This is a genomic window from Mesorhizobium sp. M1A.T.Ca.IN.004.03.1.1 (assembly GCF_003997555.1).
Lineage (GTDB): Bacteria > Pseudomonadota > Alphaproteobacteria > Rhizobiales > Rhizobiaceae > Mesorhizobium.
In genome coordinates this window covers 1-115343 of record NZ_RZTV01000009.1, presented here as the reverse complement: position 1 = coordinate 115343, position 115343 = coordinate 1, and the positions used below count along the sequence as shown (strand labels likewise).

Genomic DNA, 115343 nt, shown 5'->3' with positions numbered 1-115343 from the left:
GATGACTCTCCCCGGAGGCAGGCCGGCCTGTTCGATCGCAGGCGCGAACAGATCGGGCCGGGTAACGCACCACAGCACCTTGCCCACCGTGCGCGCGGCAATACCGGCAGCGAAGAGTGCCGCGGCTGCGCCATCGACGGCGCCATTTCCACCACCCGCGACCTCGTGCAGACCGCCAAAAGCCAATCCGCCTCCTGGAAGAACCCTGTCAATCGCGGCTACCCCGAACGGCAACACCGTGCGGGCGCGCGCATTTCCACCTTCGAGACGCGCAATGCGTTCTCGAAGCTCGGAAATGGCAGCAGGGGGCGCCGATACACTCATCTGACCCTTGAAACGCGGAAAGCCTGTGATATGTTCTACATTTGTTCTCGTCTTGGCTAAGAGTCAACCGGGATGATGTCGTTTCTGCGTGCCGATCTACGCCGGCGCCGAATCGTGACCTGTGAGGAGGCCATGCAGGCGCGAGACAGACGGTGGCTCGAGGCCGCCGGCCTGGTGCTGGTCCGGCAACGGCCGGGCTCGGCCAAAGGCGTCATGTTCCTCACCATGGAGGATGAGACGGGCGCCGCCAACGTCGTTGTCTGGGTCAAGGTGTTCGAGAAATTCCGTCGCGTGCTTCTCTCGTCGGCCATGCTCGGCGTACGCGGTCGTATCCAGCGAGAAGGGGAGGTGGTGCATCTCGTCGCCCACGAGCTGACCGATCTGTCGGCCGAGCTGGCCAGCGTGGGAAACCGCGAGACGCCGTTTCCGTTGCCGCACGGGCCCCATCATGGCGGATCGGGCATCGATCCGCGCGGCATGCCGAACACGCGCGATATCGTCGATCCCTACGAGCACATCGACCGCATCAAGGTGAAGACGCGGGATTTCCGGTAGCGCTTCCGGACGGCCACTTCAGCAGCATGTTGTGCACACTATTGTCGGGCACTGTTAACGGCCGATGGGCAGCAGGTCACCCCATGCCGGATCCCAAATGTCGTCGCTCTCAAGCGCAACGACTGCCCGCACCTTTTTAAAGTCGGCGAGCACCTCCACCGCTGGACGCCGCCCCGTTTCCTGAGCCGCGGCGTAGCCGGTGTATTTGTGACCGTCCGGCTCAAACCACTCCAACGATTCCACGGTAGCCATGGCGTCGCCCTTGCGGCCGCGCGTGATGCGAATGATCGTGATCCCATCCTCGGCGCTCGCGTCCATGGAGACACGCTGCCAACGCTTCATCATGCCTCTACCCCCATCTTGTTCCAAGGCGGTCGGATCATCTCGATGAGCCCTGCCTCGAGGCCGGCGACCGTTGACCGGGAGCCCGTTCCACCCCAGCGCCGGCGGAACGGCGATGTAAACCTCGAGAGTGGTCCCGGCGCCCACCTGCTCGGCGGTTATCTCGTTCAGCCGCCACCTTACCATGCATAACACACTGGAGCTCGCAAGGGCTTGTGAACAATCTCGAACCACTTGCTCACCTCCAAGCGGCGTCTATCAACTCACAACCAATATGACGTGTAGGACCGCAGCCTGACGATGTTCTGACACACGATCGAAGCAGCTCACTGACTGGCGTATGCTAGGATGACCCGAGATCTCGGGACAGAACTGTGGCCGCGACAGCGTCTCCGCGAACTTTCATTGCTGTTGCCCGCGATGATTTGGAACATCTCAATATGTTGATGATAATCAGCTCCTTGGGAGCCTTGATTTACTGGACATATCGAATGTGGCACTGAGCAAATTGCTATCTGGCCGTGCGCGCACATACCGCCCTGGTTTCCTTGCGCGGATGTTTCCTTCCGGAAAATGGAAGCTGACCCTGGACCCCAAGCTGTCCGGGCGCATTCGGCTGAGCCAGGGTGGCGATGTTGATCTCAGCTGCCTCGATATCGTGTCGGTTTCGACCAGCAAGGCGCTGCTGTGGCATACCGTCGAGATCCGCGCACGCGGCAGAACGGACAATCTGTCGAGTCTGTCGGGGGAAGCGTCCGAGCAACTGGCCGCAGACCTTCATGCGTTCATCAACACCCATCTCTTCGACCTCATCGGCACAGAGACGGATCATTTGCTCGATGTCGATACCAGGCTTCGGGCGATCACCGAGGGCAATAGACAGTATCTCGCGCAGGCCGATCTCGGGCGGGCCATCGCCAGCGTGCCCGGCAGCGCCGCTGCCGCACTTTCTCACCCGCTTCTGGATCCACAATTGATGCCGGCCGGGCTCAAGGCGTCCCTGCCGGCTTCGTTCGCCATGCTGACCGACCCGGGCGTTCGCCACGCCTATAATGAAGCGTTCGTTGCCGCGGAGCTGCGCAAATTCCAGCCATTTTTCGACGATCTCGACGGGCGTTCCTTTTCCGATCAGCAACGCGAGGCATGTATCCGCCTGGAGGACAACAATCTGCTCGTCGCCTCGGCCGGGTCGGGCAAATCCGCGACCATGGTCGGCAAGGTGGCCTATGTCCTGGAAAGGCAGCTCTACCGGCCCGATGAGATCCTGCTTCTGGCCTTCAATAAGAGCGCAGCAGATGAACTCAGGACCAGGATCGCACGACAGCTACAGATCGAGGAAAGCGCGCTGGAGTGCCGCGTCACGACGTTTCACGCGCTTGGACGGGGCATCATTAAGGAGGTCGAAGGACGTCCGCCCCAGCTTGCCAACTGGGTCGATCATCCCGCTGGCGAAGCAAGAGTCATCGAAGAAATCATCCGGCAGCTAGTCGAGACCGATCCGGAATTCGCTCGATTGTGGAGCGACCTGCTCGTGGTGCATCCCAAGGCGGACATCCCGGCCGAGGTTTTCGACACGGAGGCTGACTACCGTCGCTATGTCTCGGATCGGCTCAGGAAGGGCGAAGCCACGATCGGCTCGCTTGCCGGCGTCATCGTCAAATCGCTGCAAGAGCAGAAGATCGTCAACTGGCTGTGGCTGCATTCCGTCGCATTCGAATACGAGCGGCAGCTTGCGGTTGAGGAGGATGACGGCACGGTTCGCCATCTGCATCCCGATTTCTACTATCCGCTGACTGACACGGTGCATGAGCATTTCGCGCTCAACGCCGATGGGACCTCACCCTTTGCGGATTATGTCCAGCACGCCGAGAGAAAACGTCAGGCCTATCGCCGCAAAGAGATCGATTTCTTCGAGACGACTTCAGCCCAGGCCAGCGACGAGACCCTGCTCAGCACACTCGACGCAGAACTGGCGCGGCGCGCGGTTCACTTCCAGCGCAAGAGCTATGCCGAGATCACGAAGGCGGTCGAGCCTGTAGTGATCAAGCACTATCACAAGCTCATATCCACCTGCATCAAGCATATTCGCGCCAGCCATCTAACGCTCGATATGCTGCTCGAACGAGCCAAGACTCTGCACGACAAGGAGCGCGCGAAGCTCTATGCCCGCGTCGTGTGGATGATCACGCAGGGCTATTCGCAAAGACTCGAAGAGACCAGGCGGATCGACTTCGATTCGATGATTGCCGACGCGGTTCGGCTGGTCGAGACCGGGCGGTATCAGAGTCCCTATTCCCTAATCCTTGTCGACGAGTTTCAGGACATCTCCGAGCCGCGCGCCAATCTCATCAAGGCGCTCAAGCAGCAGAAGGCTTTCAGCAAAGTGTTCGCAGTCGGAGACGACTGGCAGTCGATCTATCGCTTTGCCGGATCGGACATCACGATCTTCACGCAGTTCGAGGCCAATTTCGGGGCAAGCTGGCAGGGACGACTGGAACAGACCTATCGCTGCAATCAGCTCATTGCCGAGACGGCCGCGACATTCGTCCAGCGTAATCCCGAACAGATCACGAAATCGGTTCGTTCGACACGGCCTGCCATTCCGCGGTCGATTCGGGTCATTCCCATTGATGAAGAACGCGGCAGGCCCGAATTCGCCCAGGCTTGCCATCGTCTTCTCGAACGGCTCGACATCGCCCTGGGGAGCATCGCCGAGCAGTGGCGCAGCGAACCAGACTCCAAACTCAAAGTGCTGGTTCTATGGCGGTACAATCTGCTCGATCCGTTCGGCGGGATCCCACCCTCCTTTGCCAACATCGAGGTTTCGGGCCAGTCCTTTCACCGGGCCAAAGGGCTTGAGGCGGAATACACGGTTCTGCTTGATGTGAGTGAAGGCGATTATGGCGTGCCGAGCCGCATCGAGGACGATGAACTGCTTAACCTGGTCATTCCCCAGCCTGAAACCTTCGCCTATGCTGAAGAACGACGCCTGTTCTACGTCGCGCTCACGCGCGCCAGCCGGGGCGTATATCTCATCACCAACAGCCGCCAGCCGTCCCGCTATATCCGGGAACTTTGCGAGATAGCCGGGGATGAGGTGCGCTATGAGACGATCGAAGGCGCTGCCTTGCGTCAATGCCCCGTTTGTCTGGTGGGCCAAATGGTCGAGAAGCGCAACAGGAACGGGACGGTGTTTCACGGATGCAATCAGTTCCCTGATTGCAGGCACAGCGAAGGTGTTCCGGCGCAATCGACGGCGCACCTGCATAGACGCGCCTAACGCCAGGAGCACCGCTCGCCCAGTTGCAGCGGCGTCCGGGCGATCCGGCATCTACGCGGCCTAGCTAGATCAGCGCTCGACGCGCCGTCGCCCATTTGCGCGAGAAAGGTCGCAACATTCCCGACGTTCTATACCGTCGCCATATGGTAGTCTGGCCCGCATGATCACGCTCTATCTCAATTGGCACGGAAGACGGTGAATCCCACAAAGCCGAATAAGACGCATCCGCCGAAATGGATCGAGCCCCAGCTGACGCGCCTGGTCGACGAAGCGCCCAACGGCCCCGATTGGCTTCACGAAATCAAGTACGACGGATACCGCATGCACGCGCGGATCGACGGCAGCGACATCCGCTTGCTCACCCGCACCGGCCTCGATTGGTCGCATCGCTATCAAGCGACGATAGCGGCCCTCCGCGCGCTCCCGGTGAAAGAGGCATATGTGGACGGGGAGCTGTGCGCCGTTCGGGCAGACGGCGTCACCTCCTTCAGCCGCCTGCAGGCCGCTATGGACGAGGGCCGCACGGGCGATCTTGTCTTCTTTGCTTTCGATCTTCTGTTCCTGAACGGAGAAAGCATTGCGAAGCTGCCGCTCATCGACCGCAAGGCGCGACTGGAAGGCCTGTTTTCGACCGACATGCCCGGCCTGCGCTTCAGCGATCACGTGATCGGCGACGGGCCTGCGTTCCGCAAGCACGCCTGCCGGCTTGCACTCGAGGGCGCTATCTCAAAGCGGATCGACAGCGCCTATGCATCCGGCAATCGCGGCCTATGGGTCAAGTCAAAGTGTCTCAACAGAGAGGAATTCATCGTCGTCGGCTGGACGGATCCGACTGGAAGCCGGCCGCACATCGGCTCGCTGCTCCTAGGCTACTACACCGATGATGGTCGTCTGCTGTATGCGGGCCGCGCCGGCACGGGCATCACGGTTGCAGAGCTCAAGCGATTGGCTCGCCGGCTTGGGCCACTTCAGGCAGCTCGAATGCCCCTCGACGTTCCGCCGCCGCGCGAGAGCCGGTTCGGCTCGCCGCTTGAGCTGTCGCGCGTGCATTGGGTCAGGCCTGAAGTGGTGGTCGAGGTCACCTATCTCACCTGGACGGAAGACAATCTCCTGCGCCAGGTCTCGTACCAAGGCGAGCGTCAGGACAAGCCAGCCCGGCAGGTGGTGCGCTCCCCGCCCCATCCCTGATCGACATCGGGCGCCGTTTCGTTTCAAGTCACCCGACTTGCTCTACCTGCAGTGTGCCGGGTGGTAGGGCCTTGATCAGCGACTTCGCCGACACCGAAGGGTCTAGCCAATCCGCCCACGCGCTGCGATCGAGGATAACAATCTGCCTGTCATGATAGGGCGCGATATCGGGCCCAGGCTCCATCGTCAGCATGGTGAAGGCTTCGCCGACCTCCGGCGTGTCACGCCAGATTCCAGCAATGCAGAAGATTTGCTCGTCCTTCTTTGTGAAAAGCCACTTGTCTTTTCGCTTCTTCTTGGGGTCTATCGGATCGGTGAACTCGTAGAAGCCGTCCGCCACGATGAGGCACCGGTTCGACGAGAACTCCCGGCCCTCTGAACGGAAATTATAGACGGGCCGCTTGTTCGGTCCGGGCCAGCTCCAGCGCCGTTGCACCATGTCGCCTTCGCCTCGGACGCCCTCGATAGTCCTGATGATCGGCGCCACGTCCGTGATCTTGATGTCCTCGCGCGCCTCGATGTTCGGCGCACCTTCTGCGAAACGGATCTTGATCTTCAGGTCGGCGAAGTCCTCCACGATCGAAGCGACATCCACCGTCAATCGATAATCATTGCACATCGGTCCTCCGTCCGATCACATTGCACCGCGATCGTGTTCCTGTTATGTTCGCGTGACCATGAGCGCGAAGGTTTTCGATTCCGACGCATCGCTCGACGAACGCCGCGTCATCATAAGGCGCTACGGCGGCGATGTTGAGATGGCAGAGCTGCCTTGGGGCCTTCAGCCCAGCGAAGTTGGAGGCAGGCCCTTCACCGTCGTGCGCGCTGAGGGCAGGACGTTTCCCAGTCACCGTTGCCTCGTTCCGGCATCCGAGTTCCGGCACCGGAGCAGGGGCAAGGCCTATAACTTCTCGCTCGCCGACGGCGACTGGTTCTATTTCGCTGGAGTCTGGCGCCCGGCGACACGGGACTGGCCTGAGGCTTATGCAATCCTGACGATCGAGGCGAACGACGACGTGGCGCCCTTCCACGACCGGCAGATGGCGGTGCTGCGGCGCGATCAGCGAATGGCTTGGCTCGACCGGACCTGCTTGGAAGAAGAGCTGCTTCGGCCGTTGCCTGCCGGCACGTTCGTGGTTTCGCAGCCGCGCAAAGCATCTGCACAGGCGGCGCTCGCATTTTGAACCAAAACCCGAACTTCGTGATTGGCGTCGCCCTGCGGGCCGGGCTGTTGGCGGAGCTGAAGCCCCAAAGGGGTCTTCACCCGTTCGGGCAGCCATCCCTGACGCGCACTGGGGCTGTCGTGCGAAGAGGACGGGGTCCATGTTTACCGCGATCCGGCGATGGGTCGAACACAGACGGGCCGAGGAAGAGCGCGGCGGTACCTGATGGCCGGTGGTGTTGCCGCTTGCGCGCTGCGGCCGGCAAGGGAAGCTGCGCCGCGGCCTGCAGTTCCGGAAACCCGGCAGGGTTGCCGGCCGCGCCCTTGCCCGCCTTGCTCTTCGCGGCATCCGGTTTCATGCCCATAAGCTTGGGGCGGGAATCCGATAGGAAGGAGCGCGTCAGGGGACGTGCAGGCGAATATGGAAAAAGCAGAACTGGAAGAGCTGAAAGAAAAAGTGCCCTGCGGCGCCGTACTGGAGCATTGCGGGTTTGCGCTCGATCTCAAGGAGAGCACGCGCAGGGCGATGAAATATCGCCGCGGGGACGCAATCATCATCGTCATCCATGACGGCAGGGGCTGGTTCGATCCGCTTTCGGACGCCAAGGGCGATGTCTATTCGCTGATCCAGCATCTGGACGGTTGCGATTTCCCGGAAGCATTCGTCCAGGTCGCATCCTTGGTCGGCTTCGTGCCCTCGGAGCCCGCTTGGACGCGGCAGCCCCGGGAACGCGAGCCGGATCTTTCCCTTCCCGAGCGCTGGCGAGCCCGGCGCAAGCCATGGCGTGGATCGGCAACCTGGCGCTATCTGCGTGACGACCGTCACCTTCCCGAACGCATCCTCCGCGCCGCGATCGCTGCCGGCGTCCTGCGCGAAGGCCCGCATGGCAGCATGTGGGCGGCACACATAGATGCGGCGGGAGCTGTCACCGGTTGGGAGGAACGCGGCCCGGAATGGCGCGGCTTTGCGACGGGCGGCAGCAAGGTGCTGTTTCGGCTCGGTCCGGCAGACGCCGGCCGCGTCTGCGTGACCGAAGCCGCCATCGACGCCATGAGCCTTGCCGCGATCGAGGCAAACAGACCAGATACGCTTTATGTCAGCACCGGCGGCGGCTGGTCGCCAGCGACTGACGCGGCCATTCGCCTGGTGGCAGAGCGGCCGGAGGCACGGCTTGTCGCGGCCACCGATGCCAATCCTCAGGGCGAGGTCTTCGTCGCTCGCCTGCGCGAGCTTGCCTTCGAGCTCTCGTGCGAGTTCGAGCGGTTGAGGCCGGCGGCCGAGGACTGGAACGCGATGCTGAAACCAAGAACCGCGCAGCAGCGCTGACAACACTACTGGGGAGCATTCCTGGGGTTCAAAATCGGTTTTGCCGTCGTCATGTGGACCCGCAGCCGAGCGCCCAGCCGGGACTCGGCATCCTGCCGCAGTGCCTCGACGTCAGTGCCCTCGGCTCCCGGAGTGTAGATATCCAGCACGATCTCGCCCGTGCGTTCATCCGCATAGTCCCCTGTAGCCCAGGGAACCTGCCGCGGAACCATTCGAGGTTGTCCGCGTGAAGCTTTTGAAGCTCCTCGAGTGCATCTGGCCGGCAATAAACGCGACCGTCAGCGGCTTGCCGCAGATCGAGAGCCTGCGCGTTTCGACCGGATCGTCGCCGGTCAAGCGCAGGACCGGCCCGCTGTCGGCGCCTTCCTGCTGATCCCAGAACAGGCCGGCGAGTTGGGACACATAGGTTGGCGCAACTCTCTGACGAGAGCGTCGCCCTCGTACTGAACCCGGAGCAGTTTTGCTCTTTCCGGCGTGTCCGCATCGAGCACGGGCGTCAAACAGTCAAAGAGTGGATCGACCCTGTCGGGAGATTCCAGCTCGACGGCCTTGGCCGTGGTTGTGCCAAGCAACATGAGTGCAATGACGGCTGTTGGTCGCATCCATGCATGAGAGCCGCTGCGTGCGAGCAAATTGGAGAGGGAAATGAGGAGGCGAGAAGAAAATAAAAATCCGGCTGCCGCATGCCCGCCGGTCGCCTCAAGGGTAAAGCTTCGCCCGGCTGACGCCGGCCCTTGACCCGACCGGACGGAGAGGCGGCCGCGGGGAGGGGTCCGTAAGGGCTGAAGATGATGGTGACGTCGAGAGGATGAACCGCGCTCCAGCCCCGCAAGAGGCCAAGGAGCCCGCCATGAACCCCGTCCCTCCCTTCCGCAAGATTTACCAAGACATCGCCGACCGCCGGCAGATGTTGCGCCTGTTCGACCGCCATGCTCAACGGCCCGATCGCTGGCAGAACGACGAAAGTGCGCTGTTCGCCGGCGAATGGTTCGAGATCGGCAGGTCCGAACACGACTACATGCTCGACATCCTGCCGCCGCTCTGGATGCGAGGGGAAATGTTCGCGCTCGGCGAATTCCTCACCGGCAGCATCACCAGCGTCTTCTACACGCTGCGCATCGACGGCAAAATGCGCTACTTCCACGCCTATTGCGATCTGGCGCAAGCCCGTTCTGCAGTCGGGATGCGCGACGCCATCGTCGAGCGTGAATCCCGGCCGGTGACGGCGATGACGCATGAAGAGCGCCTGGAGCATATCTGGAGCGCCACCCATGATGAATATCGCGGCTACGCCGGCGAGCGCTTCCTGCATGCGCACCGCGGCAAGCGCAGCGTCCTCGTCTATGGCGGGGGGCACACCGAGCTCAAGCTGCTCGATGATCTGACCGACGAGGAGATCGCGGCGAAGCTCCCGGTGCATCTGAGGCACCTGCCCATCAAGGCGGCGGCGTGAGGTGCGGGCGATGTTCACTTTTCCCATTCTCGCGGTCCGCAAGGTGATCGAACGCGGCAATTCCGATGCCGCCGCCAATGGCGGGTTTCGCAACCCCTATTACGGGACGCGGCCCGGCGAGGGCGAAAAGCCCGGCGTCTGGCTTGTCGGGGACCAGGGCGTCTACATCATGTCCAACGGCAAGCTCCCCGAGGGCGCCCGCGCCCTGGTGGTCTATTCGGAGCAATGCCACCCGACCGGCAATCCCGGCTGGTGGGACTACAAGCGCCGGCATTTCGGCGGCGATGACGGCATCGAATTCATCGAGGCCGAGCGGCTGATCCCGCTCTTCGACCGCAACTTCCGGGCCACCCATCTCAACGTTGAACTCACCGAGACCGAGATCGCGCTCTCGCTGATCAGCCGCTGACCCCTTCCCAAAACCTGCGCCGCCGATCGCTGGCCCGCCCATCGGGCCGGGAGATGGCGCGCGCCTTCGCTCAAGGAGAAATCCCAATGTCCAACGACGACCCCTTCACGCTCGATCTCTTCGGCAACACCGCGCTGTCGTCCGGTCTCGGCCTTGGCGTCACCGCCTTCGGCAGCGATTTCGTCGTCGACGATGTCGACGACGATCCGCCGCCCGCCTCTGCCGGTCTGGCGGTGCCACAGGCGCAGACTGCTCCCCAGACCGCCCCTGGATCCCATCGGGCAGACGTGTCTGCAGCTCGAGGCGAGAACTTCGTTCTCGAAAGCGACCGTGGCCTAGCCAGAGGCTGGAAGCAGCGCGCCCGGGACAATCTGGATGCCATCCACCTCGCCGGGGCCATCGAGGCCGCCGATCGTCCGGCAACGCGTGAGGAACAGGCGAAGCTGATCAGGTTCACCGGATTCGGGGCCTCGGAACTCGCCAATGGCGTGTTCCGGCGTCCGGGCGAAGACGGCTTCCGTGCCGGCTGGGAAGATGTCGGCGCTGAACTCGAGGCGGCGGTCTCGGGCCAGGACTACGCTTCGCTGGCGCGCTGCACGCAATACGCCCACTTCACGCCGGAATTCATCGTCCGGGTCGTCTGGTCCGGCCTGCAATGGCTTGGCTGGCGCGGGGGCAGGGTGTTGGAGCCGGGGATTGGCACGGGGCTGTTTCCCGCGCTCATCCCGGAGCCTCTGCGCGACGTGACCCATGTCACCGGCGTCGAGCTCGATCCCATCACGGCACGGATTGCTCGTCTGCTGCAGCCGCGGGCGCGCATCATCAACGCGGACTTCGCCCGCGCCGACGTGCCGGCTTCGTTTGACCTCGCCATCGGCAACCCGCCGTTCTCGGATCGGACCGTGCGATCGGATCGGGCCTATCGGTCAATGGGGTTGCGCCTGCATGACTATTTCATCGCCCGGTCGATCGATCTGCTGAAGCAGGGCGGCCTCGCGGCCTTCGTGACCAGTTCTGGCACCATGGACAAGGCGGACAGCGCGGCGCGCGAGCACATCGCCAAATCCGCCGATCTCATCGCCGCCATACGCTTGCCCGAAGGCAGCTTTCGCGATGATGCCGGCACCGACGTCGTGGTCGACATCCTGTTCTTCCGCAAGCGGAGGCCCGGCGAGGCCGAGGGCGACGTCTCCTGGCTCGACGTCGACGAGGTCGATCACGCCGAGAGTGACGACAGCACGATCCGTGTGAACCGCTGGTTCGCACGCCATCCCGATTTCGTACTCGGCGTGCACGCCACCACGTCCGGACCTTTTGGCGAGGCCTATACCTGCCTGCCGCATCCAGGTGTCGAGCTCGAGCAGGCGCTTTCCGCCGCGATCTGCCTTCTTCCGGAAGCCCTCTATGACGGCGAGCCGCAGACGATCGATCGCGGCGCGGATTACGTGATCGACGGCGCGGCGGAGAGTCTTTCCGACAGTTCTTCTATTCGCGAGGGTAGCTATTTCATCGGCAAGAACACTGCGCTGATGCAGATGGTCGACGGCGCGGCTACGACGATCGTCGTGCGCAAGGGGCGCAGCGCTGAGGGCATTCCCGACAAACACGCCCGCATCATTCGCAAGCTGATCCCGATCCGCGATGCCGTGCGGGAAGTGCTGAAGGCTCAGGAATTCGACAAGCCATGGAAGCCGGCACAGGTGAAGCTGCGCATCGCCTGGTCGAACTTCGTTCGAGCCTTTGGCCCGATCAATACGACCATCGTCTGCACCACGGACGACCCGGAAACCAGCGAGGTCCGGGAGACCCATCGCCGGCCGAACCTCCAGCCCTTCCTCGACGACCCGGATTGCTGGCTCGTCGCCTCAATCGAGGACTATGACGTCGAGACGAATACGGCCAAGCCCGGTCCGATCTTCACTGAACGGGTGATCGCTCCGCCCTCGGCACCCATCATCACCTCGGCCGCAGACGCTCTCGCCGTCGTGCTCAACGAGCGCGGCCATGTCGATATAGACCATATCGCCGAGTTGCGGCACGCCGGTGTCGACACGGTCATTGAAGATTTGGGCGACGCAATCTTCCGCGACCCGGAAACCGGCTCCTGGCAGACAGCCGACGCCTATCTTTCCGGCCAGGTCCGCGACAAGCTCAGGGCGGCCGAGGCGGCCGCAGCACTCGACCCCACCTTGGAGCGCAATGTCCGGGCCCTTGTCGCGGTCCAGCCCGCCGATCTCAGCCCCTCCGACATTACCGCGCGCCTCGGCGCACCGTGGATTCCGGCCGCCGATGTCGTCGCCTTCGTCAGGGAGGCGATGGGCGCCGAGATCAGGATCCATCACATGCCGGAACTGGCGTCGTGGACGGTGGAGGCGAGGCAGTTCGCATATATGGCGGCCGGCACATCCGAATGGGGCACCGAGCGCCGACATGCCGGCGAGCTTATCGCTGATGCCCTCAACAGCCGGGTGCCGCAGATCTTCGACACGATCAAGGAGGGCGACAGCGAGAAGCGCGTGCTCAACGTCGTCGATACCGAGGCAGCCAAGGAGAAGCTGACCAAGATCAAGTCCGCTTTCCAGAACTGGATCTGGTCCGATCCCGATCGCACCGACCGCCTGGCGCGGGTCTATAACGACCGCTTCAACAACATCGCCCCCCGAAAGTTCAGCGGGGACCATCTCCAACTCCCGGGCGCCTCTGGCGCCTTTTCTCTTTATGGGCACCAGAAGCGGGGCATCTGGCGCATCATTTCGGCGGGCTCGACGTATCTCGCCCATGCCGTCGGCGCCGGCAAGACTATGACGATTGCGGCCGCTATCATGGAGCAGCGCCGTCTCGGCTTGATCGCAAAGGCCATGCTGGTCGTGCCCGGTCATTGCCTGGCGCAAGCGGCGCGCGAATTCCTGGCGCTCTATCCGACCGCCCGCATCCTCGTTGCCGATGAGACCAACTTCACCAAGGACAAGCGGCACCGCTTTCTGTCACGCGCGGCGACGGCGACCTGGGATGCGATCATTATCACCCACTCCGCCTTCCGCTTCATCGGCGTGCCGTCCGCCTTTGAGCAGCAGATGATCCAGGACGAGGTGGAGCTCTACGAGACCCTGCTGACAAAAGTCGAGAGCGACGATCGCGTCTCGCGCAAGCGGCTCGAGCGGCTGAAGGAGGGTCTCAAGGAACGGCTGGAGTCCTTGGTGACCAGCAAGGACGACCTGCTCACCATCTCCGAAATCGGCGCCGACCAGATCATCGTCGACGAGGCGCAGGAGTTTCGGAAGCTCAGCTTCGCCACCAATATGTCGACGCTCAAGGGCGTCGATCCCAACGGCTCGCAGCGCGCCTGGGATCTCTATGTGAAGTGCCGCTTCATCGACACGAAGAACCCGGGAAGGGCGCTCGTGCTCGCTTCGGGCACGCCGATCACCAACACGCTGGGCGAGATGTTCTCGGTGCAGCGCTATCTCGGCTATCAGGCGCTGCTGCAGCGTGGCCTGCATGAGTTCGACGCCTGGGCATCGACTTTCGGCGATGTCACGACCGAGCTCGAGCTGCAGCCATCCGGCAAATACAAGCCGGTCACGCGCTTCGCCACTTTCGTCAACGTGCCCGAGCTCATCGCCATGTTCCGCTCCTTCGCGGATGTGGTGATGCCGGAGGATTTGCGCGAATACGTCAAAATTCCGGCACTCTCGACCGGTGCGCGGCAAATAAGGACGTCCAAGCCGTCTCCAGCTTTCAAGCGCTACCAGACCGTGCTCGACGCCCGCATCAAGGCGATCGAGGAGCGCGACCGTCCGCCGGAACCCGGCGACGACATTCTGCTCTCCGTCATCACCGACGGCCGCCATGCGGCGATCGACCTGCGTCTGGTCGACATCGAAAATGACAACGAGCCGGAGAACAAGCTCAACGACCTCATCTCGAATGCCTATCGCATTTGGCAGGAGACGGCGGAAAACACCTATGTCCGCTCCGACGGCAAGCCCTTCGAGCTGGCGGGCGCAGCGCAGATGATCTTCTCCGATCTCGGCACGCTGAGCGTCGAAAAGAGCCGCGGTTTCTCGGCCTATCGCTGGATCCGCGACCAACTCGTTCGCCTTGGCATTCCACCCTCGGAAATCGCTTTCATGCAGGAATACAAGAAGTCCGAGGCCAAGCAGCGGTTATTCGGCGATGTTCGGGCAGGAAAGGTGCGATTCCTGATCGGCTCCTCAGACACGATGGGCACCGGTGTCAATGCCCAGCTCCGGCTGAAGGCGCTGCATCACACTCGACGTGCCATGGCTACCCTCGCAGATCGAGCAACGGGAGGGCCGCATCCTGCGGCAGGGCAACCAGCACGATGTCGTCGATATCTTCGCCTATGCCACCGAAGGTTCCATGGATGCCCAGATGTGGCAGAACAACGAGCGCAAGGCCCGCTTCATTGCCGCCGCGCTCTCCGGCGACACGTCGATCCGGCGGCTCGAGGACCTCGGCGAGGGACAGGCGAACCAGTTCGCCATGGCCAAGGCCATCGCCTCGGGCGATCCGCGCCTGATGCAGAAGGCGGGGCTCGAATCCGACATTAGCCGTCTCGAACGCCTCAGGGCCGCGCACCAGGACGACCAGTTCGCGATCCGCCGGCAAATCCGCGATGCCGAGCGCGACATCGAGTATTCCAGCCGACGCATCGGCGAGATTAGCAAGGACATCGAGCGTCTCATCCCGACGGCCGGCGAGGCCTTCCGCATGGACGTTGCGAAGGAGACATTCACTGAGCGCAAGCTCGCCGGCCGCGCGCTCATGAAGGAGATCCTGACCCTCGTGCAGCTCCAGCATGCGGGCGAGATTGTCATCGCCTCGATCGGCGAATTCGAGCTGGAGTATTCGGGCGAGCGCTTCGGCCAGGATGGCTACCGCTACGCCACCATGCTCCTCCGCACCGGGGCGGAAACCGAAATCGAGCTGCCGGTGACCACGACGCCGCTCGGAGCGGTCGCCCGGGTGGAGCACGCCCTCGCTATGTTCGAGGACGAGCAGGCGCGCTATCGTCATCGCCTCGCCGAGGCCGAGCGGCGACTGGCATCCTACCGTTCGCGGGAAGGTGGGGATTTTGCTTTTGCCGGTGATCTGTCCGAGAGGCGCCGGCAGCTGGCCGAGATCGAGAAGTCGCTTGCCGAGGATGTTGTGGCGGGGGCCGAGCGTGCTGCGGCCTAGCCGGCATGGAACGGCGCGGGGAGGAAGGAAAGGCGGGAATGAAGAGGGGATGAGCCCGCTCGCAGATCGAGTGTTCCGCCGACGCTGGCGCTCAATCGCCCCCGTCGCCATCCCGGCCCGTCATCCTGCGCAGGGCTGAAGAAGCCCCGCTTGGCCAGCCGGGCAGGGATGCTCGGGCGCAATTGCACCGGCCCGCCCGCTCCGCGGACCGGGGGATGTCTTCGAGAAGAAGACGGAAAGGACCGGCGCTGGGCCGCGTCCACAACTCTCCAAGGAGCATTCCCATGGAACTGAAGTTTGTCGATCCGCGCTCGCTCAAGGACAATCCCGACAAGGCACGCCGTTCCAAGTCCAGCCCGCAGGCCGACGCCCTGTTGCTGGCGACGATCAAGGCTGTCGGCATCGTGCAGCCGCCTGTCGTCGCCAGTGATGCCGATGGCGGCAACGGCTTTGTCATTGATGAGGGCCACCGTCGCGTCAAGCAGGCGATCGCCGCCGGTCTCGATGAGATCGCCGTTCTGGTCGTCCCTCGGGCCGAGGATGGCGGCGCCATGCGCTCGCTCGTGACGACTATCGCGCATGAGCAGCTCAATCCCGTCGACCAGTGGCGCGCCATCGAGCGTCTCGTGGCGCTCGGCTGGACCGAGGAGGCGATAGGCATCGCGCTCGCCCAGTCGGTGCGCCAGATCAAGAAGCTGCGCCTGCTCGCCAACGTGCTGCCGGCCATGCTCGATCACATGGCCAAGGGCGACATGCCCGACGAGCGGCAGCTCCGCACCATCGCGGCCGCCTCGCTCGACGAGCAGAAGGAAGTCTGGAAGGCCAACAAGCCGTCCAAAGGCGATCCGCAGGTCTCCTGGTGGAGCGTTGCTAACGCTCTCGCCAAGACCCGCATGTATGCACGCGACGCCAGCTTCGGCAACGACCTGCGAGAGGCCTACGGCATCGCCTGGGTCGAGGACCTGTTCGCCCCGGCTGACCAGGACAGCCGCTACACCACGGACGTCGATGCCTTCCTCGGTGCCCAGCAGGAATGGATGACCCAGAATCTGCCCAAGAAGGGCGTCATCGCCGAGGTCAGCAATTATGGCGAGGTGAAGTTGCCGCCCAAGGCCGAGCGGGTCTATGGCACGCCGAAGAAGTCGGACCACACTGCGATGTACCTTGACCGCGAGGGCAAGGTGAAGACGGTCCACTTCCGCATGCCCGAGGCGAAGAAGAAGGGCAAGGCTGCGGAAGAGGCCGGTGGCGCGGACGAGACACTGGTCGTCTCCAAGCCTCGTCCGGACGTGACGCGCAAGGGCGTCGAGATGATCGGCGACCTGCGCACCGACGCTCTGCATGAGGCGCTATCGCGCGCGCCGATCGAGGACGACACACTGCTCGCGCTGCTGGTCCTCGCATTCGCCGGCCAGAATGTACGCGTCGACTCCGGCGCGGGTGGTGATCATAGCTACGGCCGACGCTTCCCCCGTCACGCCGCGACGCTGTTCGATGCCGAGGGCAAGTTCGCCTTCGACACCGACACGCTTCGCATCGCCGCCCGCGGTGTGCTGATCGACGTGCTCTCCTGCCGCGAGGGCATGAGCAAGTCGGGCGTCGTGGCGCTCGTCGCCGGCTGTGCGATCGGGGCCGATGGCTTCCTCGCCAATATGGGCACGGAGGATTTCCTCTCCTGCCTGTCGCGGCCGGCGCTCGAAGGCTCGTGCGCCGACACGCCGGTGCTGCCCCGTGCGCGCGTGAAGGACACCCGCGCAGCGCTCGTCGAACACTTCAAGGAGGGCCATTTCGTCCACCCGGCGGCGCTGTTCGCCCCCGATGCGATCAGCCTTGCCGAATGGCTCGCCAAGAGCGCCGTCACCGAGGTCGAGGACGATGATGTGCCTGACGCCGAGGACGTCGGCGGCGAGGACCAGGTGCCCGAGGACCACGAGATCGAGGAGGGCTACCGCGAAGCCGCTGAGTAGCGCCCCGCGTCTTCTTTCGATCGCTCCGCCGCCGCCGGGTTCGCCCGGCGGCGGTTTCGTTTCCAGCCCACCTATGGAGGACCGCATGTCCGCGCATACGATATTTGAATCCGCGCCGATCGGCGCCATCGTCGCCTGGTCCGACGGCACGCCGCGGCCGCCGAAACGGCATTCCAAAAAGCTCGCCGCCTGGAAGAACAGCAACAGCCAGGGACGGCTCATCCGCAAACAGGGTGGTCGCGACGCCGGCAAGCTTGGCTCCAGCGGAAGCTTCACTCTGCACGAGGCCGATTTCGGCGCCGGCGGCGTCATCGCCATCCGTGTCCACCGGACCTTCTCGCTCGGCTCCAGCCTTCGCTTCATCATCGTCGAGCGCCCTCCGGTTGGCTCGGTGCGCGTGCTCGACCGTGCTGGTGACCATGCCGAGCTGGTCCACCTCGCTCCCCATGGAGCCGCCGCCCAACACTGGCTGTCGCAGCACGGCTATCCCAAGGCCGTGCTCGAGGACGTCACGGCCGACGAGGCGGCGGGCGATGTCGTCGAAGGGAGGACCGCGGCATGACCCGGATCCTCGAAACCTCAACCCCTTCGATCGAAGCCCCGGATTCGTCCGGGGCCATTTTCGGACGCAGCGCCGACGGCATGCTCGTCGCTCTTGTCGGTGAGCATGCTTTCGCGATGGTTCCCGCTCGCGACGGCCGGCACTATCTCGCTAGCGGTTGGCGGATTCGCCGGCCCATGTCGGGATGGATCCGGCTGGACTTCTACGGCCATTCCGGCGAGATTGCCGACGAACCAGCCTTCCGAGCGAAGGTGCTAGAACAGGCCCAACATCAGCGCGAGAAGCTGGCGCTCGACCGGCGCGAGGACCGGTCCCCGGCGCATACTCCATGGGGACCGTCACAGGGAGCAACCATCCACGCGGACGGTGTGACCTTCTATTCGACTGCCGGTCACGGCGGTTTCCATCTCTCCCCGGACCGAAACCGAGAAGTCCACCCTCTGCTCCGCGCCACTGACAGCTGGTACGAAGAGGACGAATGCTGGGCGATCGTCGCCATCTCCTTTCCACATCTGTTCACCGCCTTCGAGCGCCGCTGCGCCGAGCAGACCATCAAGGACTCCTGGCCGGACGCGTGGGAAGCGATCTTCGGCACCATCCTGGTTCCGGGCGAGTCCCGCAGGAAGGACCAGCGTGCCTTCGAGGCCGAGCACGCCGCCGACTGGATCGTCGTTTCAGCGATCGCGTCGGACCAGCAGAAAGGGTTCGTCGAGTGCGTCGCCACGCCCGGTGGCAAACGCGGCCCCGGCACCGAGGAACGTCGCTTCCTCGTGCCCAGCGGAGAATACGAGATCGGCCGGTTCGGCTTCGTCATCGATCCGGATCGTCATCCCGTCTATGCCGGTCCGTCGAGCTTTATCGGCAGGCGGGGGAGGGGGTCGCCATGACTCTCGCGCCCGAGCTGCAACGTCAGCTGTCCCGCATGGAGGAGGCGCGCCGGCAAACGCAGCGTCAGTTGGACATGGTCGACCGGCAGATCACGCGCCGGATGACCGCGCTCATCCCCGGCCTGCTGCCACGGCGGACGCACTATCGACGCGGCAAGGCACCCGATCCCGGCGCGTTCCTCGAGCGCTATCGATCCCAGCTCGCAGCCCTGACCGCAGAGCGCCAGCCGGAGATCGACGCATTGTCGCGCAAGCTCGCACGGCAGGAGCAGGCCATCGCCAGATTCCTCGACCGGCAGGGCGAAGCCGCTGACATGAGCGAGCAGGTCTAGCGACGCCGCTGTCCAAGCGACAGGTGGGCGGTGTCGATGATGCCGCATGCTGCACGCACACGAGCGACCATCGTGGTGATGGTGGTCGAGGCAGCGATACGGCAGGATCGACACCAGCGATTGGCAGATGGTCATGACCGCCTGTCCTTCGGTTCCCATGTCGAAATCGAGGTCCCGTGCCGGTCCTCCCTCTGGCTTCATGCGGTCCTGAACCGGCGGCCGTTCGCTTCAAGGCCGCGTTCCGCGCCGCGGGGCGGCCGGATCGAACCGGTCTCGACATGGCAGGCCCGCGTCCTGCGCGAGGGCGGAAGGGCGCCCTGCTCGGCCGCAAACCTTCCATGCTCGCCTCGGTCCGCCCGGACCCTGAAGCGCCCGTCATACCGCCGGTTCTGTCGGTCCGCGCCCGAGAGAGGGCCGGCATGGGGCCGGTCCAAGCTTCGGGGAACCGAAGAAGGAAAATGCCATGACCAAGAAAGCTGCCAACGCCCGCTCCAGCGCCCGCGTCGTCCCGCTCCGCAAGGGCACCACAATCCAGATGGTCCGGCTCGCCTGCCCCGATGCCGCACAGTGCTCCCTCATCGCAGAGAGCTTCGGCCTGCCGGTCCTCGACAGCGACGGCATCCGCGAGCTGCACGAGAAGCTCATCATCGATACGGCCGCAGCGCTCGACGAGGGACTTGGCGAACGCGCCATGCAGATCCACCTGCAGCGCATCGTCGGAGCGTATGTCGGCTCCGCTCATGGCGCCGGCCAATTCTACAGCCGCTCCGTGACCGAGGCCCGCGATGCGACGGCCAAGGCCGCCTGCGATGATCGCGACGAGGATGTCGGTGGCCCGGTCGGCTTCGACAGCGCCGCCCAGCGCAAGCGGGAGTTCGCCGCCGACATGGCGCTCCAGTCCCACGCGCTGCGTATGGCCGCGGAGGGCGCCGTCAATGCCTATGAACAGGTCGTCGGCGAGGTCTGGAAGCCCTTCGAACGGCCGGTTGAGAACCCCGGGCAGAGCGTCGATCGCAAGGCAGCCGACCTGCAGATGGCGGCTCTCGGATGAAAGCCTTGGGCGGAGCCTCGGCTCCGCCCCTGCCGTCTTCTGATCACTCCGGGCGATGCGCCAACCGCTTCGGCCCGTGATCCCGTTGCAAATCGCAGCAACAAGGGACGATTATGGCGACATGACGGGAGTGTCTCGATCCGCTCAATGCGCGTGTGGCCAGGTGCAACTGGACTGCAGCGGCGAGCCGGCCAAGGTGTCTGTATGCCATTGCCTCGAGTGCCAGCGGCGCACGGGTTCCGTTTTCGGCGTCGCGGTGTTCTTTGCCCGCTCACAAGTCCGGATTTCAGGAGAAACCCGCGTTTATAGTCGCGGCAGCGACGGCGGGTTCTCCGTGACGCACCACTTTTGTCCCGAGTGCGGAACAACTGCGTTCTGGTACCCGTCGAGGAAGCCGAAAATGGTGGCGATTGGCCTGGGTTGCTTCGCGAATCCGAAGTTTCAGCCACCGCACCAGCAGGTCTACGAACATCATCGGCACGCCTGGGTCACGCTGACGCTCTAGCCATTGTGTGCGTATCGATAGCAACGCCCCGCTAGCCATGGCACTTCCGTGATTGGCGACGTGGCGCTGCGACCGTGGAAATCATCCTGAAACCGAGACCTCTCCTGCCGCTGAACCGAGCGGCGGTGGGCTTTCGGATCGGGTGTGCGAGACGCTGACTCGACAGTGGTCGGGCAGGACTTGCCGCAGACCAATCCGCTCTTTCGAGATGGCATTCCTGGTGCGGAGGCGGATCTTCCACGATCAACCCGCGAGGGGTCCGCTAGCAAGCTGCGGCCGCTCGGCTCAAGCCTTCGCGGTGATCGCGCCCGCCGCCGCACACTGACGGAGCCATCGAGCGGGAATTGGCCCGCTCCAAGATGGAGCCCTCAGATGTCCCACAATCTCACTCTCGCCCAGAAGGCCGCCTGGCACCTCGCCCGCACCCTTATGGCCCCGGTCGTCCTCTTCCAGGTCGACGACGAATTCGGCGTCCTGCCCGCCGACGAGCTCGACGACGCCGATGTCGAAATCCTCTTCGAATACGATCCCTATAGCGGGGGCCGGTCGGTTCATTGAACAGGCCTCGCTCCCAACCGCTTCAAGGCGGCGCCAGGCGCCGCCTTTTTCTTTCTGCCGCCCGCTCGCGGCCCCGTCCTGCCCCGCGGTCCTGGCGGAGCCGGGCGGTCAGCGCAACGGCGTTGCCGTCCTCCACTTGCGCTGCGGCCCTTCGGGTGCGCGGCCCGCCCTCCTGCTCTGCCTTGGCGGACCCCGTGACGGGGCCGCGATCGGCGCGGCCTCCAAAATGGAGGTTCATGAAAATGAGCAGGAAAGAAAAGGAACCGCGCGTCGACATCTATGCGCGCATCACCAACCGGATCATGGCCGAGCTGGAGAGGGGCGTCCGCCCCTGGATGCAGCCATGGCATTCCACCAATGCCATCGGCCGCGTAACCCGGCCGCTGCGGCACAACGGTCTCCCCTATAGCGGCATGAACGTGCTGCTGCTGTGGTCGGAGGCGATCGCACGCGGCTACGCCGCGCCGATGTGGATGACCTTCAAGCAGGCCCTCGAACTCGGGGGCGCGGTTCGCAAGGGCGAAACCGGCTCGATGGTCGTCTTCGCCAGCCGCTTCACCAAGACCGAGACGGATGCCGCCGGTGAGGAATTCGATCGCGAAATCCCGTTCCTCAAGGCCTACTCCGTCTTTAACGTCGCACAGATCGACGGCCTACCCGATCATTACTATGGGCATCAGGCAGAGCCGGTGCGCGACCCGATCGCGCGCATCGAGCACACGGATCGCTTCTTCGCCAACACCGGGGCGGCGATCCGGCATGGCGGTGATCGCGCCTACTTTTCGCCGGTCACTGACCATATCCAGATGCCGCCGTTCCAGACGTTCCGCGATGCCGCGGCGTATGTGGCGACCCTCAGTCATGAAGCCACGCATTGGACGTCGGCGCCGCATCGGGTGAACCGCGATCTCAGCCGCTATAGCAAGGATCGAAGCGAGCGAGCCCGCGAAGAACTGATCGCCGAGCTCGGAAGCTGTTTCCTCTGCGCCGATCTCGGCATCGCGCCCGAACTCGAACCGCGTTCTGACCATGCAAGCTATCTCGGCTCGTGGCTAAAGGTGCTCGCAGACGACAAGCGGGCAATCTTCTCGGCCGCTGCCCATGCGCAGCGCGCCGTCGCCTTCCTGCACGGCCTTCAGCCCGCGGCTTCCGACGAGCGCGAGGCCGCCTGATGTTTCACGCACCGATAGCAGGCGGGGAGGGTCACGGACCTTCCCCGATGCCCGGCAGCGCGCCGACCAGAGCTGGGCGCGAAACAAGGCGCCGATGGCCGTCTATTGTAAGGCCGTCGGCGTCTATGCCGGCCATCTCCATCGCGTTCTGCGGCCGACCGAGCCCTGCTGGCGGAGAACATGACGATGGCGCGCCATCTTCTCTCCCGGAGGGGGACCGATCCGCGCGCTGGCAGGAAAGGTCGTCCCAAGGTCATCTGGGGCTGCGCGAGATCGGCGAGCGAGGGCGGTTGGGCGAGATCGGGGTGACCGCCGGCTCTATCCTCGGTGCCGCCCACGGCCACGGTGTTAGTGCGTGCGCACACCGTGGATCCTTCAGCCTATCGGGGGCTGGGCGAAACCATCTCGCCGTCGCGTTGCCGGCCTCAAGTGCCGGTGCATGGGACGCTGCTCGGCGGCGCTGAACGCCCTTGTCGCGATCTTGATATCGACCCGCAGCAGAGGCACCGCCGGGCGTCGGAGATGTGCCGCATGTCATGGCGACATCCCGGACAACGCGCGATTGCTGGAAGTGAAACGGCTGTACCTATCCTGTCCCTCTGAGCTGCCGGTGGCAAAATCCCTCCGAAACGAAATGAGCCCCTAAGTCCATTCGGTTTCCGGCCGCAATCCCGCGCGGCAGCGGACCGTGTTGGCGCTGCGCGCCTGCCCGCACCACTCCTTGCCTTGGGGACAAGCCGTCGCGTTCCGCTCGGTTGCAGGCGTCTCCCGCTGTCCTTGGCCGGGTCTCGTTCGGAGGGACAGTCCCCCGGACGAGCAAAATGGAGACAGGAAATGACCAACATCGTTCTTCTCGCCGGCAACATCGGCAACGATCCGGATATGATGAACACCCGCGGTGGCACCAAGATCACCGACTTCCGGCTGGCGACCTCCCGCCCGCGCCGCACCGACGGCAAGGTGGTCAAGGGCAAGGATGGCTACACCGAGCAGGACACCGAATGGCACCGCATCAAGTGCTTCAACGGCCTCGCCGAGACGGTGCAGAAGCACTGCGTCAAGGGCATGAAGGTCGCGGTGCGCGGGCGCATCCACTACACAAGGTGGACGGACAACGACGACATCGAGCGCTACAGCTCCGAGATCATCGCCGACGCCGTCGACTTCCTCGCCTGGCCCAAGCGCGACAGCGCCGGCAATCAGACCGAGGAGACGGACGACATCCCGTTCTGAGCCCGGATCGGATGGCCCCGCCGCGAGGCGGGGCCACCCCTCATGCAGAAAGGAGCACCGTGATGTGCAGAGTTCTCAACGCCCGGAGCGTGGGCAAAGCGGCCGCGCCCGGGCGCGTCTATATCGGGCGGCCGAGCAAATGGGGAAACCCCTTCGTCATCGGTCCCGATGGCTCGCGCGCCGAGGTTATCGCGAAGTATCGGGCGTGGATTGCATCACAGCCCGAACTGCTCGAAACGCTCGACGAATTGCGAGGTCAGGATCTCGTGTGCTGGTGCGCGTCAGAGGCGTGCCACGGCGACGTGCTGCTCGAGCTCGCCAACCGGCGATGACTGGTGTGGCCCCGTCACCTGGGCGGGGCCACTTCTGCATGTCGACCGGCGGACCTGGGCCGATAGCCGCGCATCCGCTTGGCGTGCAACAGCTCGAGAAATAGCCCGAGGGCCTCGCCCTCATCGTCGAAGGAGTGCTGGACCACGCGGCCGGTCGTTCCGATCCGGCCCCATCTGCGAACCAGGCAGGCCTGGCCGAACAGCGTTTCCTCGATCGACAGCGCGTAGAAACGGGCCATGTTCCGGCCTGCGTCCCGGCGTTCGATATAGAGGCGATACTGCTGCGCGATCATTGCGAGCAGAATCGCGCAGCCGGAATCCGGCGTCCAATGATTGGTTTGAATCACCGAACTCGGATCGATTCATTATAGTGATGGGTCGGCGCGAACGTCAGCCGTTCAGCGCGTCCTTGACCGCTTTCGCCGGCGTGAAGGAGAGCTTCTTGGATGCGGCGATTTTGATCGTGGCGCCCGTCGACGGGTTGCGCCCCTCACGCGCCGGCGTGTCCTTGACCTTGAACTTGCCGAAGCCCGGTATGCTGGTTTCCGACCCCGATCGGGCGGCGCCCGAGATCTCGTTGAACACGCTCTCCACGATTGCCTTGGCCTGCGCCTTGCTCAGGCTCTGCTCCGTGGCAATCTTGTCGGCGATTTCGGTTGTCGTCGTCATGATCTGCATATCCTCTGTTGCATCATCCTCGCCTACCTATGGCAATTACAACATGCCACTGGAACTCACGGAGGCCGGGGTTTCGTCGGCAATCCACTGGAAATAGCCGCGGATACCAATTCCAGGATCTTCCATGCTCTGACAAGAGGCGGATGTACACAAGCAGCTTCCGAAATCTCCAAGGTCGACCAGCCCTGCGCTGATCGCGTGGGGTTGGCGAACGACGCGTCAAGCGCGAAGATATAGTTTGGGCGCTGTAGGTGCGGCCCGCATCGACGGGCAGAATGGCCCGTCGATGCTCCCAAGCCCCGGTGACCGTGCTTGAGCACTGTCAAGGTCGCGTGGATCTGCGCCGCAGATCAGTGCGCCGCGAAGCGGTTGCCTTGACAGCGCGAAACGCGGTCACATTTTCGGAAGGCGATCGGCGTGCTTCTCCAGAAAATCATTGACGGCTTCAACGTAGTAATCATTGACCCGCCTGCCTTCCGAAGCAGCGAGCAAGCGCAGGCGCCGCTTGTCCTTGGCGGCGACATAGATGGTCGTCGGCTCTCTCTTGTCTTCCCGGAGCGATTTTCCAGCGACAGGATCGCGTTTTTCGCCCTCTTCCTTCACCTTGCGGATATCGGTGCCGCTCAGCTCGAGTTTTGGGCGATTGAGCTTGGGAAGCGCAGGCGAAGCCGGCTGCATCACGCTCAGCAGGGCGTCCTTTTTGGCGTTGTTGTCCATCACGTCACTCCGCTGCGGCCGACCGGTTTGCCTCAATCACATACTGGACAATCTCGGCAAATATCGCCTCGGATTCGACTATCGCCTTCGGGTCCACTCGGCCGCCCGCGTAGAGCGTCGCACCGGTCTGCATGTCCTTGTAAGCAATGCGGTAGGGCATTTCATCTCCGGCAATTCGTGTGCCGTCTTGCTGGATGATCTCCCGCAAGTCGGCAAGCGCCCTTGCCCGCTTGTCAATCACGGTGTTGTTCGTGAACACATACATCACCGGCAGGGCAAAGCCGCGGTTGTCTGCGACCAGGGGAATGTGACCGTTTACAAGCTGATGAGCGGCGGTGATGTCGTCCATGGCAAGATGCACCGGCACCACGGCGATGTCGGCGGCAAAAAGCGCAGCGGTCAGTTCGTCATTGGTCTTGCCTTCGGTGTCGATGATGACCAGCTTGCCTTGCCTGTCCCGTTCCTGGGCGAGAGCGAGGATTTCGGTGGGCGTCGTGACCGCCACGATCTCCAGATTGTCGGGCTTGTTGCCGAAGCGGTCGAGTAGCATCGACCAGCGGTCGATATTCTTGCGCTCGTCGGCGTCAATGACAAAAACTTGGTGGCCTTGGTGCGCGGCGACACTCGCCAAGGCACGCACGAGCGTGGATTTTCCAACGCCGCCTTTTGCCACGGCAACGGTGATGATCATCAGGCTCCGTCCTTCGCTGAAAGCGCTATAGCGTTCTGATTTATAACGTTGCGGCGCTGCAACTTTCAAGCAATTTGATACTTTAATTTATGCCGCTGCACGGCCATGCCATCATGATGTTATGCCGCCATGAATTGCAGCGTTGTGCCGTCATGACGCTGCGCCATTGTGACGGTGTGTCGCTACACCGTTGTGACGGCATAGAGTAATAGCGTTATAGTGCTAAAGCATCGTGCCATTATAAACGATGTATGCGCGGCAGCGTGTAGGATGAAAATGAATGCACCCGAAGCGGCGCATGTGTTTCTCTTGTTTTTCCCTCATGTTTAAGTTATTTCTTCTTTGGCAGGATAGCGAGATTTGTGGAACAAATCCCTTTTGCGCACCCGCGTTGCGGGCTTAGGTTGGAAAACATGGGGAAAACTAGGCCGTGCCACGCCAGCGCGTCAGTTACGGAGAAGTCGTCAGGTTCCGCGTGAGTGCCGACGAAAAGGCGGCACTCACCGCCGCCAGCGAGCGCGAAGGAGTGCCGGAATCCGAGGTCATCCGCCGTCTTTTGCGCGCCGAAACAGGGCTGTTTCTGCCGGTGGCCGATGTCGATCGGCCCGCGATCGAGGGACTTCACGAGCAGATGCGCAAGATCGGCGGCAACCTCAATCAGGCCGTTCGCGCCATGAATGCCGGGCGTGTCGGCTATGAACCAGCGCTCGCCAAGAGCCTCGCGGCGCTTCTCGGAATGATGCAGCCGATGACCAAGCGGCTTGCGGCCATGGCGCGGCCAGCGCGGTCGCGACGGAGCCCGGATGAATGAGCGGGTATTTCACCGAGCTGGCGCTCAGCATTGACGCGATGCTTGGCGGTACCGCGCCGGCGGTCGAGGCAGGGATAGCGGACGAGCTGTCGGACGCAGAGGAGATCCGGCGGCGGGCTTATGCCACCACTGTAGCAGCCTGGAGCTCACCGGTAGCGACACTGGGCACCGACAGTCCACCGGCGACGCGATCGGCCGGGCGTGCTGCGGGGATAGGGAAGGGCAGCGCAAAAGTTTCGTCGACGCAGCGGGCGTCCGTTGGAGCGCAAGCGAAAACGGCCGCGCCAAGAGCCGTGAAATTTGCTGCCACCGGAATTTCGACGCCAAACGCGCCTGCAGCACCCCTCACGGCGCCGGCAGCAGTTGCCGGCCCGAAGGACTCTGTAACCATTAGCGGCGCGCTGCGGCCGTTTACCGGGCAAAATGACCCGATCGCCGTTTTCACCAAAGTCGCTTCAATGGCGGTCGCCAATGACGAAGATGAAAGACGGCGACGGGGAGGGGGCGGCGGTGGCGGCCGTCCGGTTCCGACCTCTGTCGCAAAGACCACGCGCGGACCAAGCCATGCGCAGGCGATCGCGGCGCGCGCGGGAATCGCCGCCGGCGCGCAGCCAGCGGTGTTCAAGGTCATTTCGACTGCGGGGACGAAGGGTGCTGCCGGCGCCTTGCTCGAATATCTCGGCACCAGGCCCGATGAGGACGGCAAGAAACACGATATCGAGGTTTTCACGAGTTCGGGACTTAGTGTCGATACCCGCGAACAGCGACGGGCGCTTCTGGACGAGTGGCAGGAAGACTTTCGCGAGCCGTTCCAGAACACGAATTTCATCGAGGTCGACGTCGACCTCTCCGGCGATCCCGGCCGGGATGATCTGCACGACGCCTTGAATGCCGCGTTCGGCAGCAAGCCCTTCGTCTATGCGCGCGCCGGCACCACCGTGAAGGTCTATGCCTACACCGACATGAAAGCGGCAGCACTTGCAAAGGCGTTGCAGAAGCTCGACCACGAAAACGGCAGGGGAGGGGTCCTGCAACGGGCGGATGACGGGATCACGGCCCGGCTGAAGGACGCAGGCGTCGCCGGCCAGGCTGAGATCAAAGCCGCCGTTTCGACCGAAAGAGGCGGCCAATATTTTTTGCAAAAGTTCATTCGCGCCAATACCGGTGTGATCAAGTCCGATGGCGAAGAGCTGCCGGCCGGGCAGCGTGCGGACAAGGCCGCGCAAGCCCTCTATGCGTCGTGGAAGGCGGATTTCAAGACGGTAGAGCCACGCAATGTTTATCACGTCGTCTTTTCGGCCAGGGCCGGCACGGACACGCGGGCGTTGCTGAGCGCGGCCGAGAACGTGCTTGCCGAAAAGATCCCTGACCACAAATGGGCGATCGCTCATCATCCGGAGACCGGGCACGTCCACGTGCACGCGATGATCCTCGCGCGCTCGGAGAGCGGCCGGCAGCTGCATTTCAGCAAAGCTGACCTCTATGACTGGCGGGCGACCTTCGCCGAAAAAGCTCGCGAGGAGGGGATTGCCATGGTGGCGACCAGCCGCATGGATTTTGCCGCTTCGCGGCCCTTCAACATGCGCCAGGCCGGAGCGTACGAACGATCGAAGCGGGACACGCGTTACTCTGTCTCATCGACGATCGCGCAACGCGTCGAAGCGAAGCGTCAGGCCTTTTTCGAGGCAAAGACCATCGCCGCCCATGGGGCAGGGATCTCAAGTGGCTGGCAGCTGACGGCCACCATGTTGCGCGAGGCCATGCCCGGGTCGCGAGCGGACGCCGGCGCAGCAGCGTTTTCGGCCGCTATCGCCGAGGTCGCGGCGGTTCAGAGGTCCGAACTTCGCGCGACGCCGGCGTCAAGCGGGGTGGTGACACCGCTATCGCGGTCGATCAAAAAAGTTGATACTCTAATTGACCTAGCCAGCCGCATACAGGAGATCATGAGCATGGAATTGTCGCCGCTGGAACTTCGCCGCAAGATCGCGGATGTGAACAAGGCCTTTGATCGGATCGACGGCTCCTTGTCGAAGAAGGAGGACAAGCACGAGCTCGCTGGCATACGCGAGGAAATGAACGGCCTCTTGAACGAACGGCTGAATGACGTGCGGGTGCAGGCGGCTACTGGCGGAACCGGGGCCACTGACTCGGTGCGAGACGAAGGCCGCTCTCTTCGCGAAAAAGAACGGCAGGCCAAGACTCAAGACCGCGCGAACGAGCAGAACCCAAGGCAGCCCGACAGACAGGCCGCGCCGGGCTCCGCAGCGGGAAAGAAGGCCGAGCAGCAGGCGGCCCGTGTCGAACGGCAAAACCGCGACACTCAGCGCTCTTTGGACGACGATCGGGAGCGTTGAGTAGAGGGTTGGCAGCCTTTCAAACGACGTGAGTCGGACCCCTTGCGGACGACCCTGATGGGAGGTCAAGGGAACGAAGTGACCCAAATGTTCGCCAACGCACGCTAAATGTCGGCTACGGGGTGGGTCAAGAACAGTCATTCGCTGCAACCGCGACCGCGACAGGTCGACTCGGGAAAGCGGACATTGGCCAGCTTTGCGCGATGCCGCCGTTCCACTCAATGGGAATAGGCAGAGATGGTTGCCGGGCCGATTCGATAGTTATTTCGAGAGGCGAAGCGCAAGGCAATCGTCCTTCGATCAGGCCAGGAACGTTACGATACATCGCCACATGCAAGGTTTGCAGCTCATACCGGACGCAGCGCGCGTCAAGAATCTACGAGTCGACTATGGTGTGACGGCCCATGTCTTCGATGACGATCCACCTTCTTTTCGACGATATGCTTGCGAAAATCGGGAATTTCCGCGAAGGCATTAATGTATATGGTCCCGTTCTTTGGGGAGCGAAGTCTATTAGCTCGATTCGGTCCATCGATCTGCGTCTCGTAGATGACCTCGTCGACTTCGTCCGAGGGCCTGGCTTTGTGCTGGACTTCTCCGACGCCAGCTTCTCGGACTTTTTCGCCTCCGAGCTCAAGGTCAGCATCGACGATCCGAAATATGCGGTGAATGGAGGTTCAAAGGGCAAACGCCTGCGTTACTTCCTGCAAAGCTGCGACGACGCCACTGCGGTCCGTACCCTCACGGCACTCTGGGAGCACCGCTCGGAATATCTCGCCCGTACTGGCAGCAAGGATCCTGTCGTCAATGCCGAGACCCGCCACCAAAGGCTGATCAACCGGCTCTCGGGTAGCGCCGCTCCGCAACCAGCAGCACGCAGCGCAACTGCCAGCGCAGTGGACCGGCAGAAGATCGCGAAGATCAAATCGGACCTCTTGCAGGTCACGTCTCTCGGCCCGCAGGCGCGCGGCTATGCGTTCGAGGGCTTTCTCAAGGACCTGTTCGATGCATTCGGCCTGGCCGCCCAAGATCCTTTCCGCCTCCGAGGCGAACAGATCGACGGCAGCTTCCTGCTTGGAAGCGACATTTACTTGCTCGAGGCCAAGTGGCACGGCCAGCCCATCGGCGTCGCCGAGCTTCACACCTTCCATGGCAAGATTGAGCAAAAGGCTGCCTGGACTCGAGGCCTGTTCGCAGCAACAGCGGATTCACCTATGACGGCCTTGTCGCCTTTGGGCGCGGCAAGCGGGTCATCTGCATGGACGGTCTCGACCTCTACGAGATGCTGGACCGAGAGATTCCGCTCACCGAAGTTCTCGAACGTAAGGTTCGCCGAGCCGCCGAGACCGGTGCCGCCTTCGTTCGCGTCCGCGATCTCTTTCCTCACTGACCGGGAGCAAGAGCGTGGCGCAGTTCAATGATTGGTGTCTTTCCGTCGACGAGCCGGTTGGAAACCACTTCCGCAGGGTGATGACCGGGCAGACCGCGAGCCTCGTGACGGGGATTCAGGCGACGGCGGCCATCGTGCCGGGGCATTATGCATCAGAGGAGCAGGTGGCGCGCGCGCTCGCACGTCTTGGCAAGCCGGCCGCGGCAGCGCTGATAGAGGGCAAGCTCCCGACCACCAAGGCGATCCGCTCCGGCGATCTCGGCGAGATCTACGCAACGGAGTGGATCGACGCCCACAGCGGCGGATACCGCGCGCCGATCAAGCGCTTGCGCTGGAAGGATCATCGCAACATGGCGATGCGGGGTGAGGACGTAATCGGCATCCTTCAAGATGCCGCCACCGAGCGCTTGCATTTTCTGAAGACCGAGGCGAAGAGCCGCGTGGCGCTGACAGCTCAGGTCCTTACCGACGCTCGGGCGGGCTTGGACAAGGATGGCGGGCTGCCTTCCGCTCATGCACTGTCCTTCATCTCGGCACGCCTGCTAGAGCTGGACAATCTGCCGCTCGCCGACGCGATCGATGATGCGCTGCTCAAGCACGGCATTCCCCTGCAGAACGTCAAGCATCTGCTTTTCACATTTTCTGGCAATGCGCCGGACGCCCTGCTAACCGCCTCTCTTCAGGCCTACCCGGGACCCATCAATCAATGGGGTATCGGCCTGCGAGTGGAGGGCCACGCCGCCTTCATCGGTGCGGTCTATGATCGAGTGATCGCCGATGCCAACAACGCCTGAAGCAATCGCGGCTGACATTACAGAAGCGGCGACCGCCGGCTTTCGCGGCCGTCTCATCGCACGCGGCCAGGCGCGAGCGATCATCTGGCGGGACGGCGCGCTTCCGCCGGACGCGCCGGCCTTTGCGCCCCAACTCAGCTACGACTTGCATTCCTACGGCTACGCCCTTCTCGGGCTTGGCCTTCGCCTTCGTGAGGTTGGCGGCGACGCTGCACCGGCGCGCACCGCCTTCGAACAGGCTGCCACCGCCCTTGAGGCGGTGATCGCCAAAGGCGACCGCCTGGAGGCCGATCGCGACTTCCATTTCGTCATGGCGGCTGCAAGCTATCATCTCGCGCATCTCTCCGCCCGCGCCTACTCGCTGCTCGCGATCGTCGAAGCCGACGAGAATTTCTCGCCGGTCGAACGCATCCTTGCCCAGTTGATGCGGCGGAACTTCAGCGATCTGCGCGCCGGCGTCCTTGACTATCGGGTTTCGGGCGAAGGAAGCGACGCGCGGATCGCCGCCGCCATCCAGGCCAACCTCGATCAGGTCGAGGGCGCGGCCAGCCCGCTTGACGGCGGCAGCGAGTTCCTCTTCGAAGGCCTCGACACGGCGCTAACTGATGCGTTCATGACGTCCATGTCTTTATTCCTCCTCGCGCTGGAACGCGGCGAGCGACCGCTGCTCGACCAGGCGCTGGAGCGGCTACGCGTGAGCCTTTCCATTTGCAGCGAGATGAACATGCTGCCGCAGTGGTGGGCAAATCGCATCGCGCTCCACCTCTTGTCGGATCTCTGGTCGAGCACCTTCCACGAAAAGGTGCCACTCCAGCCCGCCGGCGGCGAAGCGGCCGACTGGCCTCGACTCCGTGAACTGTTCATCGCCCTGCTGCAACGGCGCCCGAAGGCCGAGGTCGACCTGTGGCCGTCACAGATCGAGGCGGCGACCCGTGCGGTTGACCAGTCCGACGACCTGGTGGTCTCACTTCCGACAAGCGCGGGCAAGACACGGATCGCCGAGCTGTGCATCCTGCGCTGCCTGGCTGGCGGTAAGCGCGTGGTCTTCATAACGCCGCTTCGCGCGCTGTCGGCGCAGACGGAGACAATCCTGCAGAGGACCTTTGGTCCACTCGGCAAGACAATCTCGGCCCTCTACGGCAGCATAGGGGTAAGCGGCTTCGATGAAGACGCGATCCGGGAACGCGACATCGTCGTCGCAACGCCGGAGAAGCTCGACTTCGCGCTACGCAACGATCCCTCCCTTCTTGATGATGTTGGCCTGCTCGTCTTCGACGAAGGCCACATGATCGGACTCAATGAGCGCGAGGTCCGCTACGAGGTGCAGATTCAGCGACTGCTTCGGCGCCCAGATGCGCACACACGGCGGATCGTGTGCCTGTCGGCCATACTGCCCGACGGCGACCAGCTCGACGACTTCGCCGGATGGCTGCGGCGAGATCATCCGGGTGGCCTCATCAAGCACGACTGGCGGCCGACCCGGCTGCGCTTCGGTGAGGTCGTATGGACATCGCCCACCGCGCGGTTGAACCTGCGCGTCGGCGAGGAGCGGCCTTGGGTCCAGCGGTTCCTCACGGGAGCGGCGCCGCCGAACTGGGTGCCGCCTAAGCGTCGTAGAACCCGGCTATTCCCCGACGATCAGCGCGAGCTCTGCTTGGCGACAGCCTGGCGGTTGATCGAAGATGGGCAGACTGTCCTCATCTTCTGTCCCGAGCGACGCAGCGTGGAACCGTTCGCAGACGTGATAGTCGATCTCCGTCAGCGCGACGCTCTGAGCTCCTTGCTCGAAGCCGATCCTGCGGTCCTCAACACCGCGATCGCGCTGGGCGAAGAATGGCTCGGCCCGAACAGCGCCATCCTCAAATGCCTCCGCCTTGGCGTGGCATTGCACCACGGGGCACTACCAACTGCGTATCGTAAGGAGGTTGAGCGGCTGCTACGCGATAACGTATCAAGGTCACGATCTCATCGCCAACTCTGGCGCAGGGTCTCAACCTCTCGGCGACGGCGGTGGTCATGCACTCCCTCCACCGATTCGGCGAACGAATCGAGATTTCAGAGTTCAAAAACGTTATCGGGCGAGCCGGACGGGCCTATGTAGACGTCGAGGGCATCGTGCTCTTTCCGATGTTCGACAAGATCGCGAAGAAGCGTCGCAATTGGGAGGCCCTGATCAACGATCTTGGCGCGCGCAATATGGAGAGTGGACTCGTTCAGCTGATCGCAGCTTTGCTGTCGCGCATGCGCGCTCGAATCGGTGGCGACCTCAATCAGCTCGTCGAATATGTCGTTAACAATGCCGCCGCCTGGACCTTTCCTGAGATCGGAAATGAAAAGCCCGAGGACCGCGAGCGTGCGCTCGCCGATTGGGAGCGACATGTCGCGACGCTCGACACGGCCATCCTCAGCCTCATTGGCGAAAATGATATCCCTGACGAGGGCATCGAGGCCGCGCTGGACGACATCCTACAGTCCTCCCTATGGCACCGTCGCTTGCTCCGTCAGAACGAGCAGGTACAGCAAGTTCTGAAGGCGGGCCTTGCGTCCCGCAGCCGCCTTATCTGGAGCCAGTCGACGGCAGCGCGCCGCCGGGGCTATTTCCTGGCCGGGGTCGGGCTGACGACGGGGCATGCGCTGGACGCCGTCGCGGCAGATGCGAACCTTCTGCTCATTCAGGCCAACGGCGGGATCCTCGAGGGCGATGCCGAGGCGGCAATTGCGGCGATCACGGGCTTGGCGGAGCGCGTCTTCGCGTTCTATCCCTTCACCCCTGATCCCATGCCGGCGAATTGGCGCGATATCCTGCGCGCTTGGCTCCTCGGCCAGCCTCTTGCTGCCATCGCCGCCGGTCAGGAGTCGGAGACGCTGCGGTTCATCGAGGGAGGCCTAGTCTATCGTCTTCCATGGGCCATGGAGGCGATCCGCGTCCGTGCGGCCGCGAACGGCGATACGGTTGGCGTTTTTGATCTCGCACTCGAAGACCATGAGCTCGGCCTTGCCGTTCCCGCCGTCGAGACCGGAACGTTGAATCAATCTGCCGCCATCTTGATCCAGGCGGGCTTCAACTCAAGGCTCGCGGCTATCAAGGCCGTCACCGACACTGGCGCCGCCTTCCAGACGGCTCAGGAGCTTCGGCAATGGCTCAACTCGGAAGCCGTCGCGGCGTGGAGCGCCCAGGCAGACTGGCTGACGGCCGAGACGAAGGCGATGTGGACGGAATTCACGCAAAGCTTCACCCCACCGGAAAACCGCACCTGGGCCGACCGTCGATACTGGGCGAACGTGTCATGGCTTGGCGTGCCGCCGCCGCCGGGAACGCCTGTCCAGCTTCACCATTGGGGCGATCAGCCACGGGTGCTCTCGGCCGATGGTGCGCTGCTTGGCACGGTACAGGCCGCGCTCAATCCAGCGCGAGCGGGATTGGTGCTCGCCCAGGTGGCTCAGGACGTCAACAGGATCGATATCACCTACCTTGGGCCGGCCGACCTGTCCGCTGCATGATGCGGTTTAGGTGGCGTCAGCGGATCGCGTGCTGATCGCCTGCTCGATGCTCTCGACGAATTCCTTGATCAGATCGGCCGTCTCCTGAACAAACGCCTTCGTGAAGACTCTGAGCTCGTCGCCGTTCTTGTCGAAGCCGTTCCGATGAACGCAGTCATGACGGAGCATTATGGCCTTGAACAAGCTGGACTTGTCCGTCGCGAGGCTCAGTATCCGAATACCAAACGAAATGTTGTAAAGGACGTCGACCTTCGCGAGATTGTGGTACAGGATCGACCGCAGGTGTTCCCGGACCCTGCGCTCGACCAACCCCGGGTCCTTCGCGATCTCGGCGAGCGTGAACTTCTCCTTCGTTAGATCATCATCCTGATCGATCAGGCGTTGCATGGCGGCAACATCTGCCATGACGTGGTTTATCAGCGTGTCGCCCAGATATGCCTCCAACGCCGTGACCTGATGCGAAAACACCATCCGGTTGAGGAGGTGGCCGCCGTTTTCTTTCCCATGATCTGCGAGCAGGTCACCAGTATGGTGATAGGAGCTCATGAAGATCGTGTACGGATTTTCAGGGGGTATGTAATCGAGCCATTCGTCAGGCTCGGGTTCACCATGCTCGAGGCCGTAGTCGAAATCCTCGATTATCTCATGCGGTCCTGCATTCGTCGCATGATAGTTCTCGATACCGACCGGATACTCCCACAGGCCCCAGGTCAGCTCCCCTAGCTCCGGGTGATCGATAACGGCTTCGTAGTGGATCTCCGATCCCATCTGGCGCTCGTCGCCACCGACTGCATCCCAATCAAGCTCATCGCTTTCGATCTCGTAGATTTCGCCGGTCGCACTGTGCCTGATCCGAGCGATTCCGTTGCAGTAGGTTTCCATTAATTCCCCTCAGGTTCTCTAGCCACCTTATCAATAGGGTGCTTCAGTAAGTTCCTCCAAGTTCTCCTTAGCATCCCACTGAATCCGGTTCGCTCGCTGCAAAGTCGATGAACGCCTTCTCTGGCGATTCAGAGTGCGGCGCTCGTGTGGTTTCGAACGGCCGGACCGACTACTGGTATAGGCGTTAGTATGTTCTAGGTCGGCTTAAGGACTGACTCAAAGCGCCCTTCACCGAAATGACCGCTTCTGGCGCTCCTTGCTCGTTCAGATGGACGGGACGAACCGTACTTCCAACCCCTTCTGCGACCTTCCCGCGGGATGATCGCTTGGGTCGCCAGGTCTCATTTCGCGCTACACTCCACTTGTGAATTTGACAAACGGACCGATGATGTACCAAGGCGAATGCGCCATAGGCAGGTGCGCGATCGCTGGCATAGCGGGGCGGTCGCGACGACGATAAGGAGCAGTCGCTATGCCGAAAAAACCGCCGCTTGATCCTGATGTTGCGGACGAGGCACCCAAATCCCCGATTCTCACGGGCTATGACGAAGAACACTTTGTGACCTATCTGCGTTTGCTTGACGCAGCGGCGGAGGATGCCGATTGGCGCGAAGTGGCGCGTGTCGTACTGCATATAGAACCTGACCGCGAACCGGACCGGGCACACAGAGCTTGGGAAACCCATCTGGCGCGGGCGCGCTGGATGACGACGACCGGATATCGGTATCTTTTTCAAGGCGGCGCGCCGCACTGACTTTTGCAGGGTCTTGACTAGGGTCCGGACTCAATTGAGCCACCAGGTTATGGCTGCGGCGAGAAGAATGCCAGCAAGGAAGTTCCTTGCGAGTTTGTCGTAGCGGGTTGCGATGCGGCGGAAGTCCTTGAGCCTGGCAAACATCCGCTCGATGAGATTGCGCTGGCGGTAAGCCTCGCGGTCGTAAGGGAGCAGCGGCTTTCGTCTTGCGATAGAGGGGATGACCGCTTCGATCCTTTGCTCGGCGAGAAAGCTGCGAAGGCGATTGGTGTCGTAAGCTTTGTCGGCAAGCAGCCGCCCGACCTGTCCAGCGGCGCTTAAGAGTTCTTCTGCCATCATAACGTCGTGCAGATTGCCCGGCGCGATCATCAGGATGCGCGGTCGACCGGCGGCGTCAACGCATGGATTTTGGTCGTGCGGCCCCCGCGCGATCGCCCGATGGCCTCTTCGAAGGCCCCCCTTTTCCGCCGGCCGCCGACCGGTGCGCTTTCACATGCGAGGCGTCGATCGCCGCCGTCCCGATCACACCTGTTCTGCCAGTGAGCGCCTTGAACATCGCCAGCCAGATGCCCTGCCGGCTCCAGCGATTGAAGCGATTGTAGACCGTCGTGTAAGGTCCGTATTCCAGAGGACAGTCGCGCCAGCGGGCGCCCGAACGCAGCATATGCATGATGCCGCTGATGACCGCCTGTCATCGACCCGATGCGCCCCGCGCCGACCGCGCGGCAACAGCGGCTCGATCCGCGCCCAATCCTCATCGCTTAGCCAGTAGAGTTGCTTCCGCATCAAGGCCTCCGATCAAATCAGAACCCTTGAATCACAACTCCATCCCATCGGGAATCCTAATTGAGTACGGACCCTAATCAACGCCCTGCAAGGCCGTCTCGAGATCGCGCAAGCCGGCGTCTGCTTCCGATTTATTGGCCGCCTTCGCGGCGACCTTCGCCACCCGGCTGATTGCCTCCGCTATCTTTGCCTGTGCTTCTGTCGATACTGCGCCGTTTCGCCCGGCGGCGCGCGTAATCGCTGCCAGGTCGGGCTTGTTCCGAGGGAAGGGTGGCCGGCTGGTCGATGGTTTGGGGTTAGCTGCAATGTAGGTCGTCACGGTGACCGGGCGCGTTGGTGGGGGAAGGCGCCGGCCGGCCTTGGCCGCGAAAACAGCACCGCGCGGCCGCGTTAATGCCGGCGCCGTTTCGTTCGCGCGCGCAAACCGCGGCGGAACCAACATATCGCCAAAACCAGCGCTTGGTTGTGGTGCTGCTTTCCGGCCGGCATCCGGCTCCGTGTCCACCTTGGCGGCCGCCGCCTTGAAGGCCGGAATCGGCATCCAGGCACGTTTCGACAGCTCAGCGTCGGCAAAATAAAAATTGCGCGTGCCGAAAACCGCATGCGAGCCGCGAGGAAGGATGATGCATTTGTTGCGGCTCATGGTGCGGATCTCGTCGGGGCGCATCAAGGGCCGACGGACCTCCTTAACATGTACGGTGCGCGCGTGATGCATGTCGAACATCGTCGCTTGGGTCTTGCTGACATCCTTCTGGACTTCGGTGCGCTCGCCCAGCGTGTCGGAAATGTATTTCAGGTCTTCGGCGTCTTGCGCGCCGAAAAACACCTGGACCCGCGCGGAGTTGACCAGCGTCTTTCGGCCTTCCTCGCGATAGATGGTGTCCACCGACTTGAGCGACTGGACAAAGAACCAGATCGGCACGCCATAGCCGCCGAGGATGGTGGCCGCCTCCATGACGTTTTCGAGCTTCCCGAGGTTCTGAAACTCGTCGAGCAGAATGAGTACGCGATGCTCACCCTGCCCAGGCACTTCTTTCGCCATATAGTTCATCAGCTGCGAAATCAGGACGTTGAACAGTGGCCCGATCGAGCGGATCTGCTCGATGCGGAAGTCGAGATAGAGCGAGACCTTCTCCCGCTTGAGATTGCGGATGTCGAACGTGCTCTTGTCGGTTGCACGCAAAAGCCGCTCGTTCATGAACGGGTTTAGTCCGGTTCTCACGCTGCCAAACAGGCCGGAAAACTGTTTGTCCGACATGTCGGCGTAGCTGGCGAGCATCTGCAGAGTGTAGTCGGAAATTTCCCTCGCTTCCTCGTCGCGGAGTGCCTGAATCCATTCCAGGAACGGCCGGTCGGCGCCATTCATGATGCGAAGCGCCTGGCGCAGCGTTCGCTGGCTGTCCTCGAGGCGGGGCGTCTCCATGACGTAGGAGATCACCCCGGCAAAGAGTATGCGACCGTCGTCGACCCAATAGGTTTCGCCTGTCGTAGGGCGCGGAAAGAGCGCGGCGGCGATGTTGCGGATGTCGATGTCGCGCTGGTCGGTGTCGAGGCTAATGAAATCGAGCGGATTATAACATTCCGTCTCACCTTTTTCGTCGGCAGGCGAAAACCGAATGACCTTGGAAAAGGTCGAGCGATAACCCGCTGTCGCCTGATACGTCTCGCCGCGCATGTCCAGCAGGACAAGCGAATCCGGCCAGAGCAGGGCATTCGGGATGATCAGCGCGGCGCCTTTGCCCGATCGCGGCGGCCCGACCACGAAACCGCCGACATCGTCGCCATTGACCCATAGTTTTTTGCCGCCTAGGAGCTTCGGCTTGGTCAAGTGCCTCTTGTTAGAACCGCGCTGGGTGAACGCCCCGATGACATTCACGAGGCTGCCGCCGGCGCGGCCGATGAAGACGCCGCCGCGTTTCGTCAAGCCGGCCCGGTTTACCTCGGCCAAGCTAAGAAACTTGGCGTCATTCGATGCCTTTCGCGTCATCAGCACGGTCATGACAGCCAGCACCATCATGCCAATGAGCGCCAGGCCGGCCGCATAAAGCGCCTGCTGATAGTAACCGAGAACGGCAACATCGGCGTAGGCGCGGCGCAGCGTGGCAAAGGGATCCCGGTCGAGATCCTGGATCAGGGCGAAGGAGTCCGTCTCGTACCAATGGACGCCGGCATAGGCGATGGCGAAAAAAACAACGCCCACGGCCACGACCATGAGCGTCACGACCAGTCCCTTGATGACCTGCACCATCACGCCCTCATTTCTCGCCTTCTCAGATCAGCCGAGGCGTTCGGCCTTTGTGAATTTAACCTCGCTCACGACGCGCCGGCCGGCATCCCGGCGCGAGAGCTGGACCACGATCGGGATCACCTCTTTCAGGTAGTCCATGATCTCGTCGCGCGAGAGTTTGACGCCGCTCTGCATGACCATAAGCGCCAGGCGCTCGTAGGCGGCGCGTGCCGAATTGGCATGCACTGTAGTCAACGATCCGGGGTGTCCCGTGTTGATCGCCTGCAGAAAGGAAAAAGCTTCCGCGCCGCGCAATTCGCCGAGCAGCAGCCGGTCCGGTCGCATTCGTAACGATGCCTCGAGGAGGCCTTGCGCATCGACCTTCGCCAGGCCTTGGTCGCCTTTGGAGGAGAGCAGGGCGACCGTATTCGGCGTGACGGGCTTCAGCTCGCGCGTATCCTCGATCGTGATGATCCGTTCGCTCGAAGGAATAAGCTTTAGCAAGGCGTTCAAGAAGGTCGTCTTGCCGGTCGACGTGCCGCCCGAAACAACGATCGACACGCGGTTCTTGACCGCATGCTCGAGAAACGTCATCGGATCGGAGCCGCCGATCAGCTCAACCAGCTCCGTTTCCTCTTCCGACAAGCCAAGCTCATTTCCCATTCGCGTTTCTTCGAAGGCGCCGCGCTTGGCGTAGTCGTCGACGGTCATATCCATGATGACCTGCTTTCGGATCGAAATCGCGCCGCCGTCCGGTGCAGCCGGCGGCAGCACGAATTGAATGCGCTCGCCGCTGGGGAGCGCTGCCGACAGGATCGGCTTTTCCTCATTCACTAGTTGATTGGTCGAGCTGGCGACAAGTGTCGCAAGGTTGCGAATCCATTTCTCGGTCAGCCTGGTGTCAACGATCCGCTCCATTTCTTTGGCGCCAAGCCGCTCGACAAAGATTTCGCCTGGCCTGTTGACGGAAAGCTCGGACACATCGTCCTGCCGTAGCAGTTCGTGAAGCGGTTCCAATTCCATTTCCAAAATCGGGAACTTGGCATACGGGCCCGACGACGTGGCCGGCGAAGCGGCGGCCGGGTGTTTGATCATGTTCATTTTGTCACCGGGGGTGCTGCCGGAAACCAGTTGTCCTTCGGCGTCATGTTGAGGGGAACAGGGTCGATCGCGACACGCGGTCTGCCGCCGCGCTTGAGCCTCGCCAGCTCTTCCTGGACCGGATCGGCGTAGAGTTCCGAAAAATCGAGATCGCGCCGCACGAAAACGATCACCGACGTCCCTTGGTCGACATAGATCGTCGGCGGGATGTTGCGCGAATCCTCGAAAGCCTCCTTGGCAAGTTCGGTCATCGTGCTTGCGGAGCGTTCGATAGCGATCTGACGAGCTTCCTCTTCCGTCCTCTCCGGATCGATCGTGATCGTTGTCACTTCGCCAGTGACAGGATCGACACGGGTAATGGTCTCCTGGCGCCGGCCGCCGCTCGGGTCAGCGAGCGCCGAAAGGTATTCCGCCGCACCGCCAACGATCGACAGCACGATCGCCGAGCCGAAGCGCTCCAGCCAGTGATGATCGACACGACCTGCCATGCCACCACGGCCAAGGCTGTCAGCGCCAGGCGAACCGATGTTGACCGACACGCCGTCGGACCGGATCATCCGGTTCCAGACGATAAAGACGCGCGTTTGGCCGCGAGCAATGCCGGACTTGTATTCGCCGGTCAGCCGAGATCCCTTCGGGATCAACACGCGGCGGCCGTCAAGGGAATACACATCCTCGCGAACAACCGCACGGACCATGCCGGGCAGGTCCGTGTTGATGGCCGTTTCAAGAAACCCGCGGATCATGGTGCCCTCTGCAATCAGGGCATCCGTGCGGTAGTTCTTCGTCGCTGTCGCCTTGGCGTTCCGACTACTTTCGGCCTGGGCGAGGAATGCCTTGTTGGGGTCCAGGTCTGCCCCAGGGACAGGACTGAGCTGTCCGTCGCCGGCGATGGCCGCGGCCGCGTCGCCTGTCGGGGCGTCCTGTTCCCCGTCGGTGACGATCTGGTTCGAGCGCAGCCGCTCCCACAGCTCCTTTTCGTCCTGCTCCTTGCGCTTGCGTTCTTCCTCCACCAATCGCGCTTCCTCCTCCCGCCGACGGGCCTCTTCCTCGGCACGTCGGCGTGCCTCCGCCTCGCGCATTTGCTGTTCGAGCAAGCGGCGCTGCTCCTCGAGATCGACGCCAGGTGCGACCGTCTGGTCGACATCGGTCGACTGTTGCGGCGGCGGAGTCGGAGGAGGCGGAATGACAATCTGGTCTTGCGGGGGCAATGCCGTCGCCGGCGTCGCCGGCTCGCGCGGCTGAAAAGTCGAGGTCTCGAAGGCCTCGTCCTCGTTCGATGTCGCGTTCCGGTCGGACGGCCCGCTCGGCCAATTGATATACAACAGGCCACCGGCCAGAAGCAGCCCGATTCCGGCTATGCCGAGTTTCGTGCCCAAACCTGCATTTCGCCGGGCGACCGGGCTACCACCGTCGAGCTCATGATAGTCTATGTTCGACATCAGCGGCTCCTCTGTTCGAGCTGTCTGCGCTTGCTCTTCCTGTCGAGTTTTGCCGGGCCATAAATGTCTCCAATCGGGTCCGGCATGCGCTGCGATGTGGATTGACTGTTGTACAGGCACAACGTCTTGTCGCCGGCCCGCAGCGTGAATTGCCCCGCAACCTTGTCGACGATCATGTATTCGCCTTCGGTGCGCAGGTTCACCAGAGATTCACGGCCTTTGGCTTCGACAACAAAGATCGCCGGCACGTCGCCCGTGAATTGCAGGAACATTTTCGTTCCGTCATCGAACACGACGCGCGGTTTGAGCGAGTCATCACCGCGATAGGCATAGTCGTAGTTCAGCATCGACGGGTCGATGTTCTTCAGCGATGGATTGCGGGCGCTTTCTTCGGCTTGGGCGAGGAGCCGCGCGTTCACGTCCTCGTCGGGGTATTTGAACCGAACATGAAACGACGCCCGCAAGGACGGTTCGCGCGAGCCGACCAGGAGCAGGGAATAGACCCGCTTGTTGGTGACGATGTTGACGTTGGTTTCGGCCTTTTCGACCAGCGGCTTGACGAAAAGGATGCCCGAGCCCTTTTTCGGCACGATCGACCATCCGATCGTGTCGCCGGCCGATATCGTTTCGATAACTTCCGTCGGGCTCAGCTGTATCATCGTCGAGACGCCGATCGCCGCTTGGACCGTCACGACATTGTCGTTGTTGAAGGTGACGTAGCGAATCCGGCTGTCGCGCGAGAGCGCCGGGACCGACAACGCCAGGCAAAGGGCGGCCGACAGCGCCACCGTTTTCAGGCGCCGCCTCACTGTACCGTCCTGTCGGCCGGCGCGGCGTCGGGCAACGATTCCTGGTCACGCCGGTATTCCGTGACCTGGAAGCCTAATGGATTGTCGAACCGATACTCATTTTTGAGCGGCGTGCTGGTGTAGCGGAACTTGATTACCGCCACCCAGTGCTCACGCCGCGTTGTGTTCTGCCGCTTTTCCTCGGTCGAAAGGCGGACCGTGGCTGTCGTGCGATTCAGGAACGAAACCGATTTCACTGTTACGGCGATGGTCGTGTCCATCCCGTAGCGCTTGTCTCTGGAATTCGGATTTGATGGCGTAAATTCCCGCACAAGATCGTCGGCAGCTGCTCCGGTCGAATAGAGCTGGGCCAGATCGAAATTCGATTTGATCATGCGCGGGTCATAGGTCTCGCGCGCCCTGATGTAGCGCACGATGTTCGCCGCCGTGACCGCTTCATCCTGGGACAGGTCCCCCGGTTTCAGGGCTCGTGCAATCTCGAGGTGGCCAGTCGTTTTGTCGACGGCGACCATATAGGGTTCGTATTGCTTGAGCGGAAAAAGCAGGACGAGCGCCACCAGTGAGAGAAGCGCCATGACGCCGAAGACCCCGGTCAGCAGCCAAGCGAATGTTCGCGACCGCCGTAAACGGCGATGGGTGTCGTCTTCCCACGATCTGCCTTGCTGGTAATAACGCTGGTCGACCAAGCCAGTTTCAGTCGGTTCGTTTGACACTTTAATTTAGCCTTGCTTTCAAACTCGCTTCTCGCCGCCATCAGATCGCAAGCGATTGATGACGAATTCGGCGCTTTCTCTGCCGTCTACCCGTGAACCCTATAGCGAGGACGCGTTTTTGGCCGTCTCGCGCTGAATACTCGCCTTCCCCACATCAGCCGCAGATCGGGGACGACCTTCGGCTGATCTCCTAAGAAGCGAACTGCCAGCTCGCGTCGTGGTCCGCGTAACTGCGTTGTCCACTGTTCCCCTTGCCGCCCGCCGAATGCCGTGAATGGCACCGGCGGTGCCTATCGGTCCGCTCCCGGTCAAAATGCCGGCGATGATGGGTATTTGTAACAGAACGTAGAACCCGACCAGCGTGACCAGCAGGAGTGGCATTACGTGAGAAAGCTTGCCGGTTATGTCGGTACCGGGGCCGCCCTCCATGGCGGAAACCGAGAGCTGAACCATGTAATAGTAGAAACCCAGGAAGCCGTAGATCAGCAACTGCTGCACGACCAAGTTCGCAGTGACGGAGAAAAAGCCTTCGGTGAATTTGAAGGAATAATTGAAGAGGGCCATGATGACCCACACCGGCCCAAGAGCCAGGATGATGAAAAGAAGGACCTTTGCAGCGATGATCGCTGCTACGGCGACGCCGATGAATAGCAGCGTAAAAATGATGATGATGATCGCCAGAAGGGCGCCGAAGAAGTCGGTCAACACTGACGTGTAGAGTTCGGGCACCACCCGCAACGTCGCTTCGTAGAGGGCGTCGAACATTGCCGGCACAGCATCGACCGACGAGACTTGAGTGCCAGTCGTCGACGAAATCGTTTGGACGATGCGGTTGGCCAGAACTTCCGGGATCGACTGGACGAGCGTATAGATCGTCTCGGAGAACGGAGCCCAGTTCGTGACCATCCAGTAGATGAACATCGCGCGGCCGAGACGCCACGCGGCCTCCAGCGGCGAGGCCGTCGAGCGGCCGAAAATCTGCATGTAACCCCAAATGACCACATAGAGGACCAGCATCGCGAAGAACAGGTTTTCGCTATAAAGGCCGATGCGCTTGTACAGGACCTCTACAAAGCGAGCCCCGGCCTGATCGACACCGCTCAGAAGGTCGCTGATGATGGTCGAAACGGGGTTCATGCCTTATTCCGACACCACCTTGTCGAATGCCGAGTTTGCCGGCTTCAACTCGCCGCACGCGTCATTGGCCGCGTACGAGGAAATCGGGCCGCAAGGCGCCTTGAGCTCACGGCCCGGTCTCGCGCAGGCAGTTGCCAGCGCGACGATCATCAGCGCCAAAAACACCCGAGAATTCATGAGCTTTTCTCCGCCGTCAGAGTCACGATCGCCGGCACCGTTCCCCGGATCGATGCCGGCGATCTCCGCCCGCGTAGCAAACGATTTACTGTGAACCACCGGCATCCTTGAACGGATTAACGTCTTTGAATTGCAGCAGCTTTTGTACCTGAGATTGTTGCGTCAGCCGGAACTTCAGGTCTTCGTTGAGGGCCGATACCGCGCCGTTCTGGACGCCGATCAGCTCGTTGATCGAGCGCGCGGTTTCCAGCTGCATGCGTGTGTTTTCGTCCACCGAACCCTTGACGTTCTCCGCCTGACCGATTTGGCCGGTCGCCGACTGCAATGACTGTTCCCGGGTCGTCACGCCTTGCGAAGCTTGCTGCGTCAGTGCGGCCAGCAGCGCCGAGGCGTTGACGCCGCCGCTGTAAAGGCTGTTCACGGCGCCTGGGTCCTCACCCTGGATGACGGCTTTCAGCTGTTTGACCAGCTGCAGGCCGTTGATCACCGCGCCAGCGATCTGTTGCGCCTGACCACCAAGCCCGCCAAAGGAGAGTGTCCCGCCGTTGAGAACCGATCCAAATGATGGCGCGGAAGCGATCGACATTCCCCCGCCGAGCCCCTGTTGACCGATGCCGAGTGATCCGTTTCGCGTCCCGGAAAGTGCCTGCAGGATCTCCTGCGACTTCTCAAGGATGTCCTCGTTGCTCTTCATGATTGAGCTGGTGTTTTCGGCGTTTTCTCGCGCGACATCTAGATTGGCGCCGTCGATAACCGCGATTTGCGCATTGCCGAGCGCAGTAGACGCGACCAGGAATAGCGATGCTGCAACAGTCCGTTTCATAACGGGGCTCCTTTCACTCTATTGCGCGTTGCGTTGCATGATTTCCAAAGCACCCGCCGCCGCGTTGGCATTGGGAACCAGTGTGCTCTCTTCCGCGCCGCCCGATCCTGTGACTCGTTTGGCGCATCCGGGCCACAAATGCTCCGGCACCTCCAGCCTGCCCAGGATGACGGGATCGCATGAGAACGGGTTTTCCGTGCCCTCACTGGTACCGTATTTTGACACCTGAGAGAGCTTGGTGTTGCGCTGCAGAAGACGGCCATTCAGCAGCTCGTTCACCGCTGCAGAACCCTGGATTAGCTGGTTGAGCAGGTCAGCATTCAAACTGCGCGCCGTGGAGTTTTCGTCCCAGGCATCCATGTATTCCTCCTTCGTCCCGACACCCGCCGCCAGCGTGTCGATGAGGCTGGAATACTGCGATCGCTGCGCACCGCTTGTTTCGAGCCCCGCAGCCGTCTTGTTGACGGCACTGACACCGCCAGTCTGTGCGGCACCGGCAGCGGCGGTGCCGCTAACCTGGATGCTAAAGGGCGGCGGGGCGGCAGCCGGCGCTTTACCGGACCCCGCATACTCATTGAAGTATCCATGCCAGCGCCCGACGCCAGCCGACCAATTGGCCTGTTCGGCCGCCGTCGAACCGTTGTAGTAAGAGGCGAGGCATGCGTAATTCGTGCCGCCGCATTTCTTGACCGCCTGGCTCAGCAGCTTCACCCCGCCCTCGACATTCTGTTCGTTGATATCGCGATCGAAGCCGAGGCCGCGGCCCGTCCTCTTGGTGAGCTGCATCGCGCCTTTCACGCCAGTATGGCTGCCGGCGCAGGTGTCGAAGCGCGCTTCCTGGTAGGACACAGACAGCGCCAATCCTTCCGAAATGCCATACTTGTTTGCGTAGTGCCGGATGAGCGACACATTGCCCGCATCACGCGCGAGCGCCTGTTGTGGCGAGCGCCGGAACATCTCGTTCCGGTATTTGTTCGAATAGGTGCAGACGACGGCCTTGCGCTGTCCAGTTTCAGACTTCTTGTCCTCATTGGAACTGTCGTTCTGGAACTCATCTTTTTTCCGCTCGACGAGGTTGGGATCGTCTTCAACAGCGATTTGTGCCAGACCAATGCTCGGGGCGATGAGCATCGGCGCCGTCACGACCGTTGCGAACAATGTGACCGACCGGCCGGCTTTAGGCTGCCTGCTCATCCGCTTCCGTCTCCCATCCACAAAAATAGGGGAGCCACGCCGTCGGCTCTTCGCCATAGCGCTTGCGCAGCTCCTCACACTCACGAACGGTTTTTTCGTTGCCCGACAGGACCTTCACCAGGTCCGGCATCGTCGAAAGGTCGAGTTTGGCGACGATCGAATCCGACGCATGCTTCACAAGAAACGCGCGGCTTTCCTTTGCCGTCTCCCTGACAAACCGAAACTCCTTGGACGTTAAGGTGAACCGTCTGCGGTAGGATTCCTGATCGGCCTTCGGGTTTGGAAAGAAAATGTTGGTGGAGGTTTGCTCAATCAGCGTGTTCGAGATTGCCGACCTTGCTACATCGTCCGCGGATTGGGTGCCGAAGCCGACCACGCCGTTGCGCTTGCGGATCGTCTTCAACAGGTCCTTGATGAACTCGACGAAAACGTCGTCATCCAGGAGCTTCCAGCCTTCATCGAGGAATACCAGGAACGGATCGCCGTTTATCTCCTGGTCGATGCGGAAGAACATATAGAGCAGTGCCGCCGTGCGGATTTTCGGCTCGTTCAGGATTTTGGTCATGTCGAAGCCGATCACCGCCGACGAGAAGTCGAGTTGGTCGGTCGCATTGTTGAAGAGCCAGCCTCTGCTCTTCGTGTCGAGCCACGGCTCGAGCCGTTGTGTCAGGTCGTTCATCCCCGGTTGCAAACGACCGCGCAGGACCTCCGGCAGCATCGAAAAGACGCGCCGCTCTTTCGGAATCCTGAAAATCTGGTCGACCGCATCGCCGATCACGCGGATCTCGGCGGGCTCCAATGTGCCGTTGTCAGGCTTCAGCAGATACTGGAGCAACGTATCGACGAATGACCGGTTTTCCGGCGTGTCATCCAGCTGCAGGGGCGCGAACCCGGTTTGAACACCGGGCTGCAGAACTTCATAGCGGCCGCCGAGCGCTCGCACGAAGATTTCCGCGCCGCGATCCTTGTCAAAATATACGCAGCGCGGCCGGGGCTCGACCCTCATGCTTTGAGCCAGCAGGAAGGACATCGCCACGGTCTTGCCCCAGCCGGTCGGCCCAAAAACCGTGAAATTTCCCACGTCGTCGACATGGAAATTGAAATAGTAGGCCGTTTGGCTTGTCGTCTCGAGCAGGGCGATTGGACGTTTCCAATGCAGCCGGTCCTTCTGGCCGGACGGGAAATTGTGCCCCGAAAACAGTCCCGCGAAATTCATCGACGAAATCATTGCCTTGCGCGCGATGTAGCTGAAATTCCCCGGCAGTTGCGCCCAAAAAGCAGGCTCCATGTTCAGGCGCTCTCGTACCGGAATGATCGCCAGACGCGACATTTCCGACTGCACGTCGGAAATTGCCTTGTTGAGCTCCGGAACTGACCGAGCGACCACGCAAACGGTCAGATGATGGTCGCCGAACACGACTTCGCCTTGCGCCAGCTTGTCCATGCCGTCGTGAACGGATTGCTCGACTGAGGTGCCCCCTTCATCAGAGCCGACAACCTGTCGACCGATCTTGCGGATTTGGCCCATAGCGGCAACGCGGTCCTCCAGCGCGAAGGATTGCGTGATGATGATTTCATGAGGCAGGCGAAGAAGCCCGTCGAGGCCGCCCGGCGTTGTGTAGGGGGGATACTCCTTCATAGAGATCATCGCGGCCAATTTCGAACTAGAGGGCTCTGCCCCCTTGATCTCGATCGCCTCGCGCCCGAACAGCAGTTGCCGAGTCGGGATAGCCTCGGCCAAGCTCATTCGGGGAAGCGGAACCTCCACCTCATCGGCGCCGGCGAGGATCTTGGCTAGAAATTCCGCAGGTTCCGAAAAAACGCTGCCGTTGCGCTCGACCACCCCAAGCTTGCGTGCCCCATAGGCGCTGAAATCCTGCACGATGCTGTCGGTCACATCGTGCAGTTCCTTGAGTGCTTCGGCGCGGGTTTCCTCGCCGGCCGATTGCAAACGAAACTGATCAAAAATCTTGTCCACCCAGCCGATCTTGCCGACCATCGGCCGGCGTATGACCGTCATATAAACTTCGTTGACGAACAGGTTTTTGGAGGACAGCGCCTCCATGTAGCGCGCGTCCAGCTCCGCGACAAACGGGTTGTCGAAGCTACCTTCGATCTCCGGCGTGATGTGACGACGGATGATCGTCGCATAGACGGCAAAGCGCGACGACGAGAGATTGCGGAATGTGGTGTTGCGGTTCAGGACACGGGCGTTGAGCTCTGACTGGTCCATCGTCTGGAACGGCAGACCGCCCATGCGGATGATGCAAGCCAGAAACCCCGCCTTGGTCACCAATGCATTATCATCCACATGACGCAAAAAAGGGACGTGTTCACTCACGCCCTGCTCTTTTTTGCGCTGCTTGCCGTATTTCAGATCAGCGTTGATTCTCACGGAGAATAACTCCTGGCTCCCCAAAACGAGGTGTTTCCCATCGCCCGCTTGGTCAGAAAAAGGCGCTCGAAAATATGAAACATGTGAATGTCGCGTTGACACAGATAGGCCGACACCCCGTGGCCAATCACGGCCACGAGGGGCGGAAGCAGAATGTTGCTGGTGGCGATGAAAAACACGACGCCGATCAAACCGTTCAGCCAAAAAATCTCGTAACGCACCCCCAACACCATCAAAGGGCGCGTTAAGGCGAGGCTCACAGGCTCGGCCGTCGGCAGGTCGTCTTCGTTGTCGTTCATGTCTTAGCTCGAGGCGGTCTCACGGATTGCGTCGACCAGTGTCGAGGCGCCAAACACGAAAGCGATGCCGACGACGATCGAGAACGCCAGCGGCCAGGCCAGTCGGCCGGTCATTGCCATAAACCCGAGGAAACAGACCGCGATGATGGCAATAGAGCGCGCTATGTTGCCCTGCAGGACGCCGACCAGCCAATCGAAGACACCCTCGATCGGCGCCGCGTCTTGAGCAAAGGCGGCGACCGGCTGCAAAATTGTGCCGATTGCAACGGCAGCCGTGAACTGCAGCGTGAATTTACTCCACTTCAATAACATGTCCGTCCTTCCACGCATTTTCGAGTTTCCCTTCTCCATTGACCTCAGACACGTTCGCCGGCTGCGACGAGCCGACCATGGCTGACAGCTTCCAGCGGTTGAGAACCTTGATGATGTAGCCGGCTGTCTCCGGAAACTCCGGAATGCCCTGGCTCTGACGAACGTTTGCAGGCCCAGCATTGTATGCGGCGAGCATCAATAGTGGGTCGCCGAACTCACCGTAAAGCTGCTTCAGATATTTGATGCCGCCGCGAACGTTCGCCTCGACATCACACCTGTCACGAACGCCAAGATCGCCCGCCGTTCCCGGCATCAGCTGCATGATCCCCACGGCGCCTGCTGACGATTGTTTGCGCGCCGCGCCATGCCGGCTTTCCACCCAAGCCACCGCATCGGCCAGGTCAGCATCGACACCTTCCTCTGCCGCCACCGCGCGCACGAGGTCGCTTACGGCCTTGCTGTCGACTGCCGGACACTCGGTTGCCGCTGGCGACTGCGTCTCAGGCGACTGATGATTCAACGTCACGGTGTACGCGGCAGGTTTCTCGTTCCGAAACGCCGCTGCCATGCGGGCTGCTACATTTACCGGTTGCAGAGCGTGCCGAGGGACGGCATCCTGCGCATGGCCCTGTGTTGCTAGCGCAACCCCCGCTGCAAGAATTCCGACGAACGAAACTCTGGCCATTGCGTCGCTCCTGTTATTACTTTAACTTACGTCATAACCGCGGCAATCCCGCTCGTCAACAAGCGACTACAACCATGGCTTTCTTTCTCGTCGGTAATTCGCCCCTTTTGCTGCTGACCATAGCGCGGGCGACCTCAGCGCGTCCAAGCCGCCCGTGTTGCGCCTTCGGCGCTGCCCGCGCCAGCCGCTTGACGCTTTCGGTCAGCCGCGCACAAATGCAGCCAAAACGGAGAATACCGTCATGAAATTGATCGTTCCCGCTTTGATTGCCGCCGCTGCATCGATGAGCGCGGCATCCGCCCAGGACGAGCCGTCACCATTCGCCGAACCGAGTGTTGAATATCTCAGCCAGTTCGCCGAACCTCACAAGAAGGTCTTCGTTCTTGAACGCTACGATGCATCCGGCAAGCTCTTCGCTCGCGACGTCGACGAAATCTCTCCTCCCGTCGAAATCATTGACGCGACGCATCGCAAGATCAACGGCGTCGAATATGTCTTGCGCGGCCTCACGTCCTGCCCATCCAAGAAGGTCATCTACAATCGGGTGCAGACGTGGGATTGCAAGGACGCCGCGAAAGATGACGCCGGCACGATCTACAACAAGCGCGCCAGCGTGATCCTTTGCAAGACGCTGGTCCTGCAAACGACGCCCGGAACGCCCGATCCTGTGTCCTGCTTCGCCCGTGTTGGCGAAGGGTCGAGCAACGATCCGTACGTCGTCGCCAACGACGACGACTCCATGGTCTTCCAGGGCTTTGCTCAGATCGCCGTTGACAAGAAGGGCAAGCCGCTTCGCCCCGACCTCCTCGAGTCGGCCGTCATAGGAAAGGAAATGGGCCTTGGCGATACAAGCCAGTGACATTCTTTTGGCGGCGACGACAATCGCCGCAACCTTGCTTCCGGCCTATGGCCAGCAGGTGGCATCGAGCTTCGCCGTTCCTAAGAATATCGCGTTGCAGTCCGGCGACACCTGGGAGTCCGATGGTCAGGTATACCGCCTGTATGGCGTCCAGTCCTGTATACGCGGCATCATAGCTACCGACGCTGCCGGTAACAAACACGACTGCGGAAGTCTTTCGCTGGCCCAGCTCGGAGGCTTGTTTCAGACGGCGGCAGTGACTTGCCAACCGATCGGGCGAGCGCGGGACGACGCGATTTTCGCAGTTTGCGCCGCCGAGATCGAGGGTTCGACGATCGACGTTGGCACAGCCATGATTTCTTCGGGCTTCGCCTTTGCAGCAACCTATGCCGATGGCAATGCCGTCAACATGGGCTATGTTGTTGCGGAACTGACGGCAAAAGGCGCGGGTGAGGGCTTGTGGGCCTATAAATTCCCACATCCCGTCCAGGCGCTTCTGCAGACCTCGCAGCCCACGGTTACGAAAGGAGCTGGCCAGTGACCATGCCAGATTCTCACTACAATCGCCCTATGACAATCGTGCATGCGGAGGGGCTGGAAGCGCAAAAGCAAGCTGAACGCGATCTCGCCGATCTCCACAGCGGTAACGGTTGGGCTGTAGCCGCCATCATTTTCCTTCTGGCGCTCACATGGCTTTGTAATCAATTTCCTGTTCTAGGAGATTTGCTCCTTAGTCTTTGGTATTCATGAACAGCATCGCATCCTCTGCCATCGCTCTCGTGATAGGTATCGCCATAGGAGTTGGCGGGACCTATGCACTAACATCGCCGGCGCCTGGAAACTCCCAATTGGAAATTCCCACTGAGGAAGAAGCTCGCGCGTCGCTTCAAGCCGCGAAGCCCAATGATTGGCCGAATCTGCAATTGTCGTTGGGGCAATGCGACAAAGACACCCTGGGACCCGGTGTACGATGCGCCGTTGACGTCACTTATGACGGTCTCGGCGGCCAAAGGAAGAGACAATCCATCGTCGGCTTTTCTAAAACCCCGAGCGGCTGGATGGCCTCGCTCAATCAATAGCCGTCATGATCTGAAAACGACTGCAAAAGCGTCTCCCAGTCCTTCTCGTCCAAACCGCTCGCACCGTCGCGCAGCAGCGTCCGCACATAGGCCGCCTTGGCGGCTACATCGATCATTGACGTAGCTCTGAAAGCCAACAAAGCGTGTCGCGCTTTCCGCTCCACTCCAACCACTGTTGTGTCGGAAGAACGCGAACGATCACCACTTCTCTCCTTCATCACTTCCTCCAACGCCCGGCAGGCTCTTCGATGCCTCGCGATCAGCACCAACAATATCCGGCCGACACGCTCAATGCGCTTGCCGTCCGAAACAACCAGCTTGATATCCATGATCTTCCCTTTTCCGCGTAGCGGTCTTGGTCTGCCGGCAGGCAGGGCCGTCCGCCCTGCCCTCGCGGCGTCGCAAGTCAGACCCGGCAGAAAGGGCGCCTTTTCGAAAAGTCTCCGTTTTCCGGAAGGCACCTTGGCGTCCGCACGCCAGCTCAGCAGAAAGCGCCGCCGGCCGCCGGGGTACGGTTCACAAACGACTGCAACAGCAGATGCCAATCGGCGTCCTCGAATCCGCTGTCGCCCTCGTTGAGCAGCCAGCGAAGGTGCTCGGCCTTGGCAGCGCAATCCTCGATGCTTTCGACCGCAAATCGAAGCATCTCGTCCCGTGCATGCTCTTCTTGGGCAAGGAGCTCGTTCAGTCGCATCTCGAGCCGCACTGAAAACCGGCTTTCCGTCTCGCACTCGACGAGCCGCCGACACAGACGCTCCACTTGCTCTCTCAATTGACGATGCCGTCGAAGTATCGTTATGAGCGGCCTTTCAGCGATAGGATCCTCAAGGCGTTCACCATTAAACGCTACTACAGCCAGAGCCATGTCGCGCATCCTTCTTGTGGGGTGAGAAGCTACGTTGGGCGTCCCTCGCCTGCTCCAAGGAAATGATTTCGGCCATTTTCCTTCCCAACATCAATCACTTGGGCGCTTCATCCGGGGGGCATGTCCAAAGCTTGGAAGCGCGCTACTAAGTTGCATCGAGTTGACAAATACGTTGATTGAGGACGAGAGCACGATAGGATACGAAGGCTAGCGAAACGAAACGAAAGCAGCGCCTGGAAGCCATTGATTAAGAATGGAAAAATATTTCTCCCTCCGCCGGGAGACGAAAGTGATTTCAAAGAATTATTCAAGCGGTTGGCCGCGGCGGGTGCTGGTAGGCCATTGGGCAAGGACGGGTTTCCTGCAGGCCCATGGACGCCCGAGCTTCTTGCAGAGGCGATTTCACAGATTGATTCCAACCGGGTTGGGGTCGATCTGCGAACGGTGCAGCTTTGGTTTCAAGAGAACGAGAAGGGAATTAGCACTGCCAATATTCGTTGGCTGGCGAGGGTTTTTGGGTGCGATGATCCGGTGGCAACCAGCGAATGGCAGATGGCGCTTAGTGCGGCGCAATCGCGGTTATCGGCCAAGAGACGAGAATGGAAGAGAGCCGGAAGCAGCGTTGCACAGGAGATTCCAGATACAGCACTGGCTGCGACCCTCGATGACGACACAGCGTCTCCGGCAGAGCTAAAACGGGATACTGACGCCAAGGGGCCGAGGCGGCGTTTTAGTTTGGCGAGGAAATCGGAGGCGTTTTTTAGTCACGGATCTCCCCTGAATTTACCGGCGTCGGTGTTTGCCGGCATGACCGCCCTCGGCTTTTTGTCGTACATCATTGGTATCCACAACGTCACCTACGAGCGAGCGGACGGGCTCGTTAAGCAGGTTGGATTCCTTTGGGCCGCAAATTGGACACTCGACTTTATGGTGTTCTTACCGCTGTTTTTCTTCTTCGTTATAGAGTTGCTGGTCTTCTGGAAAAGTGAGGGGCGCAGAAAGCTCGCAGCGCAGGGCGATCAGGTGGGAAGCGACGACGCCTGGTTGCGCAACGTTGACGCTTCCTCGTACACATATTGGTCGGTTTTTTTGATTTGCTTGCTGTTCGCGGGTCTTTTTCAATGGATCGGCGTGTCCTTGATCCCGTTGATGAAGGGCGGTGGCAACTATGCCATGGATTGGGGAAAAATAGCTCTTGTGCGTCCTGAGGTCATATCTGTCCCCGAAACAGTCATTTTTACGGGGCTCGCTTACCTATACATGTGCCTGGTGTTTTATCTTTTCTTCGCAGGTCTCATTTTGCTCTATACGGTTGTTCATGATCTTTGGAGAATTGGAGACGGATTGAAGAAGCTGCCGCATGTTGATCATCAGCAAGAGCTCAATGAAGCCGGCCTCACAGTGATGCGTGGGGTTTTTCGGTGTACTGTTTTGGGGGTTCTGGTCGCCATATGGATGAAGGTCCAAAGCTCTTATCTGGCATCCAGTGGTGAGAATATTGTGGCGTGGTTGGTCGGCGATATGTCTTCGATGTTCCAAGGTCGCGATGATGTGAGCACCGGGTTCCGCTATCGTATGCCGACGCATTACAGCAGCCTTCTTATCGTTATTTCGACCTGTTTTGTATTTCTGTATGGCTCCATCCGATTAGGTGTCGGAGGTCGATTTCATGCGCCTTTGTGGAAGATGTCGGCGGTCGTGGCGTTACTTGTTGTCAGCTACTTGTTGATCGACGCGTTTGCCGGCTTTTCCACCCTTCTGGCCATTTCAGTGCTAGTCGCACTATACGGCCTGTTCGATCCAGGATTAGGCCGCTGGCGAGCGAGCGAGTTAGGAAACAATCAGAGTGTTTCATAGTTGGCTCGATCGTTGGGACGAACGCCGGGCCCTTCGCGGAGAGGAAGGGAAGAAACCAACGGATTTCGTCCTTGACGCGGAACGCGCCTTTCCAGGTGCGAAGAAGATAACAAGTATCGAGGAATTCTGTGCCCTTGCGGACCAAGCCGTGGCTGATCCAGCCTTTTTCGATGAGCCGAGCGGGAGCGACCAGGGTTTTGAAAGGCAAGGCGGGTGGCTCAAATTTCCATCGGACATTTCTACTGACATCGAAGAGAACAATGTAGTCTGGGCGAAAATCACAGAAAGCGGTTCGTTCGATCAGGCGATGGTGATTTTTCACCATTGGAATGCAAGCGCCCGGAATCGTCAGATTGCCAACTTTTTCTCGCAGCGTGGCATCACGGTTGTCGAGATTGCTATGCCTTATCACTTCGAACGCAGCCGTCCCGGCTCGGTGCACGCCGACTATATGCTTAGCCCTAATCTCGGTCGAACGATCCAATCTGTAAGGCAGGCAGTGCTGGATGGGCGAAAACTCATACGTTGGTTGAAAAGCGAAGGCTATCGAGAGATTTCGGTTCTCGGAATGAGCTTAGGTTCCTGGGTTGCGGCCATAGTCGCGGCACACGACTTGGCTGTGTCAAAAGCCTCGTTGTTTCTGACGGCGGGGAGTCTAGCGGATATGGTTTGGACGGGCCGCGCGACACGATCGATACGCGATAGCCTTGAGCCTGAGATTGAGCTGACCGATCTCAGAAGAGCCTGGGGTCCACTTAACTTGGAGAATTACGCGCATAGTTTGGCACGGCCTAATCTCGATCTTCAGGTTGTGTTGGCTAAGAGAGACAAAGTGGTGTTGCCAGAGCTATCGGAGAGGTTCATGCAGAGGCTGAAGGACGCCGGGGCTAGGCCAAATATTTTGGAATTAAACTGTGGTCACTATTCGCTCGCCATGCCGCCTTACATTTTGTTGGCCGGTTTGAGCTTGAAGCGGTTACTAAGGCGCGCCCGTTGAGCGGTTTCCGTCGTCTGCTGACCAGTCGGCCCGGCGAGCATGAATTTGGCGTTGGCCGGTCAGTGCACCAGCAAATTCTCTGGTAGTCGTCACGACACGAAAGTGATGAATCTGGGGTCGCCCGACGCGGCGATTGGCTGGTATCGATTGGACGGGAACAGTTCCCCTAGCGGCGAAAAAATTTCATGCCGGCGCAACGGCGGCAAGGCTCAGCTGCGTATCCCACACCGTTCTTGATCACGGCGGCGTCGCGATCGTTTTCGAGCGCCTGCAGCCCGACGCCGTGACACGATACGCAAGGCACACAGCCTTGCTGATCCTTGCCAAGTTCAGCGGCCCACCATCGGAGGTCCCGACGCTGCCTTCGGGTCAAACTGTCCGGTGTCATCCCTTTGGCATTCCCGCCGATTCTGGAAGGCAAAAAACGCCTTGCGTGATCGAAAGCACGACCCCTCCTTTCGGTTCGACAATGGCTCCCGTCCAGGCTTGCGAGTAAGTGCGGCTCGCATCGACCGCCGTCAACCACAGGACGCGGTTGTCCGCCAGCTCGACTTTCACCTCCGCCTGCAGGGGACTGTCATTGACCGTCTGCCGGTAGTGTCGCTTGATCTTCACCGTCCCGTCGGGAAACAGCGCACGGCTGTTTTCATATTCGATCTCGAACTTCACACCGCCTGCATCGCCGATTTTGCAAGTCCCGTCTCGCTCGCAGATCGTGCGGGCCGTCGCTTCGCACGTCCAATTATACCCTGACTGCCACATCGGATTGCCTGCCTGCGCAAACGTGAATCCGGGCACCAGCAGAGTGATGATCGCTGCGGGGGCGATCGCACGCATTCGAAAGAGTGACACGCTGTCATTGTTCATGGTTCTTCCGGCCCGTTTACCTCAGTCGTCGGCGTGACCAGCAACGGCCCTTGTCGCCGATGAAATCCAGTGCTGGCGCTGTTCTGATAGAACGCCAGCGTCATCGCTGCCACATGCAACGCAGCGTCAATCCCCTCGCGCTCTGCGCGTTCGCGCAGTTCCTCAAAATACATGTCCGCGATCTGTTGGGGGTCGCTCATGCAGCGATGTTAAAGTATCAACTCCTTTGTCGCTAGAGGGGAAAGGCGGGCTAGGCCCCCTCTCCCCAAAAAGGCGAAAACCGACATCCCCCCATTCTTCCTCCGCGGCTTCGCCGACTCCGTGCAGGACCGGCTGCGGATCCGCATGCGAGAATCTTGCGCCGGCCCTTCGGGTGAGTGGTCCCCCTGCCGGTTTTCGTCTTACAGCCACGATCCTGAGCGGCACGCGCGCCGACTGGATCAAGAACAACGTGAACGTTGGCGACAGCTTTTACGTGGAAGGCCGGGTTGGCAAACTCGTCCAACGAAAACGACGGCAAGACGGTCTACACGACCGATGTTCGCGACGATATTCACCCGCGTCCATCCTCGCTCCGAAGCGAATGAAAACACTGACGACAGCGACGAATAGTTAACGACACGGGCGGCGAAAGCCGCCCTCCCCTGTGCAGCGAAGGCGATCGGCCGGGAACGGATGCGCCGACGGCGCAAAGCCGAACCGCCTCGGCGGCACCGCGTATTCCGAGGTAGTCGGCAATCATGTTTTTACTTTAATTTATGCGTCGTGCCGCTTACCGTGGCAAATCATCGAATCGTAGGAGAACTGATAGGCAAAAAGAAAACCCGGCGCGAAGGCCGGATTTCCGAGAGGTCGTAGCTAGAACGGAACGCCAATTCCGTCGAATTGCCACCAAAACAAGATGGCAAAATCTAGCTGCTTCCCCTGACAGTCGCAACAGGAAAATGCGCTTTCGCGCCACGGATTTTCTTTGCCTGAAAACAAGGGAAAGACGTGGTGACCATACACACCGAAATGGCCCAGTGGCTTGCCGACATCACGACGGTCAAGCAGATCGACCACTATCTTGCGCTGGTCTGGCGAGGGCTAGCCGAGGGCGCCTTGAGGGACCAGGAGGCGCAAGAACTAAGCGAGGCCGCCTGTTCGCGGCGCTCCTTGCTGCAAGTGGCGCGCGAAGCCCGGCTGCCGCCGGCGCGCACCTACTTTCCGCAGCGTCCGAAATCCAAGCAGTCGCGCCACCAAGCGGCGAGCGGGTCGCGCTGCCCCGTCCGATGGGCGAGGAAACGGCGCTTGGGCGATATGGCCGCCCTGCCCCCAAATGTGCGGGATCGCTTCACGGAGGGTGAGCGGGCTGTGCTTTACATCGTCGCCTCGGATTGCCGTCAGCACGGCTCTTGCGGATCGAGCGTCAAAGAGATCGGCGACCGCGCCGGCGTCGGCGCCACCACCGTCCGCAACGCGCTGCGCCGGGCCCGCCATCTTGGCCTGCTCGACATCACAGACCGCCCGCAATGGCGCGCCAGACATCTGCCGAACCTGGTAAAAATCCAGTGCCGGCGCTGGCTCGCATGGCTAAAAAAATTTCGGCCGAACCTCGGCCTTAAATTTTGTCCGACTGGGTTCAAAAAAGCGGCGTCCTCAGGAACCTTCGGCAATAAACAGAAAGGCGGACAGCCTTCTTACAGCCGGGCGGATGGCCCTTCGGGCCGCTTTCAGCGGTTTGCTAGACGCAAACCACCGTCCGGCTGACGGCTCGGACGCCTAACCCGATCAGTCCGCACCCAGTCGAACCGTCGCAAAGGGGGCTTTTGAACAAGCCTGCCGGAGCCGCTTGCGCCCGGCAAGGCAAAAATCAGCGCTTGGGGACGCGGCCGAGGAGCAGAGCGGCCGTCGGCACGCCAAGCCCTTTGGCGATCATGCCGATTATCGCCAGCGTCAGGTTCTGTTGCCCTTGCTCGATCTTGTAATACGTGACGGTCGAGATGCCGATCAGGTCGGCAACATCCTTCTTCATCATGTCCTTGCGGCTGCGGAAGCCATTTATCGCGCGCGCGATGTTGTCCTTGATCTGCTGGACGTCGAGTCGCTTCATGGATGGCTCCAGGACTGCCGGCGGCAGCAGCAATTCAGCGACGCTGATTTCAAGGGCTCGAGCAAATAACGCGACCGTCGCGAGTGTCAGGTTCTGCTCCTGGCGCATCGTCAAATAGTAGGTCCGGTAGGAGAACTCCTTTTCGCTGGCCAAGCTCTTGATCAGCGCCACGAAATCTCGATTCGACAGATTCCGCCGCTGTCGTTCTTCTTCGAGTTTTGCCGCTATTTGCGCCTGCATCGCATCGCGCTCTGGGTTGTCCAAAACGTTTCTCGGATCGTATTTTTCCACCGCCGTCCAACCCCATACAAACCTCCTTTCGCGGCCGCAAGAAATAAGTTAAAGTATAAACTGCGCCATCCGTGAAAGGAGCTCCTTTTGACCAAATCTCTGCTCTATGCGGCCGCCATTGCGGCTGGCTCCCTTTACGCCAGCAGCGCGCCGGCATCCGAATGGGGCTGTCAGGTACTGCTGTGCGTTTCCGGGAACTGGCAAGCCACCCCAAGCTGCCACCCGCCAATGTACCGGCTCCTCGCCGCCATGAAGCGTCCGGGTTTCTCGTGGCCGACGTGTCCCGCCGCGAGTTCCTCCGCGGCGCGGAAAGACGTCTATGACGACTGCCCGGAAGGTTGGACCGTCGGCTACGGCGACGTCGGGCACGACGGCAACCGCTCAAAACCAAACATGTGCGAGAAGCGCGAGAATCTGTGCTTTAACCATCGCAATGGCAGGCACACCTTCAAGCCAGTCACCAACCGCCGTGACGGCGACAGTTGCCAGAAGACCATCAGCATGCCGCGGCCGACGCGGACAAAGCCTTGGTACGTCGAGTACACCGACGCCAAGGGCTTGAGGCAGCGGACGTGGTTCAATCTCAACATCTGACTGCTGTTCCGTCGATTCTATTATGACACTCTAATTGACGTGCGAACGGAAATCGAGCCACCTAATTACAGAAGGTATCCCAATATGCGCAGCATCAACCGTTTCACCGTTGCCGGGAACGTAGGCAGCGTCACCAGCTTCAATAAGGCGGTCAAGGTCAGCATCGCTGCCGACCGCCATTGGACCAACGACGCCGGGAAAAAGGAAACCAGGACGGACTGGGTCACCGTCACCGTGTTCGATGATCAGGCCGCCTGGATCAAAGACAACGTTTCCAAAGGCCAGCCGGTCATAGCCGAAGGCCGCATCAGCAACTCATCCTACGAAAAGGACGGCGAGACGGTCTACACGACCGATCTGGTCGCAACGACGTTCAACGCCTTCCAAGTTGCCAATGCCAATACGAGCGATTGACAGAACGTCCGACGGTTCTGCACGCTTTCGCTTCGCCCTCCGGCAACGTCTGCAGCGGCCCAGTCGTCGCGAGGGTGCAATCCGGCAAAGGCACCGCTATCGCGGCTGGGTTCGTGCCCCCTCCCCTTCGGCCGAGTGGCGCCCTGGCAGACCATCCGACAACAAGGATGATTGGTCATGGAAGACGACTTACTGGATGTGATCACGGTCGCGACCATTGGCATCGTGTGCTTCTTCATCGCCTTGATCTTCAACTTTTACATCAGCCCCGCCCTTCTCTGCGGGGTCGTGGGCAGTGCTGCACAAGCAACTCTCATCAGGGCTGTGCATCCGCGTTAAGCGGGAAGGCCGGTGTTCGAGGCCTTAAGCAGCGTCAGGGCGGCCCCGTCGCGGACCTCGCCGACGACGATCCGGTCAGGGCGAAACCTCATCGTGCTCTTCAGCAGCCGCGCCGTGTCGATCGCGTCGCTGATAGGCAGCGCTACGGCGTTCTCGGCCGCGCACTGCATCTCTGCGGTGTCCTCGAGGATTAGAAGAATGCGATCGTCAGGCGCTGTCTCGACGATTTCAGCGATCACCGCATTGGCGAGGGTAGTCTTTCCCAATTCCGAGCCGCCGGAGATGACGACGATGAGCCGGGAGGTGATGGCGTTGCGGATGACGATCTCGCGGTAGCCATGCGTCATTGACCACTCGATGATCGCCGAGAACAGGGTCAGGGCGGCATTATGCAGCGCACCCCCTCCCCTGGCCTCGGGGAGCGATGTGTCGACGCAGAAGCGTGAACTCTCGACCATCCCGGCCTGGGCTTCGAGCCGGCTGGTTGCCAGCGATTGCGGAAACGTTTTCACCAGCATAGTCGGTCCTGTCACCGGTAAGGAGCCGCGCGCAGCCGACGACATCCAAGGCCGAGGAAATCGCCAGAACGCCGGTCGACCTCACCGCCGTCGCTGGCTTCAACGTTCCACTCCACACGTCACTTGAAAGACGGGGCGCGAAGACGATGCATCGTTTCGACAAGAAGTGCGAAGTCGTCATGCGCCGCGGCTGGAATAGCGAGTGCCTGCATCGGCATTGTTCCGATTCGGATGCGTTCGGCACCATTGCGCGGCCGTCCGCGACTAACGAAAACAGGAATCCGATTCTCTCCTGCGTCGCAGCTGAGTCGGGTCTACCGTACACGAAGCCCGCCTGGACACCCGACAGGGCGCGCAGAGTGCACTAACAAATGCATTAGCAGTTGTTAGGCGAATACTGAGCACGGGAATGCCATAGCGGGTTGTTTTGTAATGGGAAATCACCGGTCTAGCGTGGTTCGGAAGAGGTTTCCACGGGCTGCCGTTAAGGTATTGTTAACCAATAACTTCTTGCAAGCCTAAGGCGAATAGGTATCGTCACGGTTAAATGACGGAACACGTCGATTAACCGTGACGAGAGTTTAGACCGTGAGCAAGGCTGCCGCTATATCTCGGAATGATCGTCCGTCGGTCGATGTGACCATCGGCGAGCATGCCGATCGACTCAGTTCGCAGTTGCAGGCGATGAGCGAGGCGTTGTTTCCGCCGACGTCCCAAAAAAGTCTGCGCAAGTTTACGTCGGGGGAAGCAGCGCGTCTGATGAAGATATCTGATTCCACTCTCAGGAAAATGACGCTTGCTGGTGAAGGACCTCAGCCAGAACTCGCAAGCAATGGCCGACGATTTTACACGTTGGGGCAGATCAACGAAATCCGCGGAATGCTGGCTGGGAGCACGCGTGGCCGCGAGAGCATTGAATTTGTGCCCCATCGTCGTGGAACCGAACATCTGCAGGTCATCGCAGTAACGAATTTCAAGGGTGGCTCGGGCAAGACCACCACTTCTGCCCACCTAGCTCAGTATCTTGCATTGCAGGGATATAGAGTTCTCGCGGTTGATCTGGATCCCCAGGCGAGTCTCTCCGCGCTGCTAGGGGTGCTTCCGGAGACGGACGTGGCGGCAAACGAAACACTTTATGCCGCGATTAGATACGACGACGCCAAGCGTCCACTTCGGGAGGTAGTTCGTTCGACCTACTTCGACGGATTGGATCTGGTCCCCGGCAATCTTGAGCTGATGGAGTTTGAGCATACCACTCCTAAAGCGCTGACCAGTCGCACGGGGGCGGACGGATTGTTTTTTACTCGCGTTGCACGGGCATTCGACGAAGTTGCCGACGGCTACGACGTCATAGTGATTGATTGTCCTCCCCAACTGGGATTTCTCACGCTAAGCGGTCTTTGCGCTGCAACGTCGATGATCATTACGGTGCACCCGCAGATGCTCGATGTTGCGTCGATGAGCCAATTCCTTCTGATGACCCGAGACCTTCTCGGTGTTGTAAAGGATGCCGGTGGGGATCTTCAGTACGACTTTATTCGGTACCTCCTCACGCGATTTGAGCCACAGGATGCCCCCCAGACAAAGGTGGCGGCCCTGCTTCGAAATATGTTCGATGACCACGTTCTCACCAATCCGATGGTCAAGTCGGCCGCCGTATCTGACGCCGGACTGACGAAGCAGACGTTGTATGAAATTGGTCGCGAGAACCTAACGCGGTCGACTTACGACCGCGCTATGGAGGCATTGGATTCGGTAAATGCAGAGATTGAGGTACTGCTGAAAAAAGCGTGGGGTCGCGCGTGATGGACAGAAGATCTGATGTGTTGGGAGCTCCCAACACGAGGCTGTTGAAGAGCATTTGCTGGGCTGGTGAACAGACACCCAGATGTCTTCCCTCACCCCGCCGTCGCGCAGCTAAACGGTTGTTGGGAGCTCCCAACGCGCGCGCCGCAGGAGCGGTGTTAGTAGGTCCAATCGCAGATCCGCAAGGAGCCTCGGCATGAGTCGCAAGGATGCTATAGACTCGCTATTTTTGAAAAAGCCCGGCCCCTCGCTGCCGCCAGCTCCAGATAAAATAGCCGCCCGAGTACGCACAGGCGCCATTTCCGCGATGGGTTCGTCCTTGCAGGAGATGGCAGAAGGAGCCAAGGCGGCGGCACGCCTTCAGGAACAGCTAGCATCAGGCGACGCAGTTGTTTCGTTAGACCCGTCTAAGATCGAAGGATCAACGATCGCGGATCGTTTGCCGGCAGAGATCGATCGAGGTTTCGATCAGCTGGTTATGAGCATTGCCGAGAACGGCCAACAAGTGCCCATACTTGTGCGGCCCCACCCCGAGACAGCGGGCCGGTATCAGATAGCATACGGCCGTCGTCGATTGAGGGCTGCTGCTAAATTAGGGCGTGAGGTAAGGGCAATTGTCCAGACCCTCAGCGACGACGACCTTGTGATTGCTCAAGGCAGGGAAAACCTCGACCGGGCGGATTTATCTTTCATCGAGAAAGCTCTCTTCGCTAAACATCTCGAGGACGCTGGCTATGAGCGCGCTACAATCATTGCCGCGCTTTCAACCGACAAGGCGGATCTTAGCCGGTTCATTTCGATTGCCCGTAGCATTCCTGAAAATCTTATCTCGAAGATCGGACCCGCACCTAAGGCGGGACGTGCGCGGTGGGCCACGCTCGCTGAGGGATTAGGTCGCTCTAAAGCAATGCAGTCAGTCGAATCTGCGGTCGACACCGCTGAGTTCAGGAAGGCTGACAGCGACGCTCGCTTCGCTCTGGTGTTCAGACTCGCATCCAACACTACGTCCAAGCCTTCACCGAAAGTGAAATCGTGGACCACTCCATTAGGCAAGAAGGCGGCCCGCATCGAACACGCGGCGGCAAGGACGGCACTAATATTCGATGAGAAGCAGGCCCCTGCGTTCGGAGCATTTGTCGCTCAGCAGCTGGACCGCCTCTACGATCAGTTTATGGAAACCAGGGAAGGAGGAGGTACCGATCAAAAGTAAGGCCTTAGGTCCCGACTGAGCTTTCTCGGTGGGGTCGATTGATCACAAACCGCAAAAGAAAAAGGCCCCCGAAACGGCATCCCGGAAGCCCTTCTCTGTAGTCTCGCAACTTAGAGAATCGCACTTCCGAGAATCGCAGTCAAGAGTCCCATAGGGACTAAATCGTCGTTTCGACGAGCAGATTTCTTTTGCCTGGACACAGGTGAAGGAAAATGAGGACGCATATCTCAACGACGCCCTTTGGGCGGCGGCCGATGACGCTTGGCATGATTTCAAGCCAAGTCACCGCAAGGGCGGTACCGAAGGGCGTGACCGTCCACAAATGGCATGTCTTCCAAGATATCAAGGACGCCAGGATCGCTCTGGGCGCCACAGATCGCGCTTTGGCCATTCTCGACGCGCTGTTGTCATTCCATCCAGACACCGCGCTTTATGGCGACAGCGAGCTGATCGTCTGGCCATCAAACGAGCAGCTTATCCGTCGCGCCAACGGAATGCCGCCAACGACTTTACGGCGGCACCTGGCCGTCTTGGTCGAGTGCGGATTGATTATCCGTCGGGACAGCCCAAACGGCAAGCGCTTCGCCCGGAAAGGGCAGGGGGGCGAGATCGAGCAAGCCTACGGCTTCGACATCTCGCCGATCGTCGCGCGCGCTGAGGAGTTCAAGGATCTTGCGGAAGCGGTCAGATCTGAGAAGAAGGCCTTTCGTCTCGTTAAGGAGCGGCTAACCATATGCCGCCGTGACATCGTCAAGATGATCGACGCCGGGATTGAGGAAGGCGTGCCGGCGAACTGGGGCAGGGTCCAGCAGGCCTACCAGGCGATTGTCGGCCAAATACCACGCACCGCACCCAGACAAACCCTCGAGGCGATTGCCGAGGAGCTTGAAGGCCTTTGGGCTGAAGTGCGTGAAGCATTGGAATCATTTGTAAAAACACAAAAAGTGGACGCCAATGAGTCCCGAAATGGACGCCACGTACAGAATTCAAAACCAGAATCTAAATTTGAATCTGAAAGTGGCTCAGGAAATAAAGAGGAAGCGAGCGGCAACGTTGCGGACACCGACAACGTACGGAGCCTGCCGAAACGCGAACTGCCGCTAGGGATAGTGCTGGATGCCTGCCCGAACATGCTTTGGCTGGTGAAGGGCGGCGGCGGAATCCGCAACTGGCGTGAATTTCTGGCCGCGGCCGAGGTTGCCCGGCCAGCTATGGGCATCAGCCCGAGTGCCTGGGAGGAAGCGCGAACGGCAATGGGTGAGCAGCAGGCGGCGATTACCATTGCCGCGATCTACCAGCGGCAGGACCAGATCAACAGCGCCGGCGGCTATTTGCGCAGCCTGACGGACCGAGCAAAGGCCGCAAAGTTCTCGGTCTGGCCGATGGTGATGGCTTTGTTGAGGGCTAAGCTTGACGCATCGAAGACGACCGAAACCGGGTCCGGAACTGAAGCCGCTGCCGTCGATTTGGAGACGGCGGGCAAGGTTGTGCGCACCGAATCCCGGCTGGAAATCAGCGACGCGTTGCGCCGCAGCCTTGACAGACCGGGGCGCGGATCATGATCAGCTGGGCGGGTTTCGATCCGAACTATGGAACATCGACGGTGGCTGCAGCGCTTGTCGGGAAGAGCGTCTTATGAGAGCATCGAGGGCATGAAAAACGAACACGACCGGGAAGCGACGCCCGATGAAACCGCCGGAATGGTGTGGTGGAACTCACTTGCCGAATCCGATCGTGCGGCTTGGCTGGCGCGGGTCGGCAGCGCTGTTCCAGCTGATGCCTGGGCCGCGTACAAGCGGCTCGGGAATGTTGAGTGTCCGCCACGGACCGTAAACTGAGGGCTGTTCTGCAGCGAAATGACGGTCAGCTCGCGGGTGGTTCGGCGACGAGTCCAAGCCGGCGGGCTCGATCGAGCAGGTTCTTGACTGAGGAGGCAGACCATTTTGCGCTTCCTCGTGGGGTTCGCTCATGCAGGCGCTCGAGCTGGCCAGCGATGTCGCGGAGCGACAGGTCTGGGTTAGACTGCGAAATTCCTGCCACAAGAGTCATCAGGCGATCTTCGGGAGGCAGAGGAGACGCCCGCTTTAGCAGTGTGGATTCGGCCAGGTGCTCGGTGACGAGCCACCTCACTGCCCGCCGCAGTCGTTCAGGCGTCCAGTCGAGGCCGCGCTGCTTCAGGACCCGAGCGATGTCGTCCCAGTTATGGTCTGGTCGCATCCGGCGGACCGTCGGAAGCCACTGGTTCATCGTTGATTGTAGCCGTCGGCCATAAGCCGCCTTTTGCACCGCGGTCATCTTCGCCAGGGCTTCGGGCTTGCGCTCCCGGATACCAGGATTGCCTGGCAGTCGCCCCTTCGATCTTGCAGCGATGATGCCGGCCTTGGTCCGTTCCGAGATCAGCGCACGCTCGAGCTGGGCAACGGCGCCGAGTACCTGTAGCGAAAACATGCCCTGTGGCGTCGACGTGTCGATTGGATCTCGGAGCGATCGGAAATGCGCGCCCTTCTCAGTCAGATCCTCGATCACCTGAAGAAGATGGCTGACCGAGCGCGCAAGGCGATCGAGACGCACAACGACCAGGACATCGCCGGCGCCGATGTCGCTCATCAACCGCAGTAGGGCAGGGCGAGCTCTCGACGCACCGGATCCATGTTCCTGAACGATGACGTCGCAGCCGGCCGACCGCAGCTCGATTTCCTGCGCTTCCGTCGCTTGTTCGTCCGTCGACACGCGCGCGTAGCCGATTTGCCGGCCTTGTGGTCGACCGGAGCGTCGATCTTGCGCTTCACGGGCCATTTACGGCGTCTCTCAGTATCGAAAAGGGGGCTTGTACAAACACCGAAGATATCAACAAACGATCGTTTGTAAACGTCTTTAGTGGCCTTCCGCAGAGGTCCGGCGATGCCAAACTCCATGGAAACCACCGTTTCTGACCACCTGAGCGCCGATCGCCGCACCGCTGTTCAATCGGGAGGGCGGCTCGCACACTATATAATAAGAGGCACCTGAAAGAGCCGCCTATGAAGGAAGCGAAAGGCGTGTTATCTTCCGTATAAGAAAATCAGCGAAATATTACAATGGGATACAGACCGCTAGATTTACCGCTCCAGGTGCTTCTTCCGTACATTGGGCGTACGGAGGATCAGCTAGCCCGGCTTGACGAGCGGACGCGGCGCAGTCCGGTTGGCGCCGGCTTTATCGAGCGGGGGCATTTCTTCGACTCGGCAGCCAGTATGTGGGTTTCCGGGGAACTCGTCCATGTCGAGGATCTCGTTCTCCACGACGCGCATATGGACGTTCGCGCTCCAACTCACGAACTCGTCGTCGCACACTCCATCCTGCGAGCGCGCCGCCGGATCGCGGGTTCCGATCCAGGCTGGGCGCTGAGCGATGCAGGCATCTCCGCGCTGCGTGGTCGACCGGCCGATGCGGTCGCGGAGAAGGAAGGTGAGGGGACCATCGATGACGCCAGCGCTGGCGGAGCGCTGGATCTCGATACCGACTCTGACGACGACGAGTTTGCGCAGCATTTTGCAGACATTGATGCCGTTCTCGCTCGCTCGGAGCGACTGTTGACGCAGCACAATGGGAAGGCGGCGCCCACCCCGCCGGCCAAGGTCGAGGCCAGCGGGCGCGACCCGCTCATCTACGATCAGGACTGGGACGAAGCAGAGCGGCTCTCGCGCTGGCAAGACGCTATGTCCGAAGCCGACGCCCTGCCGCCGTCGCTAGGCGCCGCCATTCTATGGGACGCGTGGGAAACCCTCGAACCCCTTCAGCGGCAGCATTGGCTGGGCCCAATACTGATCGGCTCGTATCTGCGATCAAGGGGCAAAGTCGCCAGTCATCTCCTCGCATTCAATGTTGGTTTGAAAGCGATCTCCCGAGAGCGACGGCGTTCGCCGGTCCATACCACCAGGCTCATTGCATTTCTCGATGCTCTGTCGAGTGCGGCGGAAGCCGGAATGAAGGAGCTCGATCGACTGGGCCAGGCAAAGGATCAGATGGAGCGTCGCCTCAGGAACCGTCGTTCCTCGAGCAGCCTCCCGGATGTTTTGGAGCTTGTTCTCTCGCGTCCGATCGTTTCGGCGGCAATGATTGCAAAGGCGGCAAAAGTCACTCCGCGCGGTGCCCTCAATCTTGTGTCCGAACTCGGAGTGCGCGAGATGACGGGGAGGGGGCGCTATCGGGGTTGGGGGGTACTTTGAGTTTACCGGGCACGCCGAACGTTGTCGCCAAAACTATCCAGCTGCAGGGTGATAGGTTGTGACAAGACCACTTTCGCTTGAAGACCGTCTAGCCGATCTGGAAAATTAGGTTACTCGATTGAAGGAACGTGAATCGGAAGATCCGGCGGCTCGTTGGATGTCCGTGCATCTCGACGAAACGCCCAGATTAATTTTCAAAGTCCTCGTTCAGCAAATCATCAAGGCTGTTCCTGGTTTTTCTGCGGATGAGCTCCGCAACGCTGTTCGAAACTCTTCTACTGGACGTCCCAAAAGAAGTCATTTCTCGCTATCCAATCGCCGAAGGTAGTGAGGCTAGCAGACAGGTCGTGCTGGACTGGCTTTTAGCGAGGAACCGGGAGTTTATCGCGGAGATGATTCCCGACATGCGTTTCGACGGTCGATAAGGCTCATGTAAATAGATATGCACGTTATGCTCGCCGACAGCCAGCAGTGCAGAGTTGAGGACGGCACGTGATACCAAATTTTCGAGACTTCCTCTGCCGCAACGATCTCGCCGCCTATTTCCTTGCGGCGTGCTTGGACCCCAAGCCGCGATATGACACTGCTTTTTTCAATTTCCTTTATGATTGGCAAACGCTGCTCACTGGCCTCCTGGCAGTCGTGGCAGCCGGTGTGGGCGGATACCTCCTTTGGGTTCAAATAGGCGACCAAAGAAAGGAGCTTGAACGGCAACGGAAAAGAGAAAGTCTAGCCGCCCGAATTCAGCTTCCCCATGCTCTCGCTCGGCTAAGTGAGCATTGGCACGCGTGTTTTGATGCGTGGAAAGGAAAGGACCCCGGAAGTCGGCCGGCGATGCCAATCGACGCTCTTCAAACTGTCATGACAGCTGCAGTTCTCGTTGATGATGAATCTTTTCGAAGTCTGCAGGAACTTACTATGTTTTCGCAGGCCTTTGAATCACGACTGAATTCAGCACGGCCAAAGCGCCCGGTAAACGAGCTGGACGTAATGATCGCGGATGTTGCCCGACTGAGCTATTTGACCACCAGACTCTTCGAATTTGGCCGGATGGAAGTCGAGAGAATTCCTTACATCAAACCCACCCGACAAGATTTCGAGGAAATTCTTTTGAGGGAGTTCAGCGTCTGGCACATGCCAGAGTCAAACGAAATACATCCCAGGATTCAGCGAGCATTGGACATGCATTTTCCGTCGACACGAAAGGACTGACCGGCTGGCGGGTGCCCGATTTTCGCCGGCGCTTCGGTATTTTCGATATTCCTGCACCCTCAACACCCGAAATTTCAACCGAGCCATCATTAGGCCCCTCAAGAAATGACCAAGCCCTCCTTTCTCGGCTTCCCCGATCGCCTCGCCGACGGCAGCGTGCCCCGAGCGGTGATCTTCGGCGTCGGTCATGGCACCACTTATCCCGGCCAGGACAGCAGCTTCTATGCACTGGCCGCCGACGCCATCCGCGCCGCGAGCCAGGCCGACGCCGCCCTCGTCGGAAACTGGGATTTCGATCTCGGCGGCCCGCTGTTCGACGACGGGCCGATCTGCTGCATCGACGCCGGCGACATCCCAACCACCCTGCACGACGATGCCGGCAACCGGGCTCGCATCGAGGCGAAGGCGCGAGAGATCCTGGCGTTGCCGGCCGTGCCGATAATAATCGGCGGCGACGATTCCGTGCCCATTCCCTTCCTCGCCGGCTTTGCCGATCACGGGCCGGTGTGGATCCTGCAGATCGACGCCCATATCGACTGGCGCGACGAGGTGCATGGCGAACGCTACGGCTATTCGAGCCCGATGCGCCGGGTGAGCGAGATGCCGCATGTCGCCGGCATGGTGCAGGTCGGCCTCCGCAGCGTTGGCAGCGCGCGCCTCGCCGAAATCGAAGCGGCGCAGCACTTTGGCAGCCACTTCGTGACCGCTCGCGAGGTTCACGCCAAGGGCGTCGAAGCGGCTCTCCGGCATATTCCGGAAGGAGCGCGGGTCGTCGTCACCCTCGACTGCGACGGCCTCGATCCCGGCATCATGCCGGGCGTGGCGGCGCGCACCCCCGGCGGCCTCACCTACACGCAGGTGATCGACCTGATCTCAGGCCTCCGCAGCAGGCAGGCCAGGATCGCTGGATTCGACCTTGTCGAGTTCTATCCGCCCGCCGATATTGATGGTCTTTCGGCCCTGACTGCCGCGCGCCTTCTCGTCAATGTGATCGGCACCATCGTGCGGCAGGTTTGAAGCCGCCTTCCTCTTGTTGGATGACGGTCCGACAGGGGTCCGTCTTGGTTTATAGCGGCTTGTGTCGTCGAGGCCTAGGGAATCAACGGCCTCGTTTGGACCGCGCGATCGCTCAGAATGGCCTTTTCAAACCAATCAGGGACCGGTGTTTGGCCATCAGCGACATTTTCGGGAACGTCTCGCCAGAACGCGATAATGGCGTCGGAGAATGCCTGAAACTGGTCATCAGTCACGTTGAGGTTCGTGTAGTCCAGCATTTTCTCTGCCCAAGGCGATCCCGAGCCACTAAGCGGATTGTCGAGATATTCAGGGTAGTTCTGGTTCAGGTCATCGAGGGATTTTCCGACGCCGTGCTTGTAGACGTTGACGACCAAGCGGCACGCATCGAGCGTATTGAAGTACTCCGTGCTCCGGACCTTCCAGCCGAGACTCTCTAGGAGGTCTGCAATCTTGCCGAAATCCGCTGACCAGACCTTCGCAACTGCCGTCTCTCCTCGATGCCAGCGCAGGATTTCACGCACCAGCCAGTCCCGCAGCTGCTTGTCCCACTCGTGGAACATCCCCGCGATTACGCTCAGCCGGGTTTGATCCCGCATGTCGCTCAAGAGCTGGTAGAATTCGATGCCGACATCGTTTGCCGCCTCGTAGAAATCCCCGGGATCGTGCCGATCGGGATCAAACCGGTGGCTGCTTTGCTCCAGCCACTCCTCCGCGGCCTTGTCGGCCTCCTCCTCTATATTCTCGAACTGTGACAACACGCGCTTGCGGGCCTGTTCGACGTAGAATTGATGTCTTTTGATGAGGGACTGCCGGTAGGGTCCCCACATTTGAAACAATACATAGTTGCTCATGCCGGTGTCTCATTCACGGGCCAAACCTGCCGCCCAAGCCGCTTTAAGTTGGATACGGCAAGCCCGCCGCGCTCGTTGCGGGATGTGGAGCCGGGCTCAGGCACGCGCCACCACGGCAGGGAAGGGGGATTCCCAATTTCTACAACGCCCAAAGTGGAGTTGTGCAGGGTCCAACCGTAGAACGGTCGCTGCGACATCCTCGGCGACTTCGCCGGTCACGCCAAGCGGTTTTCCGGTCATCTGATAGTATTCGGCTGCATGAGGTTCACTTCTGGCAAAATGGCTTTGACACGTTCCTGGAGTGTCTTGCTCAGGGCCAGATACTCCGAGGACCGCGGGAAGGGGTCATCTTGCAAATCCCAGTATCTCATCATGAAGGCTGACGATCTCGACATTTAGCGCCTCAATCGCCTTCAAAATCGCGGCCGCCTCTATCGGCGCGCTCTCGGGCAATTGGTCGAGCCCCGTGCACGATTGCACGAGTTGCTGAAGTAGCCTGCGCAACCTATCCTTTCCAAACTCGCCACAGATGATTGCATCAAGCCGATCGCCGGCGGCCTTACCCCGAGCCTCCCGCAACGCATCGCGATAGCCGCTCAACTCCTGCATGCTCATCTCGACGTCGAAAGCGGTAGCATCTTGGCTGGCCGCAATGGCGGCGACATCCTCAAGCGACCCATTTCCGGCCGCGATCGCTTCCAGATAGCGCCGCGACCCCTGGGGCGCAAAACTCAAACCATCCAGGTTGCCGGCCGCGCGTCTCGATTGATGGTGCTCGAACGCGGAATTCGCAAATTTGGCTCCGTCTCGAACTAGGCCAGCCAGTTCCCTGAGTAGGCCTATCAACTCCCGCAGTGACTTTACAACATCGGTGACGGTTCCCGGGATCGCTATTGTGCTTTTTGGATCGGCCAAGGGTGCCTCCTAAGTACCAAATTAGGCCTGAAGGGCGTTTACCAGCCTCAGGGTACGGCGGGTAAATCCCGTAAGCTCGGTCGCGTCAATGTTGTCGGGCATCGCGTCTGCAGTATTTTCCCCATGGTGGTACTGCTTAGTGTAGTCGTTGATCTGATCTAGCTCGTCATAGAGGGCCGCGGCCGGGTGCGTTGGCCCTCCCGCCCTTATTTTCGACACGATGTCGCCCAGCCAATCCGACGCCGTGAAGTCAGCGCCATACATCGTGCGGCAGTATGTCTCCAGCACGACACGCATCTTGCGGATGATATCGAGCAGCCCGCCGGCGCCAGTCGACACGAAAGTCTGCAGGTCGTCGGTGTCCGTGGCCGTGCGCCCCTTGGTTGCCGCGTCAAGATCGAATTCTTGAATCTTGGCGCCGAGTGAGCGCTGATCGACGATTGTGAAAGCAATTTTCGAGTCCACGGGCGCCTTGTCCCACACTTGCTTCAGGAAGGTTGCGTCATGGGACAGCACGATGATCTGTCCAGTCTCCTTGGCGATGCGGGCTATCTCGTGGACGGTTTGCCTCCTGCGGAAGGAATCCTGGCTGTTGAAGGGATCGTCAAAGACGACGATCATATCGGCGAGCTGCGCCTGACGTTCCACAGAGGCCAGAAAGAACGCCAAAGCCAATGTGGTTCGATCACCCGAGCTGAGGGTATTTTTGAAACTAGGCACATCATCCGTGCTTTTGGCATCACCCAGGTCGACACCCTCGTTGTTGATGACCAACTGGTAGTGCGAGGTCGCAATCCCTGCCGGGTAGCTGTGCTTCGTTTTCGCGATGGTGAATCCCGCATTGAACAACTCGAGCAGTTCATTGATGCGCCGCTCGTAGGCTGGCATCGTAGTTAGCGTATGAGTGTTGAGTTGACCACGCGCGGCATCCTTCGCCCTCTCGGCATCCGCTTTTTCTTGCACGAGCCTTGTATAGAGATCGCAGTGGCCGCTGGCAGGCTCGGCGTGCCTTGCCCTTATTGCCTTGAGCCGCGCCAATTGGTTCTTGGCGCTCTGCAGGTCAGTCTGGGCGACTTCGCGTTTTTTCTCTTCGATAAGACCGTTGGCGGCTTGAATCGCTCGATTCAGGTCGTCGGATTTTGCAGTCGCCTCGTCAAACAGCACCTTCGCCGAAGCGTAACTGTCGAACAGAGACACCTTTTCCAACGGGGCGAGAATCTTCTGATTCAGCAGCGCCAAGGCTTCAATGCCGATCGTCCTGGCGGCGTCCCGCGACGCTGCGGTGAACGAAAGCTCAGCCGGGTCAATTGCAACATGCTGACGCCAAAACTCCACCGCTGCCGCATTTTGTTCGGCTAGGGTGTTCATCCGGCCAATAGCAGCGTCTCCCAGGAGACCCTGGATTGTCTCGCGCATCCCCTGGATCGTACGGCCGAGGGCTTTGTACTGTTCACTGAAGATCGACCGATAGGCGGCGATCAGATCCAGGCCATTGATATCCTGGCCACAGAAAGGGCAGCTGTCGGCGGCGTGATCCACGCCGGCCGCCACCCAACTATAATCTTCCTTGGACATGCCATGCGCCGCCAGATGTTCGGCGATCAGCCGCTCGGCATCCGCGCCGATATCGTCGAGGGTTGTCACCAGCAGCTCGGCAAATACGGTTGGAACGGCGGGGAAGGGGATCGCCGCAAGTCCTGGCCTCGCGCCGACAGCGGTGGCCTCGGTACAAGAATGTACCACGGCTTCCTGCTCGACAATGTGCAGGTCGATGTCAGGATTGGCCGGCAAGGCAACGAAATCAGCGATGGTCATGCCGGGGAGGGCATGTTCCGAGACAGCGCGTCCTGCGCTGGTGATATCTCCGGTCTTGGTGCGGCTCTCCGCAGCCAGGCGAGCTTCCTCGTCGACGAGGACGACACCATCGGATCCTATGATGACGCGATAAAGGTTGCGGCGCTGGTCAACGTCAACAACCTCGCCAGCGTGGACGTTCTGGGAAACAAAGACACCGTCAAAGATAGCAATATTCGGTTGAATCGTGGACCATTGGCCATTCTCAAATCGAGCCAATCCGGAATCGAGCAGCAATTCCACCGAAAGAGGATCTGTTGAGCCGAGCGTTTTACGCCCCACAACGTGCGCCGGCTCGCCAGACGACAGCGATCGCAGTATTGCGCAGATAGTGGTTTTACCGAAGCCGTTGGCGCCAGCAATGAATGTCTGGCGTTTAAGCTGCGGATTTGGTGTTCCAGCGGAATTGCGGAACCGTCCGACATTCTTGATAGCGATAAATTTCTTAAGCACTGCCCGCTCCCCCGACGGTTTAGTACTATATTATTCTGATGGGTTAGCCATCCAGGGCTATAAAGCCTTGATGCGGTTCTAGGCGATGAAGATTGCGCTATCGCTGCAAGCTTCCATTGGCTTCGAGGCGCACCAGGTGTTCTGGTTCGCCGGCGAACCAGGCAAAGCTGCCCCAAGCCAATGTGCCGACGGTTTTCTTGAAGGCGGGACGTCCACGGTCGAGATAGGCGGTGACGAATGCGACGTGCTCGAGTGGGAACCCAGCTCCAGATGCAACGCTCTCAAGCGCGGCTTTGCGGCGCTCGTTGATTGGCCCGTCTGTGGCGACCACCTCAACGAAGACAATGAGCGGGTGTTCCGGCGCGAGATCCGCGAGCACGATATCAGGCAAATCCTTGTCGGCCTTGATCTGCAGCCCGATCGACTTCGCCAGAGCGTCGTCACGGGCGACAACCTTGTTGCCACTCTCGCTTACAAACAGGACCGCCGGATCAACCATGAACCGCGGGGCGAAGACTTCGATCACCGACTTGGTGATTTCCGAGCTTGGGCCCTTCTTCATCCGCCGGGTTTCGCCGTTGGGAAAGGTAAGAGCCACGTGGTCACCACCCCCGCCAGCACCGGCCTTAACAATGGCAATGCGTGCGAGTGCGCCCTTTGTAAGGTGTTTGGTACGCCATGCCGCTATCGCCGCATCGAGATCATTCGCTACTATTTTTGGATCGAACAAAGCAGCGAAGGCCGGCTGCAGAGCATAGCGGCCCTTCCCAGAGGTCGTCGGCACCGTGGCCAACTCTGTTACCGCGCCAACGACAACGAAGGCCTCTCGGAGTGTATCGTCGCGAATGCTTTCCCTCGTCGTGTCCTGATACCACTGTGTACCTGGTGCGCGACCGCCTGGCTTCATGACCGAAACCGCGTAGCCGCTCCGCTCGTCATCTGAAATGAGTGCCGCCTGGACGTCACTCATCCGGTACACGTGCTTTGGTGCCAGCCAAATGCCGGTCCCTTCGACGGCATTGATGTAAAGCGCCATAAAAATGGTGCTGGTCGCTACATCACTCACGAGACGATGCCGGTCAGAAACAATCCCGTCAGGAAAAATCTCACGCAGCCGCACCTGGACGTCTTCCCAGGACAGTAGGGCGGGTAAGGTACTCATCCTACTGCGCTTTCCACATAAAGTGCTGTAATCTCGTTATCGATTGCCGCTTTGGTGGCCTTTGCCTGTACCAAAGCCTCAATCTTCGCCAATCCAGAAGCCGCTGGTAAGGGCAGGGCCTCCAATTCAAATGCCGAAACCGCCACGCTGCCACTGATGCAGCGGAACACTCGGTCGGCGATGCCAGAGTTCAGAACCGCAGCGACCACCGCGGCCGAAACCTTCGGCCGCTTGCCGATCGGTTTGACCATGTTCAGATGATTTTCCACGATCACGCTGCCATGTTCCGCAAGAAAAGCACTTGGCAGCTCGGCTGCTATGAGCCGACGGGCCTGCTCCTTCGCCGTCGTTCGCTGCAGCAGGACACACGGCTCCGAAATCGTCAGCCAGGCATCTCCGGCCTGCGGCCTGAAATAGGGCTCATGGCTGCGCTTTTCGGCGCGGAAGATAAACCGGCCGTCTGCCGTCACGGCCTCGGCCCATATCACGGGCACGGTATCGCGACCTGGACGGCTACGGAATTGGCCTTTGAACCGGTTCCACACCATCGGACCGGTTGACACCTTGTAGCCCCAGTCGGCTAGACGTGAAGGCATCCGCTCGAGCGCCTTGACCAGATCTTGGTCGGCCGGGCTTCGTGGTGCCAACCAGGGATCCGTGCGCTCGGCCGGCAAGTTGAACGCGCCAGCGTGGGTCACATGCGCAACGCCATTAACGGCGAGATAGTGCACCGTCGGAGTCTTGACCTTCGCTCCGCGCCTGTAGGTAGCAAGCATGGTTTCCTGCAACACGTCCTCGAAGACGCCTTTGCGGGCGGTGACGAAGTCTATGGCCAACGGCGGTGCTTCCTTGGCCAACAGCCCGCGCAAGGCCTTGAAATACTCCCCTGCGAGAAAGCCAGTGGGGGTCACATAAGCGATGACGCCGCCCACTCGCGTCCAGCGCAGCGCTAGGTCCGTAAACAGACCATAGAGATTGGCGTGGCCATAGAGACTGCGGCTGTAACGCTCCCGCTGCCGTGCCGCAAGCTTGACACGGCCGTAAGGTGGGTTGCCGATCACCAGATCGAACCGCTTGCCGGAAACCGTCTCCATCAAGCTGTCGCAAACCTTTACGACGGAAGGGAAGCGGCGGCCCGCAGCCTTCAGCTCGTCTGCAAATGCAATTTCCAGCCAGGCTTGGGTCAGCCAAGCCGCGAAAGGATCAATTTCAAAGCCCTGCAGATGGCTGCCAAAGTGCTCTATCAACTCTGCAGCGCTAGCCTCGGGGAGGGCATCGCGCATACGCATCGCTACGGGCAGCAGGAAGGCGCCACCGCCACACGCTGGATCCAAGATTCGCGCGGTTTGCCAGTCGGCCCCTGATTCCTTTGCCAGCTGCAAAAGCCGGTCGGTAAGCGCTGGCGGGGTGTAATAGGCACCCCAGGCGGTGCGCACTTCCTGCGGTAACATCGCTGTGTAGCAGGCACTCAGCTGATAGCAGGCCTCCTCTATCGGCAGCGTCGCGGCGGCTCTGCCCAAAGTCTTGGCCAACTCTGTCGCCGACGTATCAAGCGAGTAGGTCAACGCGACGGTTAGTGGTGCGATCGGTAGTGGCCAGCCGATTATTTCTCCCGAGGCCTCGACATAGGCCTCAACGGTCTTGGCAATGAAAGACCATGCTGCTGGCTGCCGCCGTCGAATTTCGAGCTGCTCGCTCCAGGCGCGCGCCATTACCCGCCCGCTCTGCAGGCTCAGGGGCGCGTCTGTCACTACAGCGTACGCTGCAATGGCCTTTCGTGGCCTACCGACCTGGCGAACCGGAGATTTCATAGGGCACATTGCTTGCGGAACATATCGTGTACAATACCGTGAACTAGCAGCTCTGACAACGGGTGCGAAAATGCTGTTCGCAGGCTATTTTCTTTAGGCCTGGCCATTGAAGCGACTTATCCGGAATTTCGCCGCGTTGATAGAGCCACTCCCATTTCAGCAATAGAAACCCGCTCTCAGTCCCCGCACATACATCGAGCACAAGGTCGTTCCGCAAGCCAATCAGGATGCAGCTGAATAGATAAATACACGATTGCTGGCCGCTAGGTTCTAGTTGCCCAGCAATTCGTGCAGCAGCAGCCTCGTGTCGGGATCGTTTTCGCTTGCAAGCAGAATTGCGATGTCGGCCGACGCGAGTTCATCGGCGTCGTCGAGCAGTTGGACGGCGTTGAAGCGGACGGCGTCATCAAAATGGGCGCGCGCCAACTCCTTAAGCACATGCGCCGTCGTGTTCGGAAAACGGGATAGGCCAGCCGCGAAGACCGCTAGCCATTCCTCATAGGGCAGGCCGGTTTCATCAAGGAATGGAGTAGCATTGCCGGTGCGCAATGCCTCCACCAGATGGCCGGAAACCTCCCTGAATTCATGATCTACAGCGAAGGCCTGTTCGACCAGTGGAATCCAGCGCAGGCCCTGTGCTTCGTTCAGTGTAATCGTGAGATGCCCGATGCCCTCTGCGGCTAGGTAGTTCCTGGCGGCGCGCGAGAAGCCGGCGGTCGCCACCATGACGGCCGAAACCGCGCCCACGTCGCGTATCAGGGCGATCGTAGCACCCGCATGCACGCTGTCGATCGTGCGATTGTGTCGCTTGGCCTCGATCAACAACGCCGGTTTCGGATCCCCCGTCTCGAAGACACACACGTCGACCTGGCGGCGCGCCTGGGTCTTATGCCCACTTAGACGGACGTTGTGCTTCACCGTGAATCGGGGAGGCGGAAATAGCATGCGAAATCGCTCAAGAACTGCCTGTTCATATTCCTTCGGTGTCATTCTGGCAGACCTCTCCAATTCAGCAGCTAGCGCCAGCGCCGTTCCTGGTGTTCGTCCGGCATTTTCTGGTCACTGATGAGAACTAGAGTCAGTATCTCATCGGGGCCGGTGCGGAACGTTTGCTCACGAGCGCCTGCTGCGCGTCGCTGCACATGAGGCGCAAGAGCGTTTCATTTACTGCACGAACAGGGTGGGCGCCAACATGGTGCCGGCCCTGTTCGATCCGGCTGAAGTTGCTGGAAGGCGACTGAGCGATGTCCGGGTTTATTACTCGCGCCGCTCCGGCCCAGTCAAACGCGGCCATGTGACGAGGCACCGTGAGCGGCTCAACGGCATCGTCGAGCTTGCGGGCGTGCCCGGGCCGCAACTGCATGCCAAGTTTCTGGCCTGGGACAGCGATCATGTCGTTGTCAGCAGCCTGAACTGGGGTTCCGCGTCAGGTCTGGACGACAACCCGCTGGATGAAATCGGCCTCTATTTCGAGGGCCAAGGTCTTGCCGTCAACGGCAATGTGTGATCGCAAATGGGATACTGGGTGCATCCGAAGAAGCGGCGGTTATTGCGTCCTCGTCGCTCTACGATCTGGCCGACACGACAGGCAGGACATTGACGCAAGGGCTCGCCATTGATGGACTCAAAGCGCAGGTTATCGCCGGCGATCTCGGAAAGCTCGCGGATATATCGAGATGGTTCTTCGCTGTTCGTGAGCAGGAACACGCCGCGGCTCGCACGGGTCAAGGCGACGTAGAATAGCCGCCGCTCCTCGGCATACTCGAATATCTCTGGACGCGGCATGACCAGATTGAGCAGTTCATCGTCCTCGATCTTGCTTGGCACACCGTAGTCACCTTCGCTGACGTCGAGCAGGATCGTGTAGTCGGCTTCAAGTCCCTTGGCTCGATGGAACGACAATCCAGCAACATCGATGTGCTCGAAGGTCGGCCTTGATCCCTTGAACGGGTCAAGTTGGTTGTAGCGCCAGAGCACCATCACGTTCAGTTTCTGGCGCGCATCGCTCCGCCACTGGGCTGAGATGCCACCGAGAAAGACGTCGAGGCGCTTGAGCAGCCGATGGCAGGCACCGCCGAAGTCGAGTTTACCTCGGTCGCTCTCGATGGGAATGACTCGGATCGATCTTGCGATGGCCGGTCGCGTCGACCGCACCGACTTCTTCAGCTGAGCGGGATTGCGCTGCACGAAGCTTGCGGCGGTTTCGGCGATGAGCTGGTTGCAGCGATAGGTCTGTTCAAGCCGACCTTGCCAGCTCGCGCCGAAATTCGCCTCGAACTGGGTGAATATTGTTATGTCGGAGCCGGCAAAGCGGTAGATGGACTGCCAGTCGTCGCCAACGGCGGAAATCTTGGCGAACGGCTTCTGGTGCTTCAGCGCCTTGATGAAGTTCGCGTTCGGTTCGGAAACATCCTGGAACTCATCTGCAAGGATCAGGGAGTAGGGACTCTGAAACCGTCCGGTTTCCACGAGGCGTGTTGCATTGGCGATCATTGAGTCGAAGTCGATACGATTGGCTTCTTCGAGCTTCCGCGAATAGGCTTCGGTGATAGTCCACACTGCCTGCGCGAAGGCCGTGGCCCGGGCATGGTCGTGCAGCGACTTGGCGCGCTCAAGCAGCATGTCGAGGGCCAGGTGTCTGGCGCGGATGTGCTTGATGCAGACCGCGATCAGCTTGTGATAGTGCTTGATCACGACCGGCTCGAGGGCCTGAACGATGGCCGAGTAGCTTTTTCGCTCGAATGGAACGGTCCGCTTCGTTAGCTCATACTCGAGTGCAGCAACCAGCGATCCATCGCTCGCTTGTGCGGAGGTGGTCTGGAACACATCCATTTCCGCCTTGCGATAGGCGGCCAGCTTGCTTTCGGCATGGATGACGTAGTCGGCGAAGGGCGACGAGCCGTCGGCATTGATGGCCAGGTGCTCATGGATCGTTTCACTGGCAGGGTAATAGAAGTCCGGATGCACGTGGAGGATGGCGCCGTTCTCGTCTTCGACCGCGATCTGCCGTTCGTATTCGAACTCGACGGAATGCAGCCAAAGCCAGTTTGTGATGGTCTGCTCCTGCAGCGACTTCACATAATTGCCGGCCAGCGTGCCAATGGTCGCGAGCCCCTTCTGCCGACGCACTGACAGATAGCGTTCGTGATCCGCCTTCGTATCGAAGACCTCAGCCGGGATATCCGCTTTAGGGTGCAGAACCAGGAGGTCGATCCAGAGCCTGGCGAATTCAGGGTCCGAGCCCAGCAGCTCATCGATGATCTGTTCGATCACCCTCGCCTCACCAGCAGGGTGCTCAACCCAATCGGCGAGTTGCGGCGGCCGTCCTTCGGTCTCCTTGATGATGCCGCGGCCCAGCGCGTGAAACGTCGTCACCCGGCATTTCAGATCTTCCTGATCGACGCCGAGTTGACGGGAAATCCGCCCTTTCAGCTCGTCGGCCGCGCTCTTGTTGAAGGCGAGAACGAGGATTTCTTCCGGGTGGTACAGCTGTTTGTCTATGACATAGGCGACCTTGCCGACCAAGGCGGCGGACTTTCCAGACCCCGCCGAGGCGACCAGCAGGTTATTGTCCTCCAGACGGATGCAGGCTTCCCGCTGCTGGTCGGACAAGGATCGTCCGTCGAGGTTATCGAAGAACGGACGGCATCTGGCGAGTTCGGCAGTGACGAATTCATCGTTGTACCTTTGGCGAATGGCTGGGTCGGTGAGGAATGCGAATGACGAGGGCAGCGAGCCCTTCAAATGCGCCGGCATCAACTCCGGATCGAAGAGGGGATGGGACAATGCCGCTGCGGCTTTGCCTGGAACGGCCGCGATCACTCGAGCGAGATCGGCATGGGCCAGATACTGCCGCTGGTGCTCCGTTATGGCCCGAAGCCGCACGTCCACCTCGTTCAGGCGGTCGGCCTCTGAACCAACCAGGTCGAACAGGTGGCTGTTGATGAAGGCGTAGAGATCAGCTGCGAGCTGAACAGCGGCCTGTTCTCCAAGACAGGCAAGACTATCGACACGACGGCGGGATCGAACTTCGACGCAATGCCATAGCAAGGCTTTGCTGACCGAGATTGCCACAATATCGATGCATGGCAGATCGATGCTGCCGCCCGAGACCAATCGCACCATTTTCGGTGCCGAAGGATTGAGCGTCAGCTTCCACCGTCCGGACGGCGTAAGCCGCGCGAAAAAACCAGGCCTATATGTTCGAGTGCGTCCAGACATCCTGGACTAGGTGCCATATCAATGGTTAATCCTCACGCCGACGATTTCGGAGTACAGGCGGGCGAGTGAAGTGTCAGTTGGCTCCTCGTGAGCTTGGCCATCCCTGGCTGCATGAACGGAAGACGGTGGTCTACTGCCATGTCATTGAAACGTCATCGGTGCCGGCCCATATGCGCATCGCGTCGGATGCCTCCTCCCATTGCGTCCGGCGCGTTCCCCTCTGGAGGTTTTTGAACCTTCATACTTGGCCGGGCCTAACAGTCCGGCCTTTTTCTATTCGTCACATCAGCATATGGCCTATTGTGGAGGCCCGTTCTCCCAGGCATGCATGAATCATCTTTCAAGCAGGTTCACGATATTGGCAAGTCCTCCACGTCGACCGACAAATCCGATGGCAGCGGCCGAGGCCGCCTTCAAGCCGATCAAGAAGCCTGCCGCACCGGTTCGAGGACCCTCGGCAGCTCCAAGTATCAGGGAGCTTGTTTCAATTAGGATAGATCGGGCTGTACTGGACTATTTCCAGGAGGACGGGCCGGGCTGGCAGGATCGGATCAACGATGCGTTACGGCAGGTGATCACCCGGAGTTAGAATAGCGTTAGGCCGGGGGCTTGTCGAAAATCATCGGCAAGCCACGTGCGGCCGCCATTTCGACGACCAGCTCCTCGATCGCATTATCGGAAAGCTTCGTGGGGATTGACCGCCGGATCTCTTTGACGAGATCGTGAATCGGTAGGGGCACGACATCGGCTCGATCGGCGAGCAACCTGCTGATTTCGATCACAGCGTCCGCGTCGATGTCTTTTGGCAAAGTTCGCATGCGCTACCCCCTCACCGAAATGCAATAGTGCCACTTTCTCCCCGTTGGCGATATGTGATCGCCCTGCGTGAGTTCAGCTGGTGGCACCACTGCGCGTAGGCCATCATATCGATCTGATGGGCCTTCCGCCGGAGCTTGGCCCGAGAATGAAGTCAAACACGGGTTGAGGCTGACCGAGCGCCGTCGCCTGCAGGGTTGCGGGGATTCTTGCTGCGGCTTTGGCTTGTTCGGCGAGCGCCGCGGGCGACATGCCGAGCGCTCGCTCGAAGGTGTGATCCGTCGTGTCCATCAGCCGGTGAAGCAGTCCAGCGGCACGCCCGGCGTGACGCACCGCCGCGGCATGCTTGCTCTCGCGGATCTTCACGCCGGCCGCCGACAACAGGATCAATCCCTTGAAGAACATCCGGAGCGGACCGCCTCGATCCGCAACCTGCCAAAGACCCTCCCAAGCCTCATGGGCTTCCCAGTAATAACCGTGATTGAACAGGTCGAGACCCCAGAGGAACATGTCTGAGTCAAGCGACGCCTCCGCGGCCAGTGGCATGGCTTCGCTGTCGTAGCTGTGTCCTGCGGGATCGCGCACGGGATGCGGTTGCCTGCCCGACAGATACGCATAGGATGGAAAGCTCTTTTCCGGCAGACAGCGCGGACGCAACATCAAACCAATTGCCATCAAAGATGTATAGCACGCCCGTGACCATGACCTGACGCTCAGTTTTGTGGCATGGCCACGGCATCGGGAAATGATCTTGGCAAAATAGCCGCCAGCCAGCGAGCCTGTTCTCGTGTCCTAGGCTGCGAAAAGGTTGAGTTGACGGTTATCCGGAAGTTCATGCGACCGCTCATTTCTCAGGCGGTTATATTCTTCTTCGAAACGCTCGCGCTCGAAGAACCAGATGCGCATCAGCGGATAGATACGCTCATCGTATAGCCGCCGCTGTTCGTCGGTGAGGTGTTCGAAATCCCAATCGTCGAGCAGGAAGGCGACCTCGTCTTCCGGGCGGCCATCATCGAAATAGCCTTCCTCGCATAATTCCTCGAGTATGCCGGAGTAGGCGGTCTGAAACAGCCATTCACTGCGCTCCTCCTCCGAGGTGAAGCTGAAACGTTGTGGTTCCCGAACGAGCTCGAGTTCGGCCGAACGTGGCACTTTGTGGGTAGGCCAGCCCGCACAGCAAGCTTGCACCGCCGCTTGGTCGGCCTCATCCCAGACGGTGCAGATCGCGAGTTCCTCCTCGGGTACCTTGCCGGCGAAGCCGCGAATATCCCAACCTTCGACCACAAAGCGTGCCGTCGCGGCCTGGTCGGGCGTGACGCCGGCTTTGTCGAACACTTCCTGGGCGGCGAGCAGGCCTCGCACGATCTCTTCCGGCTGCGCTCCTTCGACGCGGATGGTGATGGTCATCATCTGCCTCCATTGCTGTTCGGGAGCATCGACGCCTTTGGCCTTCCCCAGGGGCACGACATCATCCCGATTGACTCTTAGCCACGACGAGAACAAACGTAGAACATATCATAGGCTTTCTGCGTTTCAAGGGTCAGATGAGTGTATCGGCGCCCCCTGCTGCCATTTCCGAGCTTCGAGACCGCATCGCGCGCCTCGAAGGCGGAAACGCGCGCGCCCGCACGGTTTTGCCGTTCGGGGTCGCCGCGATCGACAGGGTCCTTCCGGGAGGGGGATTAGCTTTGGGCGGTCTGCACGAAGTCGCGGGCGGCGGAAATGGTGCTGTCGATGGCGCGGCCGCACTGTTCGCAGCAGGGATTGCCGCACGTACGGCTGGGAAGGTGCTGTGGTGCGTTACCCGGCCCGACCTGTTTGCGCCGGCGATCGAACAGGCCGGCCTGCCTCCGGGAAGGGTGATCTATGTCGAGGCCGGTGACGAAAAGTCGGTTCTCGCCTGCTTCGAAGAAGGTCTTCGTGGTGGATTTGGTGCTGTCGTCGCCGAGATTGCTAGGCTTTCCATGACGGCCTCGCGGCGGCTTCAGCTTGCCGCCGAAAGCTCCGGCGCCGTCGGCATCGCCATTCGCCGCTGGCGCCGCCAGACGGAGGCAACGGATTTTGGCCAGCCGACAGCCGCCGAAACCCGCTGGCGGGTGTCGGTCCTGCCGTCGACGCCCTTGCCCGTTCAGGGGATTGGACGGGCGCGCTGGCACGTTGAGCTGATCCGATGCCGGGCCGGAGAGAGTGCAGATTTTATAGTGGAGGCATGCGATGCCAAGGGTCGTATCGGTCTTCCTTCCGAGGTGGCCGACAGATCGCTTCAGAAGGAAATTGGGCGACGCCGCGCTTCCGCCTGAGACGCCGCTCATCCTGATCGGCCGCGATGGCCGCCGCCGTGTTGTGCTTGCCGCTGATGCGGCAGCGCACGCAGTCGGCCTGCGCATCGGCATGCCGGCGAGCAAGGCGCAGGCCCTTGTTCCAGGCCTGATCGTCCATGAGGCCGAGACCGATGCCGACGCCATGGCGCTTGAGCGGCTCGGGCTGTGGGCACTGCGCCGCTATGCGCCGATCGCCGCCGCCGATCCGCCCGATGGCCTCGTGATCGATACGACCGGCGCCGATCATCTGCATGGCGGCGAGGCGGCGATGCTGGCCGAGATGGTGGAGCGGCTCGGCGGCTCCGGCTTTGCCGCGCGCGCCGCGGTCGCCGACAGCTGGGGTGCGGCCCACGCACTGGCCCGCTTCGGTGGACGGCAGACCCTTGGGGTATCGTCCGGCGAAATTGCCCAGTCGATCCTGCCTTTGCCGATCGCAGCCCTTCGCCTTCCCGCCGCTACGATCGATAGTTTGAGACGGCTCGGTTTCGAGACAATCGCGGATCTTGCCGGTACGCCGCGCGCGTCGCTCGCTCTACGTTTCGGACCCGAACCCGGCCGGCGCCTCGACCAGGCCTTCGGACGGGTGAGCGAACCGATCGAGCCGATCCGGCCGGAGGAGATCGTCGAGGTGCGCCGCAATTTTGCCGAGCCGATCGGCGCGGCAGAAACAATCGCGCGCTACACGGGCAAACTGGTTGCCGAGCTCTGCGCTGAGCTCGAGACACGAGGACTTGGCGTGCGCCGGCTCGATCTTCTTTTCTTCCGAGTCGATAATCGCATCGAGGCGATCCGTGTCGGCACAGCAATGCCGGTTCGCGACACAAAGCGCCTGACCCGGCTTCTCACCGACAAAATAGAAACGATCGATCCGGGGTTCGGCATCGAGCAGATGCGGCTTGCCGCGTTTGCTGCCGAGCCGCTACGCGCGAAGCAGACGATCTCTTCGCTGGCCGAGGCGCTGGAACCCGATGTGTCGGATGTGATCGACATCCTAGCCAACCGTGTTGGTGAGGACAGGCTCTATCGCTTCGCACCAGTGCAGAGCGACGTTCCCGAGCGGTCGGTTCAACGTATCGCGCCGATGTCCCCCGACACCGGCGTGGGGTGGCCCGGCCATTGGCCGCGCCCGTCGCGGCTGCTGTCGCGACCCGAGCCGATCGAGACGGTGGCGCTTCTCCCCGATCATCCGCCGGTGACCTTCACCTGGCGCGGCGTTCGCCGGCGCGTGAAGCGGGCGGATGGGCCGGAGCGTGTGTTCGGGGAATGGTGGAAACGTGACGCTGAGCTCGCTGCGGTGAGGGATTATTTCCAGGTCGAGGACGAGAACGGCGAGCGCTATTGGGTCTACCGCGCTGGCGACGGCGAGGATGCCGCGACCGGATCGCACAAATGGTTCATGCACGGGATCTTCGGATGACTGGCGCAACCCGCTATGCCGAATTGCAGGTCACCTCGCATTTCAGCTTCCTGCGAGGGGTGAGCTCCTGCGAAGAGCTATTCGCTCAAGCGGCGCTCCTTGGCATCGAGGCGCTGGCTGTCGTCGATCGCAATTCGCTTGCCGGCATCGTGCGCGCCCATGAGGCGGCGAAGGCGACAGGCGTCCGGCTGATCGTCGGCTGTCGCCTCGATTTCGCCGACGGCATGTCGATGCTGGTCTATCCGACCGATCGGCTGGCCTATTCGCGTCTCTGCCGTCTGCTTTCACTCGGCAAAGGCAGGGCCGGCAAAGCCAAATGCCATCTCGAATGGGATGATGTCGTCGCCTATGGCGAGGGGCTTATCGCGGTCCTGGTGCCGGATCAGGCCGATGATGTCTGCGGCTTGCGTCTACGACGCCTGCGCGAGGCTTTCGGCGATCGCGCCTATCTTGCGCTCAGTTTGCGCAGACGCCCGAACGACCAGCTCCGGCTTTACGAGCTGGCGAACCTGGCGGCCGCGATGCGCGTGCCCACCGTCGTCACCAATGACGTGCTGTTCCATGAGCCGGCCCGCCGCATGATGCAGGATGTTGTCACCTGCATCCGTCATAACGTCACCATCGACGACGCCGGCTTCCGGCGCGAACGTCATGCCGACCGCTACCTCAAATCGGCGGACGAGATGGCGCGGCTCTTCAGCCGTTATCCTGAGGCCCTGGCGCGCACGATCGAAATCGCCGACCGCTGCCGTTTCTCAATGGACGAGCTCGCCTACCAATACCCTCAGGAAAAGACGATGCCGGGTCTCACCGCCCAGCAGGCACTGGAAAAGCTGACCTGGGAAGGTGCAGCCCAACGCTACCCCGAGGGTTTGCCCGACAAGGTCCTTGGCATTCTGAAACACGAACTGCGGCTGATCGAGACGCTGGAATACGCGCCGTACTTCCTGACGGTGAACTCGATTGTCCGTTTCGCCCGCAGCCAGGACATCCTCTGCCAGGGCCGTGGCTCGGCCGCCAATTCGGCCGTTTGCTATGTGCTCGGCATCACCTCCATCGATCCCGAACGCAACAATCTTTTGTTCGAAAGGTTCGTCAGCCAGGAGCGGCGGGAGCCGCCTGACATCGATATCGACTTCGAGCACGAGCGGCGCGAGATCGTGATGCAGTGGGTCTATGAAACCTACGGGCGCGACCACGCAGCACTGTGTTCGACCGTCATTCGTTATCGCACCAAGGGCGCGGTCCGCGATGTCGGCAAGGCGCTTGGCCTGCCCGAGGACATGACGAAACTCCTGTCGTCGCAGGTCTGGGGTCATGGCGAAGCGGTCGACGAGCAGCGTGCCAGAGAGCTCAACCTCAATCTCGGCGATCGGCGGCTACGCCTGACCCTCGAGCTTGCGGCCCAACTCACCGGCACCCCACGCCATCTCTCGCAGCACCCGGGTGGCTTCGTCCTGACGCATGATCGGCTCGACAATCTCGTGCCGATAGAGCCGGCGGCGATGAAGGATCGCCAGGTCGTGGAATGGGACAAGGACGATATCGACGCTCTAAAGTTCATGAAGGTCGACGTGCTGGCGCTCGGAATGCTGACGGCGATGAAGCGTTCCTTCGATCTCCTGTCCGAGCACAAGGGTGTCACACTCGACCTGGCCACCATCCCGCCCGAGGATCCGCGCACCTATGCGATGATCAGGAAGGCTGACACGCTCGGCACCTTCCAGATCGAATCCCGTGCACAGATGTCGATGCTGCCGCGCATGAAGCCCCGCACCTTCTACGACCTGGTCATCGAGGTGGCGATCGTCCGTCCGGGGCCGATCCAGGGTGACATGGTCCATCCCTATCTTCGCCGGCGTGACGGCAAGGAAGCGGTGACGTTTCCGACGCCGGAGCTCGAGCGCGTGCTCGGCAAGACGCTCGGCGTGCCGCTGTTTCAAGAGCAGGCAATGCAGGTCTCCATGGTCTGCGCCGGCTTTTCAGCCGGCGAAGCCGACCAACTGCGTCGCGCCATGGCCACCTTCAAGCACACTGGTGGCGTCTCCAAATTCCGCGACAAGCTGGTCAACGGCATGATCGCCAACGGCTATACGCCGGAGTTTGCCGAAAAGACGTTTTCGCAATTGGAAGGTTTTGGCAGCTATGGCTTCCCCGAAAGCCACGCCGCCAGTTTTGCGTTGATCGCCTACGCCTCGTCCTGGATGAAATGCTGGCATCCGGATGTCTTCTGTGCGGCGCTGCTGAACTCGCAGCCGATGGGCTTTTATCTGCCGGCCCAGATCGTGCGAGACGCGCGCGATCATGGCGTGGAGGTCCGCCCGGTCTGCGTCAATGCCAGCCGCTGGGACTGCACGCTTGAGCCGACCGATGTCGAGGATCGCTTTGCCGTCCGGCTCGGCCTGCGCATGGTGAAGGGTCTCGCCAATGACGACGCGGCCGCGATCGTTGCTGCGCGAACCGATGAGCCCTTCCTCTCCGTCGACGATCTCTGGCGCCGCGCCGGCGTGCCGGCAGCGGCGCTTGTCCAGCTCGCCGAAGCCGACGCCTTTCTGCCGGATCTCAACCTTGCCCGCCGCGATGCGCTCTGGGCTATCAAGGCGCTGCGAGACGAGCCGTTGCCGCTGTTTGCGGCCGCCACTTTCCGTGAACAGAAAACCGTACCGGAGATCCATGAGCCTGCCATTGCGCTCAGGCCGATGACGGCCGGGCGCGAAGTCGTCGAGGATTACGGCCATGTCGGCCTGACCTTGCGCAGCCATCCGATCTCATTCCTGCGTGCCGATCTCCGCCGCCGCCACATCGTGACCTGTCAGGAAGCGATGCAGGCGCGTGACAAACGATGGCTCGAGGCTGCCGGCCTGGTGCTGGTCCGGCAACGGCCAGGCTCGGCTAAGGGCGTCATGTTCCTCACCATGGAGGATGACACCGGCGCGGCAAACGTCGTCGTCTGGGTCAAGGTGTTCGAGAAATTCCGGCGCGTGCTTCTTTCGTCGGCCATGCTCGGCGTTCGCGGCCGCATCCAGCGGGAAGGAGAGGTGGTGCATCTCGTCGCCCACGAGCTGACCGATCTGTCGGCCGAGCTGGCGAGCGTGGGAAATCGCGACACTCCGTTTCCCCTGCCACACGGTCGCGGTGACGAAGCCTATCACGGCGCGCCGGGTATCGATCCTCGCAGCCTGCCGAAGGGCCGCAATGTAGTGGATCCATACGAGCACATCGACCGCATCAAGGTGAAGACGCGGGATTTCAGATAGGACGTTGGCGGAATTAGGCTCACCCTTCGCCGAATTCACGCGATGATCCAAATACGAATTCGGCGGGCCGAGCGTCGGGATGGCCGCTTTGCGCACCATGTCGACGTCAGAGCTGCGTGGGCCTCCAAAAGCGGACATCGCCTACCCTCGGATCAGCTGGCCTTCATAATTCGGCTCCAGCGTGAAGCGCCACAGCGGCATACGGCCGTCGCCGTCTTTCTGACGCAGCGCCCCGAACCATTCCGGCTGCGCCGGTGCCGCGATGCGGACAACCTCACCATTTTCGATCGTGCGGTCCGCATAATAGCGGGCGAACATGCGGCTGAGGAACCCTGCGGTTTCGAACCCTTGATGGCTCAGTTCGGGGGGAGCACAGTCGAACTCGAGCGCAATCAGCCGGTCGCCGTCGACCACTGCTCTCGGCTCCTCGGTCTCCCAGTCGCTATATTGCATCACGGTCCATGCGATCTGCTGGTCCGACCGGTCCGACACCTCGAATGCGCCGCTGAACATCTGCGCCTGACCGATGGTCAAGTGCACGGTGCCATCCGGTGCGATCGGGCTTGTCCGCTCGGAATCCATCGTCAGGCGGAGAAGAAGCGGCGCTCGCATGCCAAGTGATTCATCGCCGAGCGATGCCAGCTCGCTCACCTTGAGGGCTTCCATCATATCGAGGGTCAGATCGCCGCCGCCCGGAGCGAGCTTCTCGGGATCGACGAGCGTCCATATGGACCAGCGAGCCCAGAATATCGCCAGCTTGAGCGTTCCTCCCGTCGCCGCAGCGTAGCGGTCGAGAGACTTGCGGTAGTCGCGCGTCAGGAGACGGCGACGCTGACGAAAGGCGTTGCGCTTATAGACGTTCTTCACTTCGACCAGCCAATTCGTCCCGTCCTGTAAGACGACCCTGAAATCGGGGGGCTGCATCTTTTCGGACGCAAACACCCGCCCGCCGTCCTCCGGCTTGATGAGCTGGACCTCGCCCAAGCTCACGACTAGTGCCTCGAACATTGCTTCGGCGCGCTGCCCCTGAAGAAGGATGGGGTCTTTCAGGGCGCGATCGATCGCTTGCTCAACGTGAAGCCCAAAGGCAGGGCGTATCGCCGCATCATTCAGGTTGATGTCCGTGCCTTCGCCGAATCGGGAAAGCTCGCGCAGGAGGTCGAAAGGCTTGCTCATGACTTCGCACCCTTGGGGTTCAACCAACCCAGGACCTCCCGGCATATGACAGGATCGCCCAGGTCGGCGATCAAGGCATCCTCGGCGCTCTCGGTTGGACCGGCATTTACCCATGCAAGCGAGGGGTGGTTGTCGGGAAGGACCTGCTCGATCGTCGACTTGGAGGACTCGCATGGGTCCACCGCGGGCCAGAGCATCAGGAGAATAAGAGCTCGCCGTTTGGGGTTCGCCGATATTCCACGCACGAGCTCTAGACGTTCGTCAAGAGACGCTCGACGCGCCGCGAGGAGGGTCAGCATGGCGGCGACCGACGGCGCGCGGGTCGCCAGGAGGTCTGTCGTGATTTTGCCTACCACGGCGGAGTCCAGAGTCTCTGCTTCCGCCAACAATGCGTGGGCCGCCGCGCGCCTGATGCGAATGCGACCCGGCGCGACGGCAAGCTCGAACAACCGCTCTTGGAGCGCGCGCCCCCCTTGCGCGGCGATGATCCTGAATAAGTCGGCACTGACCTGCCAGTCGGAGGTCTCGAACGCGATCTCCTGCAACTGCTCAAAAATGGCCGAATCAAGAGGCGCCAGACCGGCGATCGCATCGACTGCCGCCCGCGCGATCGGGAAATTATCGTCCTCGCCATAGTAGCGCGACGACGAAGACCATTGATCCCGCGCGAGGCGCAGCAACACTGGAAGATGGTCCCGATGAGGCTTGGCGACCAGCAGGCGAACCAAGGCCTTTCGCACCGGGCTCCCCTCAGCGTCCGCCAAGGCGAGCAAGTCCGCCGACAGGGGCGCCGAAACGCTCTCTCCGACTGCTGCAAGCACCTTCGCCACGACATGGGAGAACCTATGGTTGAGCGCCCCCGAGATGACATCCTCCATGCCCAGCACGATGGCCGCGTCAACGGCTTCGACGCAAGCATCGTCGTCGTCGCTGTGGGCGAGCGTCCACTCTATGTCAGCGCGCGCGGAGGCTGAAAGGTCGAGGTGCCGACGAATGCGCAAGCCACAGACGCTCGGGCTCGATCGTGCCGGCCTAGCCAGCAGGGCGATGGCCGCCGGAGAGAGAGGCTGCGGTTTGTCCTCCCCACCCTTGCGGGCGGCCTCGCAAAGCTCCTGAAGGGTCGAGTCGAGATGATTCAGTGCGGCGATGGCGGCGGCTTCATGCTTGTCGCCGTCTCCGATCCGCCGGTCCTGAAGATGAGCGAGGTCGACGATGAGTTCGACAAGCCTTTCGTCCTTACCGGCCTGACGAAGCTCATCAGCAATAGGCGCCAGAGCATCGGGCACTTGTTCAATGAGGCACGCCAGGGCGGCGTGCCGTACAGCGCTCAGCGGCGATCCCTGACTGATGCGGAAAAGGAGGCGCTCCCGGTATTGCTCGTCCCAATGTTGCATGAGGACAAACCATAGGGCGTCTTCCTCTTCGCCATCGAAGCCGGCGGCGAACGCGCCAGCTAGTTCATCGTCCGACGGCCGCTCAGTCTTCGCCCCGCTCATGAGAGATCGCATCCAGTAGGAGAGAAGCGGCGCGGCGTGCCGGTGCTGCGCTAGGCTTCTCCAGCTCTTCGCCTCACGGACGCGATCTGCATAGGCTCGCAGGAATTCCCCCGCTGTATAGCCATCGTCATTGTCTGCGAGATGTTCAGCATAATCGCCGTTGTAGACTTCATTGATGATGGCGAGGTGGGTCTCGCGCGCCTTCGCTTGCTCGTGGCTCGTCGGCGTGAGTTCCTTGACCGCAGCGTCGACGATAGGCTCGAAGCCGTCCAGGTCGCGCAAGGCGCCGGCAGCGACGACGTCGGACGAATGCGTGACCCCATGGCGGACAATCACGGCTGCCGCTTCGAGATAGGCCGGGGTTAGGTCCGGCGCCAGGCGATCGAGATCGTCGACGAGAGACTCGCTGTAATGATCGCGATCGTTCGGCAGCATCTCCCTGACGAAACGCCCGGCGATCGCGGATATCGCCGGATCTGAGCGTAGGCGGTCATACCAGGCATCGGGATGGCCCGGACGTCCCCACATACGAAACCCGCCAAAGCTTCGGTCGGGTCGGTGCAGGAGGTAGCGAGCGAACTCGGCGACGCTGGACGTAGGCGATCCGGCCGCAGCCGCAAGGCTCAAATGCTCGCTCAATTTGCTGGACGGGTCGGCCAGGCGATCGGACAGCCATCCGTCGACCCTGGCCGCCGTCTTCGGCCGCGGAACGAGCGTCAGCTCCGGAATGTGTTTGGCGGCTGCGACGATGCGCGCTGCGACCCCGGCGCCCCAATCTTCTGCCGGTCCATCGGGATCCGTCAGCACGTCGAGGAGCGTGCGCAGCGCGAGGCATACTGGAACCGCATGGCGCTTGAGCGCGCCCTCCACACCGGCTTCGACGCGGGGGTGATAATAGGTCACATCCCCAGCGCCTGAACGCAGATTGCGTGCAGCGACGAAGAAATCCACCAACGGCATGACGCCTTTTTCAAAGGCGGGGAGGCGTTCGGCGAGTTCCAGCTCCAGGCTGCGAAGCACCCGGAGCGACAGGCGATCGTTTGCCTTCAGGAACCCCCAGATGACGCCGGCGGCGCGGACATCGTCCCGTTCCTCGATCTGCTGGATGACAGTCAATTCGATCGACTGCTCATGTGCTTTGGCGATCGCATCGCTTATGAAAGGATGCTCCCGGTTTCGTTTCGGGCGCCCCATGGTGCGCAGCGCGTCGAAGAATTTCTCGATTTCAAGCGGGGTCGCCAAGTTGTCGAGCACCTGCCGCTCGGCGTCGGCCGCCAGCAGGCGCACGTCACGCGGTAGGGTGTCGATCCTTGTGCGATAGAGCCGCTGCCGCTCAGGCTTGCCGTAGTGTTCCGCTTCAAGCGGGACGACCCACCGCTCGACCGATTTCAGCGCGCCGGACGACAAGGCGACGTCCCGCCGGCTCGTGGCGATGATCATGCTGTCGGCGCGCGCCCGTCCCAGCCATTGAGCGAGTTCGTCGTTCCAAGGGCGGCTTGCGGGATCGAAGTCGTAGCGGCCCCAAGGGTCCTCGATGTCGTAAAGAACCGGCGGAGGCGTCCGGTCATCGCGCAGCTGCTGCGGGCCCCGGCGGATTGGAACGCGCGTCAACCCCGGGTTTTCGCGGCGAAGCTCTTCGTAGAGTTTGCTCGTCGCGAGCGTCTTTCCTGTTCCCGATTGCCCGACGATGATGGCGGCGTATTTGGGCGCTCCCATGGCGTCGCGCAGTTCCTGCCAGTTTCGGGGATGCACATAATCGTCGAGTTGCGGGGAGCTCGCGAGATAACCGTCGTGGCTCCGGATAATATGCGAGAGCTCTTCCCGACGCCATCGCCCTTCGCCGACCCGCCGGACGCGGAGACGCGCCTCTTCGCGGAGCGCGCGAAGACACTCGACCCAGCGCGCGTTTGGGATGCCAAATCGTTCGATCAGAAGCCGTTTAATTTCCTCGACGAGCCGGCCTTCATCCAGGTTGCCGATGATGGCGACGCGTCCCGAGGCGCCGGCCGGGAGCGCTTTCGCTGTCGTAGCAGGCATTCCGCTCCTCTTCGGCCAGCTTCCGGCGCTTTTGACTCTCAGACCTCTTGTACCTCCGTTCAGCGCTGCACTTGTGACGAGAAGGTATCGGACAGTCGAGGTGGCCAGCCGCCGCGCGGCGGACAGCCGTGTCGCACTTCCATGCTTCAGCAGACGGTTGATGCCGTCGACGGTCCACGCGTCGCCGCCGCGCAGCTTCGCTTGCACGACGAGTGTGTAGCCATCCAGACCGACGCGGGTCGCCACGCGCCCCGGCTCGTGGTCGGCCAGTTGTGCTTCGAGATCTTCTTCGGTACCGGGCTCAAGCTCGACCATCTGAGTCAGACCGGAACCGAGCATCAGGTCGAGGGCAAGCCAGATGGAGACGTCGACCTGATAGTCGTAGCCAGCTAGCGAATGGGCGCCAGAGCCTGCATCCTGCCCGTCGGAACCGTCCGCTGCGACCGCCGGTTCCTCATTCACTTCCGCCATTATTTCATCCCGAATAACGCGCCTGCGTTATTGCGAGGGCACGCAGATTTGATGTGAGTTAAACAGCAAGTAACAGAGCCTTGGTAGCGCGTTGCCTGCGATAGCTCGTCTGAGCGAGGCGAAATCCTATTTGCTGCGTCAAAGTTGATAACGCTCATAACTACCCCAGTCCCCCTAAAACTTAATATGGAGCCGACGAGCGCGATCGCGGAACGCTGCCTCTCCGCCCTCTAGAATCTCGCAGACACTTTGACGGATATCTGCTTCATCAAGCCCACCGGACCGGTATGTGATCCCTGGCAGGCCGTCACCCGTCATCTCAGAAACGTTCGCAATGATCACCTGGTCTGCATCCGTGTTGATGACCAAATTGGCATTGTGGGTCACCATGATCACTTGACGCTTCCGTTTCGCAGCCCGGAAGAGAGGCACCAATTCGTCATAGATCGATTTGGGGTCCAGGTTCTCTTCGGGCTGGTCGATGACCAAGGGTTTGTCATCGGCGTCGTCGAGAGCCAAGTAAAGCAGGATCAGGACAATGCCTCGTGTGCCCGGCGAAAGCTTCTTGATGTCCGTACCATCGTATTTGATGCCATATTCAATCGAAATGTGGTCGGAGCTGTAAAGCCATTGCGCGAAGCGTTTTAACCACTTTCGGAAGCCATCTGCGTCCTTGGCTCGATCGGGTGCGGGTTCAAGCAACTCCTCCTGATGCTTTTCACGAAACCCTTCCATCGCCGCTGCAATTGCATCGACGTCGCCAGTTTCCCACGCCTTTTTGAGCTCTTCGTTTGCATATTTCAGGAGTTTGCCTGTTCCCCGGAATGGACCGGTGCGGAGATCGAAGAGTTCCTTCTCCGCCTTGTCGGCCCAGGCTTTGACGTCAGCAACACGCGACACGGTGAACGACAATTTTGCCAACGTTCCACCCTGCGTGGCCAGCCTCAGCATCAACGGAGCATAGAGATCCTTCAGGACCGTCTCTTCGGCTAAAATGGCCGTGAACACCCGTTTGTAGCCGCCCTTACGATCCTCGTTCAGCTCCGCCCGGCGGACCGCAGCGCCTTCGCAATCGGACAGCTTTTCTTTGAGGACGGCGAGTTTCGCTGTCTCTTCCGTTATGCGCTTGGCATTGATGGCAAGTTTCTCGGCAGTCTGCTTGTCGACCGCGACAAGGCTTTGCAGGCGCTCGATCTCTGCCTCCAACACCGCCAGCGAAAGCTTGGTCCGGTCCGCGCCGTCTGCGACATAACTGCCGTTTTCCAACAGGCTGGGTGTCGCAGAGCCTTTCCAATAGGCGACTTCGGTGTTGGACAGCGCAGCCTTGGCTTTGATCGCCCCGTCGACATCCCCGGTGAAGTTGAGCAGGAAGCGCTCCCAAACTGGCTCATCGAGTTTGCTGGCGGCGTGCGCAGCCTTCAGGTCCCGAAGAGTTTGCGGGCCGCGGTTTAGCCTTTGGTCCAAAACGTCGCTCTGGAGGTTCTCGAGGCCGGCCTGCTGCTTGGCATAATACCTGAGATATCCGCGTACTTTGTCGGCAGCAGCTAGGAGATCCTGCAGCTGTTGGGCAACTATCGCGCTTGTTGTAGAGGGGACCAGAATGCCTCGGTCCTTCTCATACCCCTTGATCAACGCGTCCTTCTCGGCGATTTGCTTTTTCAAGCCACTTACGGCCGTAATTTTTTCCCGCTCCGCAGCGATCAGCTCGGAGATGTTGTTCATGGCGGTTTCTTCACGTAACCGAGCCTCCCGATGCCCTTGGGCACGAAGCTCCAGCAGCTCTTGGAAGTTGATCGTTCCATCCCGATCCCTATGAGCTTCAAAAATGACCCGCTCGATCTCCTGGATCATTTGAGGCATGCCGTCCGGCGAGCAGAGCCGATCGACAAATTGCTGGGAGAGATAGCGAACGCGTGGAAATGTGTCCCGGTCCGCACCCGGGCGCTCCAGATCCTTCGCGTCTGACGTTTCCCCGCTTAGCCATTTCACGGAAACTTCGGAACCCCATAGATGCTCTTGCGCCCGCTCCAGGAAGGATGGGCGGTCCGCATCTTCGAAATAGGCATCGCAGCCGGCGGCGATGATGTCGGCCAAGGCAGTCTTTCCCGACCCCCTGGCGCCTATGATGGTCACCAAACCGGGGTTGAGCCTGATGTCAGGCGTCCTCACCCAAGGTGCGCCATGGATCTTGATATTGTCGATCGTTTGTGACTCTGACGACCAGCTGGGCGGCGTCGGCCCCACGTAGGCGCGGTCGGGATCGATACAAGCTTGTCGAAGGCCATCGAAGCTCGCTTTCCCTTTGATCCAGCAAAGCCTGTCTTCGGCCGGCTTCCCGACGAAGGAAAGTTCATGGGCATCGCTTCCCCATAGGCAAGGTTTCAGGCCGCCGTATCCTTCAAGGATCTCCTGGGGGCTCGCTGTTGCACTATGGCCAAGCCAGAAATCTCGCTGTTTGGTGCTGCTCGCAAAGATAACATTCGAGATCTTTTCGATCTCTTCTCTAATCGCTCGGTCCGCTCCATCCCTAACGCCGGAGGTTCCATCGGCATTTCCCGACACGGCGACGATAAGGTTGTCACGGGCCCATTCCATGCTTCTGAATGCAGCCTGAAGTCCATTCCGAGAGACCTTGAACTGCGTCACGCCGACACGCAACGCGGCCTTGTCATCGGTGGCAAGTGACCTATCCATGCGCTTCCCGAGCCGAATCAGATCTGCTGGCGAGCAGCAGTACTCGTCCTCAGCGGTGGAAAACTTGAGTTGCCGCAGAAATCTGTTCAACTCTTCGATGTGCTTGGGGTCTTCTGCGTTTGCCAGAAGGTGGATATTCACGAAATGGCCTTTTACGGTTCCCATTTCCAGCCTGAGTTCAACATTGGGAAACAGGAACTCACACTGCTCTAGACGGCCTGCCTCTTTCGCCGCTTTAACGCGCTCGTACGACGAGGTGACGCAATAGTCGGTAATGCCGATTGCCCGCATTGGCGGTGCGGCATTCTCGAGCGCAGCGATGTAGGCTTCCCACCCGTCTGCAGGGTAGCGATCCTCCAGGACAGTACCCGGCGCATGGATATGCGGCTCCCACCGCTGCCAGTCAGAACCTTTTGACAACATCAACCCTTGCACTCCCCCGAAGACACACTGTGTAATTTATCCAGCGGTTTGACAATTTTTCCGTACACAAGCTGTGCGCATGGGTAATTTTGCTCAACGCGCAGTAAAGCCGCCGAGACTTTCGTTTAAATTTGGCCGACCAGGTTAAGGCTGACATAGGCAGTCTTCGAACCAACGGTGGCGATCCACTCACGCAACGCCTTGGCAATTAACGCCAAGGCAATTGTCGGATCGAAAGTGGCCTATCCGCTTCCGGCCCAAGGCTAGCGGCGGCAATGCGCCTCATGTCCGAAGTTGAGAAACGATTCCACGAGACGGAGCTGTCGAGGCGTCGGAGCCCCACGAAGGCTGATCCCGCGATTCTTGAGCCGGCAGCTTGAGAGGCCTGTTTAAGGTCCATGCCTAGACGCCGGAAAATGGATATAGCGACGAAGCTGTTAGAACAGTGGGGGCTTACTCCTACTGCCACGCTCGGGTCGTCGGTCCGGGCCAAGGGAATCCTTCTCGAAGTGCAGGCTCGCCTGCCATTGGCAGTGAGGAAGATGCTGGACATCGAGGCCGGGGGTAGTCGTCTTGCGCGTTCCGGAACGTGTCGATGGCGATTTCCGGGGCTGCGTTGGCGATTGTGTCGAACACCCTTCAAGACATTGAAGACCTGCCCGTGATCCACCGTGAGGTAGAGGACATCCTGACGATCTCCTCGACCGAGCGACATCGGTGTGGCTCAAGGACCGCCGCCTTCAAAGCGCGGGGACCCTTACGGTGAAACTTCGTGGACGCGCGAGGAAGATATCTTCGTCCAGGTCCAACGTATTGATGTCCTCGCGAGAGCGAGCATGCGCCATCACGCCCATTTGACACGATTGTGTCGCCTGATGGAGATTATCCTCGGGCAAGCGCAGTGCGCTCTCCATGCAGGCGAGACAATCATGGGCAAGTACAGAGACCAACGCGAGCCACGCAGGCGTCGGTATGACGATGAACCGGTTTCGTTTTCGGAACGAAATCCCGAACCGAGCTACTTTCAGCGGCCGTCGCCCGTTGCCAAGGATCCGGTCGACGCCGAAGTGATCTGGTTCAACGCCACCAAGGGCTTTGGCTTCGTCAAACTGTCCGATGGCACGGAGGTCTATTTGCACGCCCGGGTGCTGGAGGCTGCCGGAAGCCGCGGCGTGTCCGACGGAACCCGGCTCAAGATCACGATGGAAGACAGCCCCCGAGGTCAACAGGTCTCGCAAGTGCTGGAGATCGGCGATCAGGTAGCGAAACTTCCGGCAGATACGCGCCCCCCTGGAGAGTCTATCGCCGGAGCGAATGCGCAGCCGGAGAGCCAGGGCACGGTCAAATGGTACAACCCCGAAAAAGGCTTTGGCTTCATTGCGCCCGATGACGGCGAGAAGGACGTCTTCGTTCATGCCAGCACGCTGTCCCGATCAGGGCTCGGCGTACTGGTGGAGGGACAGAAGGTACTTGTCGAATGCGGGCCCGGCAAGAAGGGCATGGAAGTCCGGAGCATTCGCCTGGCCTAGGCGGCAACCTTTGGCGCTGGCCGAAATTGCACTCACACAAGGAAAAAAGCCCGCTGCCGGGAGGAGGTGGCAGCGGGCTCGATTTGAAATGCGGCGCGGGAGGAGGTGCACCGCATTCAGCGTCGGCATCGCATCTGGGAGGAGTAGATGGCCGACAACAAGATCATACCAAGTGCCGCAGATATTGCAATGCACAATTTACTTATCGCAGGTGCGAAAAGGCTCTTGATCGCCGACGGATGGGCGCCCAAGGCGCGGGAAATCCTTCAACGCCAAGCCCGTGGCGTCGCAAAGCGGGACCGCAATGGGACGGTGATCTCGACCACCCTCAGTCGCTTCCTTGCCGAACCGTCTCCTCGTTCAGCGAGCCGGCCGGAAGAGGCTTGAGCAGCTCGGTCTCGGGCTTGGTTAGATTGATCCATGCGGACCAATCCGTTGGTCGCAGCACGACAACCTGTCGATCGTGATAGGGCGCGATGTCAGGCCCTGGGGAGGTCGTGAGCATTGTGAACGACGCGGGGTGGTTGCCCTGACCCTCGCGCCAGAGTCCGGCGATGGCCAGAAACGGTTGACCGCCCAGCGTGAAGCGATGTTTCTTTTTTGGATATTTCTTTCCGGAAAATTCGAAAAATCCTGATGCCGGAATGAGACACCGGTTGCTGTTGGCGAAACTTCTTCCTTCCGACCGAAAATTGAAGACCGGTCCGCCCTTAGGCCCCGAAGGCGGAAAGCTGAAATTCATCGAGACCAGCTCGATACTGTTGCCGGCAGCACGCATGACCGGCGCCATGTCGTTGATCCGGACATCATCGCTTTCGGGAAGATCAAGCTCGCGCTGCTGCGTCGGGATGCCAAGCTCGAGCGCCTGCATCATCTTGCAGTATTCCACCCACTTCACGTGCTGTTCGTAAGCGTTGCACATGGCTTGAGACTAGCCCAGAAAGGATGATCTTTCGAGAGGGATGGCGGCTCCCTGCCGGGATCGGGCTGTCGGCAAAGCTGAAGTCCCGCGATGCGGGTCTTCTCCCATCCGGGCGTCCATCCCTGCCGAAAGTCCCGGCACGACTGCCCGAAGAGACGGAGGATATGACTGTGCTGCAGGCCGCCCGACGATGGCTCGAAAAGCGGAATGAAATCCGGCGCCGCTGGCGACGAGACGCACAGGTGCTCATTCTTCTCGACAAGCGCACCGCCTACTATGAGGCGCAGCGTCGCGCGGCTCGGTCCCGGGTCGATGGCGATGCCCGCGAATTCGCCCATTGGGCGAAAGTTGCTGCCGAGATCGCGCGCACTGCACCAGAGGCCGAAATGGACATCGATGTCGTGCGCGCGGTCGTCGATGATGAACTCGATCGTTACCGACCTGCGTCAACGCGCAGGATCTGACTTCGACCTGACCTCGCAGCAGATGATCAAACGCGCAGCAGCTTCTCGTAGCGCTTGATCAGTCGGTCCCGCTTCAGGCGCGAAAGCCTCTGGATCCAGAAGATTCCATCGAGTTGATCAATCTCATGCTGGTGGCAAACCGCCAGCAGACCGTCGGCCTCCTCGATCTGTTCCATGCCGTCGAGATCCTGATACCTTACGCGGACGCGGGCATGGCGTTCGATGTCCTCCGTGACCCCCGGCATCGAGACGCTGCCTTCCGTGTACCGGATCATTTCGGCGGAGGCCCAAAGGATTACGGGATTGACGTAAGTCCTGAGCCCCGCTGCCGGCGATAGTTCGATCACGACCAGCCGCTTCAGAATGCCGATATGTGGGGCAGTGATCCCGATGCCTGGTGCGGCATGCATTGTATCCGCCAGATCGGTGGCGAGGAGGCGCAAGTCTTGATCGAAGACAGATACAGGCTCTGCGACAGCGCCAAGGTGACGGTCGGGAAATCTCACGATCGTCCGAACCGTCACAAGTCATTCCTTCGCTTCAACGATCACAGGCAGCGCAGATGAGATGCCAGCGACCAGCGACCAGCTCGGAAGTCAGGTGATCTTCAGGCCGATCTTGCGGCGCTTCACCGGCGCCGGCGGAGCCACTGGCTCCGGCGCTGCGGCCTTTCTTCCCAGACCGCTCGCCTTCGCCAGCTGAGACCGCGCTGCCGCATAGTTTGGCGCAACCATCGGATAGTCGGCGGGCAGGCCCCATTTCGCGCGGTATTCATCCGGCGTCAGATTGTAGTGGGTGCCAATGTGCCGCTTGAGCGATTTGAACCTCTTGCCGTCTTCCAGGCAGATGATGAAATCCGGCGTCACCGATTTCCTGATCGGAACCGCCGGCGCGCGCTTCTCTTCCGGCTGGGGCTCAGATGCTGCCTGCAGCTTGCTGACTGCGGCATAGGTATCAGCAATCACGCGGCCGATTTCGGATGAGGGAAGCGGGTTGTTGCTGACATAGGCGGCTACGATGTCTGCGGTCAGTTCCAGGAGCTCAGCTCCGGACGCGGCAATCTCTTCAGGCATTTGCGAATTCTCACGATATTTCGTTCTTTGCGATCCCCACCGCGATCTCGCTACAGGAAACTTGGCCGGCCGTACAGGACCGGAAGCCGCGGGTGACGATCCTCATTGTCTGCGGAGCGATGCAGGGGCCATGGACGAGGGATTGCGCGTTATTCGCACTGGCGCCCATGGCAGGATCCAACCCCGCTCTTATCGGCTCATTTCCCTTGGTCCAATCCCGACCTTTCCGATCAACCCGCAAGGGGTCCGCTACGCGAGCGTGCGGCCTTGAGGCTGATGCCTCTGCGGTGATCGCGGTCCGTCCCGAACCCGACGGGCGCCTGTCGAGCGGGGAATTGGTCCCCGCCACAACGGGAGCCAGACCATGTCGCACAATCTCAGCCTCGCGCAGTCCCACGCGTTCCAGCTCGCCCGCACCCTGATGGTCCCGGTGACGCTGTTCCAGGTCGACGGCGAATACGGCGTCCTGCCGAGCGACGAACTCGACGACGCCGACGTCATCGTCCTCCACGAATACGACCCCTACCAGTTCGGCCCGGCTCATTGAGCCGGGTTCGCCCGGGCGGGCGTGTGCCGCCTGCGAGCGGCGGCCGCAAGGGAGGCTGCGCCGCGGCTGGCGATGCCGTGGCGCTACCGCGCCCTGATTGATTCATCAATTGCCAGCCGCGCCCTTGCCCCCTTCGCTCTTCGCGGCGGGCGAGGATGGTTCCGCAGAGGCTGCGGAAAGGGAAAGGCAATCGAGGAAAGGGCCGGGGAGTGTGAAGGCGATCCGGCGGAACAACCATGGAAAAGAGAGACGTCGAGGAATTGAGGGATCGCGTGCTCTGCGCGGCCGTGCTGGAGCAGGCCGGTTTCGCGATCGATCTGAAGGAAAGCACGCGCCGGGCGGTCAAATACCGGCGCGGTGACGATATCATTATCGTCATCCACGATGGCAAGGGCTGGTTCGATCCGCTGTCCGACGCTAAAGGCGACGTGTTTTCGCTCGTGGCGCATCTCGAAGACATCGGCTTCGCGGAGGTGCTGCAGCGGGTTTCGGAGCTGGTCGGCTTCGTGCCGAGCGAACCGGTCTGGACGCGCCAGCCCCGCGACCGCGCGCCGGACCTCGGCGTCCCCGAGCGCTGGCGTGTGCGGCGCAAGCCGTGGCGAGGCTCCATGACCTGGCGGTATCTGCGCGACGAGCGTGATCTCCCGGAAACCGTCATCCGGGCGGCGATCCGGCAGGACCGGCTTCGCGAGGGACCGCGCGGCAGTGTATGGGCCGCCCATGTCGATGACGACGGCGTCGTCACTGGTTGGGAAGAACGCGGACCGGAATGGCGGGGCTTTGCCAGCGGCGGCGCAAAGGTCCTGTTCCGCCTCGGGCCGATCGATGCCATCCGGCTCTGCGTTACCGAGGCGGCGATTGACGCGATCAGCCTCGCCGCGATCGATGACCTACGCTTCGACAGCCTCTATCTCAGCACGGGTGGCGGATGGGCGCCGGCCACTGAAGCGGCCATTCGAGTGCTTGCCGCCCGTCCCAATGTGCAGCTCGTCGCCGCAACCGACAACAATTCGCAAGGCGAGGTCTATGCCCGCCGCATAGAGGCGATCGCCGTTGCTGCGACCTGCGGCTACGAGCGGCTGGCGCCTGTACGCGAGGATTGGAACGAAGAACTGCGAGCGTCCAGGGGGAGGGAGAGAGACAGGCGAGAGGAGAAGGAAACCCGGCTGCCGCATGCCCGCCGTCCGCGTCAAGGGTGAAGCTTCGCCCGCGTGCCGCGGCCCTTGACCCGGCCGGACGGAGAGGCGGCCGCGGGGGAGGGGTCAGGAAGGGCTGAATTGACGGCGAAATCGGAAGGATGAGCCGCGCTCCAGTCCGACGAGGCTGAAAGGAGCCCGCCATGCACTCCGCATCCCCGATGAGAAAGGTTTTTCAGGGCGTCCCCGATCGACGCCAGATGTTTCGGATGTTCGACCGTCATGCGCAGCGGCCCAACCGCTGGAAGGACGATGCCGGCGAGCTCTATATCGGCGAATGGTTCGAGATCAGCGAACGCGACCACGACCATATGTTCGAGATCCTGCCGCCACTCTGGATGCGCGGCGACATGTTCGCGATGCGTGAATTCCTGACCGGTAGCGTCACCAGCGTCTTCTTCGCGCTGACGATCGACGGCGAGATCCGCCACTTCCACGGCTATTGCGATCTATCCGACAAGCCCTCGCCTGACCGGATGCGTGCCGCGATCGTCGACCGGGAATCGCGGCCAGTGAAGGCGATGACACGGACCGAGCGCCTCGAGCACATCTGGAGCGCGACCCATGACGATTATCGCGGCTATGCCGGTGAACGCTGGCCAGAAGATATGCGCGGCAAGCGTACCATCACCGTCTATGGGGGCAGTCGGGGCACGACGCTGAAGCTGCTCGACGATCTCACCGACGAAGAGATCTCCGCCAAGCTTCCGGTGCATCTGCGCTACCTCCCCGACGCGATCGCGGCGTGAGGGGGACGGTCATGTTCACGTTTCCCATCCTCGGCGTTCGCAATGTCATCGAACGCGGAAAGACCGATGCCGCCGCCAATGACGGATTCCGCAATCCCTATTACGGGCTTCGGCCCGGCATGGGTGAGGCGCCCGGTGTCTGGCTGGTCGGAGACCAGGGGGTCTACATCATGTCGAACGGAAAACTCGCCGATGGCGACCGTCCGCTCGTGGTCTATTCCGACGAGTGCCATCCGGTCGGCAATCCGGACTGGTTCCATTACAAACACCGCCATTTCGGCGGTGACGACGGGATCGAATTCATCGACGCCGAGAGGCTCATTCCGCTGTTCGATCGGAACTTCCGCCGCACTCATCTGCTCGTGCAACTGACCGAGACCGAAGTCTCGCTGTCCCTGATCGCCCGCTAGCCCCTTCACACCCTCACCAGCCCTTCACGCGGCCGACAACGCCGTCCGCGTGATCGCGCTCGCCAAAATTCCAGGAGATTTTCCATGTCCCACGACGACCCCTTCACTCTCGACCTCTTCGGAAACACAGCGCTGTCCTCGGGCCTCGGCGTCGGGGTAACGGCCTTTTCGACGTCCTTCGCTGAAAACCCGGTCGATGACGATCCGTCTCCCGTCTCACCAGCCCCGGCCATGCCGGTCGGCACGGCCTCATCGCCTGCTCGGGCGCATCAGGTCGATAAGGGCGAGAACTTCAATCTGGCGGCGACCCGCGGCCTTGCCAAATCCTGGCGGGACCGGGCTCGTGACAATCTCGCCGCTATACGGCTCGCCGCCGATATCGTCGACGAGCAGCGGCCTGCCACGCCCGAGGAACAAGCAGCGCTGATCCGGTTCACCGGCTTTGGAGCCTCAGAACTGGCGAACGGCGTGTTCCGCCGCCCCGGCGAGCAGACGTTCCGCCAGGGCTGGGAGGAACTCGGCGCCGATCTGGAGCAAGCGGTAGATGGCCGGGACTATGCCTCGCTGGCGCGCTGCACCCAGTACGCCCACTTCACGCCCGAATACATCATCCGGGCGATCTGGGCCGGCTTGCGGCGGCTCGGCTTCCGTGGCGGCAGTGTGCTGGAGCCGGGCGTCGGCACAGGGCTCTTTCCGGCGTTGATGCCAGAGGCATTGCGCGCTGCCTCGCACGTCACCGGCATCGAGATCGATCCGGTCACGGCGCGGATCACCCGCCTCCTTCAGCCGAACGCCCGAATCCTCAACCAGGATTTCGCGCGGGCCGATCTGCCGGCACATTTCGATCTGGCGATCGGCAATCCACCGTTCTCGGACAGGACCGTCCGATCCGATCCCGCATACCGCTCGCACGGCTTCCGGCTGCACGACTACTTCATCGCAAAGGCTGTCTCTCGGCTGAAGCCGGGCGCGCTCGCCGCCTTCGTCACCTCCAGTGGAACGATGGACAAGGCCGATGCCCGCGCCCGCGAGCACATCGCCACGATGGCGGATCTGGTCGCTGCTATCCGCCTGCCGGAGGGTAGCTTCCGCGCCGATGCGGGAACGGATGTCGTTGTCGACATCCTGTTCTTCCGCAAGCGCAAGGACGGAGAGCCCGAAGGCGATGTATCGTGGCTCGACCTTGAGGAGGTTCGGCCCGCCACCGAGGACGAGGGTGCAATCCGCGTCAACCGCTGGTTTGCGATGCACCCTGGAATGGTGCTCGGGGAGCATGCGCGTCGTCGTGGCATCTACGGTCCCGACGAGACCTATACCTGCCTGCCGCATGCCGGGACGGACCTCGATACGGCATTGACTGCCGCCGTGCATCTCCTTCCGGAAGCCATCTATGACGGCGAGCCGGAGGAGATCGGAGCGGACGGCGGCGGGCATGGTGAAGCGCAAGCCCGCAACGCCGCAGATGGCATGGCAATCCGCGAGGGCAGCTACTTCATCGGCCAGAACACCGCGCTGATGCAGATGGTCGATGGCGAGCCCGTGACGATCCACGTCCGCAAGGGCAGGACCGGCGACGGCATCCCGGAAAAGCATCTCCGCATCATCCGCAAGCTGGTCCCGATCCGCGACGCCGTACGCGAAGTGCTGAAGGCCCAGGAGTTCGACCGGCCGTGGAAGCCGGCGCAGGTCAGGCTGCGCATCGCCTGGTCGAGCTTCGTGCGCGCGTTCGGACCGATCAACTTTACCACTGTCTCGACCGCGCAAGATGAGGAAACCGGCGACGTGCGCGAGACGCACCGCCGGCCCAACATCCAGCCGTTCCTGGACGATCCCGATTGCTGGCTGGTGGCCTCGATCGAGGACTACGACCTGGAGACCAACACGGCAAAGCCCGGACCCCTGTTTACCGAGCGCGTGATCGCGCCACCCCCGCCGCCCGTCATCACGTCGCCGGCCGATGCGCTCGCGGTCGTGCTCAACGAGCGCGGGCATGTCGATCCCGATCACATCGCCGAGCTGTTGCATCGGGATGTCGCCGATGTCATCGACGAACTGGGGCAGGCGATCTTTCAGGATCCGTCGTCCGGGGCCTGGCAGACGGCCGATGCCTATCTATCCGGCCCTGTCCGCTCCAAGCTCGTCGCGGCCGCGGCCGCAGCAGTGCTCGATCCGACCTTCGCCCGCAACGTCGCGGTGTTGAAAGGGGTCCAGCCGGCCGACCTTCGGCCTTCGGACATCACCGCGCGTCTCGGCGCCCCCTGGATCCCAGCCGCCGATATCGTCGCCTTCGTCAAGGAGACTTTTGCTGCCGATATCACCATCCATCACATGCCGGCGCTTGCCTGCTGGACGGTGAACGCCCGCCAGCTCGGATGGAGCGCCGCCGGCACCACGGAATGGGGAACACATCGCCGCGATGCCGGGCAGCTCTTGTCCGATGCGCTGAATTCCTCCATCCCGCAGATCTTCGACACGGTGAAGGATGGCGACGCCGAACGCCGCGTGCTCAACACAGTCGAGACTGAAGCGGCCAAGGAGAAGCTGCAAAAGATCAAGACGGCGTTCCAGAACTGGATCTGGTCCGACCCCGATCGTACCGACCGGCTGGCGCGGCTCTATAACGATACGTTCAACAACATCGCGCCGCGAGCCTTCAACGGTGATCATCTCCAGCTACCTGGCGCTTGCTGCGCGCTTTCTCTTTATGGCCACCAGAAGCGGGTCATCTGGCGCATCGTCTCTTCCGGAAGCACCTACGTCGCGCACGCCGTCGGCGCCGGCAAGACCATGTCCATCGCCGCCTCGATCATGGAACAGCGCCGTCTCGGGCTGATCAACAAGGCCATGCTGGTCGTGCCCGGTCATTGCCTGGCGCAGGCGGCGAGGGAGTTTTTGGCGCTCTATCCGAACGCCCGCATCCTCGTTGCCGACGAGACCAACTTCACCAAGGACAAGCGGCACCGCTTCCTGTCGCGCGCGGCGACGGCGAACTGGGATGCGATCATCATCACCCATTCCGCATTCCGCTTCATCGCCGTGCCCTCGGCTTTCGAAGCGCAGATGATCCAGGATGAGCTCGAACTCTACGAGGAGCTGCTGACCAAGGTCGATCGCGAGGACCGGCTGTCGCGCAAGCGCATCGAGCGCATGAAGGAAGGCCACAAAGAGCGTCTGGAGGCGCTTTCGACACGCAAGGATGATCTGCTGACCATTGCCGAGATCGGCGTCGACCAGATCATCGTCGACGAGGCGCAGGAGTTCAGGAAGCTCTCCTTCGCGACGAATATGAGCACCCTGAAGGGTGTCGATCCGAACGGCTCGCAGCGGGCATGGGACTTGTTCGTCAAATCCCGCTTCGTCGACTCGAAGAATCCGGGCCGGGCCCTGGTGCTCGCCTCCGGCACGCCCATCACCAACACGCTCGGCGAGATGTTCACGGTGCAGCGGATGTTGGATCACGCTGCGCTCTCGCAGCGCGGCCTGCACGAGTTCGACGCCTGGGCGAGCACATTTGGCGACACCAGCACCGAACTGGAGCTCCAGCCGTCCGGCAAATACAAGCCGGTCACGAGGTTCGCGCAGTTCGTCAACGTGCCCGAACTGATCGCCATGTTCCGGTCGTTCGCGGACGTCGTCCAGCCGGCCGATCTGCGCACCTATGTGAAGGTGCCTGAGATTGCCGGCGGCAAGCGCCAGATCATCACGGCCGAGCCAACCGCAGCCTTCAAGTCATATCAGAGACACCTCGACCAGCGCATCAAGGCGATCGAGCTGCGCGAGGGACCGCCCCAGCCTGGTGACGACATCCTCCTGTCCGTCATTACCGACGGTCGCCATGCGGCGATCGACCTGCGGCTTGTCATGCCGGGCATCGACAATGAGGAAGGCAACAAGCTCAACGCCCTTGTCGCCAACACCTTCCACATCTGGCAGGAAACGATGGACGCCGAATATGTCCGCAAGGACGGCAGGTCCTTCGACAAGCCCGGCGCTGGTCAGCTGATCTTCTCCGATCTCGGCACCATCAATGTCGAGGCGAGCCGTGGCTTCTCCGCCTATCGCTGGATCAGGAATGAACTGGTCCGCATGGGCGTTCCCGCTTCGGAAATCGCCTATATGCAGGATTTTCGGAAGTCCGAGGCCAAGCAGCGCCTGTTCAACGACTTCAACGCCGGCAAGGTCCGCGTGCTGATCGGCAGTTCAGAGACCATGGGCACCGGCGTCAACGTGCAGGCGAGGCTGAAGGCGCTCCACCATCTCGACGTGCCCTGGCTGCCGTCTCAGATCGAACAGCGGGAAGGTCGCATCGTGCGGCAGGGCAACCAGCACGACGAGGTCGGCCTCTATGCCTACGCGACCCTCGGCTCGCTCGATGCGACCATGTGGCAGAACAATGAGCGTAAGGCCCGCTTTATCGCAGCGGCACTCTCCGGCGACACCAGCATTCGCCGGCTGGAGGACATGGGCGAGGGGCAGGCCAACCAGTTCGCCATGGCCAAGGCTATTGCATCGGGTGATCAACGCCTGATGCAAAAGGCAGGGCTGGAAGCTGAAATCGCCCGCCTCGACCGGCTGCACGCCGCCCATATCGATGACCAGCATGCAATCCGCTGGCAGATCCGCGACGCCGAGCGCGAAATCGATCTATCGACCCGCAGGATCGCCGACATCGCGCAGGATATTGAACGCCTGATGCCAACGACAGGCGATGCTTTCGCCATGACCGTCACCGATCAGCTTCATGCCGAGCGCAAGCTCGCCGGTCGGGCGCTGATGAAGGAAATCCTGACCCTCGTGCAGCTCCAGCATGACGGCGAGGCGGTCATCGCCTCGATCGGCGGCTTCGACCTGCAGTTTTCCGGCGAGCGTTTCGGCAAGGACGGCTTCCACTACACCACCATGCTGCTGCGCACCGGCGCCGAGCATGAGGTCGAGCTTGCCATCACCACGACCCCAATCGGCGCCGTCGCCCGGCTCGAGCATGCTCTTGCCGATTTCGAGGGCGAGCAGGGGAACTTTCGCCGACGGCTCGCCGGTGCGCAAAAGCGCCTCGCCTCCTACAGGCCGCGGGTTGGCGAAGCCTTCATCTTCGAAGCCGAGTTGAAGCTGAAGCGCGAGCAACTGACCGAGGTCGAGGCCGATCTCGCCAGCGAAAAGGACAACTCCGACAACAGAAGTGGCCGTCCCGCTGATCGGCAAGCCGCATAAGTGGCTATCTCGACAGGCGGTTCTCGTCGTCGATCAGGGTGACGCGGGCCGGGGCTGCATCGCCCCATTTCCAAAGCACCAGGTTAAGATCGTCGGCGGCAGCACCTGGGGCGAAGCTTCTCACCAGCAAGCCTTGATAGCCGCCGACGATAAGCCGGCGTGCGAACGCCTGCGTTCGTGCTTCCCCGGTCGCCTTCATCTCGTCGCGCCATGTGCTGCCGGCGAGCACCGCGGCGTCCATTCCCTCATCTTTGAGAGCCCGGTCATCCCGACAATCGAACACACCATCGATCTCAGCGTCGTAGGAGACGAGCGTCGTCGGCTGGAGATTGCCGACCTGATTGGCTTCGCGCAGCGCCGTCATCACCGACAATGATGCATAGAGGGCGGCCAAGCCCTTCGGATTGAATCGTCCACCGCAGAGTTCCGCGCCGCGCCCCGACAGCGGCTCGCGCGCATAGAGGGGATTCAGCGCCCGATAGAGCTTTCCACGATACAGCACCGTGTCAGGCGTGCACGCCGGCGTCGACCGCGTCGACATAGTCCAGCACGTCATCGGCACGGCCGCTGCGCACGAGCTGCATGGCCGTCTGGCCAGAGAAGCCCGGCAGGGGCTCCGAGCGATACCAGGCATAGGCCATCAACTGCGAGCCGAAACGCGGCTCGACCTTGTTGATGACCTCGACCATCTCGCGCAGCCGGCGCTGGGTCTTGTCCGACCGAATGCGGTCCTTGCGCTGGACCGCGTCCCTGCCAAGCCCCGCGGTTCGGGCGACTTCCTCGCTGGTCGTGCGGAATGCTTCCGCGATCTTGCGCGGCGCGAAGAGGCCGTTGTCGGAATACTGGACGAGACCCATAGTCGTCTCCTGCCGTCATTGACGCCAATTACTATGACGCAATATAGCGTCTGTCGAAGCGGCATTCAATGGGAATAGTGAGGCGGTGACGAGAGGAAGGGGAGGGAGGAAATCCGGTTCGCCGATCGGGCCGACCCCGGTGGCGCTGAAGCTCAACCGCGCCTCTCGCGATCCCGGCCGCGGCGGCCCGCGCAGGGCTGTGAGCCCCGCTTGGCCGACCGGGCAGGGACGCTCGCCCGCAGTTGCACCGGCTCGTCCGCTCCGCGTGCCGGGGGGTGTCTTCGAGATGAAGACGAGGAAGGGCCGCCCGAGCGGGCTGGTCCGCAAAACCCGAACAGGAGAATATCCCATGCATCTCATGAAGGTCGATCCGCGCGCATTGAAGGACAATCCCGACAAGGCGCGCCAGTCCAAGTCCACGCCGCAGGCGGACGCGTTGCTTCTCGCGACGATCAAGGCCGTGGGCCTCGTCCAGCCTCCCATCATCGCGCCCGAGACCGGCGGCGGCAATGGCTACATCATCGATTCCGGCCACCGTCGTGTGAAGCAGGCGATCGCGGCCGGTCTCGAAGTGATCGATGTGCTCGTCGTCGAAGCCGCCAATGACAATGGGGCGCTGCGCTCGATGGTCGAAAACATCGCGCGCGAAGCTTTGAATCCGGTCGACCAGTGGCGGGCGATCGAGCGCCTCGTCGCGCTCGGCTGGACCGAGGAGGCGATCGGCGTCGCGCTGGCTCTGCCGGTGCGCCAGATCAGGAAGCTGCGGCTTCTCGCCAATGTCCTGCCACCCATGCTCGACCATATGGCGAAGGGCGACATGCCGAACGAGCAGCAGCTTCGCACGATCGCTTCCGCCTCGCTCGACGATCAGAAGGAGGTCTGGAAGAAGCACAAGCCGTCGAAGGCCGATCCCCAGGTGTCGTGGTGGGGCGTTGCGCAGGGCCTGACCAAGACCCGCATGTTCGCGCGACATGCCAGCTTCGGGGACGATCTGGCGCAAGCCTACGGCATCGCCTGGGTCGAAGACCTGTTCGCGCCGGCCGACGAGGACAGCCGCTACACCACCGATGTCGAGGCCTTCCTCGGCGCGCAGCAGGAGTGGATGGCCAATCATCTGCCGAAGCGCGGCGTCATCGTAGAGGCCGACACGTGGGGCGGAGCCAAGTTGCCTCCGAAGGCCGAACGGGTGCACGGCAAACCCGGCAAGTCCGACAATGCGGCGATGTATCTCGATCGTGACGGTCGCGTGCAGACGGTCCACTACCGCATGCCCGAGGCCAAGAAGCCGAAGGGGAAGAACGGGGCCGTGGCGGATGTCGACGGCGACGATGCCGTCGTTGCCGCAAAGAAGCGTCCCGACGTGACCCGCAAGGGCATTGAGATGATCGGCGATTTGCGCACGGGCTCACTCCACGAAGCGCTGTCCCGCGCTCCTATCGAAGACGACACACTGATGGCGCTGCTCGTGCTCGCCTTTGCCGGCCGCAACATCTCCATCGCCTCCGGGTCCGGTGACGACGTCTATGGCTTTGCGCGAATGGAACGTCATGCCGTGCGGCTCATAGGCGAGGATGGCAAGCTCGGCTTCGACCGTGAGACGCTGCAGCAGGTGGCGCGCTCGGTCCTGATCGACGTGCTGTCGTGCCGTGAGAACCGCTCCGACTCCGGCATTGTCGCCCGGATCGCCGGCGATACGATCGGCGCCGACCGCTTCCTACCGAACATGGGCACGGACGAGTACCTCGCGTGCCTGTCGCGTCCGGCGCTGGAGGCCTCCTGCAAGGATACGCCGGTGCTGCCGCGCCAGAAGGTGAAGGATACGCGCGCAGCGCTGGTCCAGCACTTTACCACGGCGCACTTCGTCCATCCCGCAGCAGTGTTCGCGCCGGCGACGCAGACCGTCACGGCCTGGGTCGCGAAATACGAGGGCGCCGAGCTGGAGGGCGACGAGGACGTGGACGGCACGCCGGAGCACCTCGACGAGATCGACGGCGACCAGTCGACCGCGAAGACGCACGACGATCCCGGCGAGGACGATGAAGAAGCCGGCGACGCCCAGCCCTCCGACGAGGAGCTGGCAGCCTTCGGCGTCGCGGCGGAATAGCCACAGCACGTCTCGTTCCCGTTCCGAACGATCCCCGCCGCCGGTCTCATCACCGGCGGCGGTTCCGTCTTCACCATGACCAACAAGGAGGACAAGATGTCCGCTCAACTGATTTACGATCTCGTGCCGCTTGGCTCGCTCGTGAGATACTCCGACGGCACGCCGCGGCCGCCAGAGCGCTTCCGCAAGAAGCTGGCTTCCTGGGAAAACCGCAACAACGGCGGCCGGCTGATCCGCAAGCAGGCCGAGCGCCGTGTCGGCGACACCGTGCTGCCGGCCAGTATCACCCTGCACGAGGGGAACTATGGCTGTGGCCGCGTTGTGGTGCTGACCGTCCACAGGAGCTTCTCGGTCTCTACCGACCTGAAGTTCGTCGTGACCGAGCGTCCGACGATCGGGTCTGTTCGCATTCTCGATCGGCCCGGCGAGGACGCCGAGCTGCTCCATCTTGCTGAGAGCCGTGCCCATGCGGAATCCTGGCTCACCAAGCATCGCTACCCGGATGCCGTCCTTGACGAGGTAACGGCCGATGCTGTCGCGGCGGATTCGGTAGAGGGGAGGGCGGCCGCATGAAAGCCATCCTCCAGACGGCACCAGCCGATGACACTTCCCCCGGATTTCCGGGGGTTTTGTTTGGCCGCAGCCACGATGGTTTTCCCGTTGCTCTCGTCGGCGACAACGCTTTCGCCATGCTCCCCGGCAAGGACAGTCGGCACTATCTGGCGACGGGCTGGCGCATTGGCCGCCCGATCGATGAGTGGACGCGCTCCGATTTCTACGGCCATTCGGGCGAATTGGCCGACGAGGCAGCGTTTCGTGCGCGCGTCGAGGAGAACGCGCTACACCAACGGCAGCGCGCCGCACTCGGGCGGCGTGAGATTTCGTCGCGAGCACACACGGCATGGGGACGTCGCAGGGCGCCACCGTGCATGCCGATGGTGTCGTTTTCCACTCGACGGCCAGCCATGGCGGCTTCCATCTCATCCCGGAGCACAATCCGAAGGTGCACCTGCTGCTGCGCGCCGGCGATGCGTGGTACGAAGAGGATTGCCATTGGGCGGCCGTGGCCAACGCCTTTCCGGAACTCTTCACTGATTTCGAAAAAGCCAGCGCGGACTCCACGATCCGCAACTGGTATCCGGAGGCGTGGGAAGCCATCCACGGCAAGGTGCTGGAACCCGGCCAGTCGTCGACGAAGGACGAACGCGAGTTCTACAAGCGTCATGCCGATGACTGGATCGTCGTATCGGCGATCCGATCGGACCAGGAGCCTGGCTTCAGTGAGGTCGCTGCCACTATCGGCGGCGATCGCGCCGGAACACGCGGCACGCGCCGCTACCTCGTTCCCTCGGAGGAGTACGGCACGAGCGGCGGCCGCTTTGGATTCATCATCGATGAAGCCCGTCACCGTCTTTATGATGGTCCGTCGAGCTTCATCGGCTGGCAGGAGAGGAGGACGCCATGAGGGGCGATCCCGAACTGCGCTCCCAGCTTTTCCGCATGGAGGAGGCGCGCCGACAGACCCAGCGCCAGCTCGATTTGATAGATCGGCAGATCATCCGCCGCATGACCGCTCTGATCCCGCACCTGGGACGTCGACAGTCAGCCTATCGGCGCGTCAGGGCTCCTGACCCCAGCGCATTCCTCGAACGATATCGCTCGAACCTTGCCGCGATCACCGCCGCGCGGCAGCCGGAGATCGATGCGCTGTCGCGCAAGCTCGCCCGGCAGGATGCAGCCATCGAGGGGTTCAAGGCAAAGAACCGGCTGGACCCCGTCGACGCCCGATCGCGTGTTCAGCATTGCGGCCAGCCGGCAATGGTCAGCGCTTGCGCACGAACTCCGTGCGAAGGACGAGGCCCTTGATTGCCTCATGCCGGCAATCGATCTCTTCCGGATTGTCGGTGAGGCGGATCGATCTGATCAAGGTTCCCTGCTTCAGGGTCTGATTGGCGCCCTTCACCTTCAGGTCCTTGATCAGGACCACCGAATCCCCGTCGGCAAGAACATTGCCGGCGGCATCACGCGCCACGATGCGGTCTGCCTCCGCGGCGGCAGCCAACTCCGAAGCCGGATGTCGCTTGGCAGTTAACTGGGTTCTTCCTCACTTTGTGTGGTTCATCGGCTGTTAGCGGCAAGATCGCTAATGGGCGGGCATGCGAACGAAATCA

General features: G+C 61.2%; 100 protein-coding genes and 7 pseudogenes (1 of these 107 running past the window's edge). 59 read left to right on the top strand and 48 right to left on the bottom strand.

What is annotated here, in order from left to right:
• Nucleotides 1–324 carry the 5' portion of an ImuA family protein gene (locus EOD29_RS37230; RefSeq protein ID WP_127248129.1) on the bottom strand. Its footprint begins 435 nt before the window's first position, so the window shows 324 of its 759 coding nt (coding positions 1–324); its start codon is at nucleotides 322–324; the stop codon falls past the left edge of the window.
• Nucleotides 325–399: 75 nt separating this feature from the next.
• On the opposite strand from EOD29_RS37230, the pseudogene EOD29_RS24200 reads away from it, so the two are divergent.
• Nucleotides 400–879 (top strand): annotated as a pseudogene (locus tag EOD29_RS24200) (OB-fold nucleic acid binding domain-containing protein); the annotation flags it as partial.
• A 54-nt stretch (nucleotides 880–933) separates the two neighbouring features.
• On the opposite strand, the gene EOD29_RS24195 reads toward EOD29_RS24200, so the two are convergent.
• Nucleotides 934–1224, bottom strand: a complete 291-nt coding sequence (locus EOD29_RS24195) for a hypothetical protein (protein ID WP_127248127.1) — start codon at nucleotides 1222–1224, stop codon at nucleotides 934–936.
• Nucleotides 1225–1714: 490 nt separating this feature from the next.
• On the opposite strand from EOD29_RS24195, the gene EOD29_RS24190 reads away from it, so the two are divergent.
• Nucleotides 1715–4501 (top strand): UvrD-helicase domain-containing protein, encoded by a 2787-nt coding sequence (locus EOD29_RS24190; RefSeq protein ID WP_245475400.1) that lies wholly within the window; start codon nucleotides 1715–1717, stop codon nucleotides 4499–4501.
• Nucleotides 4502–4681: 180 nt separating this feature from the next.
• Nucleotides 4682–5689 carry a non-homologous end-joining DNA ligase gene (ligD, locus tag EOD29_RS24185; protein WP_127248126.1) on the top strand — a complete coding sequence of 336 codons (1008 nt, stop codon included), beginning with the start codon at nucleotides 4682–4684 and terminating at the stop codon, nucleotides 5687–5689.
• Nucleotides 5690–5717: 28 nt separating this feature from the next.
• Here the strand turns inward: ligD and EOD29_RS24180 are convergent, their stop codons facing one another.
• A complete protein-coding gene (locus EOD29_RS24180; protein WP_127248125.1) occupies nucleotides 5718–6308 on the bottom strand; it encodes an SOS response-associated peptidase in 591 nt (196 codons plus the stop codon).
• Nucleotides 6309–6366: 58 nt separating this feature from the next.
• On the opposite strand from EOD29_RS24180, the gene EOD29_RS24175 reads away from it, so the two are divergent.
• From EOD29_RS24175 to EOD29_RS24100, 16 genes and pseudogenes are all read left to right on the top strand, one after another.
• Nucleotides 6367–6873 (top strand): SOS response-associated peptidase, encoded by a 507-nt coding sequence (locus tag EOD29_RS24175; protein ID WP_127248124.1) that lies wholly within the window; start codon nucleotides 6367–6369, stop codon nucleotides 6871–6873.
• A gap of 399 nt (nucleotides 6874–7272) precedes the next feature.
• Entirely contained in the window at nucleotides 7273–8178 is a 906-nt protein-coding gene (locus EOD29_RS24170) for a DUF3991 and toprim domain-containing protein (protein ID WP_127248123.1), read from the top strand.
• 226 nt (nucleotides 8179–8404) lie between these two features.
• A complete protein-coding gene (locus EOD29_RS36035; protein ID WP_164763822.1) occupies nucleotides 8405–8551 on the top strand; it encodes a hypothetical protein in 147 nt (48 codons plus the stop codon).
• Nucleotides 8552–9028: 477 nt separating this feature from the next.
• Entirely contained in the window at nucleotides 9029–9631 is a 603-nt protein-coding gene (locus EOD29_RS24165; protein ID WP_127248122.1) for a DUF1419 domain-containing protein, read from the top strand.
• Nucleotides 9632–9641: 10 nt separating this feature from the next.
• Nucleotides 9642–10040: a DUF3085 domain-containing protein gene (locus EOD29_RS24160; RefSeq protein ID WP_127248121.1), complete on the top strand. Its 399-nt coding sequence runs from the start codon at nucleotides 9642–9644 to the stop codon at nucleotides 10038–10040.
• Between the two features lie 86 nt (nucleotides 10041–10126).
• Nucleotides 10127–15242, top strand: a pseudogene (locus EOD29_RS24155) (N-6 DNA methylase).
• A 284-nt stretch (nucleotides 15243–15526) separates the two neighbouring features.
• Entirely contained in the window at nucleotides 15527–17209 is a 1683-nt protein-coding gene (locus EOD29_RS24150; RefSeq protein WP_127248120.1) for a ParB N-terminal domain-containing protein, read from the top strand.
• Nucleotides 17210–17294: 85 nt separating this feature from the next.
• On the top strand, nucleotides 17295–17771 hold the full coding sequence (locus tag EOD29_RS24145; RefSeq protein WP_127248119.1) for a hypothetical protein: 477 nt from the start codon (nucleotides 17295–17297) through the stop codon (nucleotides 17769–17771).
• Complete coding sequence (locus EOD29_RS24140; protein WP_245475399.1) at nucleotides 17768–18658, top strand: hypothetical protein; 891 nt, start codon at nucleotides 17768–17770, stop codon at nucleotides 18656–18658. The genes EOD29_RS24145 and EOD29_RS24140 overlap by 4 nt, the downstream gene beginning before the upstream one ends.
• Entirely contained in the window at nucleotides 18655–18990 is a 336-nt protein-coding gene (locus EOD29_RS24135) for a hypothetical protein (protein WP_127248118.1), read from the top strand. Before EOD29_RS24140 ends, EOD29_RS24135 begins: the two co-directional genes overlap by 4 nt.
• 463 nt (nucleotides 18991–19453) lie before the next feature.
• Nucleotides 19454–20041 (top strand): hypothetical protein, encoded by a 588-nt coding sequence (locus EOD29_RS24130; RefSeq protein WP_127248117.1) that lies wholly within the window; start codon nucleotides 19454–19456, stop codon nucleotides 20039–20041.
• A gap of 55 nt (nucleotides 20042–20096) precedes the next feature.
• Nucleotides 20097–20546, top strand: a complete 450-nt coding sequence (locus EOD29_RS24125) for a GFA family protein (RefSeq protein ID WP_348630438.1) — start codon at nucleotides 20097–20099, stop codon at nucleotides 20544–20546.
• Nucleotides 20547–20918: 372 nt separating this feature from the next.
• On the top strand, nucleotides 20919–21104 hold the full coding sequence (locus EOD29_RS24120) for a hypothetical protein (RefSeq protein WP_164763821.1): 186 nt from the start codon (nucleotides 20919–20921) through the stop codon (nucleotides 21102–21104).
• A gap of 242 nt (nucleotides 21105–21346) precedes the next feature.
• Complete coding sequence (locus EOD29_RS24115) at nucleotides 21347–22276, top strand: zincin-like metallopeptidase domain-containing protein (RefSeq protein WP_127248115.1); 930 nt, start codon at nucleotides 21347–21349, stop codon at nucleotides 22274–22276.
• A gap of 834 nt (nucleotides 22277–23110) precedes the next feature.
• Nucleotides 23111–23509, top strand: a complete 399-nt coding sequence (locus EOD29_RS24105) for a single-stranded DNA-binding protein (protein ID WP_127248113.1) — start codon at nucleotides 23111–23113, stop codon at nucleotides 23507–23509.
• Between the two features lie 62 nt (nucleotides 23510–23571).
• Nucleotides 23572–23841, top strand: coding sequence for a DUF4326 domain-containing protein (locus EOD29_RS24100; protein WP_127248112.1), 270 nt, complete (start codon nucleotides 23572–23574; stop codon nucleotides 23839–23841).
• Between the two features lie 14 nt (nucleotides 23842–23855).
• Here EOD29_RS24100 and EOD29_RS24095 read toward each other — a convergent pair whose 3' ends face one another.
• From EOD29_RS24095 to EOD29_RS24080, 4 genes are all read right to left on the bottom strand, one after another.
• Nucleotides 23856–24134 carry a WGR domain-containing protein gene (locus tag EOD29_RS24095; RefSeq protein ID WP_127248111.1) on the bottom strand — a complete coding sequence of 93 codons (279 nt, stop codon included), beginning with the start codon at nucleotides 24132–24134 and terminating at the stop codon, nucleotides 23856–23858.
• A gap of 97 nt (nucleotides 24135–24231) precedes the next feature.
• Nucleotides 24232–24510, bottom strand: a complete 279-nt coding sequence (locus EOD29_RS24090) for an HU family DNA-binding protein (protein WP_127248110.1) — start codon at nucleotides 24508–24510, stop codon at nucleotides 24232–24234.
• A 402-nt stretch (nucleotides 24511–24912) separates the two neighbouring features.
• Nucleotides 24913–25236, bottom strand: coding sequence for a hypothetical protein (locus tag EOD29_RS24085; RefSeq protein WP_127248109.1), 324 nt, complete (start codon nucleotides 25234–25236; stop codon nucleotides 24913–24915).
• 4 nt (nucleotides 25237–25240) lie between these two features.
• Nucleotides 25241–25927 (bottom strand): ParA family protein, encoded by a 687-nt coding sequence (locus EOD29_RS24080; protein ID WP_029351004.1) that lies wholly within the window; start codon nucleotides 25925–25927, stop codon nucleotides 25241–25243.
• A 430-nt stretch (nucleotides 25928–26357) separates the two neighbouring features.
• Here EOD29_RS24080 and EOD29_RS24075 point away from each other — a divergent pair, with 430 nt between their 5' ends.
• The 6 genes from EOD29_RS24075 (at nucleotide 26358) to EOD29_RS37220 (ending at nucleotide 34777) form a co-directional block, all read left to right on the top strand.
• On the top strand, nucleotides 26358–26738 hold the full coding sequence (locus tag EOD29_RS24075) for a plasmid mobilization relaxosome protein MobC (RefSeq protein ID WP_127248108.1): 381 nt from the start codon (nucleotides 26358–26360) through the stop codon (nucleotides 26736–26738).
• On the top strand, nucleotides 26735–29092 hold the full coding sequence (locus EOD29_RS24070; RefSeq protein ID WP_127248107.1) for a relaxase/mobilization nuclease domain-containing protein: 2358 nt from the start codon (nucleotides 26735–26737) through the stop codon (nucleotides 29090–29092). Before EOD29_RS24075 ends, EOD29_RS24070 begins: the two co-directional genes overlap by 4 nt.
• 404 nt (nucleotides 29093–29496) lie before the next feature.
• The gene (locus EOD29_RS24065; protein ID WP_245475398.1) at nucleotides 29497–30513 is read left to right on the top strand and encodes a restriction endonuclease; all 1017 of its coding nucleotides are present in this window, start codon (nucleotides 29497–29499) and stop codon (nucleotides 30511–30513) included.
• Entirely contained in the window at nucleotides 30497–31276 is a 780-nt protein-coding gene (locus EOD29_RS24060; RefSeq protein WP_127248106.1) for a Hachiman antiphage defense system protein HamA, read from the top strand. The genes EOD29_RS24065 and EOD29_RS24060 overlap by 17 nt, the downstream gene beginning before the upstream one ends.
• The gene (locus EOD29_RS37225) at nucleotides 31260–33377 is read left to right on the top strand and encodes a DEAD/DEAH box helicase (RefSeq protein WP_245475397.1); all 2118 of its coding nucleotides are present in this window, start codon (nucleotides 31260–31262) and stop codon (nucleotides 33375–33377) included. The genes EOD29_RS24060 and EOD29_RS37225 overlap by 17 nt, the downstream gene beginning before the upstream one ends.
• Nucleotides 33293–34777 (top strand): hypothetical protein, encoded by a 1485-nt coding sequence (locus EOD29_RS37220; protein WP_245475396.1) that lies wholly within the window; start codon nucleotides 33293–33295, stop codon nucleotides 34775–34777. Before EOD29_RS37225 ends, EOD29_RS37220 begins: the two co-directional genes overlap by 85 nt.
• Nucleotides 34778–34783: 6 nt before the next feature.
• Here the strand turns inward: EOD29_RS37220 and EOD29_RS24050 are convergent, their stop codons facing one another.
• Nucleotides 34784–35659 (bottom strand): hypothetical protein, encoded by an 876-nt coding sequence (locus EOD29_RS24050; protein ID WP_127248105.1) that lies wholly within the window; start codon nucleotides 35657–35659, stop codon nucleotides 34784–34786.
• 472 nt (nucleotides 35660–36131) lie between these two features.
• On the opposite strand from EOD29_RS24050, the gene EOD29_RS24045 reads away from it, so the two are divergent.
• Entirely contained in the window at nucleotides 36132–36413 is a 282-nt protein-coding gene (locus tag EOD29_RS24045) for a DUF2285 domain-containing protein (RefSeq protein WP_127248104.1), read from the top strand.
• A gap of 30 nt (nucleotides 36414–36443) precedes the next feature.
• Here EOD29_RS24045 and EOD29_RS24040 read toward each other — a convergent pair.
• Together EOD29_RS24040 and EOD29_RS24035 are read right to left on the bottom strand one after the other, a co-directional pair.
• Nucleotides 36444–37199, bottom strand: a pseudogene (locus EOD29_RS24040) (IS5 family transposase).
• 73 nt (nucleotides 37200–37272) lie between these two features.
• Nucleotides 37273–39075: a type IV secretory system conjugative DNA transfer family protein gene (locus tag EOD29_RS24035; RefSeq protein ID WP_281059227.1), complete on the bottom strand. Its 1803-nt coding sequence runs from the start codon at nucleotides 39073–39075 to the stop codon at nucleotides 37273–37275.
• Here EOD29_RS24035 and EOD29_RS37215 point away from each other — a divergent pair.
• Nucleotides 39020–39244 carry a hypothetical protein gene (locus tag EOD29_RS37215; protein WP_245475394.1) on the top strand — a complete coding sequence of 75 codons (225 nt, stop codon included), beginning with the start codon at nucleotides 39020–39022 and terminating at the stop codon, nucleotides 39242–39244. The two genes, EOD29_RS24035 and EOD29_RS37215, sit on opposite strands and share 56 nt — an antisense overlap.
• A 230-nt stretch (nucleotides 39245–39474) precedes the next feature.
• Here the strand turns inward: EOD29_RS37215 and virB11 are convergent, their stop codons facing one another.
• The 5 genes from virB11 to EOD29_RS24010 all read right to left on the bottom strand — a co-directional run bounded on the left by virB11 (nucleotide 39475) and on the right by EOD29_RS24010 (nucleotide 44628).
• Nucleotides 39475–40449, bottom strand: a complete 975-nt coding sequence (gene virB11 / locus EOD29_RS24030; protein WP_245475413.1) for a P-type DNA transfer ATPase VirB11 — start codon at nucleotides 40447–40449, stop codon at nucleotides 39475–39477.
• Between the two features lie 74 nt (nucleotides 40450–40523).
• Entirely contained in the window at nucleotides 40524–41969 is a 1446-nt protein-coding gene (virB10, locus tag EOD29_RS24025; protein WP_127248102.1) for a type IV secretion system protein VirB10, read from the bottom strand.
• A complete protein-coding gene (locus tag EOD29_RS24020) occupies nucleotides 41969–42778 on the bottom strand; it encodes a TrbG/VirB9 family P-type conjugative transfer protein (protein ID WP_164763820.1) in 810 nt (269 codons plus the stop codon). The genes virB10 and EOD29_RS24020 overlap by 1 nt, the downstream gene beginning before the upstream one ends.
• Entirely contained in the window at nucleotides 42775–43464 is a 690-nt protein-coding gene (locus tag EOD29_RS24015) for a VirB8/TrbF family protein (RefSeq protein ID WP_245475393.1), read from the bottom strand. The genes EOD29_RS24020 and EOD29_RS24015 overlap by 4 nt, the downstream gene beginning before the upstream one ends.
• Before the next feature lie 126 nt (nucleotides 43465–43590).
• Entirely contained in the window at nucleotides 43591–44628 is a 1038-nt protein-coding gene (locus tag EOD29_RS24010; protein ID WP_127248099.1) for a type IV secretion system protein, read from the bottom strand.
• On the opposite strand from EOD29_RS24010, the gene EOD29_RS24005 reads away from it, so the two are divergent.
• Nucleotides 44606–44899, top strand: a complete 294-nt coding sequence (locus tag EOD29_RS24005) for a hypothetical protein (protein WP_127248098.1) — start codon at nucleotides 44606–44608, stop codon at nucleotides 44897–44899. The two genes, EOD29_RS24010 and EOD29_RS24005, sit on opposite strands and share 23 nt — an antisense overlap.
• Here EOD29_RS24005 and EOD29_RS24000 read toward each other — a convergent pair.
• The 6 genes from EOD29_RS24000 to EOD29_RS23975 are packed head-to-tail and all read right to left on the bottom strand — an operon-like array spanning nucleotide 44891 to nucleotide 50513.
• Entirely contained in the window at nucleotides 44891–45628 is a 738-nt protein-coding gene (locus EOD29_RS24000) for a type IV secretion system protein (protein WP_127248097.1), read from the bottom strand. The two genes, EOD29_RS24005 and EOD29_RS24000, sit on opposite strands and share 9 nt — an antisense overlap.
• Before the next feature lie 18 nt (nucleotides 45629–45646).
• A complete protein-coding gene (locus EOD29_RS23995; RefSeq protein ID WP_164763819.1) occupies nucleotides 45647–46822 on the bottom strand; it encodes a transglycosylase SLT domain-containing protein in 1176 nt (391 codons plus the stop codon).
• Nucleotides 46806–49217 (bottom strand): VirB4 family type IV secretion system protein, encoded by a 2412-nt coding sequence (locus EOD29_RS23990; protein ID WP_127248095.1) that lies wholly within the window; start codon nucleotides 49215–49217, stop codon nucleotides 46806–46808. Before EOD29_RS23990 ends, EOD29_RS23995 begins: the two co-directional genes overlap by 17 nt.
• Nucleotides 49214–49516, bottom strand: a complete 303-nt coding sequence (locus EOD29_RS23985) for a VirB3 family type IV secretion system protein (protein WP_029350972.1) — start codon at nucleotides 49514–49516, stop codon at nucleotides 49214–49216. Before EOD29_RS23985 ends, EOD29_RS23990 begins: the two co-directional genes overlap by 4 nt.
• A gap of 3 nt (nucleotides 49517–49519) precedes the next feature.
• Nucleotides 49520–49822 carry a TrbC/VirB2 family protein gene (locus EOD29_RS36030; protein ID WP_164763818.1) on the bottom strand — a complete coding sequence of 101 codons (303 nt, stop codon included), beginning with the start codon at nucleotides 49820–49822 and terminating at the stop codon, nucleotides 49520–49522.
• Complete coding sequence (locus tag EOD29_RS23975; RefSeq protein WP_127248093.1) at nucleotides 49809–50513, bottom strand: lytic transglycosylase domain-containing protein; 705 nt, start codon at nucleotides 50511–50513, stop codon at nucleotides 49809–49811. The genes EOD29_RS36030 and EOD29_RS23975 overlap by 14 nt, the downstream gene beginning before the upstream one ends.
• Before the next feature lie 247 nt (nucleotides 50514–50760).
• Here EOD29_RS23975 and EOD29_RS23970 point away from each other — a divergent pair, with 247 nt between their 5' ends.
• Genes EOD29_RS23970 through EOD29_RS23960 form a run of 3 tightly spaced genes read left to right on the top strand, consistent with a single transcriptional unit; the run spans nucleotide 50761 to nucleotide 52122 of the window.
• The gene (locus EOD29_RS23970; protein ID WP_127248092.1) at nucleotides 50761–51372 is read left to right on the top strand and encodes a hypothetical protein; all 612 of its coding nucleotides are present in this window, start codon (nucleotides 50761–50763) and stop codon (nucleotides 51370–51372) included.
• The gene (locus EOD29_RS23965) at nucleotides 51353–51913 is read left to right on the top strand and encodes a thermonuclease family protein (RefSeq protein ID WP_127248091.1); all 561 of its coding nucleotides are present in this window, start codon (nucleotides 51353–51355) and stop codon (nucleotides 51911–51913) included. The genes EOD29_RS23970 and EOD29_RS23965 overlap by 20 nt, the downstream gene beginning before the upstream one ends.
• A complete protein-coding gene (locus tag EOD29_RS23960; RefSeq protein WP_127248090.1) occupies nucleotides 51910–52122 on the top strand; it encodes a hypothetical protein in 213 nt (70 codons plus the stop codon). Before EOD29_RS23965 ends, EOD29_RS23960 begins: the two co-directional genes overlap by 4 nt.
• 322 nt (nucleotides 52123–52444) lie before the next feature.
• On the opposite strand, the gene EOD29_RS23955 is transcribed toward EOD29_RS23960, so the two are convergent.
• Both EOD29_RS23955 and EOD29_RS23950 read right to left on the bottom strand, forming a co-directional pair.
• Complete coding sequence (locus tag EOD29_RS23955) at nucleotides 52445–52780, bottom strand: hypothetical protein (RefSeq protein ID WP_127248089.1); 336 nt, start codon at nucleotides 52778–52780, stop codon at nucleotides 52445–52447.
• A 152-nt stretch (nucleotides 52781–52932) separates the two neighbouring features.
• Nucleotides 52933–53316 carry a hypothetical protein gene (locus EOD29_RS23950; protein WP_127248088.1) on the bottom strand — a complete coding sequence of 128 codons (384 nt, stop codon included), beginning with the start codon at nucleotides 53314–53316 and terminating at the stop codon, nucleotides 52933–52935.
• Between the two features lie 243 nt (nucleotides 53317–53559).
• Between EOD29_RS23950 and EOD29_RS23945 the strand changes: the two genes are divergently transcribed.
• Nucleotides 53560–55173: a hypothetical protein gene (locus EOD29_RS23945; protein WP_127248087.1), complete on the top strand. Its 1614-nt coding sequence runs from the start codon at nucleotides 53560–53562 to the stop codon at nucleotides 55171–55173.
• Nucleotides 55163–56170, top strand: coding sequence for a dienelactone hydrolase-related enzyme (locus EOD29_RS23940; protein ID WP_127248086.1), 1008 nt, complete (start codon nucleotides 55163–55165; stop codon nucleotides 56168–56170). Before EOD29_RS23945 ends, EOD29_RS23940 begins: the two co-directional genes overlap by 11 nt.
• A 384-nt stretch (nucleotides 56171–56554) precedes the next feature.
• Here the strand turns inward: EOD29_RS23940 and EOD29_RS23935 are convergent, their stop codons facing one another.
• On the bottom strand, nucleotides 56555–57037 hold the full coding sequence (locus EOD29_RS23935) for a hypothetical protein (protein WP_023801640.1): 483 nt from the start codon (nucleotides 57035–57037) through the stop codon (nucleotides 56555–56557).
• A complete protein-coding gene (locus EOD29_RS23930) occupies nucleotides 57034–57237 on the bottom strand; it encodes a hypothetical protein (RefSeq protein ID WP_127248085.1) in 204 nt (67 codons plus the stop codon). The genes EOD29_RS23935 and EOD29_RS23930 overlap by 4 nt, the downstream gene beginning before the upstream one ends.
• 814 nt (nucleotides 57238–58051) lie before the next feature.
• On the opposite strand from EOD29_RS23930, the gene EOD29_RS23925 reads away from it, so the two are divergent.
• Nucleotides 58052–58786, top strand: a complete 735-nt coding sequence (locus tag EOD29_RS23925) for a hypothetical protein (protein WP_127248084.1) — start codon at nucleotides 58052–58054, stop codon at nucleotides 58784–58786.
• Between the two features lie 103 nt (nucleotides 58787–58889).
• Here the strand turns inward: EOD29_RS23925 and EOD29_RS23920 are convergent, their stop codons facing one another.
• Nucleotides 58890–59420, bottom strand: a complete 531-nt coding sequence (locus tag EOD29_RS23920; RefSeq protein WP_127248083.1) for a helix-turn-helix transcriptional regulator — start codon at nucleotides 59418–59420, stop codon at nucleotides 58890–58892.
• Nucleotides 59421–59507: 87 nt separating this feature from the next.
• Here EOD29_RS23920 and EOD29_RS23915 point away from each other — a divergent pair, with 87 nt between their 5' ends.
• From EOD29_RS23915 to EOD29_RS36025, 3 genes are all read left to right on the top strand, one after another.
• Complete coding sequence (locus EOD29_RS23915; protein WP_127248082.1) at nucleotides 59508–60014, top strand: hypothetical protein; 507 nt, start codon at nucleotides 59508–59510, stop codon at nucleotides 60012–60014.
• A gap of 84 nt (nucleotides 60015–60098) precedes the next feature.
• On the top strand, nucleotides 60099–60428 hold the full coding sequence (locus tag EOD29_RS23910; RefSeq protein ID WP_123150330.1) for a single-stranded DNA-binding protein: 330 nt from the start codon (nucleotides 60099–60101) through the stop codon (nucleotides 60426–60428).
• A gap of 177 nt (nucleotides 60429–60605) precedes the next feature.
• On the top strand, nucleotides 60606–60767 hold the full coding sequence (locus tag EOD29_RS36025; protein ID WP_164763817.1) for a hypothetical protein: 162 nt from the start codon (nucleotides 60606–60608) through the stop codon (nucleotides 60765–60767).
• Between the two features lie 2 nt (nucleotides 60768–60769).
• On the opposite strand, the pseudogene EOD29_RS37210 reads toward EOD29_RS36025, so the two are convergent.
• Both EOD29_RS37210 and EOD29_RS37900 read right to left on the bottom strand, forming a co-directional pair.
• Nucleotides 60770–61087 (bottom strand): annotated as a pseudogene (locus EOD29_RS37210) (ATPase, T2SS/T4P/T4SS family); the annotation flags it as partial.
• 57 nt (nucleotides 61088–61144) lie between these two features.
• A pseudogene (locus tag EOD29_RS37900) lies at nucleotides 61145–61285 on the bottom strand (acyl-homoserine-lactone synthase); the annotation flags it as partial.
• Nucleotides 61286–61873: 588 nt separating this feature from the next.
• Here EOD29_RS37900 and repA point away from each other — a divergent pair.
• The 3 genes from repA (at nucleotide 61874) to repC (ending at nucleotide 65863) form a co-directional block, all read left to right on the top strand.
• Nucleotides 61874–63091: a plasmid partitioning protein RepA gene (gene repA / locus EOD29_RS23900; RefSeq protein ID WP_127248081.1), complete on the top strand. Its 1218-nt coding sequence runs from the start codon at nucleotides 61874–61876 to the stop codon at nucleotides 63089–63091.
• 196 nt (nucleotides 63092–63287) lie between these two features.
• Nucleotides 63288–64301 (top strand): plasmid partitioning protein RepB, encoded by a 1014-nt coding sequence (repB, locus tag EOD29_RS23895; RefSeq protein WP_127248080.1) that lies wholly within the window; start codon nucleotides 63288–63290, stop codon nucleotides 64299–64301.
• A gap of 212 nt (nucleotides 64302–64513) precedes the next feature.
• Nucleotides 64514–65863, top strand: a complete 1350-nt coding sequence (gene repC / locus EOD29_RS23890; protein ID WP_127248079.1) for a plasmid replication protein RepC — start codon at nucleotides 64514–64516, stop codon at nucleotides 65861–65863.
• Nucleotides 65864–66164: 301 nt separating this feature from the next.
• Here repC and EOD29_RS23885 read toward each other — a convergent pair whose 3' ends face one another.
• Nucleotides 66165–67097 (bottom strand): recombinase family protein, encoded by a 933-nt coding sequence (locus tag EOD29_RS23885; protein ID WP_127248078.1) that lies wholly within the window; start codon nucleotides 67095–67097, stop codon nucleotides 66165–66167.
• A 281-nt stretch (nucleotides 67098–67378) separates the two neighbouring features.
• Between EOD29_RS23885 and EOD29_RS23880 the strand changes: the two genes are divergently transcribed.
• From EOD29_RS23880 to EOD29_RS23870, 3 genes are all read left to right on the top strand, one after another.
• On the top strand, nucleotides 67379–68509 hold the full coding sequence (locus EOD29_RS23880; protein WP_127248077.1) for an RHE_PE00001 family protein: 1131 nt from the start codon (nucleotides 67379–67381) through the stop codon (nucleotides 68507–68509).
• Between the two features lie 492 nt (nucleotides 68510–69001).
• Nucleotides 69002–69721 carry a hypothetical protein gene (locus EOD29_RS23875; protein WP_127248076.1) on the top strand — a complete coding sequence of 240 codons (720 nt, stop codon included), beginning with the start codon at nucleotides 69002–69004 and terminating at the stop codon, nucleotides 69719–69721.
• 105 nt (nucleotides 69722–69826) lie between these two features.
• Nucleotides 69827–70738: an agmatinase gene (locus EOD29_RS23870; RefSeq protein WP_127248075.1), complete on the top strand. Its 912-nt coding sequence runs from the start codon at nucleotides 69827–69829 to the stop codon at nucleotides 70736–70738.
• 74 nt (nucleotides 70739–70812) lie between these two features.
• On the opposite strand, the gene EOD29_RS23865 is transcribed toward EOD29_RS23870, so the two are convergent.
• The 6 genes from EOD29_RS23865 to EOD29_RS23840 form a co-directional block, all read right to left on the bottom strand.
• Nucleotides 70813–71589 (bottom strand): hypothetical protein, encoded by a 777-nt coding sequence (locus EOD29_RS23865; protein ID WP_127248074.1) that lies wholly within the window; start codon nucleotides 71587–71589, stop codon nucleotides 70813–70815.
• A 345-nt stretch (nucleotides 71590–71934) separates the two neighbouring features.
• On the bottom strand, nucleotides 71935–72504 hold the full coding sequence (locus EOD29_RS23860; protein ID WP_127248073.1) for a hypothetical protein: 570 nt from the start codon (nucleotides 72502–72504) through the stop codon (nucleotides 71935–71937).
• 21 nt (nucleotides 72505–72525) lie between these two features.
• Nucleotides 72526–74811 (bottom strand): AAA family ATPase, encoded by a 2286-nt coding sequence (locus EOD29_RS23855; protein ID WP_127248072.1) that lies wholly within the window; start codon nucleotides 74809–74811, stop codon nucleotides 72526–72528.
• A 97-nt stretch (nucleotides 74812–74908) separates the two neighbouring features.
• A complete protein-coding gene (locus EOD29_RS23850; protein ID WP_127248071.1) occupies nucleotides 74909–75973 on the bottom strand; it encodes a BsuBI/PstI family type II restriction endonuclease in 1065 nt (354 codons plus the stop codon).
• Nucleotides 75970–77685, bottom strand: coding sequence for an N-6 DNA methylase (locus EOD29_RS23845; RefSeq protein WP_127248070.1), 1716 nt, complete (start codon nucleotides 77683–77685; stop codon nucleotides 75970–75972). Before EOD29_RS23845 ends, EOD29_RS23850 begins: the two co-directional genes overlap by 4 nt.
• A 369-nt stretch (nucleotides 77686–78054) precedes the next feature.
• The gene (locus EOD29_RS23840) at nucleotides 78055–78774 is read right to left on the bottom strand and encodes a restriction endonuclease (protein ID WP_127248069.1); all 720 of its coding nucleotides are present in this window, start codon (nucleotides 78772–78774) and stop codon (nucleotides 78055–78057) included.
• A 124-nt stretch (nucleotides 78775–78898) separates the two neighbouring features.
• On the opposite strand from EOD29_RS23840, the pseudogene EOD29_RS23835 reads away from it, so the two are divergent.
• Nucleotides 78899–79291, top strand: a pseudogene (locus EOD29_RS23835) (hypothetical protein); the annotation flags it as partial.
• Here the strand turns inward: EOD29_RS23835 and EOD29_RS23830 are convergent.
• Nucleotides 79249–81909 carry a UvrD-helicase domain-containing protein gene (locus EOD29_RS23830; protein WP_245475392.1) on the bottom strand — a complete coding sequence of 887 codons (2661 nt, stop codon included), beginning with the start codon at nucleotides 81907–81909 and terminating at the stop codon, nucleotides 79249–79251. The pseudogene EOD29_RS23835 and the gene EOD29_RS23830 overlap by 43 nt on opposite strands.
• A gap of 454 nt (nucleotides 81910–82363) precedes the next feature.
• On the opposite strand from EOD29_RS23830, the gene EOD29_RS23825 reads away from it, so the two are divergent.
• Nucleotides 82364–82594 carry a BrnA antitoxin family protein gene (locus EOD29_RS23825; RefSeq protein WP_127248164.1) on the top strand — a complete coding sequence of 77 codons (231 nt, stop codon included), beginning with the start codon at nucleotides 82364–82366 and terminating at the stop codon, nucleotides 82592–82594.
• Nucleotides 82595–82601: 7 nt separating this feature from the next.
• On the opposite strand, the gene EOD29_RS23820 is transcribed toward EOD29_RS23825, so the two are convergent.
• The 3 genes from EOD29_RS23820 to EOD29_RS23810 form a co-directional block, all read right to left on the bottom strand.
• The gene (locus tag EOD29_RS23820; protein WP_127248067.1) at nucleotides 82602–82823 is read right to left on the bottom strand and encodes a hypothetical protein; all 222 of its coding nucleotides are present in this window, start codon (nucleotides 82821–82823) and stop codon (nucleotides 82602–82604) included.
• A 103-nt stretch (nucleotides 82824–82926) separates the two neighbouring features.
• Entirely contained in the window at nucleotides 82927–83496 is a 570-nt protein-coding gene (locus EOD29_RS23815) for a DUF309 domain-containing protein (RefSeq protein WP_245475412.1), read from the bottom strand.
• 117 nt (nucleotides 83497–83613) lie between these two features.
• Complete coding sequence (locus tag EOD29_RS23810) at nucleotides 83614–84228, bottom strand: hypothetical protein (protein WP_127248066.1); 615 nt, start codon at nucleotides 84226–84228, stop codon at nucleotides 83614–83616.
• A gap of 137 nt (nucleotides 84229–84365) precedes the next feature.
• On the opposite strand from EOD29_RS23810, the gene EOD29_RS23805 reads away from it, so the two are divergent.
• The 3 genes from EOD29_RS23805 to EOD29_RS23795 are packed head-to-tail and all read left to right on the top strand — an operon-like array spanning nucleotide 84366 to nucleotide 89816.
• On the top strand, nucleotides 84366–85121 hold the full coding sequence (locus EOD29_RS23805; protein ID WP_127248065.1) for a damage-inducible protein: 756 nt from the start codon (nucleotides 84366–84368) through the stop codon (nucleotides 85119–85121).
• Nucleotides 85036–86559 (top strand): DNA polymerase Y family protein, encoded by a 1524-nt coding sequence (locus tag EOD29_RS23800; RefSeq protein WP_127248064.1) that lies wholly within the window; start codon nucleotides 85036–85038, stop codon nucleotides 86557–86559. The genes EOD29_RS23805 and EOD29_RS23800 overlap by 86 nt, the downstream gene beginning before the upstream one ends.
• On the top strand, nucleotides 86556–89816 hold the full coding sequence (locus tag EOD29_RS23795; RefSeq protein WP_127248063.1) for an error-prone DNA polymerase: 3261 nt from the start codon (nucleotides 86556–86558) through the stop codon (nucleotides 89814–89816). Before EOD29_RS23800 ends, EOD29_RS23795 begins: the two co-directional genes overlap by 4 nt.
• Before the next feature lie 141 nt (nucleotides 89817–89957).
• On the opposite strand, the gene EOD29_RS23790 is transcribed toward EOD29_RS23795, so the two are convergent.
• The 3 genes from EOD29_RS23790 to EOD29_RS23780 all read right to left on the bottom strand — a co-directional run bounded on the left by EOD29_RS23790 (nucleotide 89958) and on the right by EOD29_RS23780 (nucleotide 98113).
• Nucleotides 89958–90992, bottom strand: coding sequence for a hypothetical protein (locus EOD29_RS23790; protein WP_127248062.1), 1035 nt, complete (start codon nucleotides 90990–90992; stop codon nucleotides 89958–89960).
• Nucleotides 90989–94996 carry a hypothetical protein gene (locus EOD29_RS23785; protein ID WP_127248061.1) on the bottom strand — a complete coding sequence of 1336 codons (4008 nt, stop codon included), beginning with the start codon at nucleotides 94994–94996 and terminating at the stop codon, nucleotides 90989–90991. Before EOD29_RS23785 ends, EOD29_RS23790 begins: the two co-directional genes overlap by 4 nt.
• A 174-nt stretch (nucleotides 94997–95170) precedes the next feature.
• Entirely contained in the window at nucleotides 95171–98113 is a 2943-nt protein-coding gene (locus EOD29_RS23780; protein WP_127248162.1) for a TrlF family AAA-like ATPase, read from the bottom strand.
• A gap of 929 nt (nucleotides 98114–99042) precedes the next feature.
• On the opposite strand from EOD29_RS23780, the gene EOD29_RS37895 reads away from it, so the two are divergent.
• Nucleotides 99043–99642, top strand: coding sequence for a cold-shock protein (locus EOD29_RS37895; RefSeq protein ID WP_127248060.1), 600 nt, complete (start codon nucleotides 99043–99045; stop codon nucleotides 99640–99642).
• 328 nt (nucleotides 99643–99970) lie between these two features.
• On the opposite strand, the gene EOD29_RS23770 is transcribed toward EOD29_RS37895, so the two are convergent.
• Entirely contained in the window at nucleotides 99971–100564 is a 594-nt protein-coding gene (locus EOD29_RS23770) for an SOS response-associated peptidase (protein WP_127248059.1), read from the bottom strand.
• A gap of 170 nt (nucleotides 100565–100734) precedes the next feature.
• Between EOD29_RS23770 and EOD29_RS23765 the strand changes: the two genes are divergently transcribed.
• A complete protein-coding gene (locus tag EOD29_RS23765; protein WP_245475391.1) occupies nucleotides 100735–101028 on the top strand; it encodes a hypothetical protein in 294 nt (97 codons plus the stop codon).
• A gap of 26 nt (nucleotides 101029–101054) precedes the next feature.
• On the opposite strand, the gene EOD29_RS23760 is transcribed toward EOD29_RS23765, so the two are convergent.
• Together EOD29_RS23760 and EOD29_RS23755 are read right to left on the bottom strand one after the other, a co-directional pair.
• On the bottom strand, nucleotides 101055–101552 hold the full coding sequence (locus tag EOD29_RS23760) for a peptide deformylase (protein ID WP_127248057.1): 498 nt from the start codon (nucleotides 101550–101552) through the stop codon (nucleotides 101055–101057).
• 72 nt (nucleotides 101553–101624) lie between these two features.
• Nucleotides 101625–102101, bottom strand: coding sequence for a MucR family transcriptional regulator (locus EOD29_RS23755; RefSeq protein WP_127248056.1), 477 nt, complete (start codon nucleotides 102099–102101; stop codon nucleotides 101625–101627).
• A gap of 364 nt (nucleotides 102102–102465) precedes the next feature.
• Here EOD29_RS23755 and EOD29_RS23750 point away from each other — a divergent pair, with 364 nt between their 5' ends.
• The 5 genes from EOD29_RS23750 (at nucleotide 102466) to EOD29_RS23730 (ending at nucleotide 110211) form a co-directional block, all read left to right on the top strand.
• Entirely contained in the window at nucleotides 102466–102648 is a 183-nt protein-coding gene (locus EOD29_RS23750; protein ID WP_127248055.1) for a hypothetical protein, read from the top strand.
• Between the two features lie 236 nt (nucleotides 102649–102884).
• Nucleotides 102885–103847, top strand: coding sequence for a DUF3991 and toprim domain-containing protein (locus EOD29_RS23745; RefSeq protein WP_127248054.1), 963 nt, complete (start codon nucleotides 102885–102887; stop codon nucleotides 103845–103847).
• 140 nt (nucleotides 103848–103987) lie between these two features.
• The gene (locus EOD29_RS23740) at nucleotides 103988–104593 is read left to right on the top strand and encodes a DUF1419 domain-containing protein (RefSeq protein WP_127248053.1); all 606 of its coding nucleotides are present in this window, start codon (nucleotides 103988–103990) and stop codon (nucleotides 104591–104593) included.
• A gap of 11 nt (nucleotides 104594–104604) precedes the next feature.
• A complete protein-coding gene (locus EOD29_RS23735; RefSeq protein ID WP_127248052.1) occupies nucleotides 104605–105003 on the top strand; it encodes a DUF3085 domain-containing protein in 399 nt (132 codons plus the stop codon).
• Nucleotides 105004–105087: 84 nt separating this feature from the next.
• Nucleotides 105088–110211, top strand: coding sequence for a helicase-related protein (locus EOD29_RS23730; protein WP_127248051.1), 5124 nt, complete (start codon nucleotides 105088–105090; stop codon nucleotides 110209–110211).
• A 4-nt stretch (nucleotides 110212–110215) separates the two neighbouring features.
• Here the strand turns inward: EOD29_RS23730 and EOD29_RS23725 are convergent, their stop codons facing one another.
• Entirely contained in the window at nucleotides 110216–110713 is a 498-nt protein-coding gene (locus EOD29_RS23725) for an RES domain-containing protein (protein ID WP_127248161.1), read from the bottom strand.
• Between the two features lie 4 nt (nucleotides 110714–110717).
• Nucleotides 110718–111068, bottom strand: coding sequence for an MbcA/ParS/Xre antitoxin family protein (locus tag EOD29_RS23720; protein ID WP_127248050.1), 351 nt, complete (start codon nucleotides 111066–111068; stop codon nucleotides 110718–110720).
• Nucleotides 111069–111417: 349 nt separating this feature from the next.
• On the opposite strand from EOD29_RS23720, the gene EOD29_RS23715 reads away from it, so the two are divergent.
• From EOD29_RS23715 to EOD29_RS23700, 4 genes and pseudogenes are all read left to right on the top strand, one after another.
• Nucleotides 111418–113172 carry a ParB N-terminal domain-containing protein gene (locus EOD29_RS23715; protein ID WP_127248049.1) on the top strand — a complete coding sequence of 585 codons (1755 nt, stop codon included), beginning with the start codon at nucleotides 111418–111420 and terminating at the stop codon, nucleotides 113170–113172.
• A gap of 96 nt (nucleotides 113173–113268) precedes the next feature.
• Nucleotides 113269–113745, top strand: coding sequence for a hypothetical protein (locus tag EOD29_RS23710; RefSeq protein ID WP_127248160.1), 477 nt, complete (start codon nucleotides 113269–113271; stop codon nucleotides 113743–113745).
• Nucleotides 113742–114637 (top strand): annotated as a pseudogene (locus tag EOD29_RS23705) (hypothetical protein). The gene EOD29_RS23710 and the pseudogene EOD29_RS23705 overlap by 4 nt, the downstream one beginning before the upstream one ends.
• Nucleotides 114634–115038, top strand: a complete 405-nt coding sequence (locus EOD29_RS23700; RefSeq protein WP_245475390.1) for a hypothetical protein — start codon at nucleotides 114634–114636, stop codon at nucleotides 115036–115038. Before EOD29_RS23705 ends, EOD29_RS23700 begins: the two are co-directional and overlap by 4 nt.
• Here EOD29_RS23700 and EOD29_RS23695 read toward each other — a convergent pair.
• Nucleotides 114995–115234, bottom strand: coding sequence for an alkylphosphonate utilization protein (locus EOD29_RS23695; RefSeq protein WP_127248048.1), 240 nt, complete (start codon nucleotides 115232–115234; stop codon nucleotides 114995–114997). The two genes, EOD29_RS23700 and EOD29_RS23695, sit on opposite strands and share 44 nt — an antisense overlap.
• Between the last annotated feature and the right edge of the window lie 109 nt (nucleotides 115235–115343).

What these genes read in the sequence shown, in the direction of transcription:
- EOD29_RS24195 (WP_127248127.1), bottom strand. Translation starts at nt 1,224, where the DNA reads ATGATGAAGCGTTGGCAGCGTGTCTCCATGGACGCGAGCGCCGAGGAT.
- EOD29_RS24180 (WP_127248125.1), bottom strand. Translation starts at nt 6,308, where the DNA reads ATGTGCAATGATTATCGATTGACGGTGGATGTCGCTTCGATCGTGGAG.
- EOD29_RS24175 (WP_127248124.1), top strand. Translation starts at nt 6,367, where the DNA reads ATGAGCGCGAAGGTTTTCGATTCCGACGCATCGCTCGACGAACGCCGC.
- EOD29_RS24170 (WP_127248123.1), top strand. Translation starts at nt 7,273, where the DNA reads ATGGAAAAAGCAGAACTGGAAGAGCTGAAAGAAAAAGTGCCCTGCGGC.
- EOD29_RS24165 (WP_127248122.1), top strand. Translation starts at nt 9,029, where the DNA reads ATGAACCCCGTCCCTCCCTTCCGCAAGATTTACCAAGACATCGCCGAC.
- EOD29_RS24160 (WP_127248121.1), top strand. Translation starts at nt 9,642, where the DNA reads ATGTTCACTTTTCCCATTCTCGCGGTCCGCAAGGTGATCGAACGCGGC.
- EOD29_RS24150 (WP_127248120.1), top strand. Translation starts at nt 15,527, where the DNA reads ATGGAACTGAAGTTTGTCGATCCGCGCTCGCTCAAGGACAATCCCGAC.
- EOD29_RS24145 (WP_127248119.1), top strand. Translation starts at nt 17,295, where the DNA reads ATGTCCGCGCATACGATATTTGAATCCGCGCCGATCGGCGCCATCGTC.
- EOD29_RS24140 (WP_245475399.1), top strand. Translation starts at nt 17,768, where the DNA reads ATGACCCGGATCCTCGAAACCTCAACCCCTTCGATCGAAGCCCCGGAT.
- EOD29_RS24135 (WP_127248118.1), top strand. Translation starts at nt 18,655, where the DNA reads ATGACTCTCGCGCCCGAGCTGCAACGTCAGCTGTCCCGCATGGAGGAG.
- EOD29_RS24130 (WP_127248117.1), top strand. Translation starts at nt 19,454, where the DNA reads ATGACCAAGAAAGCTGCCAACGCCCGCTCCAGCGCCCGCGTCGTCCCG.
- EOD29_RS24125 (WP_348630438.1), top strand. Translation starts at nt 20,097, where the DNA reads ATGCGCCAACCGCTTCGGCCCGTGATCCCGTTGCAAATCGCAGCAACA.
- EOD29_RS24120 (WP_164763821.1), top strand. Translation starts at nt 20,919, where the DNA reads ATGTCCCACAATCTCACTCTCGCCCAGAAGGCCGCCTGGCACCTCGCC.
- EOD29_RS24115 (WP_127248115.1), top strand. Translation starts at nt 21,347, where the DNA reads ATGAGCAGGAAAGAAAAGGAACCGCGCGTCGACATCTATGCGCGCATC.
- EOD29_RS24105 (WP_127248113.1), top strand. Translation starts at nt 23,111, where the DNA reads ATGACCAACATCGTTCTTCTCGCCGGCAACATCGGCAACGATCCGGAT.
- EOD29_RS24100 (WP_127248112.1), top strand. Translation starts at nt 23,572, where the DNA reads ATGTGCAGAGTTCTCAACGCCCGGAGCGTGGGCAAAGCGGCCGCGCCC.
- EOD29_RS24095 (WP_127248111.1), bottom strand. Translation starts at nt 24,134, where the DNA reads ATGATCGCGCAGCAGTATCGCCTCTATATCGAACGCCGGGACGCAGGC.
- EOD29_RS24090 (WP_127248110.1), bottom strand. Translation starts at nt 24,510, where the DNA reads ATGACGACGACAACCGAAATCGCCGACAAGATTGCCACGGAGCAGAGC.
- EOD29_RS24085 (WP_127248109.1), bottom strand. Translation starts at nt 25,236, where the DNA reads ATGGACAACAACGCCAAAAAGGACGCCCTGCTGAGCGTGATGCAGCCG.
- EOD29_RS24080 (WP_029351004.1), bottom strand. Translation starts at nt 25,927, where the DNA reads ATGATCATCACCGTTGCCGTGGCAAAAGGCGGCGTTGGAAAATCCACG.
- EOD29_RS24070 (WP_127248107.1), top strand. Translation starts at nt 26,735, where the DNA reads ATGAGCGGGTATTTCACCGAGCTGGCGCTCAGCATTGACGCGATGCTT.
- EOD29_RS24065 (WP_245475398.1), top strand. Translation starts at nt 29,497, where the DNA reads ATGTCTTCGATGACGATCCACCTTCTTTTCGACGATATGCTTGCGAAA.
- EOD29_RS37225 (WP_245475397.1), top strand. Translation starts at nt 31,260, where the DNA reads ATGCCAACAACGCCTGAAGCAATCGCGGCTGACATTACAGAAGCGGCG.
- EOD29_RS37220 (WP_245475396.1), top strand. Translation starts at nt 33,293, where the DNA reads ATGCACTCCCTCCACCGATTCGGCGAACGAATCGAGATTTCAGAGTTC.
- EOD29_RS24050 (WP_127248105.1), bottom strand. Translation starts at nt 35,659, where the DNA reads ATGGAAACCTACTGCAACGGAATCGCTCGGATCAGGCACAGTGCGACC.
- EOD29_RS24045 (WP_127248104.1), top strand. Translation starts at nt 36,132, where the DNA reads ATGCCGAAAAAACCGCCGCTTGATCCTGATGTTGCGGACGAGGCACCC.
- virB11 (WP_245475413.1), bottom strand. Translation starts at nt 40,449, where the DNA reads ATGGAATTGGAACCGCTTCACGAACTGCTACGGCAGGACGATGTGTCC.
- virB10 (WP_127248102.1), bottom strand. Translation starts at nt 41,969, where the DNA reads ATGTCGAACATAGACTATCATGAGCTCGACGGTGGTAGCCCGGTCGCC.
- EOD29_RS24005 (WP_127248098.1), top strand. Translation starts at nt 44,606, where the DNA reads ATGATGGTCGAAACGGGGTTCATGCCTTATTCCGACACCACCTTGTCG.
- EOD29_RS24010 (WP_127248099.1), bottom strand. Translation starts at nt 44,628, where the DNA reads ATGAACCCCGTTTCGACCATCATCAGCGACCTTCTGAGCGGTGTCGAT.
- EOD29_RS24000 (WP_127248097.1), bottom strand. Translation starts at nt 45,628, where the DNA reads ATGAAACGGACTGTTGCAGCATCGCTATTCCTGGTCGCGTCTACTGCG.
- EOD29_RS23995 (WP_164763819.1), bottom strand. Translation starts at nt 46,822, where the DNA reads ATGAGCAGGCAGCCTAAAGCCGGCCGGTCGGTCACATTGTTCGCAACG.
- EOD29_RS23985 (WP_029350972.1), bottom strand. Translation starts at nt 49,516, where the DNA reads ATGAACGACAACGAAGACGACCTGCCGACGGCCGAGCCTGTGAGCCTC.
- EOD29_RS23975 (WP_127248093.1), bottom strand. Translation starts at nt 50,513, where the DNA reads ATGGCCAGAGTTTCGTTCGTCGGAATTCTTGCAGCGGGGGTTGCGCTA.
- EOD29_RS23955 (WP_127248089.1), bottom strand. Translation starts at nt 52,780, where the DNA reads ATGGATATCAAGCTGGTTGTTTCGGACGGCAAGCGCATTGAGCGTGTC.
- EOD29_RS23950 (WP_127248088.1), bottom strand. Translation starts at nt 53,316, where the DNA reads ATGGCTCTGGCTGTAGTAGCGTTTAATGGTGAACGCCTTGAGGATCCT.
- EOD29_RS23935 (WP_023801640.1), bottom strand. Translation starts at nt 57,037, where the DNA reads ATGAACAATGACAGCGTGTCACTCTTTCGAATGCGTGCGATCGCCCCC.
- EOD29_RS23930 (WP_127248085.1), bottom strand. Translation starts at nt 57,237, where the DNA reads ATGAGCGACCCCCAACAGATCGCGGACATGTATTTTGAGGAACTGCGC.
- EOD29_RS23925 (WP_127248084.1), top strand. Translation starts at nt 58,052, where the DNA reads ATGGCCCAGTGGCTTGCCGACATCACGACGGTCAAGCAGATCGACCAC.
- EOD29_RS23910 (WP_123150330.1), top strand. Translation starts at nt 60,099, where the DNA reads ATGCGCAGCATCAACCGTTTCACCGTTGCCGGGAACGTAGGCAGCGTC.
- EOD29_RS36025 (WP_164763817.1), top strand. Translation starts at nt 60,606, where the DNA reads ATGGAAGACGACTTACTGGATGTGATCACGGTCGCGACCATTGGCATC.
- repB (WP_127248080.1), top strand. Translation starts at nt 63,288, where the DNA reads ATGAGTCGCAAGGATGCTATAGACTCGCTATTTTTGAAAAAGCCCGGC.
- repC (WP_127248079.1), top strand. Translation starts at nt 64,514, where the DNA reads ATGAGGACGCATATCTCAACGACGCCCTTTGGGCGGCGGCCGATGACG.
- EOD29_RS23885 (WP_127248078.1), bottom strand. Translation starts at nt 67,097, where the DNA reads ATGGCCCGTGAAGCGCAAGATCGACGCTCCGGTCGACCACAAGGCCGG.
- EOD29_RS23880 (WP_127248077.1), top strand. Translation starts at nt 67,379, where the DNA reads ATGGGATACAGACCGCTAGATTTACCGCTCCAGGTGCTTCTTCCGTAC.
- EOD29_RS23870 (WP_127248075.1), top strand. Translation starts at nt 69,827, where the DNA reads ATGACCAAGCCCTCCTTTCTCGGCTTCCCCGATCGCCTCGCCGACGGC.
- EOD29_RS23865 (WP_127248074.1), bottom strand. Translation starts at nt 71,589, where the DNA reads ATGAGCAACTATGTATTGTTTCAAATGTGGGGACCCTACCGGCAGTCC.
- EOD29_RS23850 (WP_127248071.1), bottom strand. Translation starts at nt 75,973, where the DNA reads ATGAGTACCTTACCCGCCCTACTGTCCTGGGAAGACGTCCAGGTGCGG.
- EOD29_RS23845 (WP_127248070.1), bottom strand. Translation starts at nt 77,685, where the DNA reads ATGGCGCGCGCCTGGAGCGAGCAGCTCGAAATTCGACGGCGGCAGCCA.
- EOD29_RS23840 (WP_127248069.1), bottom strand. Translation starts at nt 78,774, where the DNA reads ATGACACCGAAGGAATATGAACAGGCAGTTCTTGAGCGATTTCGCATG.
- EOD29_RS23830 (WP_245475392.1), bottom strand. Translation starts at nt 81,909, where the DNA reads ATGGTGCGATTGGTCTCGGGCGGCAGCATCGATCTGCCATGCATCGAT.
- EOD29_RS23820 (WP_127248067.1), bottom strand. Translation starts at nt 82,823, where the DNA reads ATGCGAACTTTGCCAAAAGACATCGACGCGGACGCTGTGATCGAAATC.
- EOD29_RS23815 (WP_245475412.1), bottom strand. Translation starts at nt 83,496, where the DNA reads ATGGCAATTGGTTTGATGTTGCGTCCGCGCTGTCTGCCGGAAAAGAGC.
- EOD29_RS23810 (WP_127248066.1), bottom strand. Translation starts at nt 84,228, where the DNA reads ATGACCATCACCATCCGCGTCGAAGGAGCGCAGCCGGAAGAGATCGTG.
- EOD29_RS23805 (WP_127248065.1), top strand. Translation starts at nt 84,366, where the DNA reads ATGAGTGTATCGGCGCCCCCTGCTGCCATTTCCGAGCTTCGAGACCGC.
- EOD29_RS23800 (WP_127248064.1), top strand. Translation starts at nt 85,036, where the DNA reads ATGCCAAGGGTCGTATCGGTCTTCCTTCCGAGGTGGCCGACAGATCGC.
- EOD29_RS23795 (WP_127248063.1), top strand. Translation starts at nt 86,556, where the DNA reads ATGACTGGCGCAACCCGCTATGCCGAATTGCAGGTCACCTCGCATTTC.
- EOD29_RS23790 (WP_127248062.1), bottom strand. Translation starts at nt 90,992, where the DNA reads ATGAGCAAGCCTTTCGACCTCCTGCGCGAGCTTTCCCGATTCGGCGAA.
- EOD29_RS23785 (WP_127248061.1), bottom strand. Translation starts at nt 94,996, where the DNA reads ATGGCGGAAGTGAATGAGGAACCGGCGGTCGCAGCGGACGGTTCCGAC.
- EOD29_RS23780 (WP_127248162.1), bottom strand. Translation starts at nt 98,113, where the DNA reads ATGTTGTCAAAAGGTTCTGACTGGCAGCGGTGGGAGCCGCATATCCAT.
- EOD29_RS37895 (WP_127248060.1), top strand. Translation starts at nt 99,043, where the DNA reads ATGGGCAAGTACAGAGACCAACGCGAGCCACGCAGGCGTCGGTATGAC.
- EOD29_RS23770 (WP_127248059.1), bottom strand. Translation starts at nt 100,564, where the DNA reads ATGTGCAACGCTTACGAACAGCACGTGAAGTGGGTGGAATACTGCAAG.
- EOD29_RS23755 (WP_127248056.1), bottom strand. Translation starts at nt 102,101, where the DNA reads ATGCCTGAAGAGATTGCCGCGTCCGGAGCTGAGCTCCTGGAACTGACC.
- EOD29_RS23750 (WP_127248055.1), top strand. Translation starts at nt 102,466, where the DNA reads ATGTCGCACAATCTCAGCCTCGCGCAGTCCCACGCGTTCCAGCTCGCC.
- EOD29_RS23745 (WP_127248054.1), top strand. Translation starts at nt 102,885, where the DNA reads ATGGAAAAGAGAGACGTCGAGGAATTGAGGGATCGCGTGCTCTGCGCG.
- EOD29_RS23740 (WP_127248053.1), top strand. Translation starts at nt 103,988, where the DNA reads ATGCACTCCGCATCCCCGATGAGAAAGGTTTTTCAGGGCGTCCCCGAT.
- EOD29_RS23735 (WP_127248052.1), top strand. Translation starts at nt 104,605, where the DNA reads ATGTTCACGTTTCCCATCCTCGGCGTTCGCAATGTCATCGAACGCGGA.
- EOD29_RS23730 (WP_127248051.1), top strand. Translation starts at nt 105,088, where the DNA reads ATGTCCCACGACGACCCCTTCACTCTCGACCTCTTCGGAAACACAGCG.
- EOD29_RS23720 (WP_127248050.1), bottom strand. Translation starts at nt 111,068, where the DNA reads ATGGGTCTCGTCCAGTATTCCGACAACGGCCTCTTCGCGCCGCGCAAG.
- EOD29_RS23715 (WP_127248049.1), top strand. Translation starts at nt 111,418, where the DNA reads ATGCATCTCATGAAGGTCGATCCGCGCGCATTGAAGGACAATCCCGAC.
- EOD29_RS23710 (WP_127248160.1), top strand. Translation starts at nt 113,269, where the DNA reads ATGTCCGCTCAACTGATTTACGATCTCGTGCCGCTTGGCTCGCTCGTG.
- EOD29_RS23700 (WP_245475390.1), top strand. Translation starts at nt 114,634, where the DNA reads ATGAGGGGCGATCCCGAACTGCGCTCCCAGCTTTTCCGCATGGAGGAG.